Origin of the sequence: Stutzerimonas frequens (assembly GCF_024448335.1) — a bacterium.
In the GTDB taxonomy this organism is placed as follows: domain Bacteria; phylum Pseudomonadota; class Gammaproteobacteria; order Pseudomonadales; family Pseudomonadaceae; genus Stutzerimonas; species Stutzerimonas frequens.
The window spans coordinates 167,221-264,992 of record NZ_JAMOHM010000006.1; the positions used below are offsets into that span (position 1 = coordinate 167,221).

Consider the following 97,772-nt stretch of genomic DNA (forward strand, 5'->3'; position numbering starts at 1 on the left):
TGCCGAGATGGGATCGACGGGAACCGACCGGGTGAAGCTGCATTTCGAAATTCGTCGCCAGGGTAAACCCGTAGACCCGCTGCAATATCTGCCAAGACGTTGACCTGTCGCCTGCCTGTTCCAGCACTAGGTTAGGCTTGAGCGTAGCCAAGGACCCGCGTCGCTTGGGCCTGTTGTCGAACTCGGAACAGGACAAGAATAATGGCACTTAAAGACCAAGCGCTGGAGTTTGACGTCGACGATGCGGTTCTGCTCATGGAAACGCCCATCCACTTCGACCAGAAAGACAAAGTGACCAAGGCTGCCGGTGCAGGCAGACCCAAGGCCGCATCCAGCAAACAGCACAAGTTCATCGATTACAACCGGGCGCTAGATGCGACCCAGTTGTACCTCAACGAAATCGGTTTCTCCCCCCTCCTGACCCCCGAAGAAGAAGTGCATTTCGCGCGTCTTGCGCAGAAAGGCGATCCGGCGGGGCGCAAGCGCATGATCGAAAGCAACCTGCGACTGGTGGTGAAAATCGCCAGGCGCTATGTCAACCGCGGCCTGTCCCTGCTTGATCTGGTCGAGGAGGGCAATCTCGGGCTGATCCGTGCGGTGGAGAAATTCGATCCGGAGCGCGGCTTCCGTTTCTCGACCTACGCGACCTGGTGGATCCGGCAGACTATCGAGCGGGCCATCATGAACCAGACCCGGACGATTCGCCTGCCGATCCATGTGGTCAAGGAGCTGAACGTCTATCTGCGCGCGGCTCGCGAACTGACGCAGAAACTCGATCACGAACCCAGTCCCGAAGAGATCGCCAACCTGCTCGAGAAGCCGGTCGGCGAGGTCAAGCGCATGCTCGGCCTCAATGAGCGGGTCACCTCAGTGGACGTCTCGCTCGGACCGGATACCGACAAGACATTGCTCGATACGCTTACTGACGATCGACCAACCGACCCATGCGAACTGCTGCTGGATGACGATCTGTCGGCCAGTATCGATCAGTGGCTGTCGGATTTGTCCGAGAAGCAGCGCGAGGTCGTCATCCGTCGCTTCGGGTTGCGTGGGCACGAGGCTTCGACGCTGGAGGAAGTCGGCCAGGAGATCGGTCTTACGCGCGAGCGCGTGCGCCAGATCCAGGTCGAGGCGTTGCGCCGCCTGCGCGAGATTCTCGAGCGCAACGGGTTGTCCAGCGACGCGCTTTTCCAGTGAGCGCAACGCTGCGTCGGCCGGAGGCCCCGGTCGGCGCAGCGGCTTGTTCGTATGCCTGCCCAGACGGTAATGGCTTCGTGCGATCGACTTAAGCCAATCGTTCTGGGTTTCCACTTCATCGATATCGTTTGTAAGCATTCACTTACAGGCGATGTAAGCAAAGCCAACGTAGCAGCCCCCGCTGAACCGCTACTCACTTGTGAGTATCGTGGTAAGCCTTTGAATTTTAATGGTTTTTAATCGGTCATTCGGCGCGGGCTGCGGGCAATGTGGCGACCTGACGCAGTTGTCCTTGGCCCTGCGATCATTAATATCGCCCACGTGCTCAGGGATTAGCACGGCCTTCAGGATGAAGGTCAGGCATCATCGCAGGATGCGGTGCCATCAGGACGATGAGAAGGGATTAAGGGAACAGGGAAGGAGGCGGGCGGGATCGTATCCCGCCCCTTTTTTTGCCTTGAGAAAAGTGGACTGAACCGAGTTGCCCTCGCATGGCCTAAGGCTCAACAGCCATCACGGAGGTCAACATGAACGGTGATCAGCAGCATGACCAGTCGCCTGAGGACCGGGACGATGCAGCCCGGCGCCCTGATGAGGCGGACGAAGAGCAGCTCGACGAGGCCATCGAGGAAACCTTCCCGGCCAGCGATCCGATCTCTCCTTGAGCTGGCGCTCGGCAGATCATGCGCGCGCGGCTGCGCGCTCGAGCAAGGCCGGCAGAACCTGTGTCCGTAAGAGTGGCGCAACGTCATCACGGTGGCAGGGTTCCAGATCCAGCCAGCCCATCTCTTCGATTTCTGCCTGAACGCTGACGGGGTGCGGAAGGCGTCCAACGAACACTTGCGCCTGGACCTGATGGTTCGGTTCGTTGGCTGCCGGCGCCCGGAATTGTCCTAGCGACTCAAGATCTCGATCTTCCAGGGAGAGCGCCAGCTCTTCGGCCAGCTCTCGCCTGAGCGTCTGCAAGGCGGTTTCGCCTGGCTCGGCCTTGCCACCGGGCAACATGAAGAAGCGCGTACCGCGCTTGCGTACCACCAGCAACCGTCCGTGTTCGTCGAACAGGCAGGCAATTGCGATATTCAGGGTGGCGTCGGGCATGGCGTCTTCCTTCTGGCGACGAGTCAGAGCGATCAAGGTCTTGCTGCGGCGATAACGGGCAAGACGATCTTCCAGCATTTGCGGTAGCTGTACTGCCTCGCTGAAACCGAGCCGGGCATAAAACTCTTGCAGCTCCGGTTTACAGAACAGCCAGACCGGCCCTGAGACGCAACGCAGCGCCCGGCGCACCAGCCCCTGACCGATCCCGCGGCCGCGCTCGGCAGGGCTGACCAGTAGTCCGGTCAGGAAATGGCCATCGGCAACCGGCGTCAGGCAAAGGCCTGCGATGATCTCGCCACATCTGGCAACCCAGCAACTGGCTTCGGGGCGCACCCGGTTGCGGTTGTGGTGGGTTCGATAGAACCTGACCAGCAGAGGCTTCTGCGGCTGGGGTAAGCGCTGGTACTCGAGTACAGGCATGGCCGTCCGGGGCGTTTTCGATCACGCCAGTCTAGCGTCTGCCACTTGTTCGCCAAAGCCTGTCCCGCTGGCATGCCGTTCATCCGCTCCCTGCATCTTTTCCCAGGTCGTCGGGCTCTCACCCTTTAGGTACGCCAACGACAGGAATAACAAGATGTTGGACTTAGTGATCGTGCTCGCGTTTGTCTTCTATGGCCTGTCGGCGGGCATGCGCGCCCGCAGCAAGGCATCGCAGAGTCTGCATGAGTACTTTTTGGCCGGCCGAACCATCAAAGGCTGGCGCGCGGGTGTGTCGATGTCCGCGACGCAATTCGCAGCCGACACGCCGTTGCTGGTCAGCGGCCTGGTCGCCACCGCCGGTGTGTTTGCGCTTTGGCGGTTATGGATCTACGGTCTGGCCTTTCTGCTGCTGGCCTGGGTGTTTGCCTCTGGCTGGCGCCGTGCTGGCGTGTTGACCGATGCGGAGCTGACACGTGTGCGCTACAGCGGGCCAGCCGTGGTGCCGCTGCGGTTGTTCAAGGCGATCTACTACGGCACGGTAATCAACTGCGTGGTGCTGGCGATGGTACTGGTCGCCGCTATCCGTATCGCCGAGGTATTCCTGCCCTGGCACGAATGGCTGCCGGGCGGCACCTACGGGATGATTCAGAGCGCGGTTCAGGCAAGCGGCATCGAACTGGGCGAGAGCATCACGGACCTCGATCAGCTGACCACCAGTACCAACAACCTCATCTCGATTCTGCTCATTCTGGCATTCACCGCCATGTATTCGATCACCGGCGGCCTACGCGCGGTGGTGCAGACCGACGTCATGCAGTTCAGTGTGGCGATGCTGGGCACGCTGGCCTACGCCTGGTTCGTGGTCGACGCCGCTGGCGGGTTGGGCGGCCTTACCGACCGTGTCGTCGAGCTGTACGGTAGCGAGCAGGCCAGCAAGATGCTGTCGTTCGCACCGCCCAGCAACGCTGGCGAGGCGCTTTTGCCGTTCCTGATGATCGTCGGTTTGCAGTGGCTGTTTCAGATGAACTCCGATGGCACCGGCTATCTGGCACAGCGCAGCATGGCCTGTCCGACCGACCGCGAAGCGCGCATCGCCGGGCTGGTGTTCACCTGGTTGCAGATCTTCCTGCGCAGCCTGTTCTGGCTGGCGATCGCCATCGGCCTGCTGGTGCTCTATCCGTTCAGCCCCGAAGACATGAGCGGGGACGGCTTCACTGCCGCTCGCGAGGCGCTGTTCGTCACCGGCATCGATGAGTTGCTGCCGCCGGGCTTCCGTGGCCTGATGCTGGTGGGGCTGCTGGCGGCGCTCGCCTCGACGGTGGACACGCATCTGAACTGGGGCGCCTCCTATTGGAGCAACGACGTCTACGGCGGCGTGGTTGCGCCGAAACTGCTCAAGCGCAAGCCGAAGGACAAGGAGCTGGTGCTGGTGGCGCGGCTGTCCAACGTGCTCATCCTGCTGATCGCGATGATCATCATGGCTAACCTCGGTTCGATCCAGACCGCCTGGTTCATCTCGCTGCTGTTTGGAGCCGGCATGGGCTCGGTGCTGGTGCTGCGCTGGTTATGGGAGCGGATCAACCTGTATTCCGAGCTGACGGCCATGGTGTTTTCGCTGATCACCGCGCCCCTGCTGCTGTACTTCCTCGGCACGGATCCGGAGCGCGAGTGGGTCCGTCTGAGCATCATGTCGCTCGTGACCTGCAGTGCGGCGGTTCTGGTGAGCTTCGTCACGCCTGCAACCGATACGCAAACCCTTGACCGCTTCTATCGGCGTGTTCGGCCCTTCGGGTTCTGGGGCAAAACCGCGGCGCGCTGTGGCTTTGATCCTAGGGAATCACTCAAGGCGCTGGGCGTCAGGTTGTTCGCCGTCGCGGTCACGGCACTGTCCGTATATACCCTGTTGGTCGGCATCGGGCGCTTGCTGTTTCCGGATCCCGAAGGCAGTGCTGTGCTGGCCTGGACGTGCGTAGTCGTCGGGCTTGCGTTGATGCCGGTATGGATATATCTGGCTTTCAGCCATTACTTCGACCGACAGTCTGACGAGCACTCGTCCGAAGTACATACGGAAGAGGCGGATGTGGCGCGCTGAAGAGTCAAAGCCGTAATTGACCGTACTGCTATTGGAGTTGATGGCTTATTGATATTTGTTTAGGTCATAAATCGATAAGAATCATCCTGTTAAAACACTTTCCTGTGATTTCTGATGAAATGCAGGTCATTCGTCGATTCTTTCGGCAACCATCCGGTTTACATGCTTGTCTCACCCCTACGCAGAGTTAATGCGTAATTGAAAACAAGCATAAGAGGTGCCGTCATGAATCGACTTTTCAAAACTTCCTTAATGGTTGTCGCAATGCTTCCGGCTATTGCCGGAGCGGCACCCATGACCGGCGACAAGGAAATCACGTTGGGTGGTGCAGGAAGCAGCGACAAAGACTTTGACGATACTGTGTTTTCCGTACAGGGAAGTTGGGGTCAGTATTTGAGCGAAGCGTCCCTGTGGGGTGTAAGGCAAACCGTCAATGCGCGCGATACCGAGGGTGAGAGCGTGAAGTTCGACGGTTCGACCCGGGTCTTCTATGACTATCACTTCGGTACCGGCAAGGCGCGACCTTTCATTGGTGCCAGCATCGGCGGTGTCTACGGTGATCGGGTGGACGAGACGTTCATGGCGGGGCCGGAAGTTGGCTTCAAGTATTGGGTACAGGACAAGACCTTCATTACCGCCATGGCGGAATATCAGTTCCTGTTCAAGAGCGGCAGCGATGCGCAGGATCGATATGATGACGGCGTGTTCCTTTACAGCATCGGTATTGGCTTCAATTATTGATCGAAGCCTGCGCGGCGCCTCGACGGCGTCGCGCTAGTTGTTCCACCGTTGCCGTTTCGCTTGTCCTATTTCTTGAGTTAGCTTTCCACCAACTGTTGCAGAAAGTTCCTGAGTGCAATGCCAGGTTCGTCATCCTCTGATGCGATCATGCGAATCCCCCATTGTCGCAACACTTCTTCCTGAACCGGGTTCGGCTTGTGCGAGAAGACATATGAAATAGGGCGAACGCCCAACGTTTCATGTTCGTTCCATATCTTCGACAGCTTGTGGAAAAGCAGCCGGATATTCGTATCCGACAGGCTGTAACCGATAAACAGAACAGCCTTGCTCAGCGTGTCTGCGCGCAGTTTGATATCCAATGGCGTTTCGAATTGCAGCCGTTGGTAATAGCTGGTCTCGTCGAGCACAATCGAGGCATCGTCATCGAAATCGCCATGGAACTTGACGATCTGCCGGACGCCATCGCGAGCCTTGGTGAGGTCGCTGGCGTTGGCGATCTTGATGTAATCCACCGCATAAGCGTCGTGGGCGTATTCCAGCCAGCGGTCGTAGTTGGTGGTGTAGATCGCCGGGAACCGGCCGTGCACGATCAGCCGGTGAATTTCGGAGTCACGGATCTCGATGTTGCGGTGCCACTCACGGTCCATCCAGCTGCGTAGCGGGCCGATGCTGCCTTTCTTGATCCGGTAGTACTCGGCCAGGGCGAGGAAATTGCCGTAGGTGTTAAAGACCTCCGGGTCGTAGTCGAGCTGCACGGCGATCTCGTCGATCAGCTCTTTCCATGGCGGCAGACCGATGTTGGCCGAGACGCCGGAGCCGACGAAGAGAATCAGCCGGTTGTTGCGGTAGGCGTCACGCAGTTGGTCCATGTGCTTCAGGACTCCCGCAGAAAGGCAACGAAGGCATCCAGCGCGCGGCGGCGCATGGAAAGGCCGTTCTTCTGCGTGCCCAGCTGTGCGAACGTCTGGTTCTGACCTTCGGGGATGAATACGTCGTCCCACTCGAAGCCGCCATGACCGGCGGGCGACGGCGAGATGCGGCCTGGAACCACGCCTTCGAAGAAGTGCCGCTTGCGCCCATCGCAGTAGCCGATCAGGGTTCGCGCTTCGGCCGCCGGGTCCTCGAGCCTTCCGATCAGCTCGGAGAAGCGTTCGGCCTGCAGGCGATCCCAGAATATCTGGGTCAGGCCGCCGGGAAAGCCGTTGAGACTGTTGATGAACAGCCCGGTATGTTCGACGAACACCGGCTTGCCGATCATCTTGAACGCCACCAGAAGCTTGTCGCTGACCAGCTGGTAAAGGTCTTCGGTGCGCAACTCCTCGATGCGGATCGGAAAGGGCTTCACCTCGATTCCACTGGGCTCGAGGATCTCGCGAACCTCGCGGATCTTCTGCTGATTGATGGACGCGAAGCGGATTTTCATCGAACGAGCCAGCTCCGGTTGCGCGGCGAACGGGTGTCGCGTTGGTCTACCCATGCTTGTATGACGCAAGGGGGAGGGCTCGGTTCTCCTCTGCGGCGGATTTCAGCGTAGAGGGTGCGCTCGGTTTGCGGCTCTTTGGCTGCATTGCCGCTGCGCGGCAGGCGTCGCCGATGTAATCAACCGTGGCCCGTTTGGGCAGGGCAGGCGACCTGCACCTGGCGGATGCGCTCGGCCGGCACTCGCAGTTGACGTAGCAGGTACTCGGAAAACTCCGGACTGTAGGGCTGCCTGGCGATCGCCTGCTCCATGCAGAACAGCCAGGCGTCGCGTTCGGCTTCGCCGACCGGCCAGCGGGTATGAAACTGCGGAATGCTGATGGCGCCATATTTTTCGGCGTAGCGTTTCGGCCCACCCAGCCAGCCGCACAGGAAGCTGGCCAGCCGATCGGCAGCTTCGCTGACATCCGCCGGGTACATCGCGCGAACGCTCGAGGCCTCGGGCGCTTCGTCCATCACCCGATAGAAATCGGCCACCAGCCGCTGCAGGCCCGCTTCGCCGCCGGCAGCCTGGAACGAGGCGTCAGCGACGCCGAAAACGGGACGTTGATCGGGATTCATCAGCTGCGTCTCCGGCACAGAAAAAGGCGCGCGGGATAATGCGCGCTTGTGCCAGATCAAGACAAGTGCAAGCAGTGGCCACGACGCAGCGGCAGCTGGTCTAAGCTGAAAACCTACCCAACAGCGGAGACAGGAAATGCGCAGGCTTCTGGTTGCATACGATGGTTCGGACAACTCCAAGCGCGCCCTGCAGTATGTCGTCGATCTGGCCCGGGATACCGGAATGGCGCTGCAGGTGCACGTGGTCAACGTTCAGCACGAGCCGATCATCTATGGCGAGTACGTCACCTCGGCCATGATCGACGAGGTCAACAACAGCCTGATGGCCAAGTCCCGTAGCGTGCTCGACGAGGCAGCGGCAATGTTGCAGGCCGGTGGGCTGACCTGCGAGACCCACACCCAGCTCGGCAACGTCGCCGAGCAGATCAACGATGCGGTCAAGCGGCTGGGCTGTGACACGGTGGTGATGGGCACCCGCGGCCTGGGCAGCTTCACCGGCCTGGTGTTGGGCTCGGTGGCGAACCGGGTGATCCACGAGGTTTCGGTCCCGGTACTGCTGGTCAAGTAGAAGGGCGCGTCGCCCAGGCCGATCAGCTCTGCTTGCCCTTGAGCAGGTCGGCCAGGTTGGCGAAGGCCTTGAAGGTCTCTTTCGGCCCCAGGTCACTGCCCGGCCGGGCTTCGGCCTGGTACTGGTTGTCGGTATAGCGGGAATGCTCGTTGTCGTGACAGTAGAGGCACAGCAGCTCCCAGTTGGAGCCGTCCTCGGGGTTGTTGTCGTGGTTGTGGTCCTTGTGATGGACCGTCAGCTCGCTCAGGCGCTTGCCGGAAAACTCCCGCGCGCACCGCCCGCAGACCCAGGGATACATCTTCAGGGCCTTTTCCCGGTAGCCCTGCTCGCGCTGGCTGTAGGGCGTGGTGGGTTTGCTACTGCTCATGGTGAATACTCGCCGGCTGCTTGGATTGTCGATGACATCCGGTGACGGCGGGGCCGCTAACCGAATGTCAACAGAACCTAGTAAAGACGATGGGTATCAGCCCGCCAAGCCGACGTAGACGTTCTGCACGTCGTCATGGGCATCGATGGCCTCGAGGAAGGCCTCGACCTCTTCCAGCTCGGCACCGGACAGACTGACCGGATTCTTCGGTCGATAGCCCAGCTGCGCCGCTTGCACGGTAAAGCCGTGTTCCGGCAGGGCCTTGCACACGGCGTCGAGGTCGGTCGGCTCGGTAATGAACAGCGTGGCGCCTTCGTCGGCCGCCTCGAAATCCTGAGCACCAGCCTCGATGGCGGCCATTTCCGGGTCGGCGTCGCCTGCGGGCACGGCTTCGATCATGCCGACATGGTCGAAATCCCAGCTCACTGAACCGGAGGAGCCCAGTTGGCCCTTGCGGAACAGCACGCGGATTTCGGCGACGGTGCGGTTCACGTTGTCGGTCAGGCATTCGACGATCAGCGGCACCTGATGCGGGGCGAAGCCTTCGTACAGGGTGCGCTCGTAATGCACCACTTCGCCGGTCAGGCCGGCGCCTTTCTTGATGGCGCGCTCCAGGGTGTCCTTCGGCATGGAGGCCTTCTTGGCCTGCTCGACGACCAGACGCAGACGCGGGTTCATGTCGGGGTCGGCACCGCTGCGGGCTGCGATCATGATTTCCTTCGACAGCTTGCCGAAGACCTTGCCCTTGGCGTTCGCCGCCGCTTCCTTATGCTTCGCTTTCCACTGTGCGCCCATGCTCGTACTCGTCTCATGTGAGGGAAACAGGCGCGAATTCTATAGCGTCGCTGTGGGTTTCGTCGCCGGTACCGGGTGAGGACGAGGTCGGCCCGATCGGCGGCCAACCCGGACTGTGCCGGCCAATTCGGTGCTCACTGTATGGAGCGGCAGAGCGGATGCGCGGCTCTAATGAATCTTTTCATTACAGGGTGCGTCGTCATGTCGCCTCGAGACCTGCTGCTCGCACTGGTGGTCATCGTCGTCTGGGGAATGAACTTCGTGGTCATCATGGTCGGCCTGCACGACGTGCCGCCCATGTTGCTCGGTGCTCTGCGATTCATGCTGGCGGCGGTGCCGGCGGTGTTCTTCATCAGACGGCCGCAGGTGCCGCTGCGCTGGATGCTGGCCTACGGGCTGACCATCTCGCTGGGCCAGTTCGCCTTTCTCTTCACCGCCATGAAGCACGGCATGCCTGCGGGTCTGGCGTCGCTGGTGCTGCAATCCCAGGCGTTCTTCACGCTGTTCTTCGCTGCGCTGTTTCTCGGTGAACGCTTGCGCGCGGCCAACCTGCTGGGCCTGGTGATCGCGGCCTGCGGCCTTGCGCTGATCGGCGCGCAAAGCGGGCTGGGCATGACCCTTGGTGGGTTCCTGCTGACCATCTGCGCTGCTTCGATGTGGGCGCTGGGCAATATCGTCACGCGCAAGGTCGGCAAGGTGAATCTGGTCGGGCTGGTGGTGTGGGGCAGCCTGGTGCCGCCGTTGCCGTTTCTCGCGCTGTCTTTATGGTTGGAGGGACCGGGCGTGATCGAGGCGGCGCTGCGTGGCATCGGCTGGCAGACGATTCTGGTCCTGGTGTACCTGGCCTTCGGCGCGACCATTCTCGGTTATGGCCTGTGGAGCCGGTTGCTGTCGCGCTATCCGGCGAGCCAGGTGGCGCCGTTTTCGCTGTTGGTGCCGGTGGTGGGGCTGACCTCGGCCAGCATTCTGCTGGGCGAGCGGCTGGCCTCGTTGCAACTGGCCGGTGCCCTGCTGGTGATGATCGGGCTGGTGGTCAATGTGTGGGGAGGCTGGCTGTTCGGCCGGCTGCGCCTGGCCCGAGCCTGAAGCGCCCGGCATCCAGCCGGGCGTTCGAGACGGTCGTTTCAGTGGGTGGCGGCGTGGGTGCCGAGCAGCGTGGTGGAGCCGCTCTTCTTGTCGCGCTTGGCCATGCGCTTCTCTTGCGCAGTTTTCAGCGGTTTTTTCTTGCTGTTCTTCTTCGCGTCCATTCCCTTGCTCATGGTGATCACCTCTGATTGCGTGGCTGGACCTATGCTGTCGCGGCCGGGGCGGTCGTTGGCGCTTGCCAACGTCGTCCCGGGCCCGTCCGACCGCTGCAGTATGGCACTGCTGCACCGCTTTGCACGGCTGTCAGTCGAACAGCCGCTGCTGGTCCCGTTGGCCGCGTCGAGCGTCATGGCGCTGGCCGAATGCCTGCCGGTAGAACCTTGCAAGCGACGGCAGCTCGGCCAGTCGCAGCAGGGTTTCGTCCGCGAGTGCGGGATCTAGAAAGCAGCGCCACAAGAAGGCGACGCTGATTTCGGGGTGGGGCCGTTCCAGCAGTTGCAGGGTGTCGCCAGGACGCACGCTGCCGGGCTCCAGGGTCCGATAAAGCCAGCCGGTGCGGCCGCTCGCGGACAGCTCGCGCGCCAGGCTGCGCACGCCATGACGGCTGTCCAGGCGGATGCAAGGTGAGCGGGGCTGGCTCACCTCGATCAGCGCATCGCCCCAGCGCAGGCGATCACCGATGCACAGCTGCGCTTCGTCCAGGTCTTTGCCGCCCAGATTCTCGCCGAAGGCACCGAGGCCCAGCCGCGTGCGCAGCTGTGGAAAGCGCTGCGCCCAGTACACATAGTGTTGCGTCGGGTAATGGCACAGGGCGCGATCCGGCCCGCCATGAAAGCGCCGGTCGGCGATACGGTCGCCTTGGAGGCCATCTCGGTCCAGCCAGAGTGGGACGTCTGCCGGTCGCTTGTCCATCGCGGTGGCCTTGCGGCTGTCCGGTAGCGGCGAGAATGCTGGGCACAGCAGCGGGCCGCTGACCGTCCATGAATCGTTCAAGGCTGCGCTGCCTGCGCCAAGCGTTCGAGTTCGCGGCGCACCATCGAGGCATACTCCGGCGGGCTCAGGCGATACAGCTCTCCAGCGACCCAATCCAGCCAGCGCGAGCCAAGGGCAGCGCGCTGCTCGATCAGGCGTTGGGCTTCGGCACTGGCCCGCTCGGCGTTCTGGTGATGAAAGTCGGCACGACTCACGGCTGTCTCCGTCGTAGGGTTCTGGCTGGCAGGGTGGGTGGCGATGGTAAACCCGGACCGCCCGCGTTAGGCTCCATGGCTGTTTTTCGCGCCATGAGAACGATGCATGCCGGAGTCCGTGAACTTCAAGCACAAGATTTCCCGTCAACGCCCTTACGGCAAGGCCGAGCCCGGCCTGCGCGCCAGCGAAGGTAATCTGGGCGCAGTGATCGACCAGTTGGAAAGCGATCGCGGGCGCATCATCAATTCAGCGGCGGTGCGCCGTCTGCAGCAGAAGACGCAGGTTTTCCCGCTGGAGCGCAATGCCGCAGTGCGCAGCCGCCTGACCCACTCGCTGGAGGTGCAGCAGACCGGCCGCTTCATCGTCCGTACGCTCTACAAGCAGCTTGGCAGCCGTGCCGCAGCGTTCGGCCTGGATGGGCTGGAGGCGGCACTGGAGAGCCTGGTGGAGATGACCTGCCTGATGCATGACATCGGCAATCCGCCATTCGGCCATTTCGGTGAATACGCCATCGGCGAATGGTTCGAGCGCCACCTGGATGAACTGTTCGCCGCTGCCGTGCCGCCAGGGCAGGGCGACACCGGGCTACGCCAGCGCATGCTCGATGACCTCAACCACTTCGAGGGCAACGCTCAGGCGATTCGTCTGGTGGTCTCGCTGCAGCGCCTGAACCTGACCTACACCCAGACCGCCGGCCTGCTCAAATACGTCCGCCCGGCCTACATGCCGCGACCGGACAAAGGCACGCCGGGCGCCTATCTGCAGAAGAAGCCCGGCTTCTACCTCTCCGAAGAACCCTTCGTGCGGGCCTTGCAGGCGGCCCTCCAGATGCAGCCCTGCACGCGCCACCCGCTGGCCTACGTGATGGAGGCGGCGGACGACATTGCCTACTGCCTGGCTGACATCGAGGATTCGGTGGAGAAGGGCATCTTCAGCATCGAGCAGCTGGCACAGCTGCTGCTGGACAAGTTCGCCCTGCATGGCGACGTCGATGCGCCCGTGCCCGGTCCGGAGCGCAGTTTCCGCAGCATGGTCAGCTATGCCCTGGAGCGGGCGCAGAAGGAGCCGATCAACAAGGCCGGTGAGTTCTTCATCTGGCTGCGGGTGAACATGATCCACCCGCTGGTGCAGCACGCAGCCCGTCAGTTCATCGACAACATCGAAGCGGTGTACCACGGCACGCTGGACCGCGCCCTGCTTGAGGACGACAGCCTGCCCAACGCCATCGTGCAGACCTTCAAGGATGTGGCGATGGACAAGGTGTTCTGCCACCGCGAGGTGGAAACGCTGCAGCTGCAGGGCTATCGCATCCTCCAGGGACTGCTGGACTTCTATGCGCCGTTGCTGCGCGTGCCGGCGCCCGTGTTCGACGCGCTAACCCTCGGCGGCTGTCGCAGCGAGCCGCATCTGCAGATGCTGGCGCGGCGGCTGCCCAATCAGCTGGTCAAGGCCTATCACGAGGCGCTCAAGCCCCATACCGAGACGTCGGACGATCGCCCGCTGTGGGAGTTCTACTACCGCAACCGCATGCTGCAGGACTTCATCAGCGGCATGACCGACCAGCTTGCCCAGGACGAGTACCGCGCGCTGTCGGCGCTCTGAGCCCAGGTCGATCGATGAGGCTGAAGCCGGTCTCGGCAGCGCTCAGCGCTGCGCTTGGTACAGGCATTGCTATGGCTTGGTGCAGCAGTCGTCGTGCAAGCCCCGCAATGGCGCACGATGAAATCCCGGCAGTTCCCATAACCCGTTGAAAACAAAGGTTTCATGGTGCCTCGGCAATTTTACCGAGGCAGGCTCCGGCTGCAGGTGGCGGTAGTCGTCGCGGGCGCGGTGATGCATCTCGGTGCATTCGCACTCTGGCGATTACCGTTTTGGTGCGTATTCCCGCTGAGGCTGTAGTAACCCATGGAAAACCTCAACAGCGCCGTGGAAACCCTGGTCCATGGCTCCAATACCCTGTTCCTCCTGATGGGCGCGGTGATGGTGCTGGCCATGCATGCCGGCTTCGCCTTCCTCGAAGTCGGGACCGTGCGGCTGAAGAACCAGGTCAATGCCCTGTCGAAGATCATCACTGACTTCGCCGTATCGACCCTGGCGTACTTCTTCATCGGCTACTGGATCGCCTATGGCGTGACGTTCATGCAGCCGGCCGATCAGCTGGTGGCCGACCACGGCTATGCCCTGGTGAAGTTGTTCTTCCTGCTGACCTTTGCTGCGGCGATTCCGGCAATCATCTCCGGCGGCATCGCCGAGCGTGCGCGCTTCGGTCCGCAGCTGTGCGCGACGCTGTTGATCGTGGCGTTCGTCTACCCGTTCTTCGAAGGGCTGATCTGGAACGGCAATTTCGGTTTCCAGGCCTGGCTGGAGCACCAGTTCGGTGCACCCTTCCATGACTTCGCCGGCTCCGTGGTGGTGCACGCCATGGGCGGATGGCTGGCGTTTGGTGCGGTCATCCTGCTCGGACGTCGCAACGGCCGCTACCGCGACGGCCGGCTGGTGGCCTTCGCCCCGTCGAATATTCCGTTTCTGGCGCTGGGCTCGTGGATTCTCATCGTCGGCTGGTTCGGCTTCAACGTCATGAGTGCGCAGTCCATCGAAGGCATCAGTGGCCTGGTGGCAGTGAACTCGCTGATGGCGATGGTGGGCGGCACCGCCGCGGCCTGGCTGGCCGGCCGCAACGACCCGGGCTTCCTGCACAACGGCCCGCTGGCCGGGCTGGTGGCGGTTTGCGCCGGCTCCGATCTGATGCATCCGGTCGGTGCGCTGGCCACCGGCGCGATTGCCGGGGCGCTGTTCGTCTGGGCGTTCACCGCCACGCAGAACCGCTGGAAAATCGACGACGTGCTGGGTGTATGGCCGCTGCACGGTCTGTGCGGGATCTGGGGCGGCATCGCCTGCGGCATCTTCGGCCAGGCGGCGTTGGGCGGGCTCGGCGGCGTCAGCCTGATCAGCCAGGTGATCGGCAGCGGTCTGGGCATGCTGGTGGCACTGGTTGGTGGCTTCGGCGTCTACGGCCTGCTCAAGCACTCCATGGGCATTCGCCTCAGCCAGGAGGAAGAATTCAACGGGGCGGACCTCTCGATCCATCGCATCGGCGCGCTCAGCCACGACTGAGGCGCTGCGCTGGCGCAAGCCGCGGCTCAATAACCGCGCTTGCGCTGCACCAGATGGCTGATCGGCCGGCCGTCGCGCAGGGCCTGCAGGTTCTGCGCGACGATCGACGCGGCGCTGCGCATGTCCGTCGCCGCGGCGCTATGCGGCAGGACCGTCACGCGCGGATGGCACCAGAACGGATGGTCCGTCGCCAGCGGCTCCTGGCGAAACACATCCAGCACCGCACGATCGAGCTGGCCGCTGTCCAGCGCCTGCAGCAGGTCGGCTTCCACCAGGTGCCGGCCACGGGCGAGGTTGACCAGGGCAGCGCCGCGGCGCATGGCGGCGAAGAACCGTCGGTCCAGCAGATCGGCGGTCTGTGCGGTGAGAGGCAGCAGGTTGATCACGATGTCACTGCGTGCCAGCAGCGGCCACAGCGCTTCCAGGCCGTGCTCCAGCGCCATGCCGGCGATGGCGCCACCGTGCAGGTTCCAGCCGGTCACCCGGTAACCCGTTTCCAGCAGCCGCCGTGCACAGGTCCGGCCCATCTGGCCCATGCCCAGCACGGTCACCTCGATCTCGTCGGCACGCCGCTGCGGCAGGGGGTACCAGTCGCCATCGCGTTGCTGTTGCGCATAGTCGAAGAAGCGGCGATGCAGGGAAAGCGTCGCCCACAAGGCGGTTTCCGCCATGGCCGCGCTCATGGCCGGGTCGACCATGCGCGCCAGAGGCACGTCCGGCAGGCTGGGATCGTCCAGCAACCGATCGACACCGGCCCACAGCGATTGGATCAGGCGCAGTCTGGACAAGCCCTGCAACGCGCCCGGCGGCGGGTTGGCGACCACAGCGGCAACGATGCGCCCGGCGTTCTCTGGCGTGACCTGCAGGTGCCAGCAGGCATAGGGCAGGGCGCGTTGCAGTTCGGCGAGCCAGGCATCGCGTTCGTCGCTATCGAAGCTGCCGCAGAGCAATAGGTCCATTGAATGGCTCCAGGTGGGCGAAGCGGAACTGTAGTCAGCCGCGGAGTCTCTGAATAGGCGAGTCACGGAGCGCGCAAGTGGCATCCGTTCAATCGACCAAGCCCAAGGAGAATCCCATGGAACTGCCCAACAAAGACCTCGGCACCCTGTTCGAACAGCTCGGCCTGGAATCCGATCCTGCCAGCATCGATGCCTTCATCGCCAAGCACGGCCGGTTGCCGGAGGACGTCCGTCTGGCTGATGCGCCGTTCTGGAACGAGTCGCAGCGCGCGTTCCTGCGTGACGAATGGGTCGAGGACGCCGAATGGGCGCCCATCGTCGACGAGCTGAACGTGCGTCTGCACGAGCACTGATCGCCTCGCAGGCTGCGGCAGCGACCGCAGCTTGCGTTCCTCCCGCTCAGTCCAGCAGATCGGCCGGCACGTTGCCGCCGTTCTCGGCCAGCCGCTTGAGCACCGCCTTGTGCAGCCACATGTTCATCTGCGCCGAGTCGCCCATCTTGTCCGCCGGGCAGCCGAGTTCGGTGGCCAGCTCCTTGCGCGCTGCGAGGCTGCTGTCGAGGCCCAGCAGCTTGAGCAGATCGACGATGGAGGTGCGCCAGTTGAGCTTTTCCGGGTGGTTGTTGGCCATGCCATCGAGCTTGGCCGCCACGTCAACCTGATCCACGGCAGGCGTCGTGGGCGCCCCGGCGCCGCCTGTGGAGGCTTCCGGCGGGGTCGTGGGTGCGCTGCTGTCAGGCGTGGCGTGCGCCCGGCCGATGCCGATCTTTTCCAGAATCGAATTGAACAAGCCCATGGATATTCTCCTGTCTGCGTGGATACGTGAGCCGTGGCTCGCAATTAGGACCGCCGGCGCTTCGATTAGTCGCGCCTGAAGCGAGCGGTGCGTCCGCCAAGCTCGTGGTTGACTGGCTCGCCGCGCCCGCCGCCCTCGTGCTGTGCTCCACGCCTGTCTAGAATGCCGCTTTTGCCCGGGAAATCCGCCATGAGCAACCTCGACATCGACGCCCGTTATGCCTGCGCCAAGAGCCTTGCACTGGAAGCTGCGCAGCTCGGCATGACCTACTACCGTCAGCGCGAGACACTGGATGTGGAGCACAAGGGCAGCGATCGCCAGGACGTGGTCAGCATCGCCGACAAGCGCATCGAGGACTTCATTCGCGGGTGGCTCGCCGAACGTTTTCCCGAAGACGGCTTTCTCGGTGAGGAGAGCGGCTCGGCCGATCTCAAGGCACGTTGCGTCTGGGTCATCGACCCCATCGACGGCACCGCCTGCTTCGTCAACGGCCTGCACAACTGGTGCGTCTCCATCGGCCTGCTGGTCGACGGCGAACCGCACGTCGGCGCGATCGCCGATCCGAACCACGACGAACTCTTCCATGGCTGCCTCGGCCGCGGTGCCTACGTCAACGAGACGCCGCTCAGAGCCAGCACCGCGACCCACGTGTGCGAGGGGCTGACCGGCGCTGGCACCTTCCATCCGCGCGGCAAGGAACATTTCATTCCGTTTCTGGAAAAACTGCTGGCCGAAGGCGGCATGTTCATCCGCAACGGCTCCGGCGCGCTGATGACCGCCTACGTCGCTGCGGGTCGCCTGATCGGTTACTACGAGACCGAGCTCAAGAGCTGGGACTGCCTGGCCGGCCTGGTGCTGGTGGCCGAAGCGGGTGGCCTGCGCAACGACTTCTTCCGTAACGACGGTCTGCTGCGAGGCAATCCATATCTGGTGGCGGCGCCCGGGGTATACAGCCAGCTGGCCAAACTGATCGGCCCTTCGCTGGATGCATGAGCGGCACGTTCGTCGATCCGCGCAGGCGCGGTCGGCAGACTGTGCTATACCGATGTGACGCACCGAGGGCCAGCCTATCCGCCTGGCCCGCTCTGACAAGGGGGAATTCCGGCAGCCATCAGGCCCGAGTCAACCTGCATGATCGATGGCTGCCCGCACATAGCGAGGTAACGATCATGACCATGATGCAATGCACCTACCGCGATCACATCATCACCGCCGAAGTGATGGAATATCCTGGCACCTCGACGCCCTGGGCCGGCGGTTGCCGGATTACCGCCCCCGACGGACACGTCACCCGCCGCCTGCCGCTGCCACTCGAACATGCGTTCATGGACGAACTGGACAAGGCCCAGCGGCTGTCCATTGCCCACGGCAAGTGGCTGGTGGATCAGCACCTCGACCATGGGCGCGAGCTGTTTCAGAAGGCTGCCTGACGCTTGCGCTACCGCGCACCGGACGGTTTCGTCCGGTGCGTCTTTCGTTGCCCTGGATCACGCCAATAGCACTTCGCTCTACCTCCGCTGCACTCTCCGGGCGAGGCAGCCCTGTCGGCATTGTTCAAACTAATGCCGAGAACGGCAGCGATCCCCCGACCTTATGGAGTGCAACGCCGTGTCGCGCCATGGCCCAGGAAAGGTTCGGCGACATTTGGCGCATTGCTTAATGATCCAAACGGTGGCATAGCTATCAGCAAGCCACCGGCAACGGTGGTGCTCATAAGCGGAAGTAAGGACGACTTATGCAAATCCAGGTTCACAGCGATAACCACATCGAAGGCAGTGCCCGTCTCGCCGATTGGGTCAGCGCCAGTGTCGCCAGCCGGCTGGATCGCTTCGATGACGAGCTGACGCGAGTCGTTGTTCATCTCAATGACGAAAACGGAGACAAGGCAGGCGCGCACGACAAGCGCTGCCAGATCGAAGCACGACCGAAGGGGCTGCAGCCGATTTCTGTGACGCACAAGGCCGAGTCCCTGGAGCTGGCACTCGATGGTGCCGTCGACAAGCTGAACAACGCCCTCGGTCACCAGTTTGGCAAGCTGCGCAGCAAGCGCTCCGGTGCGCAACCGCAAATGATCGACGGCGCCGTAGCCGGTCGTGACGCACTGCTCGAGGAAGATTTCCTCGCGGACGAGCAGGTCCGCAACGCATAACCCTCCCGATCAGGGCCTTCCATGCGGAAGGCCCTTCGCTAATCAACCCAGTAGTTCAGGCGGTATGCTGCCGTCATGCTCGGCGAGACGCTTCATCACCTCGCGATGAAGCCACATGTTCATCTGGGCCGAATCGGCCATCTGCTCCGGTGGGCAGCCCAGCTCGGTCGCCAGCTGCCGACGGGCCTCCAGGCTACTGTCGAGGCCAAGCAGCTTGAGCAGGTCGACGATCGAGGTACGCCAGTTCAGAGCTTCCGGGTGCTGAGCTGCCTTGCCTTCCAGCTGTGCAACGACATTCACCCCCTTTTGTGTGGCCGACGGGCTGTTCAGGTCCATGTTCGGGGCGGTTGTGGCATTGCTTGTGGTAGAGGGCCTGTCGTTGTCCAGCGTGATGCCCTCCGCGTTCGACCGTCCGGCATCGGCCGGTGGAACGTCCGCCTTGCGCTGCGTCTCGTTGGAGACGTCGCCGAGGCCAAGCTTTGCTTTGATCGTGTCGAAAAGTCCCATGGGGCGGTTCCTCCGTGCTGTCGAGTGTGAGCGTTCGACAGCGAACCGGGGCAACCCATTCGTAGCCACAGGTCGGATGAACCCCTGCGGGCGTTCAGCCGTGTTCGAGCCAGGTCAGGGCGTCGCTTTCCTGATGCAAGTCGAACGCCTTGATGGTCAGCCCGGGAATCAGCAGCCCCTCGACTTCGCTGATCCGGCGCAACCAGTCCTTGCCGGCGATCACGGCACAGCGATCGAAGCGGCGGATGAAGCGAAACAGTTGCGGCAGCCGTGACAGTTCGACCGCCACCGCACCGAGGGTCGGTAGGTCGAATTCGTCGATGCGATACAGCATCCGCCCGTGATTGATGCCCTCGGACTTGAACAACAGGTCGTCCAGCGCTGCGCGCATGGCGTCACTGTCAAGCCTGCCGGACAGGATGACATCGATACGGTCGGGGGCGACGCGTGTCACTCGGAACATGAGCCTTTCCTCGCAGTTGGGTCTGCTCTAGAGGATAGGCCGGAAATGACGAACCGCGAGGGGAAGGGAGGGCGCAGCCTGGCGTCTCCCCACGCAGCAGGCGCGGGGAGACGCTTCAATCAGTCCTGGCGGCTGGTCACTTCCAGCAGGTGATAACCGAACTGGGTCTTCACCGGGCCTTGCACCTGATTCAGCGGGGCGCTGAACACGACGGTGTCGAATTCCTTGACCATCTGGCCGGGGCCGAACGAACCCAGGTCGCCGCCCTGACGGCTGGATGGGCAGGTGGAGTTTTCCTTGGCGACTTCGGCGAAGTCGGCACCGCCTTCGATGGCGGCTTTCAGTTCATTGCACTTGGCTTCGGTGGAAACCAGGATGTGGCGGGCGGTAGCGCGTGCCATGGGGACTCTCCTCTTCAGATAGGCTGCCGAGGCTACCGCAAACCTGTGGTATTGGCGATCGGGCCGCGTGGCATTGAAGGCTTAATGAAGGCCCCCGGCGACCTTCCTTTCGGGTACTCTCGCGCGCTTTTTCATCGGACCCGGAAAACGCTCCATGCTTGATAGCACCCTTGCGCAACTTGAAAACGTCATCAACGATCTGCTGCAGCGCAACCAGAGCCTCAGCGAGCACTGTGTCTTGCTCGAGCAGCAGCTGCAGCAGGCACGTGAGGAGAACGACAATCTGCAGCTGGCTGCGCTAGAGCAGGAAGACCGGCAGGGCGCTACCCTGGCGCGGCTGCAGGCGCTGGTGGAGCGTGCAGCTGGCAGTAGTAGCGCCGGATGACGGCGGATGGCGTTCAGGTGCTCAGGGTATTCGGCCGCGAATACTCGTTCCGCGCGCCGCCCAGCCAGGATGCTCTGCTGCAGGAGGCGGCGGCCTTGCTGCAGCAGCATCTGGCCGATAGCCAGCGGCAGTTTCCTAACGCCACGGGCGACAAGCTGCTAGTGCTGACTGCGCTCAATCTCTGCGTGCCGCTGCTGCAACAGAACGAGCAGATGCAGGATGTCGAGCAACGCATCGCTGCCAGCGTTGCCCGTATCAGTCAGCAGCTCGCGGCGCAGGGCTGAGCGGCTGCCTCAGGCTGCCTCAGGCTGCGTCGCTGCTGCGCGTGTTTTCGCTGACCGGCCGCTCTGTCAGGTAACGCTGCAGGCAAGCCATTTCCGGCTCGCTGAAGGCCAGCCCGAGCTTGGTGCGGCGCCAGAGGATGTCATCCACATGGGTTGCCCACTCCTCGCGCCGCAGGTAGTCGACTTCCTGCGTGTACAACTGCTGGCCGAGATCCTCGCCCAGTGCATCGAGCGAGCGCACTTCGCCCAGCATGCGCCACACCCGATTGCCGTAGAGGGTGGCCCAGCGCTTGGCCAGCGGTAGTTTCAGCCCCTGTACCTTGGCTACCAGCTCTTCGGCGAGCGCGTCGGCCGTGCTCATGCCTTCACCGCCAGGCAGTGCGGCCTGTGCCGTCCAGCTTTCACCCATGGCCGGGAAGAACGGCTTGAGCTGCACCATCGCCGACTCGGCGAGCTTGCGGTAGGTGGTGAGCTTGCCGCCGAACACCGAGAGCAGCGGTGCCTGCTTTTCTTCCGCCGCCAGCGACAGGGTGTAGTCGCGGGTAACCGCGGACGGGTTATCCGATTCGTCGTCGCACAGCGGCCGGACGCCGGCAAAGGTATGCACGATGTCCCTGGGCTCGAGCTGCTTGCGAAAGTGCGTGTTGGCCACGCCCAGTACGTAGGCGATCTCCTCCTCGCTGATGCTCACCTTGGCCGGGTCGCCACGGTATTCGCGGTCGGTGGTGCCGATCATGGTGTAACGATCCAGGTAGGGGATGGCGAAGACGATGCGCCGATCCTCGTTCTGCATGATGTAGGCCTGCTCACCTTCATACAGCTTGGGCACGATGATGTGACTGCCCTGAATCAGACGGATGCCGTACGGCGAGCGCTGTTGCAGGTTTTCGCCGATGAACTGTGCGACCCAGGGACCGGCCGCATTGACCAGTGCCTTGGCCTTTAGCGAGAAGCGGCTGCCGTCCTCGCGCTGCAGCTCGACATGCCAGATGCCGCCAGCACGCTTGGCGCTCAGGCACTGGGTGCGGGTATGGATGTGCGCGCCTTTCTCCCGTGCCGCCATGGCGTTGAGCACCACCAGCCGCGCGTCGTCAACCCAGCAGTCCGAGTATTCGAAACCACGGGTGATCGCCGGCTTGAGCGGGCTATCGCTTCCGAAACGCAAACCCCGCGATGCCGGCAGCTTCTTGCGCATGCCCAGGTTGTCGTAAAGAAAAAGACCGGCACGGATCATCCACGCCGGGCGCAGGTGCGGACGGTGGGGCAACACGAAGCGCATCGGCTTGACGATATGCGGTGCCTTGGCCAGCAGCACTTCACGCTCGGCCAGTGCCTCGCGGACGAGGCGGAACTCATAGTGCTCCAGATAGCGCAAACCACCGTGGATGAGCTTGCTGCTGGCCGATGACGTATGGCTGGCCAGGTCGTCGCGTTCGCAAAGGAACACAGACAGCCCGCGACCAGCTGCATCGGCAGCGATACCGACGCCATTGATACCGCCGCCGATCACGGCGACGTCATAGAGCTCGGAGACGGGCTGGGCGGAATGGGGCACGGGCTTCTCCTCGAAAACGAAAGGTCATGTTCGGTTTTGAACATGCTATTCGCAAAAGAATCCGTGTGAAAGCAAAAATGTTCGGAAATAGATAAAAAAGAAAATATTCGAACCTTGCGATTCTGGTTGGTTGTCGATGTTCGGCAGTCGTGAGGGATCGCGTAGCGTCGCCCGGCCAGATTCAGCCTGCCCGTAAGCGCTCGAATCCGTTGCCAGCGTTCGGTCATTACTGCGCGAGCGGGATTGCCCGCGGACGAGCTGCCGCCGAACCTACTCGGCGATCTCCACTTGCACCTTGTGGCGGGCCAGCAGCTCGGCGAATACCTCGGAAGGTGCCGAGTCGGTGAACAGGCAGTCGATCTGCTCCAGGGAGCCGAGCCGGGTCATGGCGCTGCGGCCGAACTTGCTGGAGTCCGCGGCGAGGAAGACCTTGCGTGCGTTATGGATGATCGCCTGGGAGACGCGGACTTCCTGGTAGTCGAAGTCGAGCAGGGTGCCGTCCTCGTCGATGCCGCTGATGCCGATCAAGGCGAAATCGACCTTGAACTGGCTGATGAAGTCTGCGGTCGCCTGGCCCACCACGCCGCCGTCGCTGCGCACGTTGCCGCCTGCGATCAACACATCGAAGTCTTCCTTGGTGCTGAGGATGCTCGCCACATGCAGGTCATTGGTGATGATCTTCAGATCGCGATGGTTGAGCAGGGCGCGGGCGATGGCTTCGGTGGTGGTGCCGATGTTGATGAACAGCGAAGCCTGGTCGGGGATGCGTGCGGCCATGGCGGTGGCGATGCGCTGTTTTTCGTCACGCATCTGATGCGCGCGCTGGCTGTATGCAGTGTTCTGCACGCTGGAGTCGTGGGCCGCGCCGCCGTGGTAGCGCCGCAGCAGGCCGGCATCGCCCAGCTGATTGATGTCGCGGCGGATGGTCTGCGGGGTGACGGCGAAATGCCGGGCCAGTTCGTCGATGCTCACATAGCCGCGTTCGCGCACGAGTTCGAGAATGTTCTGCTGTCGGGGCGCCAGGCTCATGGGGCTTCCTTGTTCGCGGTGGTGGCGGAAGCATGCCCCAGTCTGACGTTCGATTAAAGCGCGCTTTGTTCGAATTCGCGCAATACCGCGCCTGCCTGCGACCCGGTCGCGGGCAGGCGCGGGGTGGGCCTCTCAGTCCTCGGCCCAGTTGCGGGTGCGCTCGACCGCCTTCTGCCAGCCGCGATAGAGCGCTTCGCGCTGTTCGCTTCCGCACGCCGGTTCGAACACGCGCTCGATGCTGCTCTTGCTGCGCAATTCGTCGAGGTCACTCCAGAAACCGGTCGCCAGCCCGGCCAGGTAGGCCGCACCAAGAGCCGTGGTTTCCTTCATCTGTGGGCGTTCGACCTGGGTGCCGAGCAGGTCGGCCTGGAACTGCATGAGGAAGTTGTTGGCCACGGCGCCGCCGTCCACACGCAGAGCGCGCAGGCGCTCGCCGGCATCCTGCTGCATGGCGTCGAGCACGTCGCGGGTCTGGTAGGCGATGGATTCCAGCGCAGCACGGATCAGATGATCGACCTTGACCCCGCGGGTCAGGCCGAACAGTGCGCCGCGGGCACGCGGGTCCCAGTAGGGCGCGCCAAGGCCGGTGAACGCCGGCACGAGGTAGATGCCGTTGCTGTCCGGCACCTTGGTGGCGAAGTACTCCGAATCCAGCGATTCGTTGAGCACCTTCAGTTCGTCACGCAGCCACTGCACGGTGGACCCGCCATTGAAGATGGCGCCTTCCAGCGCGTAATTCACTTCGCCCCGCGGCCCGCAGGCGATGGTGGTCAGCAGACCATGTTCGGACTGCACTGCCTTGGTCCCGGTATTCATCAGCAGGAAGCAGCCGGTGCCGTAGGTGTTCTTGGCCTGCCCGGGTTCGACGCACATCTGGCCGAACAGCGCGGCTTGCTGATCGCCGGCAATGCCCGCGATGGGAATGCCGGTGCTCTGGCCGGAACCGATATAGGCGTGGCCGTAAACTTCCGAGGATGAGCGCACCTCCGGCAGCATCTCGCGGGGAATGTCCAGCGCTTCGAGCATCACCGGGTCCCAGTCCAGCTTGTGGATATCGAACAGCAGCGTGCGCGACGCGTTGGTGTAGTCGGTGACGTGGGCATTGCCCTGGGTCATCTTCCAGATCAGCCAGCAGTCGACGGTGCCGAACAGCAGCTCGCCACGGCGAGCGCGTTCGCGGCTGCCTTCGACGTGATCGAGAATCCACTTGATCTTGGTGCCGGAGAAGTAGGGGTCGATCACCAGGCCGGTGGTCTTGCGGATGTGCTCTTCCATGCCGTCGCGCTTGAGCTGGTCGCAGATCGGCGTGCTCTGGCGGCTCTGCCAGACGATGGCGTTGTAGATCGGACGGCCGGTTATCTTGTCCCAGACGATGGCGGTCTCGCGCTGGTTGGTGATGCCGATGGCCGCCACCTGCTCGTTGGTGATGCCGGCCTGGGCCAGGGCTTCGACGAACACGCCGCTCTGGGTCGCCCAGATTTCCATGGGGTCATGCTCGACCCAGCTCGGTTGCGGGTAGATCTGCGCGAACTCGCGCTGGGCGATGGTCACCACGTTGGCGTTGCGGTCCAGCACGATGGCGCGGGAACTGGTGGTGCCCTGGTCGAGGGCGACGATGAATTGCTTGTTCTGGTTGCTCATGGCGACGTTTCCTTAGCGAACTTTGCTGACATCGGGCTGCGCGGAGCCCATTTCGGCAGTGGCCTTTTCCTTGGGTTTCGGTGCATCGCAGGCGGCCGATCCGACGCCTGGCAAGTGTCGGCAGATGAGAGCCTTGTAACCTGCAGCGCCGAGGCAGGCACCGAGAATCGGGGCGAAGATCGGAACCAGGAAATACGGGATGTCTCGCCCGCCGGTGAAGGCCACGTCACCCCAGCCGGCAAAGAAGGTCATCAGTTTAGGCCCGAAATCCCGCGCGGGATTCATCGCGAAGCCGGTCAGCGGTCCCATTGCGCCGCCGATCACGGCGATCAGCAGGCCGATCAGTAAAGGTGCGAGCGGGCCGCTGGGCAGACCGTTGCCGTCGTCGGTGATGGCCATGATCATCGCCAGCAGAATGGCGGTGATGACGACCTCCACCAGAAATGCCTGGCCGAACGACAACGAGGCGTGGGGGTAGGTGGAGAAGATCGATGCGAGTTCGAGGCTCTCGACACTGCCGCGAACCATTTGCTGGGCCTGTTCGAAATCGAAAAACAGACTGCTGTACAGCCCGTAGACCAGCGCCGAAGAACAGAAGGCGCCGGCCACCTGCGCCAGGATGTAGGCCGGAACGCGGTGCCGCTCGAAGGTGCCGAACAGCCACAGTGCGATGGTGACAGCCGGGTTCAGGTGGGCACCGGAGACGCCGGCGGCGAGGTACACCGCCATCGAAACGCCGATGCCCCAGATAATGCTGATTTCCCACAGCCCCAGGTCGGCACCGCCGAGCTTGAGCGCTGCGACGCAGCCGGTACCGAAGAAGATAAGCAGGGCAGTGCCGAGAAATTCGGCGATGCATTGTCCCTTGAGCGTCGGGACGATGGGCGTACTCATGCGCGGAGCCTCGTTCGTTTGTTTTTGTTTTATTCCGAGCACTGCGTTGGTTCGGAATTGTTCGGAAACGAAAACTTAGAGGCAATAAAAGCCGCTGTCAAAGTAAAAATTCGAACATTTTACGGGCGCGCTGCGGGAACAAATGAGCGTGCCTGCTGTCGCTGCGCGTCTTAGCCGTGACCGATGCAGCCTTTCCAACCTGTAGGCATTGGAAACCGTCGGTGTCTTAGCGCCGACGCCGCCAGAGGCGCCAGCCGAGCAGCAGATCGTCAGCCATCGGCACCAGCGCCAGTGCCAACAGCAAGGCGGCCAGCGGGACCGTGGCGATGAAGCCGAAATGCTTGAAGCCGATGGCGCCGCTCAAGCCGCCGACGAAGAAGCTCATCACCATCAGCAGGTTGATACGCAGGCGCTGCCGGTTGGCCCGCACCGGTGGCATGTCGTCATGACGATTGCGGTTGAAGTAGATCAGCCGGCCCAGCTCGATGCCGATATCGGTCACCATCCCGGTGATATGGGTGGTGCGCACCTCGGCGTTGGAAAGCTTGGTGATGATCGCGTTCTGCAGGCCCATGATGAAGCACAGCAGGACCACGGTCAGCGGCACAAAAAACCCGGGAACCAACATCAGCCGCGCGCCGAGGATGCCGAACAGCAGCAACAGTGCGGCTTCCAGCGCCAGCGGTAGCGCGTACTGGCTGTGCAGCCGGCGCCGCCGCGAGAAGTTGATCATCAGCGTCGAGCACATCGCGCCGAGGATGAACGAGAGCAGTGCGCCGAAGCCGGCCAGGGCCAGGTCGGTGGCGCCGAGCGCGAGGTTATCGGCCATTGCCGAAACGATACCGGTCATGTGCGAGGTGTACTGCTGAACGGCGATGAATCCGCCGGCATTGGCGGCCCCCGCTACGAAGGCGAGGCACAGGCCAAGCTGGCGATTGCTATGGACGGTCCGTCGACGATCGGTCAGACGACGGGCGTACTTGATCGGCATGGCAGGCTCGCGTTCGGCAGCAAAGCGGCGATTATAGAGCGGCCGACCTGGCTGGATCGTGGTTGGCGAAAATTCTCAGCGTCGCCGTCCGGCCTTGCGGCCGCCGCGTCGTGCTGCCCGTGGCTTGCGCTGGCGTGACAGTTCACGGGTGATGGCATCGTTGAGCAGCTTGCGCGCGTCTTCACCGTCGTCGTGCTCGGGAAAATGCTCGGGCAGGCTACGGGACAGGTGCAGGTAGGTTTCCACCACATGCAGCGTGCTTTCCAGGCTGGCCAAATCGCTGCCGAGCAGCAGTTTGGGCATCGGGATGGCGTGGCCTTCGGCGACTCGCTTGATCCAACGCTGGGCATGCTGACTGGCCGGGCTGTCGAAGCCGCCGCGGATCGGCGTGCAGGCGAACGTCCAGCGCAGCCAGAGCGGAATCTTCGGGTCGTCGATCAGTTCGATCCATTCGGCCAGTTCGTCCGGCAGCACCGAGATGAACGCCTCGCCGTAATTGATGTTGCGGTTGAAGGTCAGCCAGGCGCGCAGCAGGCTCGGCTCGCCCATCAGTTCGGAAATGGCGGACAGGTGATCGATGGACGGGCGCACCTGAAACTGGCTCAGGTCCACCGGCGCATCCGGGCTGTTGAACAGGCGGCGGATGGACTTGAGCGTCTGCGGGTCCAGCGCGGTGATCTCGCCGCTGTCGTGGTGACCGAAACGCCCGGCGCGGCCGCCGATCTGCTTGACCTCCTGCACCTTGAGCTGGCGATTCTGGATGCCGTCGAATTTCTCATCGGTATAGAAACACAGCGTGTGCGCCGGCAGGTTGAGGCCCATGCCGACCGCATCGGTAGCGACCATGATGTCCGCCTCGCCCTCGCGGAAGCGCCTGGCCTGGTCGCGTCGGACCTCGGGCGAGAGCGCACCGTAGACTACCGAGACGCTCTTGCCGGCACTCTCGAGCATGCCCTTGAGCTCCAGCACCAGCTTGCGGCTGAACGCCACCAGCAGCGAGCCGGGTTCCAGCCTTTCCAGCGTCGTGGCGTGGCGGGCGACTTCAACCGGGGACAGGCGCTTGGTGCGCTGCACAACCAGCTTGTCCTTGCACAGATCGCAAAGCGTGCGCAACGAGGGTTCGATCAGCGCTGGCCCGGTCATCATCAGTTGCGGCGTATGGGCGCTGACCAGTGCATCGACCCAGGCCCAGCCACGTTGCGAGTCGGCCATCATCTGTACCTCGTCGACCACCACCACATCCCAATGCTGATGGCGGAAACGCGCGAACTCCTCCACGGTGCAGCAGAAGTGTGTGGCGCCTTCGCGGATGATTTCTTCCTCGCCGGTCACAAGTGAGCAGGGCACGCCCATCGCCTCAATGCGCTCCTGGTTTTCCAGCGCCATCAGGCGCAGCGGCGACAGGTAGATGCCGTGCTCGGCCGCAGCCATCGCCTCGATAGAGCGGTGCGTCTTGCCGCTATTGGTCGGGCCGAGCAGGGCGGTCCAGCGTCGCGTCAGGCGCCGGGCCGGGTAGAGCTTGTGGTAGTGGACGAAGCGCGGGTTGTTCTCCAGCAGCACGGCAAACGCCATCTTTTCCTCGTGCTCGCGGCGGGCGGCACGGATCGCCTTGCGCATGCGGCCGGGTTCCAGGGCGATGAGCTCGGTAAGACGCTTGTGCCCGAGCAGTTGCAGGTCGAAATCGCCGGCGAGCTCGAGCATGCGCTCGAAGGTGGCCTGCAGCTCGTCGCGATCCTGGCGCTTCCAGGCCTCGACTTCCGCCACGCTGAGCAGATGATCCTGGCCGGAAGGAACCCGCCGCGGCAGTTCGAGGGTGAGATTGTCGCGCTGCAAGGCCACCACGTAGCGCAGCTCATGGCGAATCTCGTTGAGGGTGGCGATGGCATGCGGCAGAAATTCATCAACCCGTGGCAGTTCCGGGCGGATGCGCGCCAGGCACCGCTGCCGCTCGTCCTCGTCCATTTCGGAGAAGGGCCGTTCGAGCACCTGCAGCCGATTGCGCACATAGCGCTGCACGGCCTGTTTCAGGTTGTCGGCGAAATCGTCGCGCCGCGGGCTATCGTCCAGACGCAGCGCCCAGTCCGGCTCCAGCAGATGGACCGGCGAGCCCAGGCTGAAGGTCTTCTCGCTGCCGAACACATCCACGCTGCAGTGGATCTCGCCGAGATCACGGCTGACGACCCGATCGAGCAACTCGTCTGCAGCAGGTGCCGCCAGCAGTTCATCCACCGCCTGCCCATGCAGCCCCAACCAGAACGCCTTGGCCGCGCGAGCCAAGCCGACGATGGGGTAGCCGATGTACGGGGTGAACCACTTTTCCTGGTGATGCTTCTTCGCGGTGAATTCCGGATATCGCGCCGTTGCCCAGTCGAGGAAGCGCGCCAGACGTTCGAGCCTGATGGATTTGAACTGCTTGCCCCCGGTCTTGGCCATGATCGACACCTTTGCTGATCAGTCTTCTTTGTACGACTCGCGTTGCGCTCGTTTGCTCGGCAGACTGTGCGCTTTGGTCGACGATACGTACAAATCAAACCCCTCGCTCTGCCGCATCGCCATCGTCACGGCGATCGTCCCCCAGCTGCAGCTTCAGGCTGCGCACTTCTTCAGTCAGGCATTCCACCTGTACCAGTAGTCGCTGCAGGGTTTCGCGGTCGGCCAGCTGGTCGCGGTTGTCTTCCTCGTTGCGGTCGGCGACGAACAGCGAACCGATGTAGGCCGCGAAGCTGCCGAACAGACCGACTCCGGACACCATCAGCAGCACCGCAACGATACGGCCCAGGGTGGTGACCGGATAGAAGTCGCCGTAGCCGACCGTGGTCACGGTGACGAACGCCCACCACAGCGCCTCTTCCGGCGTATTGATCGAACTCTGTGGATTGGGCGCCTCGACCAGCAGCATGGTCAGCGCGCCGAACGCCACCAGCAGCATGGTCGCGGTGGCAGCGGAGGCGACGATGCCCTCAGCGCGATTGCGAAACAGGATTCGCCAGATCAGTCGCACCGACTTGATCGCGCGCAGCACCCGCAAAAGCTGGAACACGCGGAACAGCTTCGCCGCCTGGAAGCCGCCGGCTGGAATGCTGGCCAACAGATCGATCCAGCCCCAGCGCATGAACTGCCGCTTGCTCTCGGCCTGCTGCAGACGCATCCAGAAATCGAGAAAGAAAAAGAAGCAGACGATGTTGTCCAGATAGCCAAGCAGTGTCGAGATGTCGTCGGGAAGATCGAGCAGCAGATCGGCCATCAGCGCACCGACCACATAGATCGACAGCACCAGAATCAGGATCTGGAAGGGCGTGACGAGGCGATGTTTCATGAGTGAACCATGTGGATATGGCGGAGAAGCGCCGAAGTTTAAAGCACAGCGCCGACTTCGCGCCGGACCGGAAGGCGTGAAGTGTCGATGAACCCGAGCGAAGCCATTCGTCTCGGCTGCGCCGGCTGGAGTCTGCCGCGTGCCGTCTGGCCGGAGTTCACTGGAGACGGCACGCATCTGGAGCGCTATGCCCGGCGGCTGCCAGCGGTGGAAATCAATTCATCCTTCTACCGCCCGCATCGCCCGGCGACCTACCGCAAATGGGCCGCCAGCGTGCCGGCCGGGTTCAGTTTCTGCGTCAAGCTGCCGCGACAGATCAGTCATGACAAACGCCTGCACGGGGGCATGGAAGAACTCGAGCGCTTTCTCGTTGAAGTCAGCGAGCTGGGTGCCAGCCTTGGCTGCCTGTTGCTGCAGCTGCCGCCGTCGCTGGTCTACGAGCGTCCGATGGCCGAGGGTTTCCTTGCAGGCTTGCGTAAGCGCTACGGCGGTGCCCTGGCGCTGGAGCCGCGGCATGCCAGCTGGCTCGACGCCGATGCGCAGCTGGCCCACTGGCGTATTGCGCGGGTCGCCGCGGACCCTTCGCCAATCCTGGGTGGCGACCAGCCGGGTGGTTGGCTGGGTATGCGCTACTACCGATTGCACGGCTCGCCACGCGTCTACCACTCGTCCTACGCCGACCAGTGGCTGCAAAGCCTGGCCGAACAGCTGGAAGACTGCGCGAGGTCGGGTGTGCCTTGCTGGTGCATCTTCGACAACACCGCCAGCGGCGCCGCGCTGGAAAATGCGCTGACGCTCCAGGTGATGTTGCGCCGGCTCAGCGCGGAATGATCCGCACGCGCCCGGCGGTGTTGTCGCGCCGCGCGGCCTTCTCGTTCTCGGTGCGACCGGGGATGCTGGCGAGCTCCTGGCCGCGCTCAGGCGTCGCCGTGCCGTCCAGCTCGCGTTCGTCGACGCTGATGGAGGTGGCGTCCGGGTAGCCGGTGGTCAGCGTCTCGGTGCTGGCGGTGACCGGCGTGGCGTCGTCGCCCCAGGTTGCGCTGCGCTCGTCGATATCGATGGCGCCGTTGTGCTCCATGATCCGCTCCACCGCCGGCACCCGCGCTTCATCCTCAAGCGATACCGTCACGATCGTCGATCCGCGGCGCGCCGCCTCGGGGTAACGACCAGCGTGGGCGGCGGCACCATCGCCGAAGACCTTGCGGAAGAAATTGCCGATATGTTCGGCCGCGGTGGCATCCGGGGCGGGCTCCTCGCCAACCACCTCCACGCGGCTGCTATTGACCTGCTCAGGGTTCATGGACGCCGACAGCTGGATGTCTTCGACGGCGATGCCCTGCTGCACGAGCGTCTGCTTGACCTGTTGGGCTTGCTCGTAGCGATCGAATGCTGCGATCAGAATCTGTTTCATGGATCACCTCGTGTCGGGCAGCGGAGCTGCGATTCATGGATGGTTCGGTAAAGGCCATGAATCTTTGGCGCGAGGTGGCCGGGGATGGTTCCGGCGCAAATGTGTGTGGACATGAGCCGGGGCAGCCGTGCTCGTGGCTGCCCGGCCGGCTGTCAGGCCTGCGGTGCCCGGCGAATGGTCTTGAGCAGGTCATCCGGGGTGATCTGGCCGACCACGCTGGCGGCGCTGCCCGGCTGCGGCAGGTCGAGGATGTGGCCCTTCATCTTGCCGATCACGTGCATCTCGCAGGGTTTGCAGTCGAACTTCAGCGTCAGCACCTCGTCACCGTGCACCAGCTGCATCGGCGCGACCTTCGTGCGCACGCCGGTGACGCCCTTGGCCTGCTTCGGGCACAGATTGAAGGAGAAGCGCAGGCAGTGCTTGGTGATCATCACCGGCACTTCGCCGGTTTCCTCATGGGCCTCGTACGCCGCGTCGATCAGCTGCACACCGTAACGGTGATAGAAGGTCCGGGCCTTCTCGTTGTAGACGTTGTAGAGAAACGACAGGTGCGATTCTGGATAGACCGGCGGCGGCACGCTGACCGGCTTGCGCCCGCCGCGCGGGCGGATGGCTTCGCGCGCTTCGGTCAGTGCCTCGATGGCTTCGCGGCGCAGCGCCTTGAGTTGCGAGTTGGGGATGAAGAACGCCTGCGGCGCATCCACCTCGACCTCTTCGGCGTGGTAGATGGTGGTGCCCAGTTGGCTCAGCAGGTCGGCGATCTGGCCGGGCACCTGCTCGGGCTTCTTCGCTTCGCCAAAGGGGCCGGGCAGGGTGGCCGTGGCATAGGCGCCTTCCTCGCTGGTGACATGCAGCTCCAGCTCATCGGCGCGCAATTTTGCCAGCCACCGCACACCGATGCGGCGCTCGGCGGACGTCTTGAGCAGTGCGTTCTGCCAGTTGTGGTCCAGGTTGCGGTTGAGCGGGTGGTTCGGGCGCACCTGGCGGATCGCGGCGGGCATTTCGTTGGGTTCGACGCGGTACTGCCAGAACGGCTGACCGTCCTCCTCGAACTGCTTCAGCGGCTCGACCACGCTGGCACGGAAACCCACCACCTCGCGCTTGATCAGCACGTTGAGGCCGTCGCCGTTTGAGAGCGGCTCGCGGGTCTGCACGGTCAGGTCATGCTTGCCGACCTTGAGCACTTCACCCACGGCGAGGCCGGTGAAGGTCGGCGAGTCGAAGGCGCCGATGTCGATCTTGCGGTCGGTGACGAAGTAGTCGGTGCTACCGCGGTGGAACGTTTTGTCCGGGTCCGGTACGAAAAAGTGATCGGTGCGGCCGCTGGAGGCGCGGGCCAGGTCAGGGCGTTCGGCAAGAATGCCGTCCAGGCGCTGGCGGTAGTAAGCGGTGATGTTCTTCACGTAGCTCACATCCTTGTAGCGCCCCTCGATCTTGAACGAACGCACGCCGGCATCCACCAGCGCGCTCAGGTTGGCGCTCTGGTTGTTGTCCTTCATCGACAGCAGGTGCTTCTCGAAGGCCACCACGCGGCCCTGATCGTCCTTCAGCGTGTAGGGCAGGCGGCAGGCCTGGGAGCAGTCGCCGCGGTTGGCGCTGCGCCCGGTCTGCGCGTGGCTGATATTGCACTGCCCGGAAAAGGCGACGCAGAGGGCGCCGTGAATGAAGAACTCCAGAGTCGAATCCACTTCATCGTAAATCGCGCGGATTTCCTGCAGGTTCAGCTCGCGGGCGAGGACCAGCTGCGAGAAACCGGCCTTGTCCAGGAACTTGGCCCGTTCCAGCGTGCGGATATCGGTCTGGGTACTGGCATGGATCTCGATGGGTGGGATATCCAGCTCCATGATGCCCATGTCCTGCACGATCAGCGCGTCAACGCCGATCTCGTACAGCTGTTGGATCAGCGCGCGCGCGGCTTCCAGTTCGTCGTCGTGCAGGATGGTGTTAAGCGTGACGAATACCCGCGCGTGAAACAGATGGGCAAATTTCACCAGCTCGGCAATGTCGGCCACACTGTTCTCGGCGTTGTGCCGGGCACCAAAGCTGGGGCCGCCGATGTACACCGCGTCGGCGCCATGCAGGATGGCCTCGCGGGCGATGCCGGCGTCACGGGCAGGGGCGAGCAGTTCGAGATGGTGCTTGGGAAGGGACATGGGCACGGACCGGCTGTGTTTCGAGGTCGTGCATTGTAAAGACTTGCTGCGCAGCGTCCATGCGCAACGCCTCCGTTGGCGACGATCTGTTGCCGGCGAGGCGGGAGCCTGCGTGGCCGGCACGCAGGCTCATCGCTGGCGGTCTGTCTAGTTGCGGCCGTGCTGCATCAGGGCCGTCATGGCCTGCCGCAGGTAGTCGATCAGCTCGGGCGCTACCCAGGTACCAGCCTGCAACTCCGGTTCCTGCTGCTCGGCCTGCTGGATTCGGCGCTGGGTGTCGGCGTTCGGGCCGGCGTAGGCGTTGAACAACTCACCCCAGCGGCGGGCCAGTGCGGTCACCCGCTCGTGCTCCGGCGGGAGACGCTCGCTACGGCAGCGCTGAAGCTGCGCGAGCAGTTCCGGCCATTGGCGCAGGCTTGCGGCGTAATGCGTGCGCATGTGGGCGAACTCGTCGTCCGTCAGGTGGCGACGGTAGATCGCCAGGCGGTGTTCGGCGAACGCCGCCAGCACATAGTCGCGCATGGCCTGGCTGACGCCGGTTCGCTGCTGCAGCCCGGGCTCGGCTGCGTGCATGGTGTCGAGCCGGGTCAGCAGGGTCGGGTCCTGCGCGGTGTCGCGCTCGAGCTGGATCATCCAGTCCCGCGCCAGCCGCTGTGCTTGCTCGGCCTGCGTCGGCACGCCGGCCTCCATCAGTGCCTTGACCTGCTCAGCCAGGGCGGGCCAGGCACTGATGCCTTGGTCGAGGCGTTCGGTGAAGGCCAGCCTGGCCAGTTCGTCGGCGGAAAAGTGCTTCTCGTACATGATCATCGATCCCAGGGTATCCAGTAGGTCGGTCAGCGCGGGTTCCTCGCCCAGGACGTAGCGCTCGCGCAGCCTGTGCAATCGGCTGCGTAGGCGCTGGAGGCTCTGCAACTGGCGATTAAGCTGCAGCAATTGCTGGTCGATCAGTCCGGGCAGGGAAACCGCGCGCTGGTTCAACAGGGCTCCGATGTCGGTCAGCGACAGGCCAAGGCCACGCAGTGCCTGGATGTGATGCAGGCGCTCGACGTCCTTGCGGTCGTAGAGCCGATAACCGGCATCGGAGCGTGCGGACGGTTTGAGCAGATCAAGGTTGTCGTAGTGATGCAGCGTTCGGACGGTCACGCCGGAGCGCCTGGCCAGTTCGCCTACCTTGAGCAACATTGATGTCTCCTTTTCGTTTCGCACGGCAGGGATCGTCGGGGCTGACGCTGCGTGAGGGTCAAGCGGCAGCAACGGATTTTTTTCGAAGGGGGCAGGCGGCGGCAGGCTTGGCTATGAAACCGTGCATGGCAGCGAGGGCAGGGTGATCGTGATGGGACGCACGCTCAGAGCCCACCCAGCAAGTCATGCGCATCGAGCAGGCGCCAGGCGACTTCCGGATGCGTTTCCAGACCCCGGCGAATGGCGGCCGCGATGGCCGGGCGAGTCTTGCGGCAGAGGCCTGGCTGCTCGGCGAACTCGATGGCGATGCCGCGCATGCTGCGCACTTCGTTGTGCCCAGGGCTCACGCTGACGCGAATGCCCAACTGGTCGAACATGCGCTGCTGCAGTCGCTCGAGGTCCTCCAGGCTCTGCAGGTTCTCCAGTCGCTCCAGCAGGCGGCGTTCCTCGTGACGGGTCAGACGCAGGATGCGCACGTCCGCTCCGGGCGTTTCCAGCAGTTCGTCGCGCCGGCAGGTGCAGGTGCCGGGCGGGCAGGATTGGCGAAGCGGTGGATGATCGTTCATGGCGTTCGATCATAGCCAAGGCCGGGCAAGGCGCCCAGCCGGTGGCGTTGTGCCGGCTGGTGATGACAAGCTCGGCCGCGTCGCGCACCATGGCGGCTGTTCCGCGCCGGGTGCGCGCCGTCCCGTCAGGGCCATCGCTGGAGAACTGTCATGCGTGTTCTGTCATCCGTCCTGCTGCTGGCAAGCTTGTGCGTTGCCGGCGTCGCGGCCGCCGAGGAGGCCCGGCTGATCGAGTCGGTCAATGCCTACCGTGGCGAGGTACAGCGCTGCGGCAGCAAGGCCAGCGAGGAACTGCCGCCACTCACGGCCGATTCCCGGCTGAACCTGCCGGTCGGTGCCGCCGGTGATCTGCAGGATGCCTTGTCCCGCGCCGGCTACCCGATGGTCACGGTGCAGGCGATCACGCTGTCCGGGCCGCGGGATGCTCAGGCGGCGATGCAGGCGCTGCGCGAAAGCTTCTGCCGGGTGATCCTCGATCCTCAGTTCACCGATATAGGCGTCAGCCGCGAAGGTCGCGACTGGCGCATCGTGGTGGCGCGGCCGCTGCTCGATGGTCGCCTCGGCGACTGGCAGGCCGAAGGGCAGAAACTGCTGGAACAGATCAATACGGCGCGGGCATCGGCCCGGCGCTGCGGTACGCAGGATTTCGCCGCAGCCGGGCCGCTGAGCTGGAACGAGACGCTCGGTAGCACGGCCGAAGCACACAGCCGCGCTATGGCCAATCGCAATTTCTTTAGCCATCTGGGCGAGGACGGGCGCACCCCTGGCGATCGCGCTGAACTGGCCGGCTACACGGGCAGGCTGGTGGGCGAGAATATCGCCGCCGCGCTGCCGACCGCCCGCAAGGTGCTGGAGGGTTGGCTGGCCAGCCCTGGGCATTGCGCGAACCTGATGAACCCGCAGTTCAGCGAGCTTGGTGCCGCCTATGCGGTCGATCCGCAGAGCGATGCGGCCATTTACTGGACGGCGATGTTCGGTGCGCCCTGATCGACGACGCTGGCGGCCGTTCCACCGCGGAGCGTTCGGCAGCGGCCCGCTGTCAGAGAGTCCTCGTTCCAGTAATCAGGTCTACCCTTGAGCGATATACCCCCAACCCATGACCTCCCGCCCGTGCTTGCCGGTCCGTTGCTGCGTCGGGTCGAGCCTGGCCGGATCGTGTTGTGGCTGGTCGCTTCGCGATCGCTGACGCTGTCGCTGCTGCTCGAAAGCCCGGCCGGGGGGCTGCAGTGCCACATACCGCCGCAACAGCTGGACTGCCAGCGCCTGGCAATCGGTGAACACGCGGTGTTGCACCTGATCCAGGCCGTGCCACCGGCGCCGTTGCCCAGCGATTGCCTGATCGCTTACGACCTGCTCATCCACACCGGCTCAACGCAGCAGGGCATCGCCGACTGGGCACCGCATCTGCTCTACGGCGACGCAAAAGCGCCGAGTTTCGTCATCAAGTCGCGGCTCGACCGCCTGTTGCACGGCTCCTGCCGCAAACCGCACCACGCCGCCGCGGATGGCCTGCTGTGCGTGGATGAGTTGCTGCACGATGCGTTGGGCGATCCGGGGGCGCGCCCGGCCGTGCTGTTGATGACCGGCGACCAGGTCTATGCCGACGACGTCGCAGGGCCGATGCTGGTAGCCATCCACGCGCTGGTGCGCCGTCTCGGCCTCTACTGCGAGCGTCTCGAAGGTGCTGTGGTGGATGACAGCGACGAGCTGATGGCGCATCCGGCGACCTACTACCACCGCGAGCAGCTGCTGCCGGCGTTCAAATCCAACGAGGCGCTGCGCGAGCGCTTCTTCGGTGGTGTCGACAAGCCGGTGTTCACCACCGCCAATGGGCAGAACCACCTCATCAGCCTGGCCGAAGTCATGGCGCTGTACCTGCTAGTCTGGTCGCCGACGCCCTGGTCGCTGATCGCGCCGGTCATGCCTGCGCTGGAGTCAGAGCACGCCGAGCGCTATCGCTGCGAAGAGCGCTGCCTGCTGACGTTCCGCGAGGGCCTGCCGCGGGTAGCGCGGGCGTTGGCGCACGTGCCGTCGCTGATGATCTTCGACGACCATGACATCACCGACGACTGGAACCTGTCGGCCCGCTGGGAGCAAACCGCCTACGAGCACCCGTTCTCGCGGCGCATCATCGGCAACGCGCTGATCGCCTACCTGCTGTGCCAGGCCTGGGGCAACCAGCCGGAGCGATTCGACGCGCTGCTGGAACAGATGCAGCGCTTGTTGGCCAGTGTGGATGACGGCTGGCTCGATTGCGTCGAGCAGAACCGCTTCATCGACACCCTGCTGCATCTCGACGGCTGGGGCTACGAGCTGCCTACCGATCCGCCGCTGGTGGTGCTCGACACCCGCACCCGGCGCTGGCGCAGCGAGCGCAACCTCAGTCGACCGTCCGGCCTGATGGATTGGGAGGCGCTGAGCGAATTCCAGCAGAACATCCTCGACAAGCCGGCGGTGCTGATCGTGTCGCCGGCGCCGATGTTCGGCGTCAAGCTGATCGAGGCGGTGCAGCGGGTATTCAGCTGGGCCGGCCAGCCGTTGCTGGTCGATGCGGAGAACTGGATGGCGCACCGCGGCGCGGCCCACGTGATGATGAACATCTTCCGCCATTCACGTACGCCCGGTAACTACGTGGTCCTCTCCGGCGACGTGCATTACTCGTTCGTCTACGAAGTGCACATTCGCGGTCGCGATACCGCACCTCAGCTGTGGCAGATCACCAGCAGCGGCGTGAAGAACGAGTTCCCGCGGCGCCTGCTGGACTGGTTCGACCGCCTCAACCGCTGGCTGTATGCACCCTGGTCGCCGTTGAACTGGCTGACCAAGCGCCGCCGGCTGGAAGTCGTGCCGCGCGTACCGGACCGCAGTCAGGCCGGCGAGCGGCTGTGGAACGGCTCGGGCATCGGCTTGTTGGTGCTGGACGAGCAGGGCAGGCCGCGGGAGATCCTCCAGCTGAACGCCGACGGCTCGGCGCCGGTGGCGTTCCTTCGCGAGCGCGCTCGCCCTCGTGGCGAGGCTTAGTCGCGCGTGCCCCGCGGGATCACGCGCGTCGCTCCACATCGCTGACCGCCATCCGCTCGGAGCGCAGCTCTTCCAGGGCGTGGCGGGTGATCTGCACGGCTGCACTGATCGAGAGCAGCGCCATGATGCTGGCCACGATCAGGTCCGGCCAGCCCGCGCCGGTGCCGAACACACCCAGCGCCGCGAGCATCACGGCGAGATTGCCCAGCGCATCGTTGCGGCTGCACAGCCAGACGCTGCGCATGTTGCTGTCGCCTTCACGGTAGGCATAGAGCATGAGCGCCACGGTGACGTTGGCCAGCAGCGCGATGGTGCCGACGATGCCCATGGTCGTGGCCTGCGGCACGCTGGCATCGATGAAGTTGTCGATCGCGACCACCAGGATGAACACGCCGAACAGACCCATGGTCAGCGCCTTGGCCAGCGACGCTCGCGCGCGCATCACCACGCCAAGGCCCAACACGAACAGGCTGACACCGTAGTTGGCCGCATCGCCGAAGAAATCCAGCGAATCGGCCAGCAGCGATACCGATCCCGAGCGCACGCCTGCGCCGATCTCGACAGCGAACATCGCCAGGTTGATCAGCAGCGCGATCCAGAGAACCCGCCGATAACGCCCGCGCACCGCTGCGCTGGCGCAACCACTGTTGCAGCAATTTCCTGCCATGAACGTCGCCTCGAAATGTCGATGGCGATACGCTAAACCCTGTAGCAGCTACAGGGTCAAGTCATGCCTCTAACCATCGGCAAGCTCAGTCAGGCCACCGCGGTGAACGTGGAAACCATCCGCTACTACGAGCGCATCGGGCTGCTCGCGGCGCCGGCGCGGACGTCGTCCGGCTACCGCACCTACAGTGAGCAGGACGCGGCCCGATTGCGCTTCATCAAGCGCGGGCGGGAGCTCGGGTTTTCCCTCGACGAAATCCGCACGCTGGTCGAGCTGGCCGACCAGCCGGGACATGCCTGCACCGACGTCGATCGCCTGGTACAGACGCATCTGGTGCAGGTACGTCAGCGCATCGCCGACCTGCAGCGGCTCGAAGCGGAGCTGCAGCGCCTGGCAGGCTGCAGCGAGTCGTCGGTCCGCGAGTGCCGCATCATCGAAGCGCTGTCGGCGGCCGATTGATGGATGAGTTTTGCCGGTTCTGGCGAACCTCCGGCGCGGTCGGCGGCTCCAAGGCTATCTACACGCCACCAGCAAAGGCCCGCTGCCATGATCGACCCAGACGACCCGCTCAAGGACGGCCTGACGCCGCCGGACTACGACGAATACGGCGATGTTCCGGATTCGGGCGAGAACGATACCGAGCCGGATGACGACTCCGACGACGAAGCGAGTCCGGGTCAGAGCCCGCTCGGATAATCCTGGCCTGGCCGCCCGACGCTTGGCACCCCGACTGGACAATTGGCGCTGCCCAGCCTAAAAAGGCGCGCTGCGCAGCAGCAGTGTTCAATGGAGGCAGCCCCATCGTGAGAAAGAAGAAGCCCGTCGACCCCGTCCGGCAAGCAGAAAAGAATCGCGCCCACCGGATCGGCTGGCTGATAGCCTTGGCCGGCATCCTGGTGGGCTTTGCCCTGGTGATGAGCAAGTAAGCGCTGTTCGCGTTTCGTGGAGGGCCGGCGCTCCCTGTCGAATCACCCGCAGCCCCGCTACGGCGGGGCTGTTTCCGTTGCCGCGTGCTGATGGGTAACCGCACCGAGACGAGCAAGTCGTCTGCAACTTTTGTCTGATAAGCGTTCGCATATACGAATGGTTCCGCACGCTTCTATAATCTGCCACCTTTTTTCCGAGGCGGCCGGGCGTGGGCGTTTCCGAATCATTCCAGCACTATGTTCTTGACCCGATCCTGCTGCAGTTCAGCAGCCTGTTCGACCTCAACGGTCGGCTGGGCCTGCTTTTCCTCGGGGTGTCCTATGCCGTTGCCTACTTGCTGTTCCGCTACCTGACGCTCTACAGCCTGATCGTGTTGCCATTTGTGGATGCTGTCCGCAAGTTTCTGCTGGCGAGGGCGCCAACCGGCGCGGCGCAGCGCGGCAGGAGCTGAGTGCGGGACGGATTTGCTCGTACAATCATGCGTGATCCGCGGCCGGGCAACGGAGCCCTGAGCCGATCTGCGCAACAAACGAGGGGAAAACCATGCCGACCTACGACTATCGCTGCGAAGCCAACGGTCAGGTTTATGAAGTCCGCCATCCCATGGCCCTGCGTCCGAAGACCTGGGGCGAGCTGCGCGCCGCCTGTGCGCTGGCCGAGGATGTGTCGATTCCAGACGATGCGCCGGTGACCCGGCTGATGACCGCCGCCGGGGTGGTGAACAGCCGGGTGCTGAAGAACCCGGAAGCCCCAGCCTGTGCCCGCGGCGGTTGTGCCGGTAATTGTCGTTGAGCGATCGCCGCGTTTGACCGCGAGCCGTTGGCGGCGAGTCGGGGCCGAGTCGACGGTCGCTAGTAGCGCATCTTCAGCTCAATCTGTGCGGGATCGTCGGCGGTCACCGCGAAGGCGCTGTCCTCGTAGGACGGTGGGCCCATCACCTTTGGGTTGTTCGATAGTCCGTAGCCTTCGGTGGGGAACATGCCGAAGCGCAGGTCCAGCCGACCGTTGTCGTTCTCGTCGTGATAGGCCAGTACGGCGTAGCGGCCGGGCGGCACATCGTCGAATGTAACGGTCACGGTACCGGCTTCGGCCTTGGCCTTCCGTGCGGTGAAGGCCTGGTTGTCCTTGCGGAAGCTCTTGGCATCGGAATACACCGCCACGGCCACCTGGCCCCGATCATGCTGCAGCCCGTTGAGCGTGACCTGCAATTGCTGCGCATGTGCCGCAGGTGCGGCAAGGGCGAGGGCAATGCCCAGAGTCGAAAGTGTCTTCATGCTGTGCTCGTTCAATTCACGTTGGCTGAAGTCGCCGCCCTTCATGCAAGGGCCTGGCTGGCGGCAGGCGGCTCGATCGGCGGACATCTTCCAGCAACAAGCGAAGCGTTGTCCACGCACGGGATCCTGCTCAAGGTGAAAGACCTTCTATCACCTCGATAGGGAAGTTTCATGGTCGTCGCTACAGGGACGTTGTCGGACTACGTAACGCGTCTAAATCGGGGCTTTGCCGCACGTGCGTCGGCATCCGGCCGTACCGGAACAGGGTAAGCCGGCGTTCCGCTCGCATCCGCCCTTCGATCCCGGTGCTACGTTTTCCTGAGCGGTGCCTGGGCGCACCTGGACCATAACCAGCCGTGAGGAACAGAAGATGAACGCCGAGTCTGGAGAAAACAGCGCGAGTGGTGGTTGCCCCTTCGGTCATGGTGCCGGCACGCCACGCAAGCGCATCACCAACCGGGACTGGTGGCCCGAGGCGCTCAGCCTGACGTCGCTCAACCAGCATTCCCCACGCTCCAATCCTTACGGTGGCGATTTCGACTACGCCGCCGCCTTCAATTCGCTCGATCTCGACGCGGTGATCGCCGACCTGCACAAGGTGATGACCGATTCGCAGGACTGGTGGCCAGCCGATTTCGGCCACTACGGCGGCCTGTTCATCCGCATGGCCTGGCACAGCGCCGGGACCTACCGGATCACCGACGGCCGCGGCGGCGCCGGCGGCGGCCAGCAGCGCTTCGCCCCGCTCAACAGCTGGCCGGACAACGCCTCGCTGGACAAGGCGCGGCGCCTGCTCTGGCCGATCAAGCAGAAATACGGCCGCAAGCTGTCCTGGGCCGACCTGTTCGTGCTCACCGGCAACGTCGCGCTGGAATCCATGGGCTTCAAGACCTTTGGCTTCGGCGGCGGGCGCGCCGATACTTGGGAGCCGGAAGAGCTCTACTGGGGGCCGGAAGGCACCTGGCTGGGCGACGAGCGCTACAGCGGTGAACGCCAGCTGCACCCCGGCCTGGGTGCGGTGCAGATGGGGCTGATCTACGTGAATCCGGAAGGCCCCAACGGCAACCCGGACCCGAAAGCGGCGGCCATCGACATCCGTGAAACCTTCGCGCGCATGGCCATGAACGACTACGAGACCGTGGCCTTGATCGCTGGCGGCCATACCTTCGGCAAGACTCATGGCGCCGGCGATCCCTCGCTGATGGGGCCGGAACCGGAAGGCGCGGTGATCGAGGACCAGGGCCTGGGCTGGCGCAGCCGCTTCAAGACCGGCATCGGCGCCGATGCGATCACCTCCGGCCTGGAAGTGATCTGGAGCCAGACCCCGACGCGCTGGTCCAACTACTTCTTCGAGAACCTGTTCAACTTCGAGTGGGAGCTGACCAAGAGCCCGGCCGGCGCGCATCAGTGGGAAGCCAAGGACGCGCCGGAAATCATTCCGGACCCCTTCGACCCGAACAAGAAGCGCAAGCCAACCATGCTGACCACGGACCTGTCGCTGCGCTTCGATCCTGAGTACGAGAAGATCTCCCGGCACTTCCTGGAAAACCCGGACGAGTTTGCCGACGCCTTCGCCAAGGCCTGGTTCAAGCTGACGCACCGCGACATGGGCCCCATCGGCCGCTACCTCGGCCCGTTGGTGCCGAAGGAGCCGCTGATCTGGCAAGACCCGATCCCCGAGTGCGACCATCCGCTGATCGACGAGGGCGACATCGCCGCACTGAAGCAAAAGCTGTTGGGCATGGGCTTTTCCGTCTCCGAACTGGTGTCGGTGGCCTGGGCGTCGGCCTCGACCTACCGGGGTTCCGACAAGCGCGGCGGCGCCAACGGTGCACGCATCCGCTTCGCCCCGCAGAAGGACTGGGAAATCAACAACCCGCCACTGCTGGCCAAGGTGTTGGAGAAGCTCGGCGAGATCCAGAGCGCGTTCAACGCTTCGGCCACCGGCGGCAAGAAAGTCTCCATGGCCGACCTGATCGTGCTAGCCGGTTGCGCGGCGGTCGAGAAGGCGGCGAAGGACGGCGGCGTGGACATCAGCGTGCCGTTCACGCCAGGTCGGATGGATGCCGAGGAGGAGTGGACCGACGCGCAGTCCTTCGAAGCGCTACGCCCGGCGGCCGATGGCTTCCGCAACTACTACCACGAGTCCAGCTTCATGGCGCCGGAGGAAGCGCTGGTGGACAAGGCGCACCTGCTGCGCCTGAGCGCACCGGAGATGACCGTGCTGGTTGGCGGCATGCGCGTGCTGGGCACCAACGCCGGTGGTAGCCAGGAAGGCGTGTTCACCCAGCGCGTCGGCGTGCTGTCCAACGACTTCTTCGTCAACCTGCTGGACATGAAGAACGAGTGGACCGCCACCGAGCACAAGAACCGCTTCCAGGGCCTGGACCGCAAGACTCGCCAGCCCACCTGGACGGCCACCCGCGTCGACCTCATCTTCGGCTCGCAGTCGGAACTGCGTGCCCAGGCCGAGGTGTACGGCATGGCCGATGGCAACGAGAAGTTCGTCCACGACTTCGTCAAGGCCTGGGACAAGGTGATGAACGCCGACCGGCTCGACATCGGCAAGCCGGCCGACAACTTCAGCCAGAAGCTCTCGGCGTAAGAAGGGCGGCGGCGCCTCAGGCGCCGCCGCAGCGCCACATCGGTTTTCACGCCGCTGCATCCCGGCCGGCAGTTACCTGGTAAGGCGGCTATACCGCATTAGCGATCTGCTCGCGCAGCCATTGATGGGCCGGGTCGCGGTGGGCGCGCTCATGCCAGAGCATGGCCATTTCGTAGCCGGGAATCTCCAGCGGCGCCTCGACGACCTGCAGGGCGGCGCCCTCAACCAGCCTTTCGGGCAGCATGGCCACCAGGTCAGTGCTTTCCAGCACCGAGCGCAGGAACAGGAAGTGCGGCACCGACAGCACCACGCGTCGTTGCTGACCATGCGCGGCCAGGGCATCGTCGGTGGCACCGTGAAAGCCGCCGCCATCCGGCGAGACGATCACCTGATCCAGTGCGCAGAACTGCTCTAGCGTCGGCCGTCGCCGCAGGTGCGGATGCCCGGCACGGCCGGCCAGCACGTAACGCTCGGTGAACAGAACGCGGCGGCGCAGGTTGGATGGCGATCCGTCGACGGTGTGTAAGGCGAGGTCGATATCACCCTGTTCAGCCTGGCGGGCGATGCGCGAAGGCTGCATCTCTACCACGGCGATGCGTGTGCCCGGTGCGGCGGTGCGCAGGCCGGCCAGAGCGGGCAGCACAATGGCGGACTCGCCATAGTCGCTGGCTGCGATGCGCCAGACGTTCTGCGCCGCGCCAGGGTCGAACGGGCTGGCTGGGGCGACGGCTTGCTCCAGCGCCTCCAGCGCCAGACGCAGGGGCTCGCGCAAGGCTTCAGCCCGTGCGGTCGGCCGCATGCCTCGTGGCCCAGGTATCAGCAGAGGATCGTCGAAGATGTCCCGCAGCTTGGCCAGGTGCACGCTCACCGAGGGCTGGGAAAAATTCAGACGCTCTGCGGCGCGGGTGACATTATGCTCGGCCAGCAACACGTCCAGGGTCACCAGCAGATTCAGATCGAGGCGTCTGAGATTATTCACGGCAATACCTGAGATATGGCTTATTCATTTCAAACATACCTCGGCAAGCCACATTCTGCAGCCGTCCCGCTACGGAGGTTTCCCATGAATGTTCTGCTTGTTTATGCCCATCCCGAACCGCGCTCGTTGAATGGCGCGCTGAAGGAATTCGCCGTACAACGCCTGCAGGCGGCTGGCCATCAGGTCCAGGTTTCCGACTTGTATTCCATGGGTTGGAAGGCCGCGATCGATGCCGGCGACAGCCTGGATCGCGACCCCGAAGCGCGTTTCGATGCTTCCGAGGATTCCCGACGCGCGTTCGCCAGTGGCCGGCAGAGTTCTGACATCGCGGCCGAGCAGGACAAGCTGCGCTGGGCGGATGCGCTGATCCTGCAGTTCCCGCTCTGGTGGTTCTCGATGCCGGCAATCCTCAAGGGCTGGGTCGACCGGGTATATGCCTACGGTTTCGCTTATGGCGTCGGTGAGCACTCGGATGCGCGCTGGGGCGATCGTTACGGCGAGGGTTCGATGGTGGGCAAGCGGGCCATGCTGATCGTGACGACCGGTGGCTGGGAATCACACTACAGCCCGCGGGGGATCAACGGGCCCATCGACGACCTACTGTTCCCCATTCATCACGGCATCCTGCATTACCCGGGCTTCGATGTGCTGCCAGCGTTTCTGGTGCACCGGACCAGCCGTATCGATCCGGCCCGATTCGAGACACTCCGCGACGAACTGGGCAAGCGCCTGGACCACCTCTGGCGCACTGAGCCCATCGCCTATCGCAAACAGAACGGCGGCGACTACGACATTCCGGCGCTAACGCTCAGGGCCGACGTGGCGCCAGCGCAGGTCGGCTTTGCCGCGCATGTCGAGCAGCCGTAACAGCTCCAGGGGCCGGGGGCGTGTCCTGGCGTTAGGTCGTCAGAGTTCCTTGGCGAACCGTTCGACCGCGCTGACCACCTGCTTGGCGGCGTCCTGAATCTCGACGATCACCGCACCGGCCTGGTTGGCCAGCCCCAGGCCCTGCACCGCCTGTTCGCGGCTGGCGAACATGTTGCGCACCGCCTCGTCGGCCAGCGCCTGGTTCTGTTGCACCACATTGACGATCTCGTCGGTAGCGGTGCTCGTGCGCGCAGCCAGCTGCCGAACCTCGTCGGCCACTACCGCGAAGCCGCGACCCTGGTCGCCAGCTCTGGCCGCCTCGATGGCCGCGTTCAACGCCAGCAGGTTGGTCTGTGCGGCGATGCCGCCAATGGTCTGGACGATGGAGCTGATCAGCAGCGACTGCTTGCCGAGCGCCTCGATGCCATCGGTGGCGGACTGCACCTGGTCGGTGATCTTCTGCATCGTCACCAGGGTGTCCTTCACCACACTGGCGCCGCGCTCGGCACTGACGTCGGTCTGCAGCGAGATGTCGTAGGCGACGCCCGCGGCTTGTCGCACCTCGGCTTCACGCATGACCTGATCGGTCACCACGTTGGCGAACTTGACCACCTTGTAGAGGTTGCCTTCGGTGTCGTGCACCGGGTTGTAAGTCGCCTCCAGCCAGACCTCACGGCCATTGCGGTCGACACGCCTGAAACGGTCGGCGATGTACTCGCCGCGATTGAGCTTCTGCCAGAAAGCCTTGTAATCGGCCGAAGCGGCATCTTCCGGCATGCAGAACAGGCTGTGGTGCTTGCCTTTGAGCTCCGCGAGCGAATAGCCCATGGTCTGGAGGAACTGCTCGTTGGCCGTGACCACCGTTCCGTCCAGATTGAACTGGATAACCGCGGTCGAGCGCAGCAGGGCGCTGATGAATGCCTCGTTCTCCTTCGCCCGGTATACGGCCTCGCTGATGTCGCTGCCGAAGCCCTGAATATGCGAAAGCTTTCCGTCGGCGGATGCGATGGGATACCAGTGGATCTTCAGCCAGGCGAGGCTGCCATCGGCTCGCAGGTAGCGATAGTCATCGCTGATCGGCTCGAGCTTGGCCACGGCGGCGCGAAAGTTGTGAAAGCAGGGCAGGTTCTTCACATAGGGCGGAACGATTTCGGCCAGAGGGCGGCCTTGGAGGTGCCCGTGCGAGTAACCCAAGGTTCGGGCGAATCGATCATTGAACGCGCAGATCCTGGAATCTGCATCCAGCGTGAGCGAGAGCATGTCACTGTTCATCTTGCCCATGAGCTGGCGCAGGATCGCCAGCTCGGCGTCCTTGGCTTCCAAATCCTTTTTCAAGCGGCTACTAAACATGCAGGGCATCCAATCGATCTAGTTGTGCTTCCGATATCGGCGAAGAGTGCGGGCGCTTGAGCGACTTCCGTGTCGCGTCAGCGAAAGCCGTGGAACCAACGAAGGGTCATGACGTGCGGTGCGTGCCGAAGCGGAAAAATGAACGGGCGCGATTACCACGCGTTTGTCTTCGCCCACATGGGATGCGAGCTGTCATCGTCCTCAGAGCTGATCGCCAACTGCCTCCTTGTCGATTACCGACCACACGTTGCGGATCTTTCCCTCGAGGAACTCGTAGAAGACGTCTTCGGTAAAGACGACTCGCCTGCCATTCACTGCAAAGCCAAACAGCTCGCCTGTGGGGGTGCAATCGAACCGCAGCTGTGCCGCCACATGGGGCGGTTCGACGATGAGCAGCCCGATATTGAACTGCAGGTCGGGGATCGCCCGAACGTCGGCCTCAAGCATCTGGCGATAGCCGTCCAGCCCGACGAACTGGCCGTTGTAGTGCACCTCGTCATCGACGAAGCGCTCCAGCTCCGCCCAGCGCCTGGCGTTCAGACAGGCGATGTAGCCCCGGTAGCAATCAGCGATCTCGTCGCCAGTCATGATCGTTCCCCGCAAAGAAAGCCCGATAGTCAGGCTAGCGATTGGCTCGATATACGCCAGCTGCATCGACCGGTCGCGCTCGCTGTGGTTATCCGATTACCTGGTCAGTCGAGCACCACGGCGTGACCCTCCAGCGGATTGATGTCGCCTTTGATCAGGGATTCGGCCAGCGCCTGTGCGGACTCCAGACCAGCGTGTTCGTGCACCTGCATCCAGGTCTGCTGCGCATCGCTAACCTGAGCGATAAAGGCCAGCTGCGCCTCGTTGAAGCGGCGGGTTACCTCGGCAGGGCCCCAGTCGGCGTTGCGTTTCTTGATCTGATAGGGCGCGAAGTAGGGCTGTGGCTGCGGACCGGCCAGCGTTGCGTCCGTCTTTCTGTATTCGTGGTTCTGAGCTGACCCGGCGAAGCAGTCGTACACCAGCGCATCCTTGAAATGGCTGTGGATCTGCCGGCGTAGATCGGCGCTGCCGGAGAAGTCGACGTAGAGCGTGGGCACGCTCGGGTCCAGCGAAGCGAGCTGGTCGTAGCCCAAGGCCTGATGGTAGCAACCCAGGCCTTGCACGAAGTGTTGCCGGCGGAAGTCAGCCCGATCAGCTGCACGGCCGGGTTGTCCTGCAGGCAGAACGCCGTGCCGTACGCGGTCTTGCTCGAGGCGCTCGACATCAGGATCTGGCGCGCGCCGAAGAAGGCGTTGTCGTCGAGGAAATCGGCCAGCATGAACGAGGTGATGAACAGTGGTCGCAGCAGCATCTGGTAGTTTTCGCTCTCGGCGCGATAGGCGGCGTCGCTGCTGATGCGTTGGTACTGGTTGTAGGCCGAGGTGAGTTCCAGTCGATGCTCGGCACCGTCATAGAAACCGCGCTCGGAGACGCGTACCGGCTGCATCACGACATGGCTGGCAATCGGCCAGAAGCCGTAGAAGCGTTCGCTCTTCGCCAGGCCATCGACGGTACTCTCCACGACTTCGGCGAAGCCCCACGCCGGCATGTGAAACCACTCGCCATCGCCGGTGGGGTAGAAGTCCCAATAGCGCAGGTGAGGCGTCTCGCCGAACGCGGCGTAGGTGACATTGTTCGTGGTCAGTGCCAGCCGGCTGATACGCAGCAGGGCTTCGCCGGGTTCCGGCATCGGTCGGGTCTGAATGCGGGTCTGCTGCATGTCTTTCTTGTTGTTCTGCAACTGGCGGATGACGCTCATCGATGGCACCTTGGGTTCGTAAATGGACGACTTCGACTCTATCCCTTTCGTTTCACCGCCGGGTTCGGATTTCATGAGCACACGATTGCCGAGCGCCAAGCCGCTCAAACGGCCGACTCAGCAGCGCGCCAAGGCCACCGTTCAGGCGATTTTCGACACCTATGTTCGGATATGGCAGCGCGACGGCTGGTCTCGACTGACGACCCGCGCGGTTGCCCTGGAAGCCGGCGTGGCCATCGGCACCCTGTATGACTACTTTCCTAACAAGCACGCGCTGCACTCGGGCTACGTGCGTTATTGCGTCGAGCAGCTGCTGGAGGCCATCGACGCGCAAGCCGTAGCGCCAACCGCGCTTGCCTGGCCCGAGCGCATCCGGCGACTGGTCCGCACCCTTGCCGGGGTCGAGTCACGGCTGCCCTGGTTCCACCCGGACATGCTCGAACTGGAAACGCTGGTGGCCGAGCCCAAGCATCAGCGTCGGGCCTACGAGGATCTGTTGGGCGCCTGGCACCGTGTCATCGATGCGGCGCCTGACCTTCCGGTGCGTCCCTCGCCGGCAACCCTGGAAGCGCTGCATCTTTCGGTATGGGGCGGGCGCCGCTACGCCATGCTGGTGCAACTCGAAGCGGATCGCATGCAGGCCTGGGCCGCCAGCATGGAACAGCTGTGCCTGGACAGGCTCGCGGGGCCGGTCGCCCCTGCCTGAGCGTGATCGGGCGAGTCCAGCCCGCTCAAAAAGGCGGTGAGCTTTAGACCCGTAAAGCTGAGCAACCCGTATGGACGCGTCGGCTCAAGCGCAAATGCCGGGCGAATCGCAGCCGACCGGGATAATATGCGCGCCCCATCGACCCCGCACTTTAGGTCATCATGCCCGGCGATGCTCTCTATACCGACTTGTCGGGTTACTACGACCTCATGTGCGCGGACATCGACTACCGGGCGCAAAGCCACTGTGTCCAGCGATTGCAGCAGCTGTTCGGCAACGGCGGGACGAGGCATCTGGACCTCGCCTGCGGCACTGGCCCGCACGTCCGGCATTTCATCGATGCCGGCTATACCAGCGGCGGGGTCGACATCAACCAGCCGATGCTGGACAGAGCCGCCGCACGCTGTCCGGAAGCGCAGTTTTCCCTGCAGGACATGTGTGGCTTTGCAGTCGAGCAGCCGGCCGATCTGATCACCTGCTTTCTTTACTCCATCCACTACAGCGCCGGGCTGACCAGACTCGAGTCGTGCATCGCCAGCGCGCATGCCGCGTTGGCCCCCGGCGGGCTGTTCTGCTTCAACGCCGTGGACAAGCGCCGGATCGACAACGCGTCATTCGTCTCGCACACGGCCCGGCATGCGGACGGCCTGTTCACCTTCAGCTCGGGTTGGCACTACCCGGGGGAAGGGGAGCAGCAACAGCTGAGGCTGCGCATCGGCAGAACCGCCGCCGATCAGAGCCAGGTATGGAACGACGAACACGCGATGGTGGCAGTGAGCTTTGCCGAGTTGCGCGCGCTGCTGGCGCCGTACTTCAAAGTGCATGTGCTCGAGCATGACTACGAAAAGATCGTGCCCTGGGACGAGGTTTCAGGGAACGCGCTATTCGTCTGCGTGAAGCGCTGATCAGCAGATCGCGCCCGCGGCGAGTTTGGCGGGGCAGTCAATGCAGGCGCTTGGCCGAGGTGTGGGCATCGATCAGATGACTGGCCTGCTGTGCCAACTGATCGAGCAGCCGGTCGCGCTGTCTCTCCGCCTCGCTCATCGCCTTGCGGCCGTTCTGCTGCACCAGGTAGCTGTAGATCTGCCGGACTTCCTTGGACTGGAATATCGGCTCCAGATCCTGCACCGCCACCGCACCGTTCGAAGCCTCGTTTCGCGTATTCATCACCACCTGTGGGCCGCGCGCCGCCAGTGGCTGAAAACCGAGCTTCTGGAAATAGGGCACCTTGCTCGCTACGCAGGCCACTTCGGCATGGGGATAGCGCGCCACCATCGCGTCGACCATGGCCCGACCGATGCCCCGCCGGCGATGCTCGGCCTGCACCGCCAGATAAACCAGCGCACAGGCGTCGGGATCATCCAGATAGGGCAGGTACAACGCGAAGCCGAGCAGGATAGCCGGGTCGTCCGCATCCAGCGCCATGATCAATTCGGGCTTGCCGGCTTGCGCACCGTCCATGCTGTCCAGGTAGCGGTGCACCTCGAAACCCACCACGTACTGGTACAGCTGATACAGCGGGTTGCTGGGCTGCAGCGAAACCGGGCTGATGTCACCGAGATAATCCACCACCATCTGCAGCACCTGGCTTTTCAGCGATTCCGGCGGCGGGGTGTCGAGGTGGGTGAGGGTGAACATGGCGGTGCTCCGGGGCGGTACGAAAAATGGCGCATTGTACCGGGCGGTATGCGACTGGCCAGGTGACGCCGCAGGGCGATCGATGCTACGAACGATGCAGTCTGCCGCTACGGGGCAGCCTTATCTGGCGTTTTCTTCCTCGGCTTGCGCGGTGCAGGGACCGGCAAGTGCTGCGCCGTCTCGATCACCAGGTGGCGCAGCACGTCGGCATCGTCCAGTAGCTCGTCGGCTACCGGATACACCTTTGCGCCAGGGTAAGGCGGCCGCTGCGGCAACTGCGGCGCAAGCGCTGCGGCCGCCGGGGTGGGCTTGATGAACAGGCTGTTGTCGCAGACCAGCGCGACGACCTTTTCATCCAGGTAGACGGCGTACTCGCCGAACATCTTCCGGTAACTCAGCCTGCCGCCAAGGTCGATCTGTTCGGCCACGTATTGCATGAAGCTGGTATCGGTCGCCATGCGTGCTCCGCTGTCTCCACCCGTGTCGGCCGTAGAGCGTAGCGTGGAAAACGGAATGCTTTCCACGCATGGCCCGCTACATCGCAGCGCACTCTGCCTGCCGGTGAGCGTCAGGCAAGGGTGCCTCGACGGTTGCCTGGAGTGTGCTGACCAGCGCATCGACCTGACGCAGCGCCTCGGCCACCGAACTGGCCAGCAGCTCGCCACCGATTTCCTGGCCTTCGATGGCGATCTGATGGATGCGGGTGATTCCGATGAAACCCAGCGCGGTCGCCAGGTTCGGCTCCAGATGGTTCATGTGCGCCATCGCGCCGCCGGGGCCGAAGCCTACGCCGCCCCGGGCGGTGAGGATGACCGCGTGCCGCTCCCGATCCCCCAGCATGGGCACGTAGGGATCGAGCGGGTTGCTCTCGTCCATGCCGACCGTGCGGTTCAGGCGCACCACCTGATCGATCCAGGCCTTGAGCGCCGCCGGCATGCCGAAGTTGTAGAGCGGCGTGCCGATGACAAGTACATCGGCCGCCAGCAGTTCGTCCACCAGCCTGTCGCTTTCGGCCAGGGCATCCTTCATCCAGGGTTGCTGACGCTCCTCTGGCGTGAAGGCCGACGCGATCCAGTCGTGGCTGACGAAAGAGGGCGGGTTCTGGCCGATGTCCCGGTAGGTCACGCCATCCTGCGGGCGACGCTCCAACCATTGACTGATGAAGCGCTGGCTGAGGTTGCGGCTGTGAGAACCGTGTTCGTCCTTGCCGGCAAGGCCGGGGCGGGCGCTGGCGTCGAGGTGCAGAAGGTGTGTCATGGCGATTCTCCTGTGATTGAATTCATCTGTCGTTCGCGGTAAATCCAGCCTAGGGCTAGGCTGTACGAGCGGCAAACGACCATTTCTTCCAACTACAGATGAGAGAAACTCAGCCATGGCGCACCGTTGGTTACCCTCGCTTTCCGCCTTGCGCGCCTTCGAAGCCGCCGCTCGCCACGAGAGCGCCAAACAGGCTGCGGAGGAGCTGTCCGTCACGGCTACGGCGATCAGCCACCAGATTCGCTCGCTGGAGGAGTCGCTCGGCGTGGCGCTGTTCCTGCGCAAACCGCGCAAGCTGGAGCTGACCGAGCCGGGACGGGAGCTGCAACAGACGCTGGAGACGGCGTTCGACAGCATCAGTGCCACGGTCGAACGCCTCAGCGCTAAGCCCTGCCGCCAGGCGATCACCCTCAGCACCACACCGGCCATCGCGGTGCGCTGGCTGGTGCCCTGGGTCTGCCTGCTACGCGATTCCCACCCGGATATCGACCTGCGCTTTCACACCTCCCATGAACCGGTCGCGCTGGATGGCGTCACGGCGGATATCGCCATCCGCTACGGCGACGGCCGCTGGCCCGGGCTGGTGGCGGAGAAGCTGTTCGACAACACCTTCGTCCCGGTCTGCAGTCCGCACCTCGGCTTGCGTGATGTAGCCGAGCTGCCCAAACACCCGTTGATCCACTTCCGTGCGCAAGCCGCCTTGTCCGCGCCGATTCATTGGGCGTCGTGGCAAAAGCTCGCCAACGTGCCGGGGCTGGACGTCAGCGCCGGGCTGGTCTTCTCCGACGAGACCCACGCCATCTCCGCCGCTCTCGGCGCGCAGGGTGTGGCGCTGATGAGTCGGCAGCTGATCGAGGACGAACTGAGGGACGGGCGGCTGGTGCAGCCATTCGGGCCGGAGATGGAGGGCAAGCCGTTTCACCTCGTATATCCGGAGAGCCGTCGGGATGATCCGACGGTTCGGGCGGTGAGGGAGTGGGTGATGAAGGTGCCGGGTGGGTTGTGTGAGTTGTAGCTTCGCTGGTTGTTTGCGTCCGTGCCGCTGCTGGTTCCGAGCTGCTTGATACATTGGTTCCGCCCTGCTGGGCGGGTCCCTTTTGGCAGTCGCCCGGATGGCCGGCCCCGCCAAAAGGAACCAAAAGGGCTTGCCCCTACATCCGGCCCTGCGCTTCGCTCCGGGTTCGTTTGCTCCATCGCCATTCCAGGGGCACGCCGCGAAGGGCCATCCCTGGCCCATCGCGGCTCTCGCGGCATCCATGCCGCTCAACCCCTTCCACGGCGATTCCGCTCACCCTCCTGAAGGGGCGGTTGGTGTTGCCTGCCGGTCCGTGCAGAAGAAATAAATAATCCAAAGGACTCTCGGGCGACTCGGACTCCGATCCCTGTCAGGAGGCCGAGTGGAGGTGTTGCGTAGGGGGACGAGCCGCATGGATGCGGCGAGAGGGCTAGGCGCCCCCGCATAAAGGGCCAAGGATGGCCCTTGTAAGCCGGCCCCCGGAGCAGCGCCGGAGCGAGGGAAGTCTGGCCGGAGGTCAGACCCGGATGTCGGGGTGGCCTTTCTCTTTTGTTACTTTCTCTTGGCCAGACAAGAGAAAGTGACTCGCCGTGCAGGCGAAATCTGCCGGTTGGGACGAGGAAAGCGTGGCGGGGGCATCAAGCAGCGCGCCATCACCTGAAAATAAACTGTTCACTTTTGTGTGGCTCATTTCTAGTTGCATAGAAAGGAGAAGCTCAAGAAAAGTCCCAGTGCATTTGTTTAAAAGAGGGTGCTACGCCTTGCATAAGTAAAAGCTTTGCAGCTTCGTCGATGCGGTCTCTTGTAGATAGTGCCTCAATTTCTTGGGCTTTTTTAAAAAGTTCATAAATGCTGGGCTCGATAAACGTATTGCTGTAACTATAAAGCTCGTATTCTTTTAGCTCACGCAGCGAAAACTGTTTTGTTGTATTAATTAAGTAAAGGGCTGTGCTTTGCGTTATGCTTCTCGCATCTTTAAGACATAAATGTCTAAAGACCCTGACGGCAGCTCCTTTGGGGTTTGGGTTGTGCAAAAGCACTATATCCATTTTTTTTCTTTCTAAGCTTTCTAGGTAGCTAGAATCGCAAATGACTTCACGGGAGCGCCAGTTCATTAGTATGGCATCCCAGTTTAGAATTGTTGTTTTGGTTAGGGAATGAATTGATTCGTATTTTACGAAGCCGCGAGCTACAGCCCATGTGTCCTTTGCGTGCCATATGTCAATTGGCCAGCCGGCGACAGTTAGTCTGTAGCCGCCGAATTTGTTCGGTGTGAGTCCAAGGTTTGAGATTATATTAAAACAGTCTTCCCAGTTCCCATCTATGACTATGTCAATATCTGAGCAGAAACCTTTTTTTCCGAACATGGCTATGTCGCGGAGTATTCCTCCAAAAAGATAGATGTCAGAGTAGGGGGAGTTCTTGGATATTAATTCAATAAAATCTTTTGGCTTTTTGAAGGCATAGGCGGCGCCTCCCGTCTTCGTGGAAGTATCATTTAAGTCTAGGGGGATTTGGTTTTTGGTCATTGGCCGTTTGGGTGCGGTATCAAAAAACCTTTCTACCCTAGACTTTAGGTTAGAGAATGAGGCGACTGCTCGCATGCTATTGGGAGAAGCCTGTCAATGATCTAAATTCGTTATGCTTCTTAATGAGGTATGACTCAGTCATTCCGGAGAGTGCGTCGCAAATTAATTGCGCTTTTGGGTAGTTCGGGTTTTCATGGCCTCCAGTCGTAACAGCGTCCTTGTAGACTCTCCTGTAGTTTTCTGAAATGGCTCCGAAAACGTAACGCTCGAATGGGTGATCTCTGCTTTCGCCTTTGGAAACAGCGTCCCAGAGCATGTCCATCATGCTTTTTATATGATTGCTCCCTTGCAACTCGAGCTTTAACACATCTTTATGTTGGAAACCAAAGTGAAAATCAAATTTTTTGGTCGTTGCGCAAAGGTGGCGGCAGCTGGAGTTTTTAATGATTTCGAAGCCGGGGGCAATTTCTCCGCTCATTATGTCGTCAACTTTTTCTACAAAAACACTGATTGCTGAATTAACCATTTCAGAAATCGCTGTCACGCGAAACATTTGCATCGATATGTCGTTCAGCTCGCGAGAGCTAAGGTTTTCCTTTCTGAACTCTTCATTTTTACGTTTGGATGAGGTAATGACTCTTTCGATGACCTCGTCTTGATGCGAATTACTGTCGAGGTAATCCATGAGATCATAGAAAGATGCGTAGCCTTTCTTGACTGTATCTTCCGCATCAATAACTGAATAGGCGATATCGTCACAAGCCTCCATGATATATGCGAGGGGGTGTCTTATGCCTTCAGATAGTCCAGTATGTTCCCATACTTCTTGAACTATGCTTCGTTCACTTTTGAATATCCCGGCCTTTTTGAATCCGCCTTTATTTTCTGAGCCGTAAATGCTCGGGTACTTTAATAATGCCGCCAATGTTGCGAGCGTGAGGTTTAAACCAAATTGATCGTTTAACACCTGTAGCCGAGTCAGTAGCCTGAACGTCTGAGCATTGCCGTCGAACTCTAGGAAATCGAGGTCAAAATTTTCATCATTCCGCTCCGCAAACCATTGTTGCATTGCTAATTCGCCTTGGTGCCCGAACGGAGGGTTGCCCAAGTCGTGTGCTAGTCCTACGGCAGCTAATAAAGGAGGAATGTTCCTTTTAACGTTTAGCTTTTCGTGGTCTGGCCCAAAAACCCGTTCTGCATGCTCAAACGCAAGCTGAATACCAATTCCCCTGGCTAGGTTGCTGACTTCGTGTGAGTGAGTCAGACGAGTCCTGACAGAGTCGTTTTCCTCCATTGGAAATACTTGCGTTTTATCAGCTAGGCGCCTAGTTGGTGTTGCGAACAGAATGCGATCGTAATCACGCTCGATCTCTGTTCTTTTCGAAGCAGTGCCTATGGTCTCGCTTGAGCCATGAAGATCTTTCCTGCGAACAGGGTTTAGCAACTTTTCCCAAGAGAGCATTTTCGGCGTCCTAGTGAAAAACTCTTAAGCAAAGCCCTGCATTAGCAGGGCTCATTTATGGTTCTGCGACAATCTTTACATTTAATCCCAGCTCAAAGCCCCACCCGTCTGATACTCAATAACCCGCGTCTCAAAGAAGTTTTTCTCCTTCTTCAGATCCATGATCTCGCTCATCCACGGGAACGGGTTGGTGGTGCCCGGATACTCTTCCTTCAGCCCGATCTGCGTCAGACGACGGTTGGCTATGAACTTGAGATAGTCCTCCATCATCGCGGCGTTCATGCCGAGCACGCCACGGGGCATGGTGTCGCGGGCGTATTCGATTTCCAGTTGGGTGCCCTGGAGGATCATCTGGGTCGCTTCGTCCTTCATTTCGGCGTCCCACAGGTGCGGGTTCTCGATCTTGATCTGGTTGATCATGTCGATGCCGAAGTTCAGGTGCATGGACTCGTCACGCAGGATGTACTGGAACTGCTCGGCGGTGCCGGTCATCTTGTTGCGGCGGCCCATGGAGAGGATCTGGGTGAAGCCGCAATAGAAAAAGATGCCTTCGAGTACGCAGTAGTAGGCGATGAGGTTCTTCAGGAACTGCTTGTCGGTCTCCGGGGTGCCGGTCTGGAAGGTCGGGTCGGAGATGGAGCGGGTGTACTTGAGGCCCCAGCTAGCCTTTTTCGCGACGCTCGGGATCTCGTGGTACATGTTGAAGATCTCGCCTTCATCCATGCCCAGCGACTCGATGCAGTACTGGTAGGCGTGAGTGTGGATCGCCTCTTCGAAGGCCTGGCGCAGGATGTACTGGCGGCACTCGGGGTTGGTGATCAGGCGGTAGGTGGCCAGCACGAGGTTGTTGGCGACCAGGCTGTCGGCGGTGGAGAAGAAGCCGAGGTTGCGCTTGACGATGCGGCGCTCGTCTTCGCTGAGGCCGTCCTTGCTCTTCCACAGGGCAATGTCGGCGTTCATGTTCACTTCCTGCGGCATCCAGTGGTTGGCGCAACCATCCAGATACTTCTGCCAGGCCCAGTCGTACTTGAAGGGGACGAGCTGGTTGAGGTCGGCGCGGGCGTTGATCATGCGCTTCTCGTCGACGCGCACGCGGGCGGCTTCGCCTTCCAGTTCGTTGAGGCCTTCGCGCACGTCCAGTTCGTCCAGCGCGCGCTTGGCGCGGGCGATGGCGTCGGAATCGTCAGCGGCAACGGCGCGGGCTTCTTCCACGGAACCGGCGGCTTCGTTGTCCAGCTTGGCGGTGGCCTGGCTTGCCGGCTGTGCGGTAGCGGGGGCCGGCGCGGCGGTGGTGGTTTCTTCTTCGTCGAATTCGTCCCAGCTCAGCATGTGCGATTGCTCCTGATTGGGGACCGGGGCTTGGCCGGTCGGGTGTATGGGTGGCTTTTGGTTGTGCACGCAAAAGCGCGGAATTTGTTGGTCGCTGTCGACCTTGGTTGGCCGTATCGGTGGATGCGAAAAGCGGCATCCACCCTACGAATCAGCACCACTCGGTGCGAGGGCGGAGCTGGGCGAGTGAGCGCAAGGCGCCTGTCGAGTCGGAACCCCTGAGCGTACAGCTGTACGTGATGGGGTCCGGCTCGGCAGGCAACGCGGCGATCGCCGTCCAGATGCGTCCGCCTCCCTTTGTTACTGGCAGGCTTCGCAGTCGGGGTTATCGATACTGCAAGCCAGCGGCACCGGAGCCGGCTTCGGCTCTGCAGCCGGCGCGGCGCTGGCGGAGTTCGCCGCCTCGCTGCCACCACTGGACACTGCGTTCAGCTTGCCGGTGTTGATGGTGGACTTCTCGGTGCTGGTCGCGGCCAGGGCACGGAGGTAGTAGGTGGTCTTCAGGCCACGGTACCAGGCCATGCGGTAGGTCACGTCGAGCTTCTTGCCCGAGGCGCCGGCGATGTACAGGTTCAGCGACTGGGCCTGGTCGATCCACTTCTGACGGCGGCTGGCGGCGTCGACGATCCATTTGGTTTCCACTTCGAAGGCGGTGGCGTACAGGTCCTTCAGGTCCTGCGGGATGCGTTCGATCTGCTGCACCGAGCCGTCGTAGTACTTGAGGTCGTTGACCATCACCGGGTCCCACAGGCCGCGGGCCTTGAGGTCGTGGACCAGGTACGGGTTGATCACGGTGAACTCGCCGGACAGGTTCGATTTGACGTACAGGTTCTGGTACGTCGGCTCGATGGACTGCGACACGCCAACGATGTTGGAGATGGTCGCGGTCGGCGCGATGGCCATGATGTTGGAATTGCGGATGCCTTTCTTCACGCGCTCGCGGATCGGCGCCCAGTCCAGGGATTCGGACAGGTCGACGTCGATGTACTTCTGGCCACGGGCCTCGATGAGGATCTGCTGCGAATCCAGCGGCAGGATGCCCTTGGACCACAGCGAGCCGTCGAAGCTGGAGTAGGCGCCACGCTCGTCGGCCAGGTCACAGGAGGCCTGGATGGCGTAGTAGCTGATGGCTTCCATGGACTTGTCGGCGAAGTCGATCGCGGCATCGGAGCCGTAGGCGATGTGCTGCAGGTACAGGGCGTCCTGGAAACCCATGATGCCGAGGCCGACCGGGCGGTGCTTGAAGTTGGCGTTCTGCGCCTGCGGCACGCTGTAGTAGTTGATGTCGATGACGTTATCGAGCATGCGCACGGCGGTGCGCACGGTGCGCTCCAGCTTGGCTGAATCCAGCTTGCCGTCGACGATGTGGTTGACCAGGTTGATCGAGCCCAGGTTGCAGACGGCGATCTCGTCCTTGTTGGTGTTCAGGGTGATCTCGGTGCACAGGTTGGAGCTGTGCACCACGCCGACGTGCTGCTGCGGGCTGCGCAGGTTGCACGGGTCCTTGAAGGTCAGCCACGGGTGGCCGGTCTCGAACAGCATCGAGAGCATCTTGCGCCACAGGTCCTTGGCCGGCAGGGTCTTGAACAGCTTGATCTTGCCGTACTTGGTCAGCTCCTCGTAGTACTCGTAACGCTCCTCGAAGGCGCGGCCGGTGAGGTCGTGCAGGTCGGGGACGTCGGACGGGGAGAACAGGGTCCACTGGCCGTCGTCGAAGACGCGCTTCATGAACAGGTCCGGAATCCAGTTCGCGGTGTTCATGTCGTGGGTACGACGACGGTCGTCACCGGTGTTCTTGCGCAGCTCGAGGAATTCCTCGATGTCCAGGTGCCAGGTTTCCAGATAGGCGCAGACCGCGCCCTTGCGCTTGCCGCCCTGGTTGACCGCCACGGCGGTGTCGTTGACCACTTTCAGGAAGGGCACGACACCCTGGGATTTGCCGTTGGTGCCCTTGATGTAGGCGCCCAGTGCGCGCACCGGGGTCCAGTCGTTGCCCAGGCCGCCGGCGAACTTGGAGAGCAGGGCGTTATCGCGGATGGCGTCGTAGATGCCGCCCAGGTCGTCCGGCACGGTGGTCAGGTAGCAGGAGGACAGCTGCGGACGCAGGGTGCCGGCGTTGAACAGGGTCGGCGTCGAAGCCATGTAGTCGAAGGACGACAGCAGGTTGTAGAACTCGATGGCGCGCGCTTCTTTCTGCTCTTCCTCGATGGCCAGGCCCATGGCCACGCGCATGAAGAAGATCTGCGGCAGTTCGAAGCGAATGTCGTTCTTGTGGATGAAGTAGCGGTCGTACAGGGTCTGCAGGCCGAGGTAGGTGAACTGCTGGTCACGCTCGTGGTTCAGCGCGGCGCCCAGCTTGGCCAGGTCGTAGCTCTTGAGCTTGGAATCGAGCAGCTCGAACTCGACGCCTTTCTCGATGTAGGCCGGCAGGGCCTTGGCGTAGAGGTCGGCCATCTCGTGATGGGTGGCGCTTTCGGCAATGCCGAGGAAGCCCAGGGCTTCGGCACGCAGGGTGTCCATCAGCAGGCGCGCGGTGACCTGGCTGTAGTTCGGCTCACGCTCGACCAGGGTGCGTGCAGTCATCACCAGGGCGGTGTTGACGTCCTTCTCGGCCACGCCGTCGTAGAGGTTTTTCAGGGTCTCGCGCTCGATCAGCGCGCCATCGACTTCGGCGAGGCCTTCGCAGGCCTCGGTGATGATGGTCTGCAGACGGCCCATGTCCAGCGGCTGCTGGCTGCCATCGGCGCGGGTCACGCGGATGCTCGGGTGCGGCTGGGCGATGTCGCTGCTGTCGTTGGCGCTCTTGCGCTTGGCAGCCTGGGCTTCGCGATAGATCACGTAGTCACGGGCGACCTTCTGCTCGCCGGCACGCATCAGGGCCAGTTCGACCTGGTCCTGGATTTCCTCGATATGGATGGTGCCGCCCGAGGGCATGCGACGACGGAAGGTGGCGGTGACCTGCTCGGTCAGGCGTGCAACGGTGTCATGGATGCGCGAGGAAGCGGCAGCGTTGCCGCCTTCCACTGCGAGAAAGGCCTTGGTGATGGCGACGGTGATCTTGTCGTCGGTGTAGGGGACGACGGTACCGTTGCGCTTGATCACGCGCAGCTGGCCCGGGGCGGTAGCCGCCAGATCCGGTGCATCGGCTGACAGCGGGTTCTCGCGAGTGGATTGGTTTTGCATGGGGGCTCCGGATTCTATTTTTTGATCGCGTTCTGAGTCTGTCTGCGCAGGCCTGTTCGGGCCCTCGCGTCGTTATTGCATGAACCTGCCCCGCATGGCGGCGCATGGTGGTATCGCAAGGAAAATAGTCCTGACTCGGCCGCTCACGAGCTAAGTCGTTGCCGGAAGGATAGTCAGGCTGGAAAAACTGTCAACACAATATGTTGTGTTTTGTTATGGGTCAGAGCACAGCTACTGGTTCTGCGCCTGAAGTCAGGGAGACGACTGTCGAAGGCTTGCATTAATGCTTGACCTGAGGCTGCCGACGGTGTTGCAGAGCAGTGAGACGCGTGGCGATAGCCTGGCGCTCGAAAATGTCTCGATTGTGTCACTTGGCCCGTTCAGGCCCAACATCTAGGGCCTGCGGCGCGCAAGGGCGACAAGATAATGCTGGCTCGAGGCCAATGCAAGGCAGTCTGCCGGGATAACCTGTGGATAAGGTGTGTGCGGTTTGTGGGTGAAAGCTGGGCGTCCGGCCGCAACCCGCATGGCTCCGGCGCTTGGCCGAATGCCGACGAAATACGCGCCGCCGGGCATATTTTGATGATGGTCAATGACACAACATGTTGTGTTTGCCGATGCCCGCTTTTTGTGCATCGTTCGCGTCCAGCCGTTGGGTACAATGCGCGCTGTTCGGTTTGTGGCCTGACGCGTAGACAGGGGGCGGGGATGGAACAAGAGACGTGGCGGATTCTCATCGTCGAGGACGATCGACGGCTGGCCGAGTTGACGCAGGAGTATCTGCACAGCAACGGCGGCTTCGAGGTGTCGATCGAGTCGGACGGCGCCTGCGCGGTCGAGCGCATCATCGAGGAGCGTCCGGACCTGGTGGTGCTCGATCTGATGCTACCCGGGGAGGATGGCCTGTCGATCTGCCGACGGGTGCGTGACCGCTACGATGGCCCGATCCTCATGCTCACCGCGCGGGCCGATGACCTCGACCAGGTGCTAGGGCTGGAAACCGGCGCTGACGACTATGTCTGCAAGCCGGTGCGTCCGCGTCTGTTGCTGGCGCGCATCCGCGCCTTGCTGCGCCGTCAGCCGCCGGAAACGCCGGCCAATGCCAAGCGCCTGCAGTTCGGCCCGCTGGTGATCGACAGCGCGCTGCGCGAGGCCTGGCTGCGCGAGCACCAGATCGAGCTGACCGGCGCCGAGTTCGACTTGCTCTGGCTGCTGACCTCCAACCCCGGGCGAATCCTTTCCCGCGAAGAGATCTTCGCCGAGTTGCGCGGCATCGAGTACGACGGCCAGGACCGCTCCATCGATGTGCGCATCTCGCGCATTCGGCCAAAGATCGGTGATGACCCGGATCACCCGCGGCTGATCAAGACGGTGCGTGGCAAGGGCTATCTGTTCGTGTCCGAAGCTGCCGTGGCGATGGTGTAGCGCCGCTCTCCATGAACTCGATCTTTCTGCGCATCTACGGCGGCATGCTCGGCGTGCTGGTGCTGGTGGCGCTGCTCGGCGCCGGCGGCCTGCACCTGCTCAACCAGTACCGCGCGGACGATCACCGCGAGCGCCTGGCCAGCGGCACCTTCCGTCTGATGGCGCACAACATGAGCAGCATGACGCCCATCGAGCGGCGTCAGGCGGCGAACCTCTGGGGGCGGCTGCTGGGTATCCCGCTGCGGGTGCGAACGCTGGATGATGTCAGCCTGGAGAGCAGCCTGGAGGCGCGCCTGCTGCGCGGGCAGGTGCTGGTCGAGCAGATCCGCCCGCAGAGCACCACGGTGTTCGGCCTGGTCAGCGCGCAGGATCGGTTGGTGCTCACCGGCGAGGTGGAGCAGCTCAGCGAGCAGCTGGCGCGCGCCACCATCTATCTGCTGATCGACGAGCTGATCCGTTATCCCGAAGCCGAACAGCCACAGCGCCTTGCCGAGCTGAAGCGGGCGCGCGGCTTCGGCTTCAATCTGGAGCTGCTGACCCGCGACAGCGCCAACCTCGATGACGACCAGCGTCGGCGACTGGACGAGGGCGATACGGTGATGGCGCTCGCCCGCGGCGGTGATGCGGTGCGCGTGTTCGCCGCCGTTGCCGGTACACGCTGGATCATGCAGCTCGGCCCGCTGCATCAGATGAACCCCTATCCGCCGCAGCTGCTGGTGCTGATCGGCGTGCTCGGGCTGTCGTTGATCGGCCTGACGGTCTACCTGCTGGTGCGCCAGCTGGAGCAACGCCTGAGCGTGCTGGAAAGCGCGGCCACGCGCATCGCCGCGGGCAATCTGGAAACCCGCGTGCCGGATGTCGGCACCGACTCGGTAGGGCGGCTGGCGGCGGCCTTCAATGGCATGGCCAAGCACCTGCAGCGCTTGCTGGCGGTGCAGCGGGAGATGGTCAGCGCCGTTGCCCATGAGCTGCGTACGCCGGTGGCACGGCTGCGTTTCGGCCTGGAGATGACCGCCGAGGCGCCGACCGACGAGGCCCGGGACAAGTACCTGAAAGGCATGGATGGCGATATCGACGACCTCGATGCGCTGGTAGACGAGATGCTGGTGTACTCGCGGCTGGAACGCGGCTCGCCGAACCTTAGTTTCCAGCGCGTGGAGCTGGGGGCGCTGGTCGATCAGGTGATCGGCGAGCTGGCGCCGTTGCGCCCGGATGTTGGCGTCGCGCGTGGCGAGTGTGTGCTGGCGGAGGACGGTAGTGGTTGGGCCGACGCCGAGCCGCAGTACCTGCGCCGTGCCCTGAGCAATCTCATCACCAATGCCATGCGCCATGCCGAAAGCCAGGTGCGGGTCAGCTTCGCCATCGACGGGGAAACGGCACGGCTGGAGGTGGACGACGACGGTCCTGGTGTGCCGGAAGCGGATTGGGAGAAGGTCTTCACGCCATTCCTGCGTCTGGACGACAGTCGCACCCGCGCTTCGGGCGGGCACGGGCTGGGCCTGTCCATCGTGCGGCGCATCGTCTACTGGCATGGCGGCCGTTCGCAGGTCGGCCACAGCGCATTGGGTGGGGCGCGTTTCAGCCTGGTCTGGCCAAGGCGGCACGCGGATTAGGGTGAGGGGCGGTTGCCTGTAGGGTGGGCTTCAGCCCACCTTCGGCCGTGGTGTGGGGGGGAGTGGCGGGCTAAAGCCCGCCCTACGACTACTTGAGACCGCCTTGATGTAACGCTTGCATGCGTCTGGATGGCCTCGGGTGGGCTTCAGCCCACCAGCAGCGGTGGCGAGGGCGAGGGCTGGTGGGCTAAAGCCCACCCTACGCAAGTGCCACGTAGCGCCCGGGTCCCATCTCCATCAACGAATCCGGCCCTCTTCCAGCGCCAGCTCTTCCTTGGCGAAGTCATCCACGTCGATCACCTTGCGCCGCGCCAGTTCGGCCATGCGCAGCTGTTCGGCTTCGTCGGGATCGAGCGCGCCAGCCGTCAGCGCTGCATCGATGGGGTGCTCGCCAGGCATCGGCTGGAGCGTGCCGCCTTTCACCGCCTTGGCCAGCTTCTTCGCCGCGTTCTGGCTGGCTGCCAGCGCCTCGAAGGCATGCTTCAGCGCGCCCAGCGGCTGCTCGGGGTCCTGCGGGCGGTGCATGCCGTCGAGGATGCATTCCAGCGCCGGATCGCCTTCGGGGCGGCCGAGCAGGGCGGCGACTTCGGCGTCCAGCGTGTCCGACGGCCCCTTGTGCCGCGCACCGAAGGGGAACACCAGCGCATGCAGCAGATGGCCGAGGATGCGGTTGGGGAAGTTGGCCAGCACGTCCTGCAGGGCTGACTCGGCCTTCTCCAGGCAATCCTCCAGCGCCCAGCGCAGCAGCGGCTCCTGTTCGGTTGGATGGCCGAGGTCGTGGAACTGCTTGAGCGCTGCCGAGGCGAGGTAGAGATGGCTGAGCACGTCGCCCAGGCGCGCCGACAGCCGTTCGCGGCGCTTGAGCTCGCCGCCCAGCAGCATCATCGACAGGTCGGCCAGCATGGCGAATGCCGCGGCGATGCGGTTGAGCGCGCGGAAGTAGGGCTGCGTCACGGCGGTGCCGGGCACTCGCCCCATCAGGCCGAAGCTCAGCCCCAGCAGCAGTGTGCTGGCGGTGTTGCTGACGGCGAAGCCGATATGCTGCATCAGCAGGTCATCGAATTTCACAACAGCGGCTTCGCGATCGGGCTCATGGACCAGCTCCATTTCCTTGAGCACGAAGGGATGGCAGCGGATCGCGCCCTGGCCGAAGATCATCAGGTTGCGCGAGAGGATGTTCGCGCCCTCCACGGTGATCGAGATCGGCGCTGACAGCCACATCCGGCCGAGGTAGTTGTTCGGGCCGAGGATGATGCCCTTGCCGCCGTGGATATCCATGGCGTCGGTGATGCAGGCGCGGCCGCGTTCGGTGAGGTGGTACTTGAGAATCGCCGACAGCACGGAGGGCTTCTCGCCCAGGTCGACGGCGTTGGCGGTGAGGATGCGCGCCGCGTCCATCAGCCAGGCGTTGCCTCCGATGCGCGCCAGCGGTTCCTGGATGCCTTCGAAGGCGGCCAGCGGCACATTGAACTGCTCGCGGACCTGCGCGTAGCGGCCGCTCACATAGCTGCAGACCTTGGCCGCGCTGGTGCCGGTCGCCGGCAGCGAGATCGAGCGGCCGACCGAGAGGCAGTTCATCAGCATCATCCAGCCTTTGCCGATCATGTCGCGGCCACCGATGATGGCTTCCAGCGGCACGAAGACGTCCTTGCCCCAGTTCGGCCCGTTCATGAAGGCAGCGCCCAGCGGCAGGTGGCGACGGCCGATCTCGACGCCGGGCGTGTCGGTGGGAATCAGCGCCAGACTGATGCCGAGTTCTTCCGCATCGCCCAGCAAGTGGTCCGGGTCGTAGGTCTTGAAGGCCACGCCGAGCAGGGTCGCCACCGGCCCGAGGGTGATGTAGCGCTTCTCCCAGTTCAGGCGCAGACCGAGCACTTCTTCGCCCTGCCATTGGCCGCGGCAGATCACGCCGCTGTCGTTCATCGCACCGGCATCGCTGCCCGCGTAGGGGCCGGTCAGGGCAAAGCAGGGAATGTCGGTACCGTTGGCCAGGCGTGGCAGGTAGTGGTTGCGCTGCTCATCGGTGCCGTAGTGCATCAGCAGCTCGGCCGGGCCGAGGGAGTTGGGCACCATCACGGTGCTGGCCAGGTCGCCGCTGCGGGTGGCGAGCTTCATCACGATCTGTGAGTGGGCGTAGGCGGAGAAGCCCTTGCCGCCGTACTCCTTGGGGATGATCAGGGCAAAGAAGCCTTCGGCCTTGATGTAGTCCCAGGCGGCGGGCGGCAGGTCCATGCGCTGGGCGATATCCCATTCGCTGACCAGTTCGCAGAGGGTTTCGGTAGGGCCGTCGAGGAAGGCCTGTTCTTCATCCGTCAGGCGCGCCTTCGGATAGCCAAGCAGGTTGTCCCAATCCGGCCGGCCGCTGAACAGCTCGCCGTCCCACCAGACGGTGCCGGCATTGATGGCGTCGCGCTCGGTGGCGGAAATCGGCGGTAGCACCTTCTTGAACCAGTCGAACATCGGCCCGCTGAAGTACTTGCGGCGCACGTCTGCGACCAGCAGTGGCACTGCGATGGCGATCAGGGCGATCCAGAGCAGGAGTACCACTACGCCGGAGGTGTCGGCAGCGGTCATGAAGACCAGGTAGGTGGCGACGATCGCCAGCGCCAGACGGGGCGCTACGCGCAGGTGGGCGAGAACGGCAATACCGAGCAGTAGAACCAGCAACCAGAGCAGCGTCATGAGTCTTATCCTTTTAGGTTCGAACAGCTTCCGTCTTCAGCATAGGCGCTTGCGCCGCTGCAGCGAAGGGACGAGGTGTCGCCGCCGGCCAACCGGCGGCGATGGGCATGGCTCAGGTCGGCCGAGCGCCAGGCATGTGCGTGTCGGTGTCGGCGGCGTTCTGGTTGGCCGCCGGCTTTTGCTGCGGCACGCCGGCAACATTGATTTCCGGCAGTTGCCCACCGATGAATTCGATGCTGCGGGTGGGGAAGGCGAACTGCACGTCCATGTCACGAATGCCCTGCAGCAGGGCGAGGTTGATCGCCTGCTGGGTGTCCATGTACCGGTTGTAGTCCGATACCTGCATGATGTAGACGACTTCGAAGGTCAACTGGCTGTCGTCGAACCCCAGGAAATGCGCGCGATCGAACTTGGCCACCTCGATGCCCTCGATAATGCGTTTCACCAGGGCGGCGACTTCCTTCACCTTCTCGGTCGGCGTGTTGTAGGTGATGCCGAACTTGAAGACGATCCGCCGCGTGTTCATGCGCTTGTAGTTGTGCACGATCTGGCGCAGCAGGTCAGCGTTGGCGATCACCACCTGCTCGCCGCTCAGGGCGCGGATGCGGGTGGTCTTCAGGCCGATATGCTCGATGTTGCCGGCCACCTCGCCGAACACCACGAAGTCGCCGATCTCGAAGGGCTTGTCCACGCCGATGGATAGCGAGGCGAAGATGTCGCTGAGCAGCGTCTGCACGGCCAGCGCGATGGCGATACCGCCGACGCCGAGGCTGGCGATCATGGCGGTGATGTCGACGCCCAGGTTGGCCAGGATCGACAGCAGCATCATGGTCCAGACCACGATGCGGATCATGATGCCGATGATGGTGGTGGTCACCGGATTACGCGCCTTGCCGTCGCGGGTCAGGCTCTCCATCCACAGGCGCACGCCGGTATCCATCCACAGGGCGATCTGGAACGCCAGGGCGATGAACCAGCCATGGGACATGGTCGATTCCCAGCGTGGCGACAATTCGACCGTCTTCAGCGCGATCAGCAGCGAGAAAGCGAGGATCAGCAGATTGCTGGTGCGTGAAAGCAATTCGGCGGCGATGCCGAGGAACTTGGTCTTGGACCCGGTGGCCAGCTTGTTGAGGCGCCGCGTGACGATCCCGAGGATGGCGCGCAGGACCAGAAAGCTGACGATGGTGATGCCCAGCACGATCGCCAGGTTGATCCAGAGAGTCTCGTTGAGCAGGGCGTCCCAGTTCATCCATATCCTCCGATAAGGGTGCGCATGATGCAGCGAAGGCCACGTTTTTCAGTGGCCCTCGCTGCTCATAAGTTCCCTGGTCGGTGGGCGGGCGGAGGCCTGCGACGCCTGCTCTGCGTCAGTCCCGCTGCAGCGCGCTGGCGAGCTGGTCGTAACCGCCGGCGTTGATGACCTGGCTGTAACCGAGCTTCTCGAGCACTTCCTGGGCGGCGGACGAGCGCCTGCCGCTGCGACAGTAGAGCACCACCGGCGTGTCCTTCCGGGGTGCCAGAGCCTCGATATTGTGGGCCAGGTCTGGGGTTTCGATGCGGGTGGCGCCGGGCAGGGCGCCCTCGGCAAACTCCTCTGCCGTACGCACGTCGATCAACACGACGTCCGGCTGCTGCAGCGCCTGAAGCGCGGAGTCGCGGTCGATCCCGCCGGCGGTAGCGGCCATGCTCAGGGTGAGCAGGGCGAAGAGGCTGGTCGTGCGCATCTGGCTACCTCGCGGCGCGCCGCAGCGCGCTCAGCTGAATATACGGGACAGGTTCGGCAGTATCAGGATCACTGCCGTGGCGATGACGATCAGAGTCGCCTGCCGAAATTTCTTCTGCTTGAGCATGACATGGCCTTTTCTTCTTGTGTGCAGCGGATTGTCGCCCGACCAGAAGGTTGTGACGGAATGGCTCGCTCGGTTTTCCTCTTTGCGGCTGCGGAAATGAGACGTGCCGGACATTCACCCCTGGGAAATAATCGCAGCAAGTTTCACACCAGAAACTCACCCCACTCGTTGAGCAGCGCGTGGCCTTCGGTTGTCACCTATTGAGTAAACTGCCCAGGAGACCACCCATGCACACCGTAAAACTGACCACGTTACTGTTGCTATCCGCAGCTGCGGCTGCCGCGAACGCACAAGAGCGAGACATGACCCTCGAGCAGGAGCGCGACCGAATGGGCGCCCAGATGGAGGAAAATCGCCAACAGATCGACCGCGATATCAACCGTATCCGCGAACCGGCAACCACGCAGGACCCTGCACCGACCCTCAACCGTGGTGGCGTGCAGAGCGATGCCTACAACCCGCGTCCCGCCGTACCCGGCAATGCCGGTTCGGGCCCAGGGACCGGATTGCCGAGCGCCCAGGACAACGAGCGACGGTCGACCGGCGGTACTGGCAACGCACCGGTTCAAGGAACCACCGGGGCGCCGGTGACGCCGAGTGGTGCCAATGGAAACGCCAATCCGGGAGCCGTCACACCGCCGGGTGGAATCGGAACAGGTAACGGTAACGGCACCGGCGGAGCGGCCACTGGCGGCGCGGCCAGCGGGAACCCGACCGGCGGTGCTGCCGGTCAGCGCTAGCAGGACCAAGGCAGGCGATAACGTTCAGGCCTTCAGCTGCTCGAGGCTGGCCGGGTCCGGCTGGCCTCGAAAGAACACCTCCAGCGCCTTGTCGAACAACGCCGGGTCCGGTGCGATGCAGGCGAACAATGTCATGCAGGAATGAAACTTCAGATCGTCCGGGCGGCCAAGAATCTGCAGTGCGCTGTCGCCTGCATGCGCGAGCATCGCTTCGGTACAGGCTTGCAAGCGAGGCCCCAGCAGCGCGTGTTGCAAATAGGCAAGGGCCTCGTCGCGCCCGGAAATGGCATAGTGCTGCGCCATGGCGCTACGGCCGAGCCCACTCAGCTGCGGGAAGATGAACCACATCCAGTGCGTACGTTTGCGGCCGGCTCGCAGCTCCTGCAGAGCCTGTTCGTACACATCCTGCTGCGCATCGACAAACCGCTGCAGATCGAAGGGGTCGTTCATGGGAACGTTTCGCTGCTCATGACTGGTGCAGCTACGTTGCTACAGGACAATGTCGCTGACAACGGCCATCGGACGTCCGACAGCAGGCTTCGAGGCGCTGGAAGTCCACGGCGAGCCAGATTGGGCAGTAAAAGTAAAGAAGGCGCAACGAAAAAGCCCCCGGCTTCGCACGAAGTCGGGGGCTTTTCTTGAATCTAATCTGGCGGTGAGGGAGGGATTCGAACCCTCGATACGATTTCTCGTATACACACTTTCCAGGCGTGCTCCTTCAACCGCTCGGACACCTCACCGGATCGACGGAGGTTCATGTCCGTCGAGGCGCGCTAATGTAATCGAACGAATGCCCTTTGGCAAAAACTTTTTTAACTTATTCATGTGCTTAACAAATCCGCATCTCTCGGGTGATGGGCTGCACGTTCCGCTAGACTCACCTGCAGCCTCGGCGCTCGCCTGGGTTATGTTGAAGGCAAAGCGAGTGGAGCGAAGCTGTCCCATGAGACTGACAGGTGAGTCAGGCAATCATCCCGATACCTTGTTGGTACCTACCCGACGCCGGGTGGCCGTGGCCAATCTTGAGTTGGGCATGTTCGTCTGCGAGCTGGATCGTCCATGGAGCGAAACGAATTTCGCCTTCCAGGGTTTTCCGTTGCTCACGCCCGACGAAGTGCGTGCCGTGCGCGAGCGCTGCCTGTACGTCTATGTCGACGACACGCGGCGGGTGCGGCTGCAGCATGGTGCAGCGGCCGCCGCCGTGGCGCCACGGCAGCGCAAGGCGCCGCAGCGATCGCGCCATGCGCTGGCCAGTGAGGTGGAAGAGGCGCGGGCGGCCTATCTGGATGGCGCCGGGCTGATCGAGCAGGTTCTCGCCGATGTGCAGCATGGTCGCGTGATCGACACCCGCGCCTGCCACGGCGTGGTCAAGCGCAACCTGGCGAGCATGCTGCGCAACGAAAGCGCGATGCTCTGGCTGATCCGCCTGAAGAGCAGGGACCTCTATACCAGCCTGCATTGCCTGTCCGTTTCGATCATGGCGATGGGCTTCGGCAACCATCTCGGCTTGCCGGATGACAAGCTGCAGCTGTTGGGTATGGCCGGGCTGCTGCATGACGTCGGCAAGATGCGTATCGATCCGGAGATTCTCAACAAGCCGGGCAAGCTCACCGCGGAAGAATTCGAGCTGATCAAGCGGCATCCGGCGTTCGGGCTGGAGGCGCTAAGTGCGCAACCGGGTGTGCCTGAGGTGGCGCTGCAGGCCGCCTATGGTCACCACGAACGGCTCGATGGTACGGGCTATCCGCTCGGCTCCGGGCCGGCGCAGATTTCGTACATGACGCGCATCATCACCATCGTCGATGCGTTCGACGCCATCACCAGTCATCGCGCCTACGACTACGCGCGGCCGGTGCAGTCGGCGTTCGAGATCCTGCGCAGTGCCAGTGGTGTGCAGTTCGACGAGGAGCTGGTGCGCGAATTCATTCGCTGGCTCGGTGCCTTCCCGGTCGGCACCCTGGTGGAGCTGCATACCGGCGAAGTGGCCGTGGTGGTCGAAAAGCACGAGCGGCTGCAGCTGCGTCCGCGGGTCGTGGTGCTGCGCAACGCGGCGAAGGAGCGCTGCACACCCCGCTATCTGGATCTGGCGCGAATCACCGTGGACGAGGAAGGCACGCCCTATCGCATTTCCGGCGGGCTGCCGGATGGCTCCTTCGGCCTGCATATCGCCGATCCGGAGCTGCAGTCGATCCTGCATCCGCAGGCGCTGGCCGAGTTCGATCCGGATGCCTGAGCGCTCCAGTCCGAGCGCATGTCGAGACGCAAAGCGTGACCGGTCGGTCGGTCATCGTGCTTTACCTGAACCCGGGTGCTGGGTAACGTCTGCGCACTTCAAGAACAAGGAATCTCGTCATGACTGAGCTGGTCTCCTACCAATTCGAAGACGGCATCGCCACGCTGACGCTGTGCAACGGCAAGGTCAACGCGCTCTCGCCTGCGGTATTCGAGGCGCTCAATGCCGCACTGGATCGCGCCGAGCAGGACCGCGCCATCGTCATCCTCACCGGCCAGCCCGGCATTCTTTCCGGTGGCTACGACCTCAAGGTCATGACTTCCAGCCCGCAGAATGCCATGGCGCTGGTCGCCACCGGCTCGACGTTCTCCCGCCGCATGCTGGCGCACCCATTCCCGATCATCGTCGCCTGCCCGGGGCACGCTATCGCCAAGGGCGCGTTCCTGCTGTTGTCGTCGGACTATCGCATCGGCGTCGAAGGGCCTTTCCATATCGGCCTCAACGAGGTGCAGATCGGCATGACCATGCACCACGCCGGCATCGAACTGGCGCGTGATCGCCTGGGCAAGGCAGCGTTCCAGCGCTCGGTGATCAATGGCGAGATGTTCGATCCAGCCGGCGCGGTAAGCGCTGGCTTCCTCGACAAGGTGGTGCCGACGGGCGAACTGCTGGCGGTGGCCAAGGCTGCCGCCGAGCAGCTGAAGAAGATCAACATGGTGGCGCACAAGAACACCAAGCTGAAAGTGCGCAAGGCCCTGCTGGAGACCCTCGACCAGGCGATCGCACTGGACCAGCAGCACTTCGGCTGATCGTCCGGTCGGCTGCACAAGAGAATTTCTGCTCGAGTGCGCACGAGGGCCGGCCCTGCGTTTACACTGCGCGAGTGACGCCCCGCCGATGGCGGGGCGTTTTCATTTCTCATTCAGTGTCGCCTCGCAGGAGAGCCCCGATGTCCGCCCCGCACACCCCGGTAGAACGCGCCGATTTCGACCAGGTCATTGTTCCCACCTTCGCCCCCGCGGCCTTCGTGCCGGTGCGTGGTCTGGGCTCGCGAGTCTGGGATCAGAGCGGTCGAGAACTGGTGGATTTCGCCGGTGGCATCGCGGTCAATGCGCTGGGCCATGCCCATCCGGCCATGGTCGCGGCACTGACCGAGCAGGCTGGCAAGCTCTGGCACATCTCCAACATCTATACCAACGAGCCGGCGCTGCGTCTGGCCAAGAAGCTGGTGGCGGCAACCTTCGCCGACCGCGCCTTCTTCTGCAATTCCGGGGCGGAGGCCAACGAGGCGGCGTTCAAGCTGGCCCGTCGTTACGCCCATGACGTCTACGGTCCGCAGAAATTCGAGATCATTTCGGCGCTCAACAGCTTCCACGGCCGCACCCTGTTCACCGTCACGGTGGGCGGGCAGTCGAAGTATTCCGATGGCTTCGGGCCAAAGATCGAAGGCATCAGCCATGTGCCCTACAACGACCTCGAGGCGTTGAAGGCGGCGATCTCCGACAAGACCTGTGCGGTGGTGCTCGAGCCGATCCAGGGCGAGAGCGGTGTCTTGCCAGGCGAACAGGCCTACCTGGAAGGCGCGCGCCAGCTGTGCAACGAGCACAACGCGCTGCTGATCTTCGACGAGGTGCAGTCCGGCATGGGTCGCACCGGCGACCTGTTCGCCTACATGCATTACGGCGTCGAGCCGGACATCCTGACCAACGCCAAGAGCCTGGGCGGCGGCTTCCCCATCGGCGCGATGCTGACCACCAATGAAATCGCCGCGCATCTGAGCGTCGGCACCCACGGCACCACCTACGGCGGCAACCCGCTCGCCTGTGCCGTGGCCGAGACGGTGGTGGACATCATCAATACGCCCGAGGTGCTGGAAGGGGTCAAGGCGCGCCACGAGCATTTCAGGACTCGTCTCATGCAGATCGGTGAGCGTTACGGCGTGTTCAGCCAGGTTCGCGGCCGTGGTCTGCTGATCGGCTGCGTGCTGACCGACGCCTGGAAGGGCAAGGCCGGCGCCTTCTGCGCTGCCGCCGAGAAAGAAGCGCTGATGGTGCTGCAGGCCGGCCCGGACGTGGTTCGCCTGGCGCCGAGCCTGGTCATCGACGAAGCTGACATCAATGAGGGGCTGGATCGTTTCGAGCGCGCCATCGCGACGCTGACCCAAGCCTGATCACTCTTCGCGCGGCGCCATGGGGCGTCGCGCTTCTACCAAACGAGAGAAATTCAATGAGCGATAGCCTGCAACTGGTTCTGGAAGACGTCGATGGAACCCAATTGGAAACTTCCTGCACCCGTTTCGCCGTGGTCTGGCAGGGGCGCGAGGTGTGGATTCAGCAAGTCGGCAACGGTCAGCTGATGATCGGCGTGGACGTCGAGGATGGCGATACCGAGTACGCCAATCTGGTGCTGCGCCCGCTGGCGACCAACCTGGTCAGCCTGCAGCTGGAAATGGAGCCGGTCGAGGCCGATGACGACGAGCACGTCCACGGCCCGGACTGCAACCACTGACCGCAGGCCGGCATGCTCGCCCTCGGCAAGCTGCTGGAGCTGACCCTCGCCGGGCGTGAACCCTGCGAGAAGATCCAGCTCACCCCGCATGGGGTGAAGCTGCACTGGCTGGCGGAGGGCGCGCTGCTCGTTTCTCCGCCCGCCAGCGCCGACCTCGGCCTGGATCTGCTGGTGTCCGCCGGTGTTCATGGCAACGAACTCGTTCCCATCCATGTGCTGGACCGTCTGATCCGGGCGCTTGCCCGTGGCGATGTCAGGCCGCGCGCGCGGCTGTTGTTGCTGTTCGCCAACCCGGCAGCGGTGCGGCGGACGCAGCGGCTGGTCGACCATGACCTCAATCGGCTGTTCCGGGGCGCGCATGCCGACGTCTGGGGCAGCGAAGCCATCCGTGCAGCAGAGCTGGAGGCGTTGGTCAGCGGTTTCTTCGGCGACACAGGGCGCGTGCGTCGACACTACGATCTGCATTCGGCGATGCGTCCGTCGCGCCTTGCCCAGTTCGCCATCCGCCCCTGGTACGAGGACGAGCAGGCAACTGCCGAGGCGCTGGCCAGGCTGCAAGGGCTGGCCATCGACGCCGTGCTTGTGCAACGCCAGGCGACGAACACCTTCAGCGCGCTGACCGCCATGCGTCATGGCGCTGAGGCGTTCACGGTGGAGCTGGCCGAAGGCGAGGGCGAAGCGCTACCGGCTGCCGTCTCGCAGTTCGAGAACGGGCTGATCGCGATGATCGAGGGGCGGACATTGCCGGTCAGTACCGGGGCCGAGCTACAGCTGCTGCAGATTTCCCGCGAGATCATCAAGCGCAGCCCTCGGTTCCGGCTGTGCCTGCCAGCGGATATCGAGAACTTCACGCCTCTGCCGCTCGGCAGCCTGCTGGCCGCGGATGATGGCGCGCGCTGGGTGGTCGACGAACCGGGGGCTCGCATCCTGTTTCCCATGGCCGATGTCGCCGAAGGCCAGCGTGCGGCGCTGATCGTGGTGCCGCTGGAGCAAGCCGAAGCGGGGCAGTGAGACATTCACTGCGGACATGCGCGGTTGCAATTGGCTGGCGGTGCCCATATCTAGCTCCATTCCCTTCGCGTTGTGTGCACTTCCTTATGAGTACTGCTCTGTCCATTCGGCAGTTGACCAAGACCTACGGCAACGGCTTCCAGGCCCTCAAGGGCATCGATCTCGATGTCGCCGAAGGCGACTTCTTCGCCTTGCTCGGGCCCAACGGCGCCGGCAAGTCCACCACCATCGGCATCCTCTCGACCCTGGTGAACAAGAGTGGCGGCACGGTCAACGTGTTCGGCCATGACCTGGATCGCGATCCGTCTGGCCTCAAGCGCTGCCTGGGCGTGGTGCCGCAGGAATTCAACTTCAACCAGTTCGAGAAGGCCTTCGACATCCTGGTCACCCAGGCCGGTTACTACGGTATTCCGGCGAAGGTCGCCAAGGAGCGCGCCGAGCGCTACCTCAACCAGCTGGGGCTGTGGGACAAGCGCGACGTGTCCTCGCGCATGCTCTCCGGCGGCATGAAGCGCCGGCTGATGATCGCCCGCGCGCTGATCCATCAGCCGCGCCTGTTGATTCTCGACGAACCCACCGCAGGCGTGGATATCGAGCTGCGGCGGTCGATGTGGTCGTTCCTGACCGAGCTCAACCGCGAGGGGATCACCATCATCCTCACCACCCACTACCTGGAAGAGGCCGAACAGCTGTGCCGCAACATCGGCATCATCGACCACGGCCAGATCGTCAAGAACACCAGCATGCGCGAGCTGCTCAAGCAGCTGCACGTGGAAACCTTCCTGCTCGACCTCAAGGAGTCGCAACTGGTGGCGCCCGAGCTGGGCAACTATCCGTCGCGGCTGATCGACCATCACACCCTCGAGGTGCAGGTAGAGAAGAGCCAGGGCGTCACCGAGCTGTTCCGCCTGCTCGGCGCTCAGGGCATCGAGGTGCTGAGCCTGCGCAACAAGACCAACCGGCTGGAGGAGCTGTTCGTGTCGCTGGTGGAGAACAACCTGAAGGTGAAGTCATGAGCGGCGAACTGCGTCCCAACCTGGTCGCGCTGCAGACCATCGTGCAGCGCGAGATCCGTCGTTACACGCGCATCTGGCCGCAGACCCTGCTGCCCCCGGCGATCACCATGGTGCTGTACTTCGTCATCTTCGGCAGCCTGATCGGCGCGCGGATTGGCGACATGGATGGCTTCAGCTACATGGACTACATCGTGCCGGGGCTGATCATGATGTCGGTGATCACCAACTCGTACAGCAACGTGGTATCGAGCTTCTTCAGCACCAAGTTCCAGCGCTCCATCGAGGAGCTGCTGGTCTCGCCGGTGTCGCCCCACGTCATCGTCATAGGCTTCGCCCTGGGCGGCATCACCCGCGGGCTGGCGGTGGCGGTGATCGTGACGCTGCTGTCGATGTTCTTCACCGATCTGCAGGTGCATCACCTGGGCGTGACGGTGCTGGTCATCACTCTGACCGCGAGCATTTTCGCCCTGGGCGGCTTCATCAACGCGGTTTTCGCGCGCAACTTCGACGATATCTCGATCATCCCGACCTTCGTGCTGACGCCGCTGACCTATCTGGGCGGGGTGTTCTATTCGATCAATCTGCTGTCGCCGTTCTGGCAGACGCTGTCGCTGGCCAACCCGGTGCTGCACATGGTCAATGCCTTCCGTTACGGCATCCTCGGCGTCTCGGATATTCGCATCGGTGTGGCGATTAGCTTCATGCTGGTGGCGGTGGCAGTGCTCTATCTGGTGTCCGTGCATTTGCTCAAGAGCGGGCGGGGTATGCGCCAGTAGCCGGCGCTTCGTCCGTCTGCTGCGCCGATGGCGCTGAAAAGAACGCCGCGAAGCGCTAAACTTCGCGGCGTTTTTCGTTCAGGTCCCTTCCGATGCAGCATCCCGCCGAACATTCCCCGCTGGGCAAGTCCAGTGACTACGTTGCCACCTACAGCCCGCACCTCCTGTTCCCGATTCCACGGGCACCGAAGTGGGCCGAACTCGGGCTGACCGCCGAGACGCTACCCTATCAGGGCGTGGACCTGTGGAACTGTTACGAGCTGTCCTGGCTGCTGCCGTCGGGCAAGCCGGTGGTGGCGATCGGCGAATTCGAGATTCCGGCCGACTCGCCGAACATCATCGAGTCCAAGTCGTTCAAGCTCTACCTAAATTCGCTGAACCAGTCGGTGTTCGAATCGCGGGAAGCGCTGCTGGAGCTGATGAGTGCCGATCTCTCGGCCGCTGCCGGCAAGCCGGTCAGGGTGCGCCTGCGCACGCTGGATGAAGTCGCCGCTGAAGGCGTCGCCACGTTGCCAGGGCGTTGCATCGACGAGCTGGACGTAGCCATCGAGCACTACGACCATCCGCGCCCCGAGCTGCTGGCATGCGATGCCGAGCGGGTGGTCGAGGAATCGCTGCACAGCCACCTGCTCAAATCCAACTGCCCGGTCACCGGTCAGCCGGACTGGGGCAGTGTGGTGGTGGAGTATCGTGGTGCCGCGCTGCAGCCGGAGAGCCTGCTGGCCTATCTGGTGAGCTTCCGCCAGCATGCCGACTTCCACGAGCAGTGTGTGGAGCGCATCTTCCTCGATCTGCAGCGCCTGCTTCAGCCGGAGAAGCTCACCGTCTATGCGCGCTACGTGCGCCGTGGTGGACTGGACATCAATCCGTACCGCAGCACCGAGACGCTAGAGGTGGACAATCGTCGCCTGGTGCGCCAGTGACGCGGCGGGTCGCGTTCATGCCGCGACCCGGGACTTGCTTCAGATGCCCATGTTGGCCAGGGTCTGCATGATGTTGCGCAGGGTCATGGCCATGCTCGGATGGCTGACTTCGAAGCGCTCGACGGCCAGGTTGACGCCATCGACCAGCGAGTCGTTGTATTCGGTGCTGTCTTTGGTCGCCAGACGCGCTTCGATGTCTTGGGCGATGGCCTGCAGCGAGGCGCGCTCCTCGTCGGTCAGCGGCGTGTCCTGGGCCAGTTGATTACGCAGTTCTTCGAGCTGCGACTGCAGATCATGTTCCGGCATCTTGCTTCCCTCTCATGGATTTACGGGCAACGAGCGTTGCTCTCGATACCCGAAGGTTAAACCAGCCGCTTGGCCTTGTCTGTGCCTTTGCGGGGCGAGCCCCGGCTGGATTGACGGCGGACAGGCGGCCTGTCCGGCTGACTGCCGCAAATCGAATGTTCGCTCTATACTGCGCGGTCTGCGTCGGTGCGCCGCGTGCACCAAAACTAGGGAGAAAACAGCAATGCCCAAGATCGCAACGGCCTGGATCGCCGTGCTCAAGGCCAGTTTCGTCACCGTCGCCATGCTTGGCGCGAGCCATGCACTGGCTGCCGAAGAGGATCCGTGGGAAGGCGTCAACCGCGCGGTGTTCCGCTTCAACGATACCGTTGACACCTACACGCTCAAGCCCTTGGCCAAGGGCTATCAGAAGGTTACGCCGCAGTTCCTCGAAGACGGCATTGGCAATGTCTTCAGCAACCTCGGCGACGTGGTCGTGCTGGCCAACGATCTGCTGCAGGGCAAGGTCCGCGACGCCGGCATCGACACCAGTCGGATCCTGTTCAACACCACCTTTGGCGTGCTCGGCTTCTTCGACGTCGCAACCCCCATGGGGCTGCACAAGAACGACGAGGATTTCGGTCAGACCCTGGGCGCCTGGGGATTGGGCAGCGGCCCCTACGTGGTGCTGCCGTTGCTGGGGCCGAGCACTGTGCGTGATGCAGCAGGTCGCGTGCCGGATGCGTTTCTCGAGCCCTATCCGCACATGGATCACGTGCCGACCCGGAACATCACACGGGGCGTCGATCTGATCGACACCCGCGCCGGCCTGCTTTCCGCCGAGAAGATGATTCGTGGCGATCGTTATATCTTCGTGCGCAATGCCTATCTGCAGAACCGTGAATTCCGGGTCAAGGATGGCGAGGTCGAAGACGACTTCTGAGTTCAACCGCTGGCCGCGCCAGCGCGGCCAGCAACGGGGCAGGGCGGCGTCAGCTCATCGAAAGGATGGCCAGCCCCAGGCTCTGGCGGCCATCATCGAGCTGAATCACGCGCACCACCTCTGTCTGTGCGTCCAGGCCCTTCAGCTCGCTGTGTTCGGATGGGATCAGCACGCGCACCTTGTCGCCCATCTGCAGCTGCGTTCCGGCCAGGACTTGCATGCCGGTACTCGAGAGGTCGATACAGGTGCCGGCGAGTTTTGTATCGCCATGTTCCAGCGTGACGGCGGTTTCCACCCGCATCCTGATGAAATCGCGTTTTTCGCTGTAGTCACGGTCTTTCTGGCTCATGGTTTCAACCTTTTATATATGGCTCGCTTGGTTCTTATAGCGCCCCTCAATTCGACCTGTAAAGCCGCCAGCCGGTCGGCTTGAAACCCCGATCGTATGGGAGTACCGTCTGCGCCTTGAAACGAACCCATGCCCAGCGTTCGCGCGGGGCCAATGCTTTCGCCAATCATCCTGGCGACACCGCCTGGTAGGAACATGCATAAACCAAGCGCGACGCTGCTGATCATTGATGACGACGATGTGGTTCGGGCCAGTCTGGCCGCCTATCTGGATGACAGCGGTTTTCGTGTCCTGCAGGCTGGCAATGGTCCGCAAGGCATGGAGCTTTTCGAGTCGGAGCAGCCCGATCTGGTCATCTGCGATCTGCGCATGCCGCAGATGGATGGGCTGGAGCTGATCCGTCAGATCAGCGAGCGTCAGCTCGACCTGCCAGTGATCGTGGTATCGGGCGCCGGGGTGATGAGCGATGCGGTGGAGGCGTTGCGCTTGGGCGCCGCCGACTACCTGATCAAGCCTCTCGAAGATCTGGCGATGCTCGAACACTCGGTTCGCCGCGCGCTGGATCGTTCTCGCCTGCGGCTGGAAAACCGCCGCTATCGCGAGCAGCTGGAGACCGCCAACCGCGACCTACAGGCCAGCCTGCATCTGTTGCAGGAGGATCAGGACGCCGGTCGCCAGGTGCAGATGAACATGCTGCCGGTGACCCCTTGGAGCGCCGACGATTTCGATTTTGCCCACCAGATCATTCCCTCGCTTTATCTGTCCGGTGACTTCGTCGACTACTTCCGCGTGGATGAGCGGCGCATCGGCTTCTACCTGGCGGACGTGTCCGGTCATGGGGCGTCCTCGGCGTTCGTCACCGTGCTGCTCAAGTTCATGACTACCCGCCTGCTGTACGAATCGCGCCGCGGCGGGACGCTGCGTGAGTTCAAGCCTTCGGAAGTGCTCGATCACATCAACCGCGGGCTGATCAACTGCAAGCTGGGCAAGCACGTCACCATGCTCGGTGGCGTAATCGATCAGGAACGCGATGTACTGCACTACAGCATCGGCGGGCATTTGCCGATGCCGGTGCTGTTCGATGGCCAGAGCTCCCGCTATCTGGAGGGGCGTGGGCTTCCGGTAGGGTTGTTCGCCGAAGCCACCTACCAGGATTTCGAACTGGAGCTGCCGCAGACCTTCAGCCTGACCTTGCTCTCCGATGGCATTCTGGACCTTTTGCCCGGGGAAACACTCAAAGACAAAGAGTCCGCGTTGCCCGGTCTGATTACCGAGGCCGGTGGCACGCTGGATGGATTACGCCGAGTCTTCGGGTTAGCCGAACTGGCTGACATGCCCGACGATATCGCCTTGCTGGTGTTGAGCAGGAACCTTGCATGAGTACTGGAAGAATCCAGTTCGCCGAGATGGATGGCACCTTTGTTCTGAAGTTCATTGGTGAGATCCGTCTGACGCTCTGTTCGGCGCTGGATGCAACGATCGAGAAGATCTTCTCGTCGCTCAATTTCTCATCCATCGTCATCGATCTGACCGAGAGCCGTAGCATCGACAGCACCACCCTCGGCCTGCTGGCCAAGCTGTCGATTCTGTCGCGGCAGAAGGTCGGCATGTTGCCGACGCTGGTCACGACCCACCCGGATATCACTCGACTGTTGCAGTCGATGGGCTTCGATCAGGTGTTCAACATCGTCGATACTCCGCTGCCTTGTCCGGAGTGTCTGGCTGATCTGCCTTCACAGGATCAGTCGGAGGAGGTGGTGAAGACCAAGGTGCTGGAGGCTCACCGCATCCTGATGAGCCTTAACGAATCCAACCGCGAGGCCTTCCATGACCTCGTCACCGCGCTGGAGCGCTCCTGATCGGAACTCAGGCCAGTTCTGCCAGTAGCGCTTCGAGTTTTTCCTGATCCCTGGCGAACTGACGGATGCCTTCGGCGAGTTTTTCGGTCGCCATCGCGTCTTCGTTCAGCCCCCAGCGGAAGCTGTTCTCATCCAGGTTGATGCGCGGCTCGGAGGCGCGGCCCGGCTCCAGCTTGCGCTCCAGCGTGCCGCTGGCTTCGGCGAGCTGGCCGAGCAGTTCCGGGCTGATGGTCAGGCGGTCGCAGCCGGCCAGCGCCTCGATCTGACCGACGTTGCGGAAGCTCGCGCCCATCACCACCGTCTCGTAGCCGTGCGCCTTGTAGTAGTCGTAGATGCGGCTGACCGATTGCACGCCCGGATCTTCCGCGCCCTGGTAGTCGCGGCCCTCGTGCTTCTTGTACCAGTCGTAGATACGGCCAACGAACGGGGAGATCAGGAACACGCCCGCCTCGGCGCAGGCCACCGCCTGGGTGAAGGAGAACAGCAGGGTGAGGTTGGTCTGGATGCCGGCCTTTTCCAGCTGCTCGGCGGCGCGGATGCCTTCCCAGGTGGAGGCGATCTTGATCAGCACGCGCTCGCGGCTGATGCCGGCCTGCTCGTAGAGCCCGATCAGCCGCTCGCCGCGCTGGACCATCGCCTGGGTGTCGAACGAAAGGCGTGCATCCACCTCGGTGGAGATGCGTCCGGGGATCAATTCGAGGATCTGCTTGCCCACCGCCACGGCGAACAGGTCACAGGCCAGGCCGATATCGCCCTGGCACTGCTTCATGGCGTTGCCCAGGTGCTCGGCATAGCGCGGCATCGCAGCCGCCTTGAGCAGCAGTGATGGGTTGGTGGTGGCGTCCACCGGCTTCAGGCGGGCAATGGCGTCGATATCACCGGTATCGGCAACGACGGTGGTGAACTGCTTGAGTTGTTCCAGCTTGGAAGTCATGTAAGAGGGGGCTCCGTCCTGTGAATGGCACGACCTTACCCGAGCCCGTTCACCCGCTCAACGAGTGGATGGGCGCGGGTGCGCCAGCCTTTGATCCGATTGCTCTGCCTGCGTTCCTTGGCCGCGAAGTCGTTAGTGGCCTTCGAGCAACGCCACCGCCTGATCGAGCAGCGCCAGCGGCTCGCCGGTCTTGTGAATGTCCACCGAAAGCAGCTGACGGAAGCGCCGCGCGCCGGGGAAACCCTGGCCCAGGCCGAGCACGTGGCGGGTGACATGGTGCATGGCGCCGCCCTCGGCAAGATGCCGTTCGATGTATGGGCGCATGTTGCGTAACGCCTGCGCACGGCTGATGGCTGGCGCGTCGCTGCCGAACAGGCTGCTGTCGACCTGCGCCAGCAGGTAGGGGTTGTGGTAGGCCTCGCGGCCGAGCATGACACCATCGAACGTCTGCAGATGCGCACGGCACTCTTCCAGCGTTTTGATGCCGCCGTTGAGGATGATCTCGAGGTCCGGGAAATCCTGCTTGAGCTGCGCGGCGATGTCGTAGCGTAGCGGCGGGACCTCGCGATTCTGCTTCGGTGACAGCCCTTCGAGGATGGCGATGCGCGCGTGCACGGTGAAGCTGCGGCAGCCGGCGTCGCGCACCTGGCCGACGAAATCGCACAGCTCGGCATAGCTGTCGCGGCCGTTGATGCCGATACGGTGCTTGACGGTGACCTCGATGCCCACCGCATCGCGCATGGCCCTCACGCAATCGGCGACCAGTTGCGGGTGGCCCATGAGGCAGGCGCCGATCATGTTGTTCTGCACCCGATCGCTGGGGCAGCCAACGTTGAGATTCACCTCGTCATAACCCGCGGCTTCGGCGAGCTTTGCGCAAGCAGCCAGATCGCCCGGCACGCTGCCGCCCAGCTGCAGCGCCAGCGGATGCTCGCTCACGTCGTGGCGCAGAAACCGTGCCGCATCGCCGTGCAGCAGCGCACCGGTGGTAACCATCTCGGTGTAGAGCAGGGCGTGCCTGGAAAGCTGGCGCAGGAAGTAGCGACAATGGCGATCCGTCCAGTCCATCATCGGCGCGACGGAGAAGCGGCGGAAAAGAGCGGCGTGAGCAGTGGTTTGGGAATCTGGAAGCATCAGGTTAGTTCAGTCGCGGTGGTCCGGCACGCCGTGGCGGGCCGCCTGAAATCAAGCGGCCATCGGGGGCGCGCCGGGCCGCGTAGTCTACAGCAAATACACCGTACCAATGGCGCGCCTGCCGAACTGCATCAATGCTGCACGGCTGGCCAGGTCAGTTTGAAGGCGTCGTTTGCGGCCTGTTCCAGGTAGCAGCCGAAGTGCTCCGAGTCACGGTTGGCGACGTTCAACAGCCAGTCGCGCTCGTCGCTCGAAGGGCGGTTCAGGCGGAGCCTGGAGCGTTTGATCGGGCAGAGCTCCAATGCGGCGAGGCTGCCGTCTGGTTTCAGGCTGGCGAAATACAGCAAACCCAGATCGCTTCGGTAGCTTTCGTAACCGTCGATGCCTTCATAGTCATTCAACAGGTCGCCGCAGCCATAGGCGATCAGCCGCCCCCGGTAGACCTCGAGCGCTTTGACGTGGTGCGAGGAGTGTCCGTGGATTAGATCAACGCCTGCTTCGTCGATCAGATCACGGGCGAAGCGAGTCTGCGCTTCGTATAGCGAGAAATCCCAGTTGCCGCCCCAATGCAGCGACACGACCACCAGGTCGCCAGGGCGCTTGCTGGCACGGATGCGCTGCGCAACGTGACGCAGGGACGTGGACGATAGGTCGGGCAGCCAGGCAACGCCCGGCTTGCCGGGGCCGGCAGAGCATTCCGCATCCACACCGCTGTCGGTGGTGGCATAGGCGAACACCAGCATGCGTTTGCCACTGGGCAACGGCAGGATCGCCGGTGCTTCGGCTTCAGCGGCATCCAAGCCTGCACCGCTGCGATGGATGCCATGCTTGTCCAGGACCTCCAGGGTGTCGCGAAGCCCTGCTTCGCCCCAGTCGAGGACGTGGTTGTTGGCCAGCGAGCAGCAATCGATTTCGGCCACGTTGAGGATGCCCATGTTGGCCGGATTCATTCGATAGTGCAGCCCATGCGGCCGTGGCTCGCCGCGACAGGTCAGTGAGGTTTCCAGGTTGACCAGGCGGACGTGTGGCCGTCGCTCCGCAAGCGCCGCCAGGGCAACGCCCCAGGGATAGGAGTAATCGACCGTAGTGGGGATCTTGCCGTTTTTCTGCTCGGCGAGGCGCACGTAATCGCCGGCGTGCTGCGCATAAGCCTCATGGATGGCTGGGTCGCCGCGCTGCGGTAACACCTGGTCGATGCCGCGGCCGCACATCAGGTCTCCAGCGAAAAATAGCTTCGTGAGCATGTTCGATCCCTCGCAGATGCCGGGGTGGGCAAGAGAGGCTGAGCGGCTGGTTGCGGTACAGCCTGCTAAACATAGTAGAGATACCCGGAGGCCTCATGATCGTTGATCCGTTGCGACTTGCCTCGCCTGGCGCGTTGTTCACAGACCTTATCAACTGACCATGTTGCAGGCGTATTTCGACCAGCACATGGATGCAATGGCCGTTTTCGAGTTCTTTTGTCGCGGCCTGCCGAGCGGAAGCAGCTAATACCTCGCCGCCGGGCAGGTGTTGCCGCGATATCCTGACCCTGGAGGATGATGCGCATGAAGGGCGGGCGCTGATCCAGCCGGTCCTGCGCCGGGGGCGTCGTGTCGCGGTGGCTCCGAGTCTCCAGCAGATCCGGCGTTATGCACACGAACAGCTGCAGCGGCTACCGGCATCCCTCACGGCGCTGGAGCCGAGCGGAGTTGGCTATCCGGTCGAGATCGCCGAATCAGTGCTTGAACTGGCCGCACAGGCAGATCGGCTGCATCGCTGATCAAGATTCCTTCAGCGAATCTCTACGCCCGCGGCGCTCATTCGAGCCAGCGCCTCGCTCAGCGAGCCCTGAACGTCCAGGCCGCGACAGGCGTCGGTCAGCACCGTTACCGCAAAACCCTCACGGCGGGCGTCCAGCGCGCTATAGAGCACGCAGAAATCCAGTGCCAGGCCGCACAGGAACAACCGTTCGAAGCCGCGTTCGCGCAGGTAGCCTCCCAGCCCGGTGGGCGTGGCCCGGTCATTCTCGTAGAACGCCGAGTAGGAATCGATCGCCGCACGATAACCCTTGTGCAGCACTAGTTCGGCCCGTTTCGCCATCAGGCGTGGGTGCAGTTCTGCGCCGACGGTGCCTTGCACGCAATGCTCCGGCCATAGCGTCTGCAGGCCGTAGGGCACGTTGATTTGCTCGAAAGGATGGCGTCCCGGATGGCTGCTGGCGAAGCTGAGATGATTAGCCGGATGCCAGTCCTGGGTTACCGCAATATGGCCAAAGTGTTCGCACAGCTGGTTGATGACCGGTACTACGGCGTCCGCGTTGGGTACCGCCAGGGCACCGCCGCCGCAGAAGTCGTTCTGCACGTCAATGATCAGCAACAGGTCTCGTTCGCTCACGTCAGGCAGGTACATGGGCATGTCCGCTTGGGTTGGCTATCGGTAGTGCGGTGCCGTTGTCACGTCAGTCTGTCGCGGCTGCTTAGGCACCGTCTGCAGTAGACAGTGGACACGCCAGATGTTGCGCGACGCCGCCGCTGTCGCCGTCATCAATCGAAATACAAAAACCGTTCGGTTACCGGCCGACAGAGGTGCCGCCCTTGGTCGAATCACATACAGTTCGATTAGTCGATATTCTCGCCCTGTCTCGATTTGCTGCGGCGGGCTCCGAGCCTCGTGCTGGCCAGCTCCACTATAAAAATTATGAGAGTGCCTTGTGATGGACAGACTGCTGAATGAAAAAAGCAGGATCTTCGAGCATGCCGATCCGCATGCCGTGTCGGACTACGTCAATCAGCACGTAGGCGCGCACTGCATTCGTCTGCCCCGCACCGGCACACCCCAGGCCAGCCTCAGCCATTGCAAGTTCGGCAAGCTCGATCTCTGCCAGATCAGCTACGGTGGCAGCGTCCATGTCACCTCACCAGCGCTGGAAACCATCTATCACCTGCAGCTGCTGCAGCGCGGGCACTGCCTGTGGCGCGGACGGGGACAGGAACACTACTTCACCCCCGGCGAGCTGCTGCTGATCAACCCGGACGATCCGGTTGATCTGACCTACTCGGACGATTGCGAGAAGTTGATCGTCAAGTTGCCGGCCTCCTTCCTCGAACAGGCCTGCCGCGAGAACCAGTGGCGCGCTCCGTCCGCCGGTATCCGCTTCAGCGCCAATCGCCATGCCCTTGGCGAGCTGGATGGCTTCGACAGCCTGCTCGGGCTGGTCTGCCGCGAGGCGGGCTCCGAGCAGAGCATCCCGCAGATTCAGGAGCAGTACAGTCGCATCATCGCCAGCAAATTGCTCTGCAGCCTGGCCAGCAATATCCAGCGCGACCCCTTCGGTGATAGCTGTCCCTCGTTCGGTCGGCTGACCGACTACATCGACGAGCATCTGAAGAAGGACATCTCCGTCGAGCAGCTGGCCGAACTGGCCAACATGAGCCTGCGCTCGCTGTACCTGCTGTTCGAGCGCAAGGTCGGCACCACGCCGAAGTCCTATATCCGTCGGCGCAAGCTGGAGCAGATCCACGGACGCTTGAGCGACCCTTCGGCCAGGGTGCGTAACATCACCGAGATCGCCATGGACTACGGCTTCATGCACCTAGGACGTTTCTCGGAAAGCTACAAGAGCACCTTCGGCGAGCTGCCCGCGGACACCCTGCGCCGCCATCACTGAGTCCCCTTGAGTCGCTGCCCGTCCGACGGCAGCGGCTCCTTTTCCTACCCATCCTTATCTGCACAGGTTCCGTGCTCGAACGGGCGGTCGCCGGCTGCGCGTCCGTGCGGCAAACGGTCGCCTTGCATTCTGCAGAAAATGGATAGAGGTCCTGCAGAAAACGGATATTGATGTCACTTCCCGCGCCTTAGCCTTCATCACTTGGAAACAATAACAATGGAGGCCCCGGCCATGTCCCTGGGAATCGACTACCTTGATTCGCTGCTCGAAGAAGACAAAGAGAAGGGCATCTTTCGCTGCAAGCGCGAGATGTTCACCGACCCTCGGTTGTTCGATCTGGAGATGAAGCACATCTTCGAGGGCAACTGGATTTACCTCGCCCACGAGAGCCAGATCCCCGAGAAGAACGACTACTACACCACCCAGATGGGGCGCCAGCCGATCTTCATCGCGCGCAACAAGGAGGGTGAACTCAACGCCTTCATCAATGCCTGCAGCCATCGCGGTGCCATGCTGTGCCGCTTCAAGAGCGGCAACAAGGCGACCTACACCTGTCCGTTCCATGGCTGGACCTTCAACAACTCGGGCAAGCTGCTCAAGGTCAAGGACCCCAAGGAAGCCGGCTATCCCGACAGCTTCAACTGCGACGGCTCGCATGACCTGAAGAAGGTCGCGCGCTTCGAGTCCTATCGCGGCTTCCTCTTCGGCAGCCTGCGCGAGGATGTCGCGCCGCTGGAGGAGTTTCTCGGCGAGTCGAAGAAGATCATCGACATGGTGGTCGACCAGTCTCCGGAAGGCATCGAAGTTCTGCGCGGCTCGTCCACCTATGTCTATGAAGGCAACTGGAAACTGCAGGCCGAGAATGGCGCCGATGGCTACCACGTCACCGCCGTGCACTGGAACTACGCCGCCACCCAGCAGCAGCGCAAGCTCAAGGAAGCCAGCGACGACATCCGCGCCATGAGCGCCGGCGGCTGGGGCAAGAAGGGCGGTGGCTTCTACTCCTTCGAGAATGGCCATCTGCTGCTCTGGACCCGCTGGGACAACCCGGAAGACCGTCCGTTGTACGCCCGCCGCGAGGAGATGATCGCCGAGTTCGGCCAGGCCCGCACCGACTGGATGATCGAGAACTCGCGCAACCTCTGCCTCTACCCGAACCTGTACCTGATGGATCAGTTCGGCTCGCAGCTGCGCATCGCCAAGCCGCTGTCGGTGGACAAGACCGAAGTCACCATCTACTGCATCGCGCCCAAGGGCGAGAGTGCCGAGGCGCGTGCGCGCCGCATTCGTCAGTACGAAGACTTCTTCAATGTCAGCGGCATGGCCACCCCGGACGACCTCGAAGAGTTTCGCGCCTGCCAGCAAGGCTTTGCCGGTCGCGCCATGGAGTGGAACGACATGTCCCGCGGCGCCAAGCACTGGATCGACGGCGCCGACGAAGGTGCCCGCGACATCGACCTGCAGCCGCTGATGAGCGGCGCGCGTACCGAGGACGAAGGCCTGTTCGTGCTGCAGCACCACTACTGGCAGCAGCAGATGATCAAGGCAGTGAAGGCCGAGCAGGACCAGCTGATCCACGTGGAGGGCGCGTAAATGAGCATCGCCTATGAAACCGCGCGTGACTTCCTCTACCGCGAAGCACGCTACCTCGACGACAAGGACTGGGACAGCTGGCTGGAATTGTATGCCGCCGACGCGACGTTCTGGATGCCGGCCTGGGACGACGAGGACAAGCTCACCGAAGACCCGCAAAAGGAAATCTCGCTGATCTGGTACGGCAACCGCAGCGGCCTGGAAGACCGGGTGTTCCGCATACGCACCGAGCGCTCCAGCGCCACCATTCCGGATACCCGCACTTCGCACAACATCAGCAACCTGGAGCTGATCGAGCAGGGCGAGGGCTTCTGCAAGCTGCGCTTCAACTGGCACACGATGAGCTTCCGCTACAAGACCGTCGACCACTTCTACGGCACCAGCTTCTACACGCTCGATACCCGCGGCGAGAGCCCGCTGATCAAGCACAAGAAGGTCGTGCTGAAGAACGACTACATCCGCCAGTTGATCGACGTTTACCACCTGTGAGGGCAAGGCCATGACTCACCAGATCGCATTGAATTTCGAAGACGGGGTGACTCGCTTCATCGAAGCCAACCTCGGCGAAACCGTCGCCGACGCGGCCTACCGCCAGGGCATCAACATTCCGCTGGACTGCCGCGACGGCGCCTGCGGGGCCTGCAAGTGCTTCGCCGAAGCCGGCAGCTACGACCTCGGCCAGGAATACATCGAGGATGCGCTGAGCGAGGACGAGGCCGCGCAAGGCTACGTGCTGACCTGCCAGATGCGCGCCGAGAGCGACTGCGTGATTCGCGTGCCGGCCTCCTCGCAGGTCTGCAAGACCGCGCAGGCCAGCTACCAGGCGACCATCAGCAACGTGCGCCAGCTGTCGCAGAGCACCATCGCGCTGTCGGTCAAGGGCGAGGCGCTGAGCCAGCTGGCATTCCTGCCGGGGCAGTACGTCAACCTGCAGGTGCCGGGCACCGACCAGACCCGTGCCTACTCCTTCAGCTCGTTGCAGAAGGACGGCGAGGTCAGCTTCCTGATCCGCAACGTGCCGGGCGGGCTGATGAGCAGCTTCCTGAGCGGCATGGCCAAGGCCGGCGACAGCCTCACCCTGGCCGGCCCGCTGGGCAGCTTTTACCTGCGCGAGATCAAGCGGCCGCTGCTCTTGCTGGCCGGCGGCACGGGCCTGGCGCCGTTCACCGCGATGCTGGAGAAGATCGCCGAGCAGGGCAGCGCGCATCCGCTGCACCTGATCTACGGCGTCTCGAATGATTTCGATCTGGTGGAGATGGACCGGCTCGAAGACTTCGCCGCGCGCATTCCGAACTTCACCTACAGCGCCTGCGTGTCCAGCTCCGACAGCCAGTACCCGCACAAGGGCTACGTGACCCAGCACATCGAACCCGAACACCTCAACGATGGCGAGGTGGACATCTACCTGTGCGGCCCGCCGCCCATGGTCGAGTCGGTCAACCAGTTCATACGTGAGCAGGGCCTGCAACCGGCCAACTTCTATTACGAGAAGTTCGCCGCCAGCGCCTGATCAGCCAGCCGTAGGGTGGGCAACAGCGCCGCATTGCCCACCGAATCCTCGCCATTCCAGAGGTTGGGTAGATGAACACACGATTTCACGACAAGGTCGCGGTGATCACCGGCGCGGCCCAGGGCATCGGTCGCCGTGTCGCCGAGCGATTCGTCGAGGAAGGCGTCCGGCTGGTGGCCGTGGACCGTTCCGAACTGGTCCATGAACTGGCCGATCAACTGGGGCAGGGCGCCGAAGTCTTGACCCTGACCGCCGACCTGGAGCAGTTCGCCGATTGCCATCGGGTGATGGATGCCGCGAAAGAGCGTTTCGGCCGTCTCGACATCCTCGTCAACAACGTCGGCGGGACAATCTGGGCCAAGCCCTTCGAGCATTACCAGGAGCACGAGATCGAGGCCGAGGTGCGTCGCTCGCTGTTCCCCACGCTATGGTGCTGCCACGCCGCGCTGCCGCACATGCTGGAGCAGGGTGGTGGCGCCATCGTCAATGTCTCCTCGATCGCTACGCGCAGCCTCAACCGCGTGCCCTACGGCGCGGCCAAGGGCGGCGTCAATGCGCTGACCGCGTGCCTGGCCTTCGAGAACGCCCAGCGAGGCATCCGCGTCAAGGCCACCGCACCCGGCGGCACCGAGGCGCCGCCGCGGCGCATTCCACGCAATGCTGCCGGGCAGAGCGAGCAGGAAAAGACCTGGTACCAGCAGATCGTCGATCAGACCGTCGATTCCTCATTGATGAAGCGCTACGGAACCATCGACGAGCAGGCCGGCGCGATTCTTTTCCTCGCGTCCGACGACGCCTCCTATATCACCGGCGTGACCCTGCCGGTGGGTGGTGGCGATCTCGGTTGAGCAGTACCCGGGCCGGCTCGACCGGTCAACGCCAAGGCACATCGGCGGCGCGGTGACCCACCGCCGCAGCCGATCCGCGACTAACAAAAACAATAGAGAGTCTTGCCATGCGACAAGTAGATGTTCACGAAATCATCGATAACGCGCGCTTCGGCCGCTTTCACTGGCTCGTCGTGTGCCTCTGCGCACTGCTGCTGATCTTCGACGGCTACGACCTGTTCATCTATGGCGTGGTGCTGCCGGTAATCATGAAGGAGTGGGGGCTCACCCCGCTGGAAGCGGGCGCGCTGGGCAGTTATGCGCTGTTCGGCATGATGTTCGGCGCGCTGGTGTTCGGCACCCTGGCCGACCGCATCGGCCGCAAGAAGGGCATCGCCATCTGCTTCGTGCTGTTCAGCGGCGCCACGGTGCTCAACGGTTTTGCCAGCACACCCACCGAGTTCGGCATTTTCCGCTTCCTCGCCGGGCTCGGCTGCGGCGGGTTGATGCCCAATGTGGTGGCGCTGATGAACGAGTACGCGCCCAAGCGGCTGCGCAGCACGCTGGTGGCCATCATGTTCAGTGGCTATTCGCTAGGCGGCATGCTGTCGGCCGGACTGGGGATCTACATGCTGCCGCGCTTCGGCTGGGAGGCGATGTTCTTCGCCGCCGCCGTGCCGCTGCTGCTGTTGCCGGTGATCCTTTGGTATTTGCCGGAATCGGTTGGCTTCCTGGTTCGCCAGGGCCGGGGCGAGCAGGCCCGGGCGCTGCTGAACAAGGTCGACCCGAGCCGCCAGCTGAGCGCGGCCGACGAGTTGGTGATGACCGATGTGAAGGGCAAGAGTGCCTCGGTGCTGGAGCTGTTCCGCGAAGGCCGTGGCGTGCGCACCTTCTCCCTGTGGCTGGCGTTCTTCTGTTGTCTGCTGATGGTCTACGCGCTGGGCTCCTGGTTGCCGAAGCTGATGGCCAACGCCGGCTACAGCCTGGGTTCGAGCCTGTCGTTCCTGCTCGCGCTGAACTTCGGCGGTATGGCCGGCGCCATCCTCGGCGGCTGGCTGGGCGATCGCTTCAACCTGTCGAAAGTGGTGGTGGTGTTCTTCGCCGTGTCGGTGGCCTCCATCAGCCTGCTGGGCTTCAAGACGCCGATGCCGGTCCTCTACACACTGATCTTCATCGCCGGTGCCACCGTGATCGGCACGCAGATCCTGCTGTACGCGACCGCCGCGCAGTTCTACGGCCTGTCGATCCGCTCCACCGGTCTCGGCTGGGCCTCAGGCATCGGCCGCAACGGCGCCATCGTCGGCCCGCTGCTGGGCGGTGCGTTGCTGGGCATCAACCTGCCGCTGCAACTGAACTTCATCGCCTTCGCCGTGCCGGGTGTCATCGCCGCCCTGGCCATGGCCGTCTTCGCCATCTCCAGCAAGCGCAGCGGCGCGCCCGCGCCGGTGGTGATGACGGCAGCGGCCAAGGCCTGATCACTGAACCTTCAACACGGATATCGCCATGAGCCCCATCCTGATCGAACGCATCCAGACGATCGTCGTCGACCTGCCGACCATCCGCCCGCACAAGCTGGCGATGCACACCATGCAGCAACAGACGCTGGTGATCATCCGTGTGCAGTGCAGCGACGGCATCGAAGGCATCGGCGAGGCCACCACCATCGGTGGCCTGGCCTACGGCAACGAGAGCCCGGAAAGCATCAAGCAGAACATCGACAGCCACCTCGGCCCGCTGCTGGTGGGGCAGGAGGCTGCCAACATCAACGCCGCCATGCTGCACCTGGACAAGGCGGCCAAGGGCAATACGTTCGCCAAGTCTGGCATCGAGAGCGCATTGCTCGATGCCCAGGGCAAACGCCTCGGTCTACCTGTCAGCGAGCTGCTCGGCGGCCGGGTGCGCGACAGTCTGGAGGTGGCCTGGACCCTGGCCAGCGGCAACACCGCGAAAGACATTGAGGAAGCTGAGCGCATGCTCGACATCCGCCGCCATCGCATCTTCAAGCTGAAGATCGGCGCCGGCGAGGTGAATGCCGACCTCAAGCACGTCATCGCTATCAAGCAGGCCCTCGGCGAGCGTGCCAGCGTGCGCGTCGACGTCAATCAGGCCAGGGATGAATCGGTGGCGCTGCGCGCCTGCCGCATCCTCGGCGACAACGGTATCGACCTGATCGAACAGCCGATCTCGCGGGTCAACCGCGGCGGGCAGGTGCGCCTGAATCAGCGCAGCCCGGCACCGATCATGGCCGATGAGTCCATCGAGGGCGTCGAGGATGCCTTCAGTCTTGCGGCCGACGGCGCGGCCAGCATCTTCGCCCTGAAGATCGCCAAGAACGGCGGCCCCCGCGCCGTACTGCGCACGGCGCAGATCGCCGAGGCGGCGGGTATCGCGCTGTACGGCGGCACCATGCTCGAAGGTTCCGTCGGCACCCTGGCCTCGGCGCATGCCTTCGTCACCCTCAACAAGCTGACCTGGGCCACCGAGCTGTTCGGCCCGCTGCTGCTCACCGAGGAAATCGTCACCCACGCGCCGGTCTATCGCGACTTCCAGCTGGAAGTGCCGCGCACACCTGGTCTTGGCCTGACCCTGGATGAAGAGCGCCTTGCGTTCTTCGCCCGCAAGTAAGAGGAGAACCCGAGATGCTCTTCCACGTGAAGATGATCGTGAAACTACCGGTCGACATGGACCCCGGCAAGGCTTTCAAGCTCAAGGCCGACGAGAAGGAACTGGCGCAAAGCCTGATGCGCGAAGGCAAGTGGCGCCACCTCTGGCGCATCGCCGGCCATTACGCCAACTACAGCGTGTTCGACGTCGCCAGCGTGCAGGAGCTGCACGACACCCTGATACAGCTACCGCTATTCCCCTACATGGAGATCGAGGTCAACGCGCTGTGCCGCCACCCATCCTCGGTTCATGACGACGACCGCTGATCCCGTTTCGAAGCCGGCCCCGCCCGGCTGGTTAACCCGCGTAACGACAATTACAAAACGAGGCCTGAGCCATGACTGTGAAAATATCCCACACCAACGACGTGCAGCAGTTCTTCAAGGAAGCCAGCGGCTTCAACAACGACGCGGGTAGCAGCCGCCTGAAGACGGTGATCAACCGCGTCCTGGCGGACACCGCAAGGATCATCGAAGACCTGGAAATCACCCAGGACGAGTTCTGGAAGGCGGTGGACTACATCAATCGTCTCGGCGGTCGCCACGAAGCCGGCTTGTTGGTCGCCGGGCTCGGGCTGGAGCATTATCTCGACCTGCTGCAGGACGCCAAGGACGAACAGGAAGGCCTGGTCGGCGGCACCCCGCGCACCATCGAAGGGCCGCTTTACGTCGCCGGCGCGCCGATTGCCGAAGGCGAAGTCCGCATGGACGACGACAGCGAGGAGGGTGTCGCCACGACGATGTTCCTGCAGGGACGTGTTACCGGGCCGGACGGAAAGCCTCTCGCTGGCGCCACTGTGGACCTGTGGCATGCCAACACCAAGGGTAACTATTCCTACTTCGACAAGAGCCAGTCCGAGTACAACTTGCGCCGGCGTATCGTCACCGACGAGAACGGCTATTACCGTGCGCGCAGCATCGTGCCGTCCGGCTATGGCTGCTCGCCCGACGGGCCGACCCAGGAGGTGCTCGACATGCTCGGTCGCCACGGCCAGCGGCCGGCGCACATTCATTTCTTCATCTCCGCGCCCGGTCATCGTCACCTGACCACGCAGATCAACCTGGCGGGCGACAAATACCTCTGGGACGACTTCGCCTACGCCACGCGCGATGGCCTGGTCGGTGACATCCGCTTCATCGACGATGCCGAAGCCGCACGTGCACGGGGCGTGCAGGGTCGTTTCGCCGAAGTGGATTTCGACTTCCAGCTGCAGAAGGCGCCGGCCCCGCAAGCCGAGCAGCGCAGCAAGCGCCCGCGCGCGCTGCAGCAAGCCTGACGGTCCCCGCGGTGTCCGGGCTCCCGGGCACCGCAGCGGCGCTGCACCGGTAATGCAGCCGCTTCATTCATAACAAGAGTGATCCGGGCATCGACCACGGATCGCCAGGCCTGTCTTGCGAGGCGACATGAAAGCTCTGATGAAAGACTTCTCGCTCTCCGCCGTGGTCGCCGGTTTCATCGCGACCGTGATTTCCTACGCCGGTCCGCTGGTGATCATCTTCCAGGCGGCCAAGGCCGGGAATTTGCCTCATGACGTGCTCTCGTCCTGGGTATGGACCATCTCCATCGGTAGCGGTGTGCTCGGCATTCTGCTCAGCGTGCGCTACCGGGTTCCCATCATCATCGCCTGGTCGGCACCGGGCTCGGCGCTGCTGGTAAGCATGTTGCCGGATATCACACTGAACGAGGCGGTCGGCGCCTATATCGTCAGCAGCGTGGTGGTGCTGCTGGTAGGGCTGTCCGGCGCGTTCGACCGGATCATCAATCGCCTGCCGGCCGCCATCGCCGCGGGCATGCTGGCTGGCATCCTGTTCCGTTTCGGCACCGGGCTGTTCGTCTCGGTCAAGGAACAGCCCTGGCTGGTGTTGGCGATGTTCGGCACCTATCTGCTGTTCAAGCGGGCCTTGCCCCGTTATGCGGTGCTCGCCGTGCTGGTCGTCGGTGTGACGATCACCATCGCCTCGGGTGAGTTGCGCAGTGACGCACTGGTCATCGGGCTGGCGACGCCGGTATGGATCACCCCGGAGTTCAGCTGGCAGGTCATCCTCAATATCACCGTTCCGCTGGTGATGGTGGCGCTGACCGGACAGTTCGTGCCTGGCATGGCGGTACTGCGCAACGATGGCTATGGCACCCCAGCCAGTCCGCTGATCAGCAGCAGCGCACTGGGTTCGCTGCTGCTGGCGCCGTTCGGCTGTCACGGGCTGAACCTCGCGGCGATCACGGCGGCGATCTGCACCGGCCGGGAATCCCATGAAGATCCGTCCAAGCGTTACGTCGCAGGAGTGTCGGGTGGAGTCTTCTATCTGCTGTTGGGCATCTTCGGGGCGACGCTGGTCTCGATTTTCACCGCGTTCCCGGCCGCCTTGATCGCCGCCCTGGCCGGGCTGGCGCTGTTAGCGGCCATAGGCGGGGCATTGAGCGCGGCAATGGCAGTGCCAGCCGAGCGCGAGGCGGCCTTGATCACTTTCCTGGTCACCGCCTCGGGAATGTCCTTTCTCGGCCTATCGGCGGCGTTCTGGGGGCTGATCTTTGGCATCGCCGCTCACCTGTTGCTCAGCCTGCGCAAGCCGGCACCAGCAGTGGCGGTCGGTCGCAAGGAACAGCCGGCGCGGTGACCGGCCGACAATCGTAACGATTCACCCATAACGAGCTAGTCGTTTTCTCCGGTAGTTGCCGGGGGAACGGCTGCGTGCAACTGAAAAACAACAACAAGAGCGAGTTAGATGATGCAGAAAATATCCATTTCCCGACTCACCCTGGCCGCCGGCATGACGTCGATGATTACTCAGTCGTTCGCCGCTGACGGCGGTTTCGTCGAGGACGCGACGGCAACAATGCAGGCGCGTAATTACTATTTCAGCCGGGACTTCTCCGACATCGTCGGCCCAAATCGGCAATCGAAGGCGGAGGAATGGGGGCAGGGGTTCATTCTCTATTTCAGATCGGGCTACACCCCTGGCGCTGTCGGCTTAGGCGTCGATGCTATCGGGCAGCTGGGAATCAAGCTCGACAGCAGCCGTGATCGCATAGGTACCGGCTTGCTCCCGGTTGGGAGCGATGGCCGCGCGCCGGATGAGTACAGCCGCATGGGGTTGGCACTCAAGGCAAAGGTGTCGAAGACCGAACTGAAGGTGGGTGAACTGCAGCCCAATCTGCCAGTGCTGACCTTCAGCGATATTCGGCTGCTCCCGCCCACCTATCAGGGCGCCAGCATCGTCTCCAGCGAAGTCGATGGGTTGACGCTGCAGGCCGGCCGTTTGCGCTCGACCAGCCTGCGCAACGAGGCTGGCGACGACCGAATGCGGGCCATGCTGGGTCGAACGCCTCAGGCAGCATTCAGCGATGCCTTCAACTACGTCGGCGGCGATTACGCATTCAATGACAAGCGCACGTCTTTTGGCCTCTGGTATGCGCAGCTCGAGGACATCTATAACCAGCGCTACACAGGCCTGAAGCATAGCGAGCCGCTCGGCGACTGGACCCTAGGCGCCAACCTCGGCTACTACGATTCACAGGCCGACGGCAGCAAACTGGCCGGCAACGTGGATAATCAGGCTTTCTACTCGCTGCTGTCGGCGAAGCGAGGCGGGCATACCTTCTATATCGGCTACCAGGCTATGTATGGCGACAGTGCTTTTCCCCGCGTCTTCGCCAACGTCACGCCGTTGGGCAACGAGGTGCCCACTTACGAGTTCGCTGAACGGGACGAGCGTTCCTGGCAGGCTCGCTACGACTACGATTTTGCCGCGATGGGCTGGCCCGGTCTGGTCGCGACGGTGCGCTATATCACCAGCGATAACGTAAGCACGGGAATGGGGTTCGAGGGCAAGGCACAGGAGCGCGACCTGGAAATTGGCTATACCGTGCAGAGCGGTTTGCTCAAGAATGTGGGTATCCGCCTACGCAACGTAGCGGCGCGCTCGAACTACCGCAGCGATATCGACGAGAACCGTCTGATTCTGAGCTATACGTTCACCTTGTTCTGAACTGGTTGCCCGCACCGAGCCGCTCACTCGGTGCGAAGCAATGTGGTCTGCACCAATTTCTGCAGAACCAAAATAAACGGTTGACGCCCGTTTTCAGGTGCCTATAATGCGCACCACTTCCGGTGAAGTCCTCAAGCAAACTTCTTGCAAATCAAAAGGTTAGCTAAATAAAAGGGTTGCATCGGTGGCGGATTCGAGTAGAATGCGCCGCGCTGACAGGGTGGTGGTTGAGCTTTGTTGGTGGCTTCGGTCGAGTCGATCGAAAGCGGTTGAAAGA

Annotated in this window: 103 protein-coding genes, 1 tRNA gene and 1 pseudogene (1 of these 105 running past the window's edge); 54 read left to right on the forward strand and 51 right to left on the reverse strand. The window is 63.0% G+C overall.

The annotated features are described in order from the left end of the window. The 3 genes from NAO55_RS10870 to NAO55_RS10880 form a co-directional block, all read left to right on the forward strand. Nucleotides 1–103, forward strand: partial view of a peptidoglycan DD-metalloendopeptidase family protein gene (locus NAO55_RS10870; RefSeq protein ID WP_102840958.1) — the 3' portion only. Its footprint begins 704 nt before the window's first position; 103 of the gene's 807 nt are visible here — the last part of the coding sequence; the start codon falls outside the window, past its left edge; it ends in the stop codon at nucleotides 101–103. Nucleotides 104–201: 98 nt separating this feature from the next. Beyond that, a complete protein-coding gene (gene rpoS / locus NAO55_RS10875) occupies nucleotides 202–1,197 on the forward strand; it encodes an RNA polymerase sigma factor RpoS (protein WP_063543840.1) in 996 nt (331 codons plus the stop codon). Nucleotides 1,198–1,724: 527 nt separating this feature from the next. After that, nucleotides 1,725–1,862, forward strand: a complete 138-nt coding sequence (locus NAO55_RS10880; protein WP_166082484.1) for a hypothetical protein — start codon at nucleotides 1,725–1,727, stop codon at nucleotides 1,860–1,862. 16 nt (nucleotides 1,863–1,878) lie between these two features. Here the strand turns inward: NAO55_RS10880 and NAO55_RS10885 are convergent, their stop codons facing one another. Further along, the gene (locus tag NAO55_RS10885; RefSeq protein WP_102840868.1) at nucleotides 1,879–2,715 is read right to left on the reverse strand and encodes a GNAT family N-acetyltransferase; all 837 of its coding nucleotides are present in this window, start codon (nucleotides 2,713–2,715) and stop codon (nucleotides 1,879–1,881) included. 154 nt (nucleotides 2,716–2,869) lie between these two features. On the opposite strand from NAO55_RS10885, the gene NAO55_RS10890 reads away from it, so the two are divergent. Together NAO55_RS10890 and NAO55_RS10895 are read left to right on the forward strand one after the other, a co-directional pair. Further along, nucleotides 2,870–4,807, forward strand: coding sequence for a sodium:solute symporter family protein (locus NAO55_RS10890; protein WP_102840869.1), 1,938 nt, complete (start codon nucleotides 2,870–2,872; stop codon nucleotides 4,805–4,807). A gap of 225 nt (nucleotides 4,808–5,032) precedes the next feature. After that, a complete protein-coding gene (locus NAO55_RS10895) occupies nucleotides 5,033–5,548 on the forward strand; it encodes a hypothetical protein (protein WP_102840870.1) in 516 nt (171 codons plus the stop codon). Between the two features lie 77 nt (nucleotides 5,549–5,625). On the opposite strand, the gene NAO55_RS10900 is transcribed toward NAO55_RS10895, so the two are convergent. The 3 genes from NAO55_RS10900 to NAO55_RS10910 all read right to left on the reverse strand — a co-directional run bounded on the left by NAO55_RS10900 (nucleotide 5,626) and on the right by NAO55_RS10910 (nucleotide 7,588). Further along, on the reverse strand, nucleotides 5,626–6,417 hold the full coding sequence (locus tag NAO55_RS10900; RefSeq protein WP_063543846.1) for an SIR2 family protein: 792 nt from the start codon (nucleotides 6,415–6,417) through the stop codon (nucleotides 5,626–5,628). 5 nt (nucleotides 6,418–6,422) lie between these two features. Next, a complete protein-coding gene (locus NAO55_RS10905; RefSeq protein WP_063543848.1) occupies nucleotides 6,423–6,971 on the reverse strand; it encodes a non-canonical purine NTP pyrophosphatase in 549 nt (182 codons plus the stop codon). A 176-nt stretch (nucleotides 6,972–7,147) separates the two neighbouring features. Continuing rightward, complete coding sequence (locus NAO55_RS10910) at nucleotides 7,148–7,588, reverse strand: group II truncated hemoglobin (RefSeq protein WP_102840871.1); 441 nt, start codon at nucleotides 7,586–7,588, stop codon at nucleotides 7,148–7,150. 136 nt (nucleotides 7,589–7,724) lie between these two features. On the opposite strand from NAO55_RS10910, the gene NAO55_RS10915 reads away from it, so the two are divergent. After that, on the forward strand, nucleotides 7,725–8,156 hold the full coding sequence (locus NAO55_RS10915) for a universal stress protein (protein WP_102840872.1): 432 nt from the start codon (nucleotides 7,725–7,727) through the stop codon (nucleotides 8,154–8,156). A 22-nt stretch (nucleotides 8,157–8,178) separates the two neighbouring features. Here the strand turns inward: NAO55_RS10915 and NAO55_RS10920 are convergent, their stop codons facing one another. Both NAO55_RS10920 and NAO55_RS10925 read right to left on the reverse strand, forming a co-directional pair. After that, nucleotides 8,179–8,523, reverse strand: coding sequence for a YajD family HNH nuclease (locus tag NAO55_RS10920; RefSeq protein ID WP_102840873.1), 345 nt, complete (start codon nucleotides 8,521–8,523; stop codon nucleotides 8,179–8,181). A 96-nt stretch (nucleotides 8,524–8,619) separates the two neighbouring features. After that, nucleotides 8,620–9,318, reverse strand: a complete 699-nt coding sequence (locus NAO55_RS10925; RefSeq protein WP_102840874.1) for a YebC/PmpR family DNA-binding transcriptional regulator — start codon at nucleotides 9,316–9,318, stop codon at nucleotides 8,620–8,622. A 201-nt stretch (nucleotides 9,319–9,519) separates the two neighbouring features. Here NAO55_RS10925 and NAO55_RS10930 point away from each other — a divergent pair, with 201 nt between their 5' ends. After that, on the forward strand, nucleotides 9,520–10,404 hold the full coding sequence (locus NAO55_RS10930; protein WP_102840875.1) for an EamA family transporter: 885 nt from the start codon (nucleotides 9,520–9,522) through the stop codon (nucleotides 10,402–10,404). A gap of 38 nt (nucleotides 10,405–10,442) precedes the next feature. Here the strand turns inward: NAO55_RS10930 and NAO55_RS10935 are convergent, their stop codons facing one another. The 3 genes from NAO55_RS10935 to NAO55_RS10945 all read right to left on the reverse strand — a co-directional run bounded on the left by NAO55_RS10935 (nucleotide 10,443) and on the right by NAO55_RS10945 (nucleotide 11,591). After that, nucleotides 10,443–10,577, reverse strand: coding sequence for a hypothetical protein (locus tag NAO55_RS10935; protein ID WP_256070182.1), 135 nt, complete (start codon nucleotides 10,575–10,577; stop codon nucleotides 10,443–10,445). Between the two features lie 130 nt (nucleotides 10,578–10,707). After that, nucleotides 10,708–11,397, reverse strand: a complete 690-nt coding sequence (locus tag NAO55_RS10940; protein WP_102840876.1) for an MOSC domain-containing protein — start codon at nucleotides 11,395–11,397, stop codon at nucleotides 10,708–10,710. Continuing rightward, the gene (locus NAO55_RS10945; RefSeq protein WP_102840877.1) at nucleotides 11,394–11,591 is read right to left on the reverse strand and encodes a hypothetical protein; all 198 of its coding nucleotides are present in this window, start codon (nucleotides 11,589–11,591) and stop codon (nucleotides 11,394–11,396) included. Before NAO55_RS10945 ends, NAO55_RS10940 begins: the two co-directional genes overlap by 4 nt. A gap of 106 nt (nucleotides 11,592–11,697) precedes the next feature. Here NAO55_RS10945 and dgt point away from each other — a divergent pair, with 106 nt between their 5' ends. Continuing rightward, nucleotides 11,698–13,194 carry a dGTPase gene (gene dgt, locus NAO55_RS10950; protein WP_102840878.1) on the forward strand — a complete coding sequence of 499 codons (1,497 nt, stop codon included), beginning with the start codon at nucleotides 11,698–11,700 and terminating at the stop codon, nucleotides 13,192–13,194. Between the two features lie 303 nt (nucleotides 13,195–13,497). Next, complete coding sequence (locus tag NAO55_RS10955) at nucleotides 13,498–14,706, forward strand: ammonium transporter (RefSeq protein ID WP_102840879.1); 1,209 nt, start codon at nucleotides 13,498–13,500, stop codon at nucleotides 14,704–14,706. Nucleotides 14,707–14,732: 26 nt separating this feature from the next. Here NAO55_RS10955 and NAO55_RS10960 read toward each other — a convergent pair whose 3' ends face one another. After that, entirely contained in the window at nucleotides 14,733–15,665 is a 933-nt protein-coding gene (locus NAO55_RS10960) for a 2-hydroxyacid dehydrogenase (RefSeq protein ID WP_102840880.1), read from the reverse strand. 116 nt (nucleotides 15,666–15,781) lie between these two features. On the opposite strand from NAO55_RS10960, the gene NAO55_RS10965 reads away from it, so the two are divergent. Continuing rightward, nucleotides 15,782–16,018, forward strand: a complete 237-nt coding sequence (locus tag NAO55_RS10965; RefSeq protein WP_011912753.1) for a DUF2789 domain-containing protein — start codon at nucleotides 15,782–15,784, stop codon at nucleotides 16,016–16,018. Between the two features lie 46 nt (nucleotides 16,019–16,064). Here NAO55_RS10965 and NAO55_RS10970 read toward each other — a convergent pair whose 3' ends face one another. Further along, nucleotides 16,065–16,460, reverse strand: coding sequence for a DUF3597 domain-containing protein (locus NAO55_RS10970; RefSeq protein WP_063543870.1), 396 nt, complete (start codon nucleotides 16,458–16,460; stop codon nucleotides 16,065–16,067). A 189-nt stretch (nucleotides 16,461–16,649) separates the two neighbouring features. Between NAO55_RS10970 and NAO55_RS10975 the strand changes: the two genes are divergently transcribed. The 3 genes from NAO55_RS10975 to NAO55_RS10985 all read left to right on the forward strand — a co-directional run bounded on the left by NAO55_RS10975 (nucleotide 16,650) and on the right by NAO55_RS10985 (nucleotide 18,609). Beyond that, entirely contained in the window at nucleotides 16,650–17,453 is an 804-nt protein-coding gene (locus NAO55_RS10975; RefSeq protein ID WP_102840881.1) for an inositol monophosphatase family protein, read from the forward strand. Nucleotides 17,454–17,629: 176 nt separating this feature from the next. Next, nucleotides 17,630–17,890, forward strand: coding sequence for a hypothetical protein (locus NAO55_RS10980; RefSeq protein ID WP_013982374.1), 261 nt, complete (start codon nucleotides 17,630–17,632; stop codon nucleotides 17,888–17,890). 305 nt (nucleotides 17,891–18,195) lie between these two features. Beyond that, a complete protein-coding gene (locus tag NAO55_RS10985; RefSeq protein ID WP_102840882.1) occupies nucleotides 18,196–18,609 on the forward strand; it encodes an HPF/RaiA family ribosome-associated protein in 414 nt (137 codons plus the stop codon). Nucleotides 18,610–18,651: 42 nt separating this feature from the next. On the opposite strand, the gene NAO55_RS10990 is transcribed toward NAO55_RS10985, so the two are convergent. From NAO55_RS10990 to NAO55_RS11000, 3 genes are all read right to left on the reverse strand, one after another. After that, the gene (locus NAO55_RS10990; protein WP_102840883.1) at nucleotides 18,652–19,116 is read right to left on the reverse strand and encodes a DUF3597 domain-containing protein; all 465 of its coding nucleotides are present in this window, start codon (nucleotides 19,114–19,116) and stop codon (nucleotides 18,652–18,654) included. 94 nt (nucleotides 19,117–19,210) lie between these two features. Continuing rightward, entirely contained in the window at nucleotides 19,211–19,579 is a 369-nt protein-coding gene (locus tag NAO55_RS10995) for a SpoIIAA family protein (RefSeq protein ID WP_063543880.1), read from the reverse strand. Between the two features lie 119 nt (nucleotides 19,580–19,698). Then, nucleotides 19,699–19,980: a peptidylprolyl isomerase gene (locus NAO55_RS11000; RefSeq protein WP_003299288.1), complete on the reverse strand. Its 282-nt coding sequence runs from the start codon at nucleotides 19,978–19,980 to the stop codon at nucleotides 19,699–19,701. Nucleotides 19,981–20,134: 154 nt separating this feature from the next. On the opposite strand from NAO55_RS11000, the gene NAO55_RS11005 reads away from it, so the two are divergent. Continuing rightward, complete coding sequence (locus NAO55_RS11005) at nucleotides 20,135–20,365, forward strand: hypothetical protein (protein ID WP_102840884.1); 231 nt, start codon at nucleotides 20,135–20,137, stop codon at nucleotides 20,363–20,365. Beyond that, nucleotides 20,362–20,649 carry a cell division protein ZapA gene (locus NAO55_RS11010; RefSeq protein WP_102840885.1) on the forward strand — a complete coding sequence of 96 codons (288 nt, stop codon included), beginning with the start codon at nucleotides 20,362–20,364 and terminating at the stop codon, nucleotides 20,647–20,649. The genes NAO55_RS11005 and NAO55_RS11010 overlap by 4 nt, the downstream gene beginning before the upstream one ends. 19 nt (nucleotides 20,650–20,668) lie before the next feature. Here the strand turns inward: NAO55_RS11010 and glpD are convergent, their stop codons facing one another. From glpD to NAO55_RS11045, 7 genes are all read right to left on the reverse strand, one after another. Beyond that, nucleotides 20,669–22,204, reverse strand: a complete 1,536-nt coding sequence (gene glpD / locus NAO55_RS11015) for a glycerol-3-phosphate dehydrogenase (RefSeq protein WP_102840886.1) — start codon at nucleotides 22,202–22,204, stop codon at nucleotides 20,669–20,671. Between the two features lie 270 nt (nucleotides 22,205–22,474). Continuing rightward, the gene (locus tag NAO55_RS11020; protein WP_102840887.1) at nucleotides 22,475–23,233 is read right to left on the reverse strand and encodes a DeoR/GlpR family DNA-binding transcription regulator; all 759 of its coding nucleotides are present in this window, start codon (nucleotides 23,231–23,233) and stop codon (nucleotides 22,475–22,477) included. A 132-nt stretch (nucleotides 23,234–23,365) separates the two neighbouring features. After that, on the reverse strand, nucleotides 23,366–24,874 hold the full coding sequence (glpK, locus tag NAO55_RS11025) for a glycerol kinase GlpK (protein WP_102840888.1): 1,509 nt from the start codon (nucleotides 24,872–24,874) through the stop codon (nucleotides 23,366–23,368). A gap of 12 nt (nucleotides 24,875–24,886) precedes the next feature. Beyond that, entirely contained in the window at nucleotides 24,887–25,768 is an 882-nt protein-coding gene (locus NAO55_RS11030) for an MIP/aquaporin family protein (protein WP_102840889.1), read from the reverse strand. A gap of 226 nt (nucleotides 25,769–25,994) precedes the next feature. Continuing rightward, a complete protein-coding gene (locus NAO55_RS11035) occupies nucleotides 25,995–26,759 on the reverse strand; it encodes a YoaK family protein (RefSeq protein WP_014819958.1) in 765 nt (254 codons plus the stop codon). Nucleotides 26,760–26,834: 75 nt separating this feature from the next. Further along, on the reverse strand, nucleotides 26,835–29,192 hold the full coding sequence (locus tag NAO55_RS11040; RefSeq protein WP_102840890.1) for an SUV3 family DEAD/DEAH box RNA helicase: 2,358 nt from the start codon (nucleotides 29,190–29,192) through the stop codon (nucleotides 26,835–26,837). 94 nt (nucleotides 29,193–29,286) lie between these two features. Next, on the reverse strand, nucleotides 29,287–30,075 hold the full coding sequence (locus NAO55_RS11045) for an ion transporter (RefSeq protein WP_102840891.1): 789 nt from the start codon (nucleotides 30,073–30,075) through the stop codon (nucleotides 29,287–29,289). 87 nt (nucleotides 30,076–30,162) lie between these two features. Here NAO55_RS11045 and NAO55_RS11050 point away from each other — a divergent pair, with 87 nt between their 5' ends. Then, entirely contained in the window at nucleotides 30,163–30,906 is a 744-nt protein-coding gene (locus NAO55_RS11050) for a DUF72 domain-containing protein (protein WP_102840892.1), read from the forward strand. Here the strand turns inward: NAO55_RS11050 and NAO55_RS11055 are convergent. The 4 genes from NAO55_RS11055 to NAO55_RS11070 all read right to left on the reverse strand — a co-directional run bounded on the left by NAO55_RS11055 (nucleotide 30,893) and on the right by NAO55_RS11070 (nucleotide 35,387). Continuing rightward, complete coding sequence (locus tag NAO55_RS11055; protein WP_102840893.1) at nucleotides 30,893–31,486, reverse strand: hypothetical protein; 594 nt, start codon at nucleotides 31,484–31,486, stop codon at nucleotides 30,893–30,895. The two genes, NAO55_RS11050 and NAO55_RS11055, sit on opposite strands and share 14 nt — an antisense overlap. A 152-nt stretch (nucleotides 31,487–31,638) precedes the next feature. Continuing rightward, the gene (locus NAO55_RS11060; protein ID WP_102840894.1) at nucleotides 31,639–33,639 is read right to left on the reverse strand and encodes a peptidase U32 family protein; all 2,001 of its coding nucleotides are present in this window, start codon (nucleotides 33,637–33,639) and stop codon (nucleotides 31,639–31,641) included. Between the two features lie 147 nt (nucleotides 33,640–33,786). Continuing rightward, nucleotides 33,787–34,821, reverse strand: a complete 1,035-nt coding sequence (locus tag NAO55_RS11065; RefSeq protein ID WP_102840895.1) for a MerR family transcriptional regulator — start codon at nucleotides 34,819–34,821, stop codon at nucleotides 33,787–33,789. Nucleotides 34,822–34,985: 164 nt separating this feature from the next. Then, the gene (locus tag NAO55_RS11070) at nucleotides 34,986–35,387 is read right to left on the reverse strand and encodes a hypothetical protein (protein ID WP_095461156.1); all 402 of its coding nucleotides are present in this window, start codon (nucleotides 35,385–35,387) and stop codon (nucleotides 34,986–34,988) included. 150 nt (nucleotides 35,388–35,537) lie between these two features. Between NAO55_RS11070 and NAO55_RS11075 the strand changes: the two genes are divergently transcribed. Both NAO55_RS11075 and NAO55_RS11080 read left to right on the forward strand, forming a co-directional pair. Continuing rightward, entirely contained in the window at nucleotides 35,538–36,374 is an 837-nt protein-coding gene (locus NAO55_RS11075) for a CAP domain-containing protein (protein ID WP_102840896.1), read from the forward strand. A gap of 123 nt (nucleotides 36,375–36,497) precedes the next feature. Continuing rightward, a complete protein-coding gene (locus NAO55_RS11080; protein ID WP_102840897.1) occupies nucleotides 36,498–38,408 on the forward strand; it encodes a metallophosphoesterase family protein in 1,911 nt (636 codons plus the stop codon). Nucleotides 38,409–38,427: 19 nt separating this feature from the next. Here NAO55_RS11080 and NAO55_RS11085 read toward each other — a convergent pair whose 3' ends face one another. Then, nucleotides 38,428–39,075, reverse strand: coding sequence for a cation efflux transmembrane domain-containing protein (locus NAO55_RS11085; protein WP_102840898.1), 648 nt, complete (start codon nucleotides 39,073–39,075; stop codon nucleotides 38,428–38,430). A 63-nt stretch (nucleotides 39,076–39,138) separates the two neighbouring features. On the opposite strand from NAO55_RS11085, the gene NAO55_RS11090 reads away from it, so the two are divergent. From NAO55_RS11090 to NAO55_RS11110, 5 genes are all read left to right on the forward strand, one after another. After that, nucleotides 39,139–39,534, forward strand: coding sequence for a MerR family transcriptional regulator (locus tag NAO55_RS11090; RefSeq protein ID WP_102840899.1), 396 nt, complete (start codon nucleotides 39,139–39,141; stop codon nucleotides 39,532–39,534). Between the two features lie 87 nt (nucleotides 39,535–39,621). Next, the gene (locus NAO55_RS11095; protein ID WP_180981651.1) at nucleotides 39,622–39,771 is read left to right on the forward strand and encodes a hypothetical protein; all 150 of its coding nucleotides are present in this window, start codon (nucleotides 39,622–39,624) and stop codon (nucleotides 39,769–39,771) included. A gap of 107 nt (nucleotides 39,772–39,878) precedes the next feature. Beyond that, entirely contained in the window at nucleotides 39,879–40,001 is a 123-nt protein-coding gene (locus NAO55_RS11100; RefSeq protein ID WP_218276905.1) for a cytochrome c biogenesis protein ResB, read from the forward strand. Nucleotides 40,002–40,210: 209 nt separating this feature from the next. Further along, the gene (locus NAO55_RS21010) at nucleotides 40,211–40,453 is read left to right on the forward strand and encodes a hypothetical protein (protein ID WP_232244543.1); all 243 of its coding nucleotides are present in this window, start codon (nucleotides 40,211–40,213) and stop codon (nucleotides 40,451–40,453) included. Between the two features lie 92 nt (nucleotides 40,454–40,545). Continuing rightward, nucleotides 40,546–40,794 (forward strand): FmdB family zinc ribbon protein, encoded by a 249-nt coding sequence (locus NAO55_RS11110; protein WP_063543918.1) that lies wholly within the window; start codon nucleotides 40,546–40,548, stop codon nucleotides 40,792–40,794. A 59-nt stretch (nucleotides 40,795–40,853) separates the two neighbouring features. On the opposite strand, the gene NAO55_RS11115 is transcribed toward NAO55_RS11110, so the two are convergent. Beyond that, nucleotides 40,854–41,276 (reverse strand): DUF2141 domain-containing protein, encoded by a 423-nt coding sequence (locus NAO55_RS11115; protein WP_102840959.1) that lies wholly within the window; start codon nucleotides 41,274–41,276, stop codon nucleotides 40,854–40,856. Between the two features lie 370 nt (nucleotides 41,277–41,646). On the opposite strand from NAO55_RS11115, the gene katG reads away from it, so the two are divergent. Further along, the gene (gene katG / locus NAO55_RS11120; protein WP_102840900.1) at nucleotides 41,647–43,881 is read left to right on the forward strand and encodes a catalase/peroxidase HPI; all 2,235 of its coding nucleotides are present in this window, start codon (nucleotides 41,647–41,649) and stop codon (nucleotides 43,879–43,881) included. Between the two features lie 88 nt (nucleotides 43,882–43,969). On the opposite strand, the gene NAO55_RS11125 is transcribed toward katG, so the two are convergent. Next, nucleotides 43,970–44,860: a LysR family transcriptional regulator gene (locus tag NAO55_RS11125; protein WP_102840901.1), complete on the reverse strand. Its 891-nt coding sequence runs from the start codon at nucleotides 44,858–44,860 to the stop codon at nucleotides 43,970–43,972. Between the two features lie 84 nt (nucleotides 44,861–44,944). Between NAO55_RS11125 and NAO55_RS11130 the strand changes: the two genes are divergently transcribed. Beyond that, entirely contained in the window at nucleotides 44,945–45,727 is a 783-nt protein-coding gene (locus NAO55_RS11130; RefSeq protein ID WP_102840902.1) for an NAD(P)H-dependent oxidoreductase, read from the forward strand. Nucleotides 45,728–45,766: 39 nt separating this feature from the next. On the opposite strand, the gene NAO55_RS11135 is transcribed toward NAO55_RS11130, so the two are convergent. The 3 genes and pseudogenes from NAO55_RS11135 to NAO55_RS20975 all read right to left on the reverse strand — a co-directional run bounded on the left by NAO55_RS11135 (nucleotide 45,767) and on the right by NAO55_RS20975 (nucleotide 48,938). Further along, entirely contained in the window at nucleotides 45,767–47,077 is a 1,311-nt protein-coding gene (locus tag NAO55_RS11135) for a methyl-accepting chemotaxis protein (RefSeq protein ID WP_102840903.1), read from the reverse strand. A gap of 201 nt (nucleotides 47,078–47,278) precedes the next feature. After that, a complete protein-coding gene (locus tag NAO55_RS11140; RefSeq protein WP_102840904.1) occupies nucleotides 47,279–47,665 on the reverse strand; it encodes an ester cyclase in 387 nt (128 codons plus the stop codon). Between the two features lie 104 nt (nucleotides 47,666–47,769). After that, nucleotides 47,770–48,938 (reverse strand): annotated as a pseudogene (locus tag NAO55_RS20975) (DUF2855 family protein). On the opposite strand from NAO55_RS20975, the gene NAO55_RS11155 reads away from it, so the two are divergent. Together NAO55_RS11155 and NAO55_RS11160 are read left to right on the forward strand one after the other, a co-directional pair. Further along, nucleotides 48,937–49,569, forward strand: coding sequence for a TetR/AcrR family transcriptional regulator (locus NAO55_RS11155; protein ID WP_102840960.1), 633 nt, complete (start codon nucleotides 48,937–48,939; stop codon nucleotides 49,567–49,569). The pseudogene NAO55_RS20975 and the gene NAO55_RS11155 sit on opposite strands and share 2 nt — an antisense overlap. A gap of 161 nt (nucleotides 49,570–49,730) precedes the next feature. Beyond that, the gene (locus NAO55_RS11160; protein ID WP_102840905.1) at nucleotides 49,731–50,474 is read left to right on the forward strand and encodes a class I SAM-dependent DNA methyltransferase; all 744 of its coding nucleotides are present in this window, start codon (nucleotides 49,731–49,733) and stop codon (nucleotides 50,472–50,474) included. 37 nt (nucleotides 50,475–50,511) lie between these two features. Here the strand turns inward: NAO55_RS11160 and NAO55_RS11165 are convergent, their stop codons facing one another. The 3 genes from NAO55_RS11165 to NAO55_RS11175 form a co-directional block, all read right to left on the reverse strand. Beyond that, nucleotides 50,512–51,207, reverse strand: coding sequence for a GNAT family N-acetyltransferase (locus NAO55_RS11165; protein WP_102840906.1), 696 nt, complete (start codon nucleotides 51,205–51,207; stop codon nucleotides 50,512–50,514). A 107-nt stretch (nucleotides 51,208–51,314) separates the two neighbouring features. Then, a complete protein-coding gene (locus NAO55_RS11170; RefSeq protein ID WP_102840907.1) occupies nucleotides 51,315–51,665 on the reverse strand; it encodes a TfoX/Sxy family protein in 351 nt (116 codons plus the stop codon). 76 nt (nucleotides 51,666–51,741) lie between these two features. After that, entirely contained in the window at nucleotides 51,742–52,464 is a 723-nt protein-coding gene (locus NAO55_RS11175) for an FMN-dependent NADH-azoreductase (protein WP_102840908.1), read from the reverse strand. A 115-nt stretch (nucleotides 52,465–52,579) separates the two neighbouring features. Here NAO55_RS11175 and NAO55_RS11180 point away from each other — a divergent pair, with 115 nt between their 5' ends. Next, nucleotides 52,580–53,479, forward strand: coding sequence for a LysR substrate-binding domain-containing protein (locus NAO55_RS11180; RefSeq protein WP_102840909.1), 900 nt, complete (start codon nucleotides 52,580–52,582; stop codon nucleotides 53,477–53,479). Nucleotides 53,480–53,996: 517 nt separating this feature from the next. On the opposite strand, the gene NAO55_RS11185 is transcribed toward NAO55_RS11180, so the two are convergent. From NAO55_RS11185 to NAO55_RS11205, 5 genes are all read right to left on the reverse strand, one after another. Beyond that, on the reverse strand, nucleotides 53,997–54,170 hold the full coding sequence (locus tag NAO55_RS11185; protein ID WP_180981652.1) for a hypothetical protein: 174 nt from the start codon (nucleotides 54,168–54,170) through the stop codon (nucleotides 53,997–53,999). 25 nt (nucleotides 54,171–54,195) lie between these two features. Then, nucleotides 54,196–55,008, reverse strand: a complete 813-nt coding sequence (locus NAO55_RS11190; RefSeq protein ID WP_146030733.1) for a hypothetical protein — start codon at nucleotides 55,006–55,008, stop codon at nucleotides 54,196–54,198. A 76-nt stretch (nucleotides 55,009–55,084) separates the two neighbouring features. Further along, nucleotides 55,085–56,470, reverse strand: a complete 1,386-nt coding sequence (locus NAO55_RS11195) for a deoxyguanosinetriphosphate triphosphohydrolase family protein (RefSeq protein WP_013982411.1) — start codon at nucleotides 56,468–56,470, stop codon at nucleotides 55,085–55,087. A gap of 81 nt (nucleotides 56,471–56,551) precedes the next feature. Beyond that, nucleotides 56,552–57,799 (reverse strand): ribonucleotide-diphosphate reductase subunit beta, encoded by a 1,248-nt coding sequence (locus tag NAO55_RS11200; protein WP_102840910.1) that lies wholly within the window; start codon nucleotides 57,797–57,799, stop codon nucleotides 56,552–56,554. Nucleotides 57,800–58,099: 300 nt separating this feature from the next. Next, nucleotides 58,100–60,982, reverse strand: coding sequence for a ribonucleoside-diphosphate reductase subunit alpha (locus NAO55_RS11205; RefSeq protein ID WP_102840911.1), 2,883 nt, complete (start codon nucleotides 60,980–60,982; stop codon nucleotides 58,100–58,102). A gap of 708 nt (nucleotides 60,983–61,690) precedes the next feature. Between NAO55_RS11205 and NAO55_RS11210 the strand changes: the two genes are divergently transcribed. Beyond that, nucleotides 61,691–62,407 (forward strand): winged helix-turn-helix domain-containing protein, encoded by a 717-nt coding sequence (locus tag NAO55_RS11210; protein ID WP_102840912.1) that lies wholly within the window; start codon nucleotides 61,691–61,693, stop codon nucleotides 62,405–62,407. Nucleotides 62,408–62,418: 11 nt separating this feature from the next. Continuing rightward, nucleotides 62,419–64,020, forward strand: coding sequence for an ATP-binding protein (locus NAO55_RS11215; RefSeq protein ID WP_102840913.1), 1,602 nt, complete (start codon nucleotides 62,419–62,421; stop codon nucleotides 64,018–64,020). A 237-nt stretch (nucleotides 64,021–64,257) separates the two neighbouring features. On the opposite strand, the gene NAO55_RS11220 is transcribed toward NAO55_RS11215, so the two are convergent. The 4 genes from NAO55_RS11220 to NAO55_RS11235 form a co-directional block, all read right to left on the reverse strand. Continuing rightward, a complete protein-coding gene (locus NAO55_RS11220) occupies nucleotides 64,258–66,702 on the reverse strand; it encodes an acyl-CoA dehydrogenase (protein ID WP_102840914.1) in 2,445 nt (814 codons plus the stop codon). Between the two features lie 112 nt (nucleotides 66,703–66,814). Then, nucleotides 66,815–67,954 carry a mechanosensitive ion channel family protein gene (locus NAO55_RS11225; protein WP_102840915.1) on the reverse strand — a complete coding sequence of 380 codons (1,140 nt, stop codon included), beginning with the start codon at nucleotides 67,952–67,954 and terminating at the stop codon, nucleotides 66,815–66,817. Nucleotides 67,955–68,072: 118 nt separating this feature from the next. Continuing rightward, a complete protein-coding gene (locus tag NAO55_RS11230) occupies nucleotides 68,073–68,429 on the reverse strand; it encodes a rhodanese-like domain-containing protein (protein WP_102840916.1) in 357 nt (118 codons plus the stop codon). 30 nt (nucleotides 68,430–68,459) lie between these two features. Then, on the reverse strand, nucleotides 68,460–68,669 hold the full coding sequence (locus NAO55_RS11235) for a hypothetical protein (RefSeq protein ID WP_125872082.1): 210 nt from the start codon (nucleotides 68,667–68,669) through the stop codon (nucleotides 68,460–68,462). Between the two features lie 113 nt (nucleotides 68,670–68,782). On the opposite strand from NAO55_RS11235, the gene NAO55_RS11240 reads away from it, so the two are divergent. After that, nucleotides 68,783–69,295 (forward strand): hypothetical protein, encoded by a 513-nt coding sequence (locus NAO55_RS11240; protein ID WP_102840917.1) that lies wholly within the window; start codon nucleotides 68,783–68,785, stop codon nucleotides 69,293–69,295. Between the two features lie 24 nt (nucleotides 69,296–69,319). Here NAO55_RS11240 and NAO55_RS11245 read toward each other — a convergent pair whose 3' ends face one another. Together NAO55_RS11245 and NAO55_RS11250 are read right to left on the reverse strand one after the other, a co-directional pair. Beyond that, on the reverse strand, nucleotides 69,320–69,745 hold the full coding sequence (locus NAO55_RS11245) for a DUF1810 domain-containing protein (RefSeq protein ID WP_102840918.1): 426 nt from the start codon (nucleotides 69,743–69,745) through the stop codon (nucleotides 69,320–69,322). A gap of 200 nt (nucleotides 69,746–69,945) precedes the next feature. Beyond that, nucleotides 69,946–70,035, reverse strand: a tRNA-Ser gene (locus NAO55_RS11250). Nucleotides 70,036–70,238: 203 nt separating this feature from the next. Between NAO55_RS11250 and NAO55_RS11255 the strand changes: the two genes are divergently transcribed. The 8 genes from NAO55_RS11255 (at nucleotide 70,239) to queF (ending at nucleotide 77,762) form a co-directional block, all read left to right on the forward strand. After that, nucleotides 70,239–71,528 carry an HD-GYP domain-containing protein gene (locus NAO55_RS11255; RefSeq protein ID WP_102840919.1) on the forward strand — a complete coding sequence of 430 codons (1,290 nt, stop codon included), beginning with the start codon at nucleotides 70,239–70,241 and terminating at the stop codon, nucleotides 71,526–71,528. A 119-nt stretch (nucleotides 71,529–71,647) separates the two neighbouring features. Then, entirely contained in the window at nucleotides 71,648–72,337 is a 690-nt protein-coding gene (locus tag NAO55_RS11260; RefSeq protein ID WP_102840920.1) for a crotonase/enoyl-CoA hydratase family protein, read from the forward strand. Nucleotides 72,338–72,477: 140 nt separating this feature from the next. Then, nucleotides 72,478–73,698 carry an aspartate aminotransferase family protein gene (locus NAO55_RS11265; RefSeq protein WP_102840921.1) on the forward strand — a complete coding sequence of 407 codons (1,221 nt, stop codon included), beginning with the start codon at nucleotides 72,478–72,480 and terminating at the stop codon, nucleotides 73,696–73,698. A 56-nt stretch (nucleotides 73,699–73,754) separates the two neighbouring features. Continuing rightward, the gene (locus NAO55_RS11270; RefSeq protein WP_011912811.1) at nucleotides 73,755–74,036 is read left to right on the forward strand and encodes a hypothetical protein; all 282 of its coding nucleotides are present in this window, start codon (nucleotides 73,755–73,757) and stop codon (nucleotides 74,034–74,036) included. A 12-nt stretch (nucleotides 74,037–74,048) separates the two neighbouring features. Continuing rightward, on the forward strand, nucleotides 74,049–75,047 hold the full coding sequence (locus NAO55_RS11275) for a succinylglutamate desuccinylase (protein ID WP_102840922.1): 999 nt from the start codon (nucleotides 74,049–74,051) through the stop codon (nucleotides 75,045–75,047). A gap of 86 nt (nucleotides 75,048–75,133) precedes the next feature. Continuing rightward, a complete protein-coding gene (locus tag NAO55_RS11280; RefSeq protein ID WP_063544017.1) occupies nucleotides 75,134–76,063 on the forward strand; it encodes an ABC transporter ATP-binding protein in 930 nt (309 codons plus the stop codon). Next, nucleotides 76,060–76,839 carry an ABC transporter permease gene (locus NAO55_RS11285; protein WP_063543968.1) on the forward strand — a complete coding sequence of 260 codons (780 nt, stop codon included), beginning with the start codon at nucleotides 76,060–76,062 and terminating at the stop codon, nucleotides 76,837–76,839. Before NAO55_RS11280 ends, NAO55_RS11285 begins: the two co-directional genes overlap by 4 nt. Nucleotides 76,840–76,931: 92 nt before the next feature. Next, complete coding sequence (gene queF / locus NAO55_RS11290) at nucleotides 76,932–77,762, forward strand: NADPH-dependent 7-cyano-7-deazaguanine reductase QueF (RefSeq protein ID WP_102840923.1); 831 nt, start codon at nucleotides 76,932–76,934, stop codon at nucleotides 77,760–77,762. 39 nt (nucleotides 77,763–77,801) lie between these two features. Here the strand turns inward: queF and NAO55_RS11295 are convergent, their stop codons facing one another. Further along, nucleotides 77,802–78,068: a DUF4404 family protein gene (locus tag NAO55_RS11295; protein WP_063543972.1), complete on the reverse strand. Its 267-nt coding sequence runs from the start codon at nucleotides 78,066–78,068 to the stop codon at nucleotides 77,802–77,804. 223 nt (nucleotides 78,069–78,291) lie between these two features. Here NAO55_RS11295 and NAO55_RS11300 point away from each other — a divergent pair, with 223 nt between their 5' ends. Beyond that, on the forward strand, nucleotides 78,292–78,990 hold the full coding sequence (locus NAO55_RS11300; protein ID WP_102840924.1) for an MlaA family lipoprotein: 699 nt from the start codon (nucleotides 78,292–78,294) through the stop codon (nucleotides 78,988–78,990). Between the two features lie 49 nt (nucleotides 78,991–79,039). On the opposite strand, the gene NAO55_RS11305 is transcribed toward NAO55_RS11300, so the two are convergent. Then, nucleotides 79,040–79,339 (reverse strand): PilZ domain-containing protein, encoded by a 300-nt coding sequence (locus NAO55_RS11305; RefSeq protein ID WP_063543976.1) that lies wholly within the window; start codon nucleotides 79,337–79,339, stop codon nucleotides 79,040–79,042. 195 nt (nucleotides 79,340–79,534) lie between these two features. Between NAO55_RS11305 and rssB the strand changes: the two genes are divergently transcribed. Continuing rightward, nucleotides 79,535–80,719, forward strand: coding sequence for a two-component system response regulator RssB (gene rssB, locus NAO55_RS11310; protein WP_102840925.1), 1,185 nt, complete (start codon nucleotides 79,535–79,537; stop codon nucleotides 80,717–80,719). After that, nucleotides 80,716–81,198, forward strand: a complete 483-nt coding sequence (rssC, locus tag NAO55_RS11315) for an anti-sigma factor antagonist RssC (RefSeq protein ID WP_102840926.1) — start codon at nucleotides 80,716–80,718, stop codon at nucleotides 81,196–81,198. The genes rssB and rssC overlap by 4 nt, the downstream gene beginning before the upstream one ends. Before the next feature lie 7 nt (nucleotides 81,199–81,205). Here rssC and tal read toward each other — a convergent pair whose 3' ends face one another. The 3 genes from tal to NAO55_RS11330 all read right to left on the reverse strand — a co-directional run bounded on the left by tal (nucleotide 81,206) and on the right by NAO55_RS11330 (nucleotide 84,510). Further along, complete coding sequence (tal, locus tag NAO55_RS11320; RefSeq protein WP_102840927.1) at nucleotides 81,206–82,132, reverse strand: transaldolase; 927 nt, start codon at nucleotides 82,130–82,132, stop codon at nucleotides 81,206–81,208. A gap of 132 nt (nucleotides 82,133–82,264) precedes the next feature. Beyond that, the gene (dusA, locus tag NAO55_RS11325) at nucleotides 82,265–83,266 is read right to left on the reverse strand and encodes a tRNA dihydrouridine(20/20a) synthase DusA (RefSeq protein WP_102840928.1); all 1,002 of its coding nucleotides are present in this window, start codon (nucleotides 83,264–83,266) and stop codon (nucleotides 82,265–82,267) included. A gap of 131 nt (nucleotides 83,267–83,397) precedes the next feature. After that, a complete protein-coding gene (locus NAO55_RS11330; RefSeq protein WP_102840929.1) occupies nucleotides 83,398–84,510 on the reverse strand; it encodes a CapA family protein in 1,113 nt (370 codons plus the stop codon). A 191-nt stretch (nucleotides 84,511–84,701) separates the two neighbouring features. Between NAO55_RS11330 and NAO55_RS11335 the strand changes: the two genes are divergently transcribed. Next, entirely contained in the window at nucleotides 84,702–85,028 is a 327-nt protein-coding gene (locus NAO55_RS11335; protein WP_146030734.1) for a hypothetical protein, read from the forward strand. An 11-nt stretch (nucleotides 85,029–85,039) separates the two neighbouring features. Here NAO55_RS11335 and pncA read toward each other — a convergent pair whose 3' ends face one another. After that, complete coding sequence (gene pncA / locus NAO55_RS11340) at nucleotides 85,040–85,657, reverse strand: bifunctional nicotinamidase/pyrazinamidase (protein ID WP_102840930.1); 618 nt, start codon at nucleotides 85,655–85,657, stop codon at nucleotides 85,040–85,042. 304 nt (nucleotides 85,658–85,961) lie between these two features. Here pncA and NAO55_RS11345 point away from each other — a divergent pair, with 304 nt between their 5' ends. The 11 genes from NAO55_RS11345 to NAO55_RS11395 all read left to right on the forward strand — a co-directional run bounded on the left by NAO55_RS11345 (nucleotide 85,962) and on the right by NAO55_RS11395 (nucleotide 97,495). Continuing rightward, nucleotides 85,962–86,915, forward strand: a complete 954-nt coding sequence (locus NAO55_RS11345) for an AraC family transcriptional regulator (protein ID WP_102840931.1) — start codon at nucleotides 85,962–85,964, stop codon at nucleotides 86,913–86,915. Between the two features lie 231 nt (nucleotides 86,916–87,146). Beyond that, nucleotides 87,147–88,508, forward strand: a complete 1,362-nt coding sequence (gene benA / locus NAO55_RS11350; RefSeq protein WP_102840932.1) for a benzoate 1,2-dioxygenase large subunit — start codon at nucleotides 87,147–87,149, stop codon at nucleotides 88,506–88,508. Further along, nucleotides 88,509–88,997, forward strand: coding sequence for a benzoate 1,2-dioxygenase small subunit (benB, locus tag NAO55_RS11355; RefSeq protein ID WP_063543988.1), 489 nt, complete (start codon nucleotides 88,509–88,511; stop codon nucleotides 88,995–88,997). It abuts the gene before it with no gap. A 10-nt stretch (nucleotides 88,998–89,007) separates the two neighbouring features. Continuing rightward, on the forward strand, nucleotides 89,008–90,018 hold the full coding sequence (gene benC / locus NAO55_RS11360; RefSeq protein WP_102840933.1) for a benzoate 1,2-dioxygenase electron transfer component BenC: 1,011 nt from the start codon (nucleotides 89,008–89,010) through the stop codon (nucleotides 90,016–90,018). A 71-nt stretch (nucleotides 90,019–90,089) separates the two neighbouring features. Next, complete coding sequence (locus NAO55_RS11365; protein WP_102840934.1) at nucleotides 90,090–90,866, forward strand: 1,6-dihydroxycyclohexa-2,4-diene-1-carboxylate dehydrogenase; 777 nt, start codon at nucleotides 90,090–90,092, stop codon at nucleotides 90,864–90,866. A gap of 107 nt (nucleotides 90,867–90,973) precedes the next feature. Further along, nucleotides 90,974–92,320 carry an MFS transporter gene (locus tag NAO55_RS11370; RefSeq protein ID WP_102840935.1) on the forward strand — a complete coding sequence of 449 codons (1,347 nt, stop codon included), beginning with the start codon at nucleotides 90,974–90,976 and terminating at the stop codon, nucleotides 92,318–92,320. A 28-nt stretch (nucleotides 92,321–92,348) separates the two neighbouring features. Next, nucleotides 92,349–93,470, forward strand: a complete 1,122-nt coding sequence (locus NAO55_RS11375; RefSeq protein WP_102840936.1) for a muconate cycloisomerase family protein — start codon at nucleotides 92,349–92,351, stop codon at nucleotides 93,468–93,470. Between the two features lie 14 nt (nucleotides 93,471–93,484). Further along, nucleotides 93,485–93,775, forward strand: coding sequence for a muconolactone Delta-isomerase (gene catC, locus NAO55_RS11380; protein ID WP_102840937.1), 291 nt, complete (start codon nucleotides 93,485–93,487; stop codon nucleotides 93,773–93,775). A gap of 71 nt (nucleotides 93,776–93,846) precedes the next feature. Then, nucleotides 93,847–94,785: a catechol 1,2-dioxygenase gene (catA, locus tag NAO55_RS11385; RefSeq protein ID WP_102840938.1), complete on the forward strand. Its 939-nt coding sequence runs from the start codon at nucleotides 93,847–93,849 to the stop codon at nucleotides 94,783–94,785. Between the two features lie 127 nt (nucleotides 94,786–94,912). After that, nucleotides 94,913–96,124 carry a benzoate/H(+) symporter BenE family transporter gene (locus NAO55_RS11390; RefSeq protein ID WP_102840939.1) on the forward strand — a complete coding sequence of 404 codons (1,212 nt, stop codon included), beginning with the start codon at nucleotides 94,913–94,915 and terminating at the stop codon, nucleotides 96,122–96,124. Between the two features lie 108 nt (nucleotides 96,125–96,232). Beyond that, nucleotides 96,233–97,495, forward strand: a complete 1,263-nt coding sequence (locus NAO55_RS11395; protein ID WP_102840940.1) for an OprD family porin — start codon at nucleotides 96,233–96,235, stop codon at nucleotides 97,493–97,495. Nucleotides 97,496–97,772 lie beyond the last annotated feature (277 nt).

Excerpts from the sequence above, each read along its gene's own strand:
- rssB (WP_102840925.1), top strand. The coding sequence starts at position 79,535 with ATGCATAAACCAAGCGCGACGCTGCTGATCATTGATGACGACGATGTG.
- NAO55_RS11030 (WP_102840889.1), bottom strand. The coding sequence starts at position 25,768 with ATGAGTACGCCCATCGTCCCGACGCTCAAGGGACAATGCATCGCCGAA.
- NAO55_RS11060 (WP_102840894.1), bottom strand. The coding sequence starts at position 33,639 with ATGTCCCTTCCCAAGCACCATCTCGAACTGCTCGCCCCTGCCCGTGAC.
- NAO55_RS11020 (WP_102840887.1), bottom strand. The coding sequence starts at position 23,233 with ATGAGCCTGGCGCCCCGACAGCAGAACATTCTCGAACTCGTGCGCGAA.
- NAO55_RS11285 (WP_063543968.1), top strand. The coding sequence starts at position 76,060 with ATGAGCGGCGAACTGCGTCCCAACCTGGTCGCGCTGCAGACCATCGTG.
- NAO55_RS10985 (WP_102840882.1), top strand. The coding sequence starts at position 18,196 with ATGCAAATCCAGGTTCACAGCGATAACCACATCGAAGGCAGTGCCCGT.
- NAO55_RS11345 (WP_102840931.1), top strand. The coding sequence starts at position 85,962 with ATGGACAGACTGCTGAATGAAAAAAGCAGGATCTTCGAGCATGCCGAT.
- NAO55_RS11115 (WP_102840959.1), bottom strand. The coding sequence starts at position 41,276 with ATGAAGACACTTTCGACTCTGGGCATTGCCCTCGCCCTTGCCGCACCT.
- queF (WP_102840923.1), top strand. The coding sequence starts at position 76,932 with ATGCAGCATCCCGCCGAACATTCCCCGCTGGGCAAGTCCAGTGACTAC.
- NAO55_RS11180 (WP_102840909.1), top strand. The coding sequence starts at position 52,580 with ATGGCGCACCGTTGGTTACCCTCGCTTTCCGCCTTGCGCGCCTTCGAA.
- NAO55_RS10920 (WP_102840873.1), bottom strand. The coding sequence starts at position 8,523 with ATGAGCAGTAGCAAACCCACCACGCCCTACAGCCAGCGCGAGCAGGGC.
- NAO55_RS11005 (WP_102840884.1), top strand. The coding sequence starts at position 20,135 with ATGCTTGATAGCACCCTTGCGCAACTTGAAAACGTCATCAACGATCTG.
- glpK (WP_102840888.1), bottom strand. The coding sequence starts at position 24,874 with ATGAGCAACCAGAACAAGCAATTCATCGTCGCCCTCGACCAGGGCACC.
- NAO55_RS11130 (WP_102840902.1), top strand. The coding sequence starts at position 44,945 with ATGAATGTTCTGCTTGTTTATGCCCATCCCGAACCGCGCTCGTTGAAT.
- NAO55_RS10905 (WP_063543848.1), bottom strand. The coding sequence starts at position 6,971 with ATGAAAATCCGCTTCGCGTCCATCAATCAGCAGAAGATCCGCGAGGTT.
- NAO55_RS11085 (WP_102840898.1), bottom strand. The coding sequence starts at position 39,075 with ATGGCAGGAAATTGCTGCAACAGTGGTTGCGCCAGCGCAGCGGTGCGC.
- NAO55_RS10935 (WP_256070182.1), bottom strand. The coding sequence starts at position 10,577 with ATGAGCAAGGGAATGGACGCGAAGAAGAACAGCAAGAAAAAACCGCTG.
- NAO55_RS11390 (WP_102840939.1), top strand. The coding sequence starts at position 94,913 with ATGAAAGCTCTGATGAAAGACTTCTCGCTCTCCGCCGTGGTCGCCGGT.
- NAO55_RS11335 (WP_146030734.1), top strand. The coding sequence starts at position 84,702 with ATGCAATGGCCGTTTTCGAGTTCTTTTGTCGCGGCCTGCCGAGCGGAA.
- NAO55_RS11370 (WP_102840935.1), top strand. The coding sequence starts at position 90,974 with ATGCGACAAGTAGATGTTCACGAAATCATCGATAACGCGCGCTTCGGC.
- NAO55_RS10965 (WP_011912753.1), top strand. The coding sequence starts at position 15,782 with ATGGAACTGCCCAACAAAGACCTCGGCACCCTGTTCGAACAGCTCGGC.
- NAO55_RS10910 (WP_102840871.1), bottom strand. The coding sequence starts at position 7,588 with ATGAATCCCGATCAACGTCCCGTTTTCGGCGTCGCTGACGCCTCGTTC.
- dusA (WP_102840928.1), bottom strand. The coding sequence starts at position 83,266 with ATGCTTCCAGATTCCCAAACCACTGCTCACGCCGCTCTTTTCCGCCGC.
- NAO55_RS11230 (WP_102840916.1), bottom strand. The coding sequence starts at position 68,429 with ATGCGCACGACCAGCCTCTTCGCCCTGCTCACCCTGAGCATGGCCGCT.
- NAO55_RS11185 (WP_180981652.1), bottom strand. The coding sequence starts at position 54,170 with ATGAGCCACACAAAAGTGAACAGTTTATTTTCAGGTGATGGCGCGCTG.
- NAO55_RS11210 (WP_102840912.1), top strand. The coding sequence starts at position 61,691 with ATGGAACAAGAGACGTGGCGGATTCTCATCGTCGAGGACGATCGACGG.
- NAO55_RS11195 (WP_013982411.1), bottom strand. The coding sequence starts at position 56,470 with ATGCTCTCTTGGGAAAAGTTGCTAAACCCTGTTCGCAGGAAAGATCTT.
- NAO55_RS10990 (WP_102840883.1), bottom strand. The coding sequence starts at position 19,116 with ATGGGACTTTTCGACACGATCAAAGCAAAGCTTGGCCTCGGCGACGTC.
- pncA (WP_102840930.1), bottom strand. The coding sequence starts at position 85,657 with ATGTACCTGCCTGACGTGAGCGAACGAGACCTGTTGCTGATCATTGAC.
- NAO55_RS11215 (WP_102840913.1), top strand. The coding sequence starts at position 62,419 with ATGAACTCGATCTTTCTGCGCATCTACGGCGGCATGCTCGGCGTGCTG.
- NAO55_RS10900 (WP_063543846.1), bottom strand. The coding sequence starts at position 6,417 with ATGGACCAACTGCGTGACGCCTACCGCAACAACCGGCTGATTCTCTTC.
- NAO55_RS10960 (WP_102840880.1), bottom strand. The coding sequence starts at position 15,665 with ATGGACCTATTGCTCTGCGGCAGCTTCGATAGCGACGAACGCGATGCC.
- NAO55_RS11040 (WP_102840890.1), bottom strand. The coding sequence starts at position 29,192 with ATGGCCAAGACCGGGGGCAAGCAGTTCAAATCCATCAGGCTCGAACGT.
- NAO55_RS11295 (WP_063543972.1), bottom strand. The coding sequence starts at position 78,068 with ATGCCGGAACATGATCTGCAGTCGCAGCTCGAAGAACTGCGTAATCAA.
- benB (WP_063543988.1), top strand. The coding sequence starts at position 88,509 with ATGAGCATCGCCTATGAAACCGCGCGTGACTTCCTCTACCGCGAAGCA.
- NAO55_RS11260 (WP_102840920.1), top strand. The coding sequence starts at position 71,648 with ATGACTGAGCTGGTCTCCTACCAATTCGAAGACGGCATCGCCACGCTG.
- NAO55_RS11035 (WP_014819958.1), bottom strand. The coding sequence starts at position 26,759 with ATGCCGATCAAGTACGCCCGTCGTCTGACCGATCGTCGACGGACCGTC.
- NAO55_RS11375 (WP_102840936.1), top strand. The coding sequence starts at position 92,349 with ATGAGCCCCATCCTGATCGAACGCATCCAGACGATCGTCGTCGACCTG.
- NAO55_RS11305 (WP_063543976.1), bottom strand. The coding sequence starts at position 79,339 with ATGAGCCAGAAAGACCGTGACTACAGCGAAAAACGCGATTTCATCAGG.
- NAO55_RS11090 (WP_102840899.1), top strand. The coding sequence starts at position 39,139 with ATGCCTCTAACCATCGGCAAGCTCAGTCAGGCCACCGCGGTGAACGTG.
- NAO55_RS11010 (WP_102840885.1), top strand. The coding sequence starts at position 20,362 with ATGACGGCGGATGGCGTTCAGGTGCTCAGGGTATTCGGCCGCGAATAC.
- NAO55_RS11110 (WP_063543918.1), top strand. The coding sequence starts at position 40,546 with ATGCCGACCTACGACTATCGCTGCGAAGCCAACGGTCAGGTTTATGAA.
- tal (WP_102840927.1), bottom strand. The coding sequence starts at position 82,132 with ATGACTTCCAAGCTGGAACAACTCAAGCAGTTCACCACCGTCGTTGCC.
- NAO55_RS11070 (WP_095461156.1), bottom strand. The coding sequence starts at position 35,387 with ATGAACGATCATCCACCGCTTCGCCAATCCTGCCCGCCCGGCACCTGC.
- NAO55_RS11000 (WP_003299288.1), bottom strand. The coding sequence starts at position 19,980 with ATGGCACGCGCTACCGCCCGCCACATCCTGGTTTCCACCGAAGCCAAG.
- NAO55_RS10970 (WP_063543870.1), bottom strand. The coding sequence starts at position 16,460 with ATGGGCTTGTTCAATTCGATTCTGGAAAAGATCGGCATCGGCCGGGCG.
- NAO55_RS11265 (WP_102840921.1), top strand. The coding sequence starts at position 72,478 with ATGTCCGCCCCGCACACCCCGGTAGAACGCGCCGATTTCGACCAGGTC.
- NAO55_RS11075 (WP_102840896.1), top strand. The coding sequence starts at position 35,538 with ATGCGTGTTCTGTCATCCGTCCTGCTGCTGGCAAGCTTGTGCGTTGCC.
- NAO55_RS11050 (WP_102840892.1), top strand. The coding sequence starts at position 30,163 with ATGAACCCGAGCGAAGCCATTCGTCTCGGCTGCGCCGGCTGGAGTCTG.
- NAO55_RS11365 (WP_102840934.1), top strand. The coding sequence starts at position 90,090 with ATGAACACACGATTTCACGACAAGGTCGCGGTGATCACCGGCGCGGCC.
- NAO55_RS11135 (WP_102840903.1), bottom strand. The coding sequence starts at position 47,077 with ATGTTTAGTAGCCGCTTGAAAAAGGATTTGGAAGCCAAGGACGCCGAG.
- NAO55_RS11300 (WP_102840924.1), top strand. The coding sequence starts at position 78,292 with ATGCCCAAGATCGCAACGGCCTGGATCGCCGTGCTCAAGGCCAGTTTC.
- NAO55_RS11205 (WP_102840911.1), bottom strand. The coding sequence starts at position 60,982 with ATGCAAAACCAATCCACTCGCGAGAACCCGCTGTCAGCCGATGCACCG.
- NAO55_RS11220 (WP_102840914.1), bottom strand. The coding sequence starts at position 66,702 with ATGACGCTGCTCTGGTTGCTGGTTCTACTGCTCGGTATTGCCGTTCTC.
- NAO55_RS11225 (WP_102840915.1), bottom strand. The coding sequence starts at position 67,954 with ATGAACTGGGACGCCCTGCTCAACGAGACTCTCTGGATCAACCTGGCG.
- katG (WP_102840900.1), top strand. The coding sequence starts at position 41,647 with ATGAACGCCGAGTCTGGAGAAAACAGCGCGAGTGGTGGTTGCCCCTTC.
- NAO55_RS11170 (WP_102840907.1), bottom strand. The coding sequence starts at position 51,665 with ATGGCGACCGATACCAGCTTCATGCAATACGTGGCCGAACAGATCGAC.
- NAO55_RS11330 (WP_102840929.1), bottom strand. The coding sequence starts at position 84,510 with ATGCTCACGAAGCTATTTTTCGCTGGAGACCTGATGTGCGGCCGCGGC.
- benC (WP_102840933.1), top strand. The coding sequence starts at position 89,008 with ATGACTCACCAGATCGCATTGAATTTCGAAGACGGGGTGACTCGCTTC.
- NAO55_RS11140 (WP_102840904.1), bottom strand. The coding sequence starts at position 47,665 with ATGACTGGCGACGAGATCGCTGATTGCTACCGGGGCTACATCGCCTGT.
- NAO55_RS11235 (WP_125872082.1), bottom strand. The coding sequence starts at position 68,669 with ATGTCCGGCACGTCTCATTTCCGCAGCCGCAAAGAGGAAAACCGAGCG.
- catA (WP_102840938.1), top strand. The coding sequence starts at position 93,847 with ATGACTGTGAAAATATCCCACACCAACGACGTGCAGCAGTTCTTCAAG.
- dgt (WP_102840878.1), top strand. The coding sequence starts at position 11,698 with ATGCCGGAGTCCGTGAACTTCAAGCACAAGATTTCCCGTCAACGCCCT.
- NAO55_RS11270 (WP_011912811.1), top strand. The coding sequence starts at position 73,755 with ATGAGCGATAGCCTGCAACTGGTTCTGGAAGACGTCGATGGAACCCAA.
- NAO55_RS11095 (WP_180981651.1), top strand. The coding sequence starts at position 39,622 with ATGATCGACCCAGACGACCCGCTCAAGGACGGCCTGACGCCGCCGGAC.
- NAO55_RS11245 (WP_102840918.1), bottom strand. The coding sequence starts at position 69,745 with ATGAACGACCCCTTCGATCTGCAGCGGTTTGTCGATGCGCAGCAGGAT.
- NAO55_RS10885 (WP_102840868.1), bottom strand. The coding sequence starts at position 2,715 with ATGCCTGTACTCGAGTACCAGCGCTTACCCCAGCCGCAGAAGCCTCTG.
- NAO55_RS10980 (WP_013982374.1), top strand. The coding sequence starts at position 17,630 with ATGACCATGATGCAATGCACCTACCGCGATCACATCATCACCGCCGAA.
- NAO55_RS11175 (WP_102840908.1), bottom strand. The coding sequence starts at position 52,464 with ATGACACACCTTCTGCACCTCGACGCCAGCGCCCGCCCCGGCCTTGCC.
- NAO55_RS11160 (WP_102840905.1), top strand. The coding sequence starts at position 49,731 with ATGCCCGGCGATGCTCTCTATACCGACTTGTCGGGTTACTACGACCTC.
- benA (WP_102840932.1), top strand. The coding sequence starts at position 87,147 with ATGTCCCTGGGAATCGACTACCTTGATTCGCTGCTCGAAGAAGACAAA.
- NAO55_RS10995 (WP_063543880.1), bottom strand. The coding sequence starts at position 19,579 with ATGTTCCGAGTGACACGCGTCGCCCCCGACCGTATCGATGTCATCCTG.
- NAO55_RS10890 (WP_102840869.1), top strand. The coding sequence starts at position 2,870 with ATGTTGGACTTAGTGATCGTGCTCGCGTTTGTCTTCTATGGCCTGTCG.
- NAO55_RS11240 (WP_102840917.1), top strand. The coding sequence starts at position 68,783 with ATGCACACCGTAAAACTGACCACGTTACTGTTGCTATCCGCAGCTGCG.
- NAO55_RS11275 (WP_102840922.1), top strand. The coding sequence starts at position 74,049 with ATGCTCGCCCTCGGCAAGCTGCTGGAGCTGACCCTCGCCGGGCGTGAA.
- NAO55_RS11045 (WP_102840891.1), bottom strand. The coding sequence starts at position 30,075 with ATGAAACATCGCCTCGTCACGCCCTTCCAGATCCTGATTCTGGTGCTG.
- NAO55_RS10915 (WP_102840872.1), top strand. The coding sequence starts at position 7,725 with ATGCGCAGGCTTCTGGTTGCATACGATGGTTCGGACAACTCCAAGCGC.
- NAO55_RS11055 (WP_102840893.1), bottom strand. The coding sequence starts at position 31,486 with ATGAAACAGATTCTGATCGCAGCATTCGATCGCTACGAGCAAGCCCAA.
- NAO55_RS10925 (WP_102840874.1), bottom strand. The coding sequence starts at position 9,318 with ATGGGCGCACAGTGGAAAGCGAAGCATAAGGAAGCGGCGGCGAACGCC.
- NAO55_RS11255 (WP_102840919.1), top strand. The coding sequence starts at position 70,239 with ATGAGACTGACAGGTGAGTCAGGCAATCATCCCGATACCTTGTTGGTA.
- NAO55_RS11190 (WP_146030733.1), bottom strand. The coding sequence starts at position 55,008 with ATGACCAAAAACCAAATCCCCCTAGACTTAAATGATACTTCCACGAAG.
- NAO55_RS11200 (WP_102840910.1), bottom strand. The coding sequence starts at position 57,799 with ATGCTGAGCTGGGACGAATTCGACGAAGAAGAAACCACCACCGCCGCG.
- rssC (WP_102840926.1), top strand. The coding sequence starts at position 80,716 with ATGAGTACTGGAAGAATCCAGTTCGCCGAGATGGATGGCACCTTTGTT.
- rpoS (WP_063543840.1), top strand. The coding sequence starts at position 202 with ATGGCACTTAAAGACCAAGCGCTGGAGTTTGACGTCGACGATGCGGTT.
- NAO55_RS10930 (WP_102840875.1), top strand. The coding sequence starts at position 9,520 with ATGTCGCCTCGAGACCTGCTGCTCGCACTGGTGGTCATCGTCGTCTGG.
- NAO55_RS10975 (WP_102840881.1), top strand. The coding sequence starts at position 16,650 with ATGAGCAACCTCGACATCGACGCCCGTTATGCCTGCGCCAAGAGCCTT.
- NAO55_RS11065 (WP_102840895.1), bottom strand. The coding sequence starts at position 34,821 with ATGTTGCTCAAGGTAGGCGAACTGGCCAGGCGCTCCGGCGTGACCGTC.
- NAO55_RS11395 (WP_102840940.1), top strand. The coding sequence starts at position 96,233 with ATGATGCAGAAAATATCCATTTCCCGACTCACCCTGGCCGCCGGCATG.
- NAO55_RS10955 (WP_102840879.1), top strand. The coding sequence starts at position 13,498 with ATGGAAAACCTCAACAGCGCCGTGGAAACCCTGGTCCATGGCTCCAAT.
- NAO55_RS10880 (WP_166082484.1), top strand. The coding sequence starts at position 1,725 with ATGAACGGTGATCAGCAGCATGACCAGTCGCCTGAGGACCGGGACGAT.
- NAO55_RS11280 (WP_063544017.1), top strand. The coding sequence starts at position 75,134 with ATGAGTACTGCTCTGTCCATTCGGCAGTTGACCAAGACCTACGGCAAC.
- NAO55_RS11155 (WP_102840960.1), top strand. The coding sequence starts at position 48,937 with ATGAGCACACGATTGCCGAGCGCCAAGCCGCTCAAACGGCCGACTCAG.
- NAO55_RS11165 (WP_102840906.1), bottom strand. The coding sequence starts at position 51,207 with ATGTTCACCCTCACCCACCTCGACACCCCGCCGCCGGAATCGCTGAAA.
- NAO55_RS10895 (WP_102840870.1), top strand. The coding sequence starts at position 5,033 with ATGAATCGACTTTTCAAAACTTCCTTAATGGTTGTCGCAATGCTTCCG.
- catC (WP_102840937.1), top strand. The coding sequence starts at position 93,485 with ATGCTCTTCCACGTGAAGATGATCGTGAAACTACCGGTCGACATGGAC.